Genomic DNA, 101,823 nt, shown 5'->3' on the forward strand with positions numbered 1-101,823 from the left:
GCGCCGGCGGCAGCGCCCGCGGCGGCCGCCGCCGCGCCCGACGCCAGCGCCGATGTCAACGCGCGCGGCGTGTCCGGCCTGAAATAACCCGCAGTTCCCTGCTTACGCTGTACTTCTCGATAGGATTAAGTAAATCATGAAACGATACGCACACTGGGTGGCCGCGGCGCTGCTGATGTTGTCGATGGGCGCCGCCAGCGCCGCCGAACTGCTGCTGGGCGCCGGCGACGTGCTGCGCCTGTCCGTCTACGGCAATCCCGACCTGTCGCTGGAAACCCGCGTCAATGAAGCGGGCGCGATCACCTTTCCGCTGATCGGCCAGGTCGCCGTGGCCGGCCTGTCGCCGGCGCTGGCGGAAAAGAAAATCGCCGGACTGCTCGAGAGCGGCGGTTTTGTGCGCAAGCCGCAGGTCAACCTGCTGGTCACCACCTTGCAAAGCCAGCAGGTGTCGGTGCTGGGCCAGGTCAACCGTCCGGGCCGCTATCCGCTGGAAGGCCGGCGCGGCGTGGTCGACCTGCTGGCGATGGCCGGCGGCATCGCCGCCGACGGCGGCGATACCTTGAGCCTGATCCGCAAGCGCAACGGCAAGGTCAGCAAGGACGTCATCGACGTCATCATGATGGTCCGCGGCGGCGAACTGAGCCAGGATTACGAGCTGGCCGGCGGCGACGTGGTCTACGTCGAGCGGGCCCCGCACTTCTACATCTACGGCGAAGTGCAACGCTCCGGCAGCTTCCGTCTGGAGCGCGCGATGACGGTGGTGCAGGCCTTGTCGGTCGGCGGCGGCCTGACCCCGCGCGGCACCGAGCGCGGCCTGACGATCAAGCGCCGCGACGCCAGCGGCAAGCTGGTGTCGATCGACGCCAAGCACGACGACCAGCTGCAGCCGGACGACGTCGTGTACGTGAAGGAGAGCTTCTTCTAAGCGGGCCGGAACACTGCTCCGGCATGTCGTCACCCTCACGGATGGAAAGTAGCCTATGAATTTTTCCCAGTTTTTACTTATTTTGCGCGCGCGCAAAGTCATCGCCCTGGTCACCCTGCTGGTCACGGTGTTCAGCACGGTCGTGGTCAGCCTGTTGCTGCCCAAGACCTACCGCGCCACCAGCTCGCTGGTGCTCAACTACAAGGGCGTCGATCCGGTCACCGGCATGACGCTGCCCGGCTCGCTGTTGCCCGGCTATATGGCGACCCAGGTCGACATCATTAGCAGCAAGAACGTGGCGGTGCACGTGGTCGAGCGCCTCGGCCTCGACAAGAACGCCGCCGTCATCGAGCAGTTCCGCGCCGCCACCGACGGCCGCGGCACGGTGCGCGACTGGCTGGCCGACCTGCTGCTCAAGAAGCTCGAAGTCGAGCCGGCGCGCGAAAGCAGCGTGGTGTCGATCAGCTTCAAGGGCAACGACCCGCAGTTCGTCGCCGCCGTGGCCAACGCCTTCACCGAAGAGTACCAGCGCATCAGCCTGCAGCTGAAGGTCGAGCCGATGAAGAAGGCCTCGGCCTACTTCAACGAGCAGAGCAAGGTGCTGCGCGACAACGTCGAGGTGGCGCAGAGCCGCCTGTCCAAGTACCAGCAGGAGCACGGCATCGTCAGCGTCGACAACCGCCTGGACGTCGAGTCGGCCCGCCTGAACGACCTGTCGGCGCAGCTGGTCGGCGCCCAGACCCAGGTGGCCGAAGCCAACTCGCGCCGCAGCATGGCGCTCGGCGCCGACGGCGCCGAATCGCCCGACGTCAGCGGCAACCCGCTGGTGCAGAACCTGAAGATTTCGCTCAGCAGCGCCGAGGCCAAGTTCGCCGACATCAGCCAGCGGCTGGAAAAAAACCACCCGAACTACCTGAGCGCGAAGGCCGAGGTGGACAAGATCCGCGCCGACCTGCAGGCCCACATGCGGTCGTCGTCGCACAGCATCGGCAACAACGCCGCCATCCTGCAGCAACGCGAGGCCACCATCCGCGGCGCCCTGACGGCGCAAAAAGACAAGGTGCTGGAACTGAACCGCACCCGCGACGAGATGAATGTGCTGGCCAAGGACGTCGAGAACGCCCAGCGCGCGTTCGACGGCGCCATGCTGCGCCTGTCGCAGACCCGCATCGAGGGCCAGTCCGAGCAGTCCGACATCGCGGTGCTCAACACGGCGGTGGCGCCGATCGATCCGGCCGGCCCCAAGGTCATGCTCAACACCTTGCTGGCGCTGTTCGTCGGCACCGTGATGGGCGTGGGCGTGGCGCTGCTGGTGGAAATGCTGCACCGCCGGGTCCGTTCGCCGAGCGATCTGGTCGATGCGATCGGCGTGCCGGTGCTGGGCGCGATCGACTGGTCCGCGGCGCCGCGCAAGCGTGGTTTGATCAACACTCTCACCGGCCGCCGACTGGCGCTTAAATAATGGACGCGACTATGACTCATTCCGTACAACCCGTGGCGCTGCCGACGGGCGACTCCAGCATCGGCGGCATCCTGCTGGCATCGGGCAAGATTACGCCCGAGAACGCCGAGCGCGTGCTGCGCATGCAAAAGGAGTTGGGCATCCGCTTCGGCGAGGCGGCCCAGCGCCTGGGCCTGATCACCGAGGCCGACATCCAGCAAGTGCTGGCGCGCCAGTTCGACTATCCCTACCTGACCACCGACGACAGCAAGTACTCGAAGAAGCTGGTGGCCGCCTACGAACCGTTCTCGGCCCAGGTGGAAACGCTGCGCGCGGTGCGCAGCCAGCTGATGCTGGGCTGGTTCGCGCTGGGCCACAAGGCGCTGGTGGTGGCCAGCGTCGACCCGAGCGACGGCGCCAGCCTGTTCGCGGCCAACCTGGCGGTGGTGTTCTCGCAGCTGGGCGAACGCACGCTGCTGGTCGACGCCAATCTGCGCAGCCCGCAACAGCAGCAGATCTTCAGCCTGACCGAGCGTCAGGGCCTGTCGGACGTGCTGGCCGGGCGCGCCGACCTGGAGGCGGTGGCCAAGGTCGGCGAGTTCGTCGACCTGTCGATCCTGCCGGCCGGCACGCTGCCGCCGAATCCGCAGGAAATGCTCAGCCGCAGCTCGTTCAGCGGCCTCAACAACAAGCTGGAAAGCCACTACGACGTGGTGCTGTACGACGTCCCGGCCTTCAGCATGGCGTCCGACGCGCTGGCCGTGGCCGGCCGCGCCGGCGGCGTGTTGCTGGTGGTGCGCAAGCACCACACCTCGCTCGACGACATCGCCGCGGTGGCCGAGCAGATGCGGCACACCGGCGCCAAGATCATCGGTTCGGTGCTGGTGGAATTTGATGACTGACATGGCCCCTCCCGTTTGGTCGCGCGCCGGCGTGCGCGACGCCCTGCCTGAATGGGGGGCGATCGCCGCCGGCTTCGCCCTGATGTATCTGCCGACCTTCTACGGCCTGATGACCGGCGCCTGGTCGACCGAGGAGCAGGCGCACGGCCCGATCATCCTGGCCTTGTCGCTGTGGTTGCTGTACCGGCGCCGCGAGCTGCTGCTGACCGGCCCCTCCGTGCGCCATGCGCCGGCGGCGCTGCCGCTGCTGGTGGTCGGCCTGCTGCTGTACGTGCTGGGACGCTCCCAGCAGATCCTGAGCATGGAGATCAGCTCCTTCATCGCCGTGCTGGCCGCGCTGATCTGGTACAAGCGCGGCGGCCGCGTGCTGGGCCAGCTGTGGTTCGCCTTCTTCTTCATGCTGTTCATGGTGCCGCTGCCCGGACCGGTGGTCAGCGCGCTGACCATGCCGATGAAGATGGCGGTGTCCTTCGCCACCGAGCAGATCCTGTTCGCGCTCGGCTATCCGATCGCCCGCAGCGGCGTGATCCTGCAGATCGGCCAGTACCAGCTGCTGGTGGCCGACGCCTGCGCCGGGCTGCAGACGCTGCTCACGCTCGAGTCGCTGGGCCTGTTCTACATGAACGTGGTGCGCACCCCGTCGGCGCTGCGCAACGTCGCGCTGGCCGCGCTGATCATCCCGATTTCATTTACCGCCAACGTGATCCGCGTGATCACGCTGACCCTGATCACCTATTACTTCGGCGACGCGGCCGGACAAGGCTTCCTGCACGGCTTCGCCGGCATGGTGCTGTTCATCAGCGCGTTGGTGCTGATCATCGGCATCGATACCCTGTTGATGATGATCGTCCGCTGGCGTGCCGGCGGCGCGCCCGCCGCCTCTGGAGCCCGACCATGAAACGCAGCACCGTAATCGCACTCCTGTTGGGCGGCAGCATGGCGCTGGCCAGCGTCAGCGCCAAGGTCTTGACGCCGACCCATTACCTGTCGGCGCAGCGGCCGCCGCTCGACCTGGCGGCCATGGTGCCGACCAGCTTCGGCGACTGGCGCGAGGAAATCAACCACCAGGCGGTGGTGGTCAATCCGCAGACCGAGGCGACGCTGCAGAAGATCTATTCGCAGACCTTGTCGCGCGTGTACATCAACGGCGGCGGCGAGCGCATCATGCTGTCGATCGCCTACGGCGGCGACCAGAGCGACACCATGCAGGTGCACTATCCGGAGGTCTGCTACCCGGCCCAGGGCTTCCAGCTGACCGGCAACCGCACCGCCGCGCTGAACGGTCCGCTGGGGGCGATCCCGGTGCGCCGGCTTGAAACCAATCTGTCGCAGCAGCGCTACGAACCGGTGACCTACTGGACCACGGTCGGCGACCGCGCCGTGGTTGGCGGCCTGAACAAGAAACTGGCCGAACTCGATTATGGCCTGCGCGGCGAGATCCCGGACGGCCTGCTGTTCCGCGTGTCGTCGATCGACCGCAATACGGCCGGCGCCTACCAGCTGCACGACGGCTTCATCCTGGCGCTGGCGCAACAGCTGACGCCGGCCGCGCGCCAGCGCCTGATGGGTCTGGCGTGATGATCGGCGCCGCCGTTGGCCGCCGGCTGCGGGCGCGGCTGCGGCCGGCCCCGGCCGCGGCGTTGTACGCGCCGGCCGCCGTCGGCCGCCGCCGCGGCGCCCGCCTGGGCACCGCGCTGCTGGTGCTGTTCCTGCTGCTGTTCGCCGCCTTCGGCGGCTTGCTGGTGGCGCTGTTCGGCGTCGGCGCCGCCGCGCTGGTGCTGGCGGCGGTCGGCGGCGTGCTGGCGTTCGCCATTCCGCTGCGCCATGTGGTGCTGCTGATGCTCGCCTGCACCTTCGTCGTGGTCGGACAGCTGGTGTATTTCGCCCGGATTGAAAAAGCCTTCTGGATCCCGTTCCTGTTCGGCTTTCTGTTGTTGCTGCGCCTGCCCGCGGAAATCATGCGGCGCAAGCTGTCCGATCCCGACCAGGCGCCGTTCCGGCCGCGCATGTCGACCCTGGTGGTGGCCGCGCTGACCGTGTATTTCGCCACCCTGGTGGCGTCCACGCTGATCAATCTCAACGGCCCGCTGCAGGTGTTGCTCAGCGTCCGCGAATATTTCTTCATCTGGGGCCTGTATGCGGTGCTGGTGAGCGGGTTGATCCATCCCCGCGTGCTGGAGATCGGCTGGCGCTGGCTGCCGTGGCTGCTGCCGCTGCAGGTGCCCATCCTGCTGTACCAGCGCTTCGTGGTGGCCGCCCGGCGCGCCAATCTGGGCACCGGCTCGCCGTGGGACGCGGTGGTCGGCGCCTTCGGCGGCGACCCCAACGGCGGCGGCGCCAGCGGCGCGATGGGCTTGTTCATCGTGTTCGTGGTGGCGCTGGTGACGGTGCGCTGGCGCAAGGGCGAACTGCGCGCCAGCCACTGGCTGCTGATCGTCGCCAGCGGCCTGGCCGGGCTGTTGCTGGCCGAGGTCAAGTTCGCGGTGCTGATGCTGCCGGTGATCGTCGCCTTCGCCTTCCGGCGCGAGCTGGCGCTGCGGCCGGTGGCCTCGGTGTTCATGCTGGCGCTGGTGTTTTCGCTGACGGCCGGGGTGTTCGGCCTGTACAAACAGCTGTATTCCAGCAATTATGTCGAGCAACGCTACGGCGGCTACGGCAACGAGATCCTGGCCGGCGCGCTCGACACCCGGGCGCTCGGCGGCGCCCACACCGAGATGGGCCGCGCCGCCGCCATCACCTTCTGGTACCGCGAGCAGGGCAGCGTGGTCGACGCGCTGATCGGCCACGGCATGGGCTCGACCCGCAGCGGCGTCACCGCGGTGGGCGAGGTGGCCGCGCGCTATCCCTACACCGTGGCGCGCTCGTCGCTGGCGGTGCTGTTGTGGGAGGCCGGCCTGATCGGCTGTGGCGCGCTGCTGGTGCTGCTGGCCGGCGCCTACTTCAGCGCCTGCCGGCTGGCGGCCGACGCCCGTATCGCGCCGGCCGAGCAGTCGCTGCTGGCGGCGGTCAGCGCCGGCATCGTGCTGACGGTGGTCGAGTTGCCATACAACACAGACTTCGTGTATTCGGCGCAGATGCAGATCCTGCTGATGCTGCTGCTGGCGCAGATCGCCCTGTCGGCCGGCCGGCTGGCGGCGCGCGTTTCCAACGCGCCGGCCTGAGCCGGCGCGTCCCCGTACTTCTCTGATAGCGGCTCTTCCTTTGAATCATTATTCCAGCGCGCGGGCGAAGCAAAGCCTGCTGCACTTCCTGGTTGGAAAATTCCTGTCGGCCCTGTTGGGGGTCGGTTTCCTGGTGCTGATGGTGCGGCACCTGGCCACCAGCCACTACGGCGCCTATGTGGCGCTGATCGCGCTGCTCGACGTGTTCTACCTGACCACCGGGCTGGGGCTGTCGACCATCGCCCAGCGCTATGTGGCCGAGTTCCGCATGCGGGCCAGCCCCGGCCGCCTGCGCGCCTTCCTCGGCGGCCTGTTCGCGCGCCGCGTGCTGCATTCGCTGGTGTTCGCCGGCCTGCTGTACGCGCTGCACGAGCTGCTGCTGCCGGCGCTGGGGCTGCCGATCCAGGCGCGCCTGTTGCCATGGATGTTGCTGTTGCTGGTGGCGGCGGCCAGCCTGTCCTTCCTCGACGAGGTGCTGGCCGCCCTGCTGATGCAGGGGGTGTCGCAATCGATGGCGATGAGCCGCAACACGCTCAAGCTGGGCGCGGTGGCGCTGGTGTTGTGGCAGGGCGGCACGCTCGACATCGACCTGCTGCTGGCGGTGGAGCTGAGCGCGGTGGCGCTGGCGCTGACGCTGGGATCGGCCATGCTGTACCGGCAGCTGCGGCGCAGCCCGGCCGCGGCCGACGCCGACCCGCACTACCAGGTGGCCGGCATGTGGGGCGTGGCGGGGCGGTTCTACCTGATCCAGCTGATCGGCCAGGCCTATGGCCAGAACGTCGCCAAGCTGTTGATCACCCGCATGCTGGGACTGGCGCAGACGGCGGTCTACGGCTTCGCCCAGTCGATCGCCGACATGCTGGCCAACTACCTGCCGGCGCACCTGCTGGCCGGCTGGCTGCGGCCGCTGATGGTGTCGCGCTACCTGGCCAGCCGGCGCCTCGGCGACATGGTCGATGTCGCCAACCTGGTGCTCAAGCTCAACCTGCTGGGCATCGTGCCGGTGGCGGTGTTCTTTTCCCTGCGCGGCGACCTGTTCGGCGCCTGGGTGACGGCCGGAAAATACGCGCACGCCGGCATGCTGCTGACGCTGGTCACCCTGTTCATCGGCCTGCAAACCGTGCACCTGATGGTGGCGATGATCGCCATGACGCTCGAGCAGGCCAGCTCCAACCTGATCGCCACGCTGGTGTCGGCCGCCAGCCTGCCGCTGGCGCTGCTGATGATCAGCTGGTTCGGCCCCGAGGGCGCCTCGCTCGGCCTGCTGGCGGGCGAATTGATCTGGATCGCCACGGCGGTGCGGCTGCTGGCCCGGCGCGGCTATCCGATCGACTGGGACTGGCGCGGCAGCGCGCGCCTGTTCCTGGCCGGCGCCGCGGCCGCCGCGGCCGGCTATGCGTTGCCGGCCGGCCACGGGCCGGTGCTGTGGCAACTGCTGCTGGCGGCGGCCGTGATCGGCGTCGCGTTTGTTTTGTGCGCCGCACTATTGAAGCCGCTGCGCGATGCCGAACGGGCACTGATTCGTGGCATAATTCCGGCGCGCTTTGTTATTTTGTAAATTATTGCCGAGATCTAGCCCTGCCATGAACCCCATTACCCGCCGTATCGCCGCACTCCTGCCTGCTGCATCGCAACAAGCCGCCCGCCAAGCCTGGCGCGGCCTGCGCGGCCGCGTCCGCCTTCTGGCGGCCTACCGCTACGACTGGTCCAGCTACCAGCGCCATGCCGGGATGTTCCGGCCGCACGCCGCGCCGGTGATCGAGGCGCGCCTGCTGAAGGCCTACCACCGCATCGAAAAAGGCCTGGCGCTGCCGGCGCCGCGGCCCGGCTTCGGCCGCGACGCGGTGGCCGAGGTGCTCGACTGCGTCGAGCGCTACACGCGCCGCTTCGGCGCCACCGCGCACACCATGCGCGCCCTCAACACGCTCGACGAGTATGTGCGCTTCAACCGCGCGCTCGGCGTCGACGTCGGCTGGATGGAGCCGCGCCTGCGCGCGCTGGCCAGCGCCCAGGGGCGCGCCGACACCGAGGGCGGCACGCTGGCCACCAGCCGCGCGCAAATCCACGCCGCCGCGCGCATCGACCTGGAGGCCTTCTTCGCCCACCGCTACAGCGTGCGCAAGTTTTCCGGCGAAGCGGTCGCCGACGCCCTGATCGAACGCGCGGTGCTGATGGCCAAGAAGACGCCGTCGGTCTGCAACCGCGAGTCCGGCTGCGTGTTCGTGGCCAGCGACCCGGCGCGCAAGGCGGCGCTGCTGGCCTTGCAAAATGGCAATAGCGGTTTCGGCGACAGCGCCGACCGCATCCTGGTGATCACCTCGCGCATGGACAGCTTCCTCAGCGTGGGCGAGCGCAACCAATGCTGGATCGACGGCGGCCTGTTCGCCATGAGCCTGATCTATGCGCTGCATTCGCTGGGCCTGGGCAGCTGCTGCCTGAACTGGAGCGTCGAGCCGGCGCAGGACCGCGCGCTCAAGCGGGCCGCCGACATCCCCGACGACCACGCGGTGATCATGCTGCTGGCGGTCGGCCACCTGCCGGAACAATTGCTGGTGGCGCAAAGCCCGCGCCGCGACCTGCACGACGTGCTGCACCTTCTCTAACCTTGGAACCATGATGACGACGATTTATTTCACCGGACAGAACAATTTCGGCAACCGCGGCTGCGAGGCGCTGGTGCGCTCGGCGGTGGCGACCCTGCGTGAGCAGTTTGACAACGCCCGTTTCCTGGTCCCTTCCTTCGACAGCGCGCGCGACGCCGCCCAGTGGCCGGAAGCGGCCAGCCTGGGCGTGCAGTTCGTGCCGGCGCCGGTGTCGCCGTCGAGCTACGTGTGGTGGGGCCGCCTGTGCCGCCGCATCCCGGTGCTGCGCTCGCTGCCCTGGCCGTCGCTGGCCGGGCATGCCGACCTGGAGCAGTACCTGCGCCAGGCCGATGTGGTGATCTCCATCGGCGGCGACAATATCTCGCTCGATTACGGCCCCGAATCGCTGTTCTTCTTCATCGGCGTGGCCGAGCGCGCCATGGCGCTGGGCAAGCGGGTGGCGCTGTGGGGCGCCTCGGTCGGCCCGTTCAGCAGCGACCCGCGCATCGAGCGCCAGGCCGCCGCCCACCTGCGCAAGCTCGACATGGTGTCGATCCGCGAAAGCCACTCGGTGGCCTACCTGAAGTCGATCGGGGTCGAGGCCAATGTGGTGGCCGTGGCCGACTCGGCCTTCGTGCTGGAACGCACGGCGGTCGAGGTGGCGCCGTTCTGGCCGGCCACCGTCGGCGCCGGCGTGCTGGGGCTCAACGTCAGCCCGCTGATTGAAAAAGTCTATGCGCGCAGCGGCCGCAGCGGCTCGGTGGCCAGCGAGACCGCGGCCTTCATCCAGTGGGTGCTGGAGCATACCGAGCTGTCGGTGTTGTTGGTGCCGCATGTGGCGCCCTTGGCCGGCGGCGTCACCAACAATGATGAAATTTATCTGGACGCGGTGCTCAAACAGGTGTTGAATAGCAAGGGTCGTGTGCGGATTGTAAGCACCGGCATGAACGCTTGCCAGTTGAAGGACGTCATCGCGCGTTGCAGCTTGTTCATCGGCGCCCGCACCCACGCCACCATCGCGGCGTTGTCCAGTGCGGTGCCCACGGTGTCGATCGCGTACAGCATCAAGGCGCGCGGTCTGAACCGGGACTTGTTCGGCCACGAGAACTACGTGCTGCCGACGCACGAGGTCAGCGCGCTGACGCTGCAACAGCATTTGTCAACCTTGTTGAAAGAGCAGGACGCGATACGCACCACATTGGCGCAGAAATTGCCCGAATGGAAAGCTAAAGCCAAATTAAGCGCAAAAGTGTTGGCTAAAACCATGCAGACCGTCTGAAGTTTTTCTCTACGCCAAGTTAATATGCTACAGTGAAAGAAGCAAATGCCCCATTTGCCCCTAATTTTCCCGGTATCGCCTATTGATTTGTGCGCAACTCAGCGCCGATCCTCGATCGCTCATGAAGGAGTTGAAATGAAAAAACCATCCCGTTACATCGGTCTGCTCGGCGCGACGCTGTGCGCCGCCGCCGGCATCGCCCAGGCCCAAACCCCGGCCCCGGCCCCGGCCACCTACTTCACGGCCAGCGGCTACGTCCGCGTCGGCCCGACCACCACCTATGTCAACACCGGCGCGTTGGCGCGGGTGCACGACTTCGGCCCGACCGGCGCGTTTTCGGTCGGCCCGACCGCGGCGCGCCTGGCCACGATCCTGGCGGCCAACACCAACGGCGTGCAGACCATCTTGAGCGGCAACAACATCAACAACGGCATCCCCGGCCGCGCCGAGTGGACCCCGAGCGCCGTGATCATGCAGAATCTGGCCAATGAAGGCCAGCCGGGCACGCTGTGCCGGGCGCAGGCGTCGTCGTACGCGGTGGCGCCGGACGTGCCGCTGGTGTGGACGCTGCGCTTCCAGCTGGGCGACGTGGTCGATCCGCGCAAATGGCAGTTCCTGCCGGTCGGCAAGGATCCGGTGCTGTTGTGGCAAGTCAAGCCGCCGACCGCCTCGCCGTCGATCGCGTTCTACGCCGATACCGACAACCTGACGCCAGGCAAGCTGCAACTGGTGTTCGGCGTCACCGATGACACGGTCAATCCGAACAGCACCATCCGCGCCGGCGAAGTGCACGGCCTGTCGGCGGCCACGCCGATCGACGTGCGCATCGAGGCCCAGCTGGACGAAAAGAGCACGGCCGCCGGCGGCAAGGGTTACTGGCGCGTGTGGGTCAACGGCACCCAGGTCGTCAACCGCGTCGGCCCGACCCTGCGCAGCGGCGTCAAGGACGCCCACCAGTGGTTCTTCGGCATTTATCGCTACAACACCACCTGCCCGAGCGCGGTCCCACGCTACACCCGTTGGGAGACGCTGAAGCTTGAGGCGGCCAGATAACAGGGTTTGCATGACCGATACAAAAGTTGTACCGCAAGTCACCATCATCATCAAGGCTCTGAACGAAGAGCAGCGCATCGCCGCCTGCCTGCAGGCGGCGGTGCGCGAAGCGGCCAGCGTCGACGGCGAGGTGCTGCTGGTCGATTCGGTCTCGACCGATAAGACCGTCGAGATCGCCAAGAGCTTTCCGATCCGGATAGTCCAGTTCGCCCACGTGGCCGACCGCGGTTGCGGCGCGGCGGTGCAGCTCGGCTACCAGTTTACCCGTGCCCCCTATCTGTATGTGCTGGACGCCGACATGGTGTTGCAGGACGGTTTCCTGCGCCAGGCGCTGGCCTGCCTGCAGGCCGACGCCGGCCTGGCCGGCGTCGCCGGCAAACTGGTCGACACCCGCCTGCTGACCGCGGCCGACCAGCGCCGCGCGCAGCAGGCCAGCGCGCTGACGCAGGCGCAGACGGTGGCCGAACTCGGTGGCGGCGGCCTGTACCGGCGCAGCGCGATCGAGCAAGTCGGCTATCTGTCGAACCGCTGGCTGGCAGCCTATGAGGAGGCGGAGCTGGGCATGCGGCTGCGCGCGGCCGGCTGGCGCCTGCTGCGCCTGCCCACGATAGGGGTCTTGCACGAAGGCCATCTGGAGAGCAGCTGGACCATGTTGCGCCGCCAGTGGCGCAACGGCCGCGCCAAGGCCGGCGGCGCGTTGTTGCGCGGCGCGCTGGGCCAACCCTGGTTCAGCCGCGCGCTGCGGGTCCAGGCGTTCGCGCTGGCGGTGCCGGTGCTGCACGGGTGCTTGCTGGCGGCGGCGGCGCTGGGCGCGGCGCTGGGCGCCGGCTGGCCGGCCTCGTACGGCGCCGCCTGGCTGGCGCTGTTGGCGCTGTTTTCGGCGCGCAAGCGTTCGCTGCGCGGCGGCGCCTGGGCCTTGCTGGCCTGGCACTACAGCTGTGCGGCGGTGCTGGCCGGACTGTGGCGCGCGGTGCGCGATCCGCGCCTGCCGATCGCCGCGCGCGAACTGCAGTAGCTCAGATCACGCGCCGCAGATAGGGCAGGCGGGCGAGGGCCCAGGTCAGCGCGGCGGCGGCGCCGAAGGCAAACAGGCTCAGTAGCGGTATCGCCAGCCAGGCCGGCCCGCTCAGCGCGCTGATCCGGTGGTAGTGCAACACCTCCAGCACCAGCGGATGGATCAGGTAGATGCCGAACGACAGGCCGCCCAGGTGGCGCGCCAGCCCGGCCGGCAGCGCCGCCGCATGGCGGCGCAGCAACAGCATCACGGCCAGCGACAGCGGGATCACGGTGACGCTCAGATAGCTGTAGAAATACAAGCCCTTGGTCATGCCCAGCGCGCTGCCGGCCAGGTAGCAGCCCAGCGCGGTGAGCAGCGCGGCCGCGGCCGCCAGCGGCGCCGGCCAAGCCGCCGCCGTGCCGCCGGTGCTGGTGGCGATCAGGTGGCCGCTGAGGAAGTACGGCAGATACAGCAGAAACCAATTGATCCACAAGGGCTTGGGCAGGTCGAACAGGACGGTGCAGGCGAGATTGGCCGCGCTCAGGGCAAACAGCGCCGCCGTCAGCGCGCGCAGCGCGCCGCGTTCGCAATGCGCCACCAGCAGCCGCAGATAGGGCGTGGCGAGATACAGTCCGACCAGCATGTACAGATACCACAGGTGGAAGTACGGCGCCCCCTGCAGCACGCTGAGCGCCAGTTCCTGCGCGCCCGGCGAGGTCCCCTTGCTGGCGCCCTTGAGCCAGCGCCAGCCGAGGTAGAACAGCGACCAGAACAGCATCGGCACGGCGATCCGGGCGCAGCGCTGCCGGTAGAACGCCGGCGGCGACTGGCGCTGGCCGCCGGGCAGCAGCAGCGCACCGCTCAGCATCACCATCACCGGCACGCACCAGCGCGCGGCGGCGTCGAACAGATTGCCGGTCCACCACTGCATGCTGCCCCAGCTCGGCGCGCCCACCACCACGCTGGCCGACACGTGCAGCACCACCACCGCCAGCACACCCAGATAGCGGGTGTGGTCTAGCCAGCGGGTGTCGGTTGGGGGCATGGTCGGTCTCCTTCGGGTGGGGTCGCAATAGTATACTGTAGGTCCGCACGATAATGTTTGAGGATTTGCAACATATTGCACCGCAACGTACAATCACGCCTACTCGCGCGGCAGGGCCGCGGTCGCACTCCTGAAAGGAACTACCCATGATTTTGTCCAGCCTGTTCAACTACTGGCGCACCCAGCGCCGCACCCTGGGGTTCGTGACCTGGGTGGCCAGTATCTTCCGCTCGTCGCGGGTGTTGCTGGTGCCGGCGCAGACGCGCCGCCTGGTGGCATTGGACAGCTTTCGCCACTACGCGGCGCGTTCGGTCAAGCCGGAAATCTTCCACCATATGTGCCGGCGCGACTACCTGATCGCCGGCCAGAGCATCGCCGAGCGCAGCGCCTGCGTGCTGGCCCACTACGGTTACGAGGACGCCCATTTCAACGCCGACTACAAGCGCGGCGTCTACCTGGCGCCGGAGGGGCTCATCCTGTGGAGCAAGACCGTGGGCGAGACCGTCTTCGCGGTGCGCCTGGCGCTGGAGGTGAACGCGCCGTCCGAGGGCGACCTGCGGCTGACCTTCCTGGTCAATGGCCAGAACCTGCACCGCATCAGCTTCAGCTGGGTCGACGGCGCCATCGCCGGCGCGCAGAATGCCGGGCCGACCCTGTTCATCGGCCGCAACCAGGGGCGCGCGCGCGACGGCAGCAATCTGCACGAACTATTCGAGGCCGCCTTCCCGCAGAATTCGGCCAGCTTCTTCTGCGCCTACGCCTTGCAGGGGGTGGCGCTGGCGGCCGGCCTGTCGAGCGTGCTGGGGGTCAAGTCGACCTCGCACATCGTCTACGACGCCGAAGCCGCCAGCCACTTCGGCAACGCCTATGATGTCTTCTGGACCGGCCTGGGCGGGGTCGAGCAGGCGCGCGGCGCCTACCGCATGGCGGTGCCGTTCTACGCCAAGCCGCTGTCCGAGGTGTCGCCGAAACACCGCAAGCGCTCGGCCAGCCGGCGCGACAACTGGCAGGAAATCTCCGACGCGGTGCAGCAGGGGCTGCGGGCTTACCGCCTGCCGGCGTGATTCGATACTGCGGTGCATCAAAGTTTCTCCTGTGGTAATGCAGTTGTGGTTTACTTAATAAATTTGTGCGACCCGCTTGTTGACAATGGTATATCATATGGCCTGCACCTTGGATGCGGCCGCTGCGTGCCGGCGTCCAGCGCTACTCGTGAATATTGCGATGAATAATATTTTTTGTTGCCTACTACAATGTTGAGGTTATCTGTGAGCGGAAATTCTATTGATATGAGCCGGCCGGTACGTTTCGCCCTGGTGGGTTGTGGACGGATTGCGAAGAACCACTTCGAGGCGATCGCCAAGTTCGGCGAGCAGGCCCGTCTGGTGGCGGTGTGCGACACCAACCCGGAGGCGCTGGCGGCCGCCGTCGCCGGCACCGGCGCGACCGGATTTACCTCGCTGACGGCGCTGCTCGCGGGCAGCGACGCCGACATCGTGGTGCTGGCCACGCCCAGCGGCCTGCATCCGCAGCAGGCGATCGAGGTGGCCCGCGCCGGCCGCCACGTGCTCAGCGAAAAACCGATGGCGACCAAGTTCGACGAGGGCGTCCGCATGGTGCAGGCCTGCCGCGACGCCGGCGTCAAGCTGTTTGTCGTCAAGCAAAACCGCTTGAACGCGACGGTGCAACTGGTCAAGCGCGCGATCGAGCAAGGCCGCTTCGGCCGCATCTACATGAGCACGGTCAACGTGTTCTGGTCGCGCCCGCAGTCCTACTATGACGCGGCGAAGTGGCGCGGCCGTTGGGATCTCGATGGCGGCGCCTTCATGAACCAGGCCAGCCATTATGTCGACTTGCTCGACTGGCTGGTCGGTCCGGTCGACAGCGTGCACGCCTACACCGCCACGCTGGAACGCGACATCGAAGCCGAGGACACCGGCGTGATGAGCCTGCGCCTGCGCCACGGCGGCCTGGCCTCGGTCAACGTCACCATGCTGACCTTCCCGAAAAACCTCGAGGGTTCGATCACCATCCTCGGCGAAAAAGGCACGGTGCGCATCGGCGGCACCGCCGTCAACAAGATCGAGCACTGGGAGTTCGCCGACCAGCAGCCCGAGGACGAGAGCGTCAAGTCCAGCAGCTACGAGACCGGCAGCGTCTACGGCTTCGGCCATGCGCTGTACTACGACAACGTGATCCGTACCCTGCGCGGCGAATGCAACGCCGAGGTCGACGGCTACGTCGGCCTGCGCTCGCTCGAGATCCTGGTGGCGGCCTACCGTTCCGCGCGCGACGGCCAGCGCGTCGGCTTGCCGCTGGTGTTTTAATCATGGCTTACTGGAAGCATGACAGCGCCATCGTCGACGATGGCGCGCAACTGGGCGAGGCCACCCGCGTCTGGCATTTCGCCCACGTGTCGGCCGGCGCCCGCATCGGCTCCGGCTGCGCGCTGGGGCAGGGCGTGTATGTGGGCAACGACGTGCAGATCGGCAATAACGTGCGGATCCAGAACAATGTCTCGGTGTACGACGCCGTGACCCTGGAGGACGACGTGTTCTGCGGTCCCAGCATGGTGTTTACCAACGTCTACAACCCGCGCGCGGCGGTGGCCCGCAAGAACGAATACCGGCCGACCCTGGTGCGCCAGGGCGCGACGCTGGGCGCCAACAGCACCATCGTCTGCGGCAGCACCGTCGGCCGCTACGCCTTCATCGGCGCCGGCGCCGTGGTGCAGCGCGACGTCCCGGACTTCGCGCTGATGGTCGGCGTGCCGGCGCGCCGCATCGGCTGGATGAGCCGGCACGGCGAAAAGCTGGCGCTGCCGGTCAGCGGGCAGGCCGAGGCCGCGTGCCCCGTCACCGGCGACCGCTACCTGCTGGACGGCGACACCTGTCAACTAATCGAAAAAGGAACACCCTCGTGAGCAACGCCATCCCGTTTATCGACCTCAAGGCCCAGTACCAGGCGCTCAAGCCCGCCATCGACGCCGGCATCCAACGCGTGCTCGACCACGGCCAGTACATCATGGGCCCCGAAGTCAAGCAGCTGGAAGAACGGCTGGCCGCGTATTGCGGCGTCAAGCATTGCATCACCGTCGCCAGCGGCACCGAGGCGCTGCTGATCGCGCTGATGACGCTGGGCCTGCGTCCCGGCGACGAAGTCATCACCACGCCGTTCACCTTTGCCGCCACCGCCGAGACCATCGTGCTGCTGGGCGGGGTGCCGGTGTTTGTCGACATCGACCCGGACACCTGCAACATCGACGCCAGCCTGATCGAGGCGGCCATCACGCCGCGCACCCGCGCCATCATGCCGGTCAGCCTGTACGGCCAGGTGGCCGACATGGACCAGATCAACGCCATCGCTGCGCGCCACGGCAACCTGGCGGTGATCGAGGACGCGGCGCAGAGCTTCGGCGCCAGCTACCGCGGCCGCAAGAGCTGCGCGCTCAGCACCTGGGGCGCGACCAGCTTCTTCCCGAGCAAGCCGCTGGGCTGCTACGGCGACGGCGGCGCGCTGTTCACCGACGACGACGCCTTGGCCCTGGCCGCGCGGGAAATCCGCGTGCATGGCCAGAGCCAGCGCTATGTGCACACCCGCGTCGGCGTCGGCGGCCGCATGGACACGCTGCAATGCGCGGTCGTGCTGGCCAAGCTGGACCGGTTCGACTGGGAGGTCGAGCAGCGCCTGCGCATCGGCGCCCGCTACCAGCAGCTGCTGGCCGAGCTGCCGTTGCAGCCGCTCAAGGTGGCCGCCGAGCGCGACTGCGTGTGGGGCCAGTTCACGCTGCAGGTCGACCAGCGCGCCGCCGTGCTGCAGTCGCTGCAGGAGGCCGGCATCCCGACCGCGATCCACTACCCGCGGCCGCTGCACCTGCAGCCGGCCTACGAACAGTACGCGGCCGGCTGCGTGGTGCCGCACGCGGAAGCGGCGGCGCAACGCGTGATGAGCCTGCCGATGAGCCCCGACCTCAGCGAAGCGCAGCAAGACCGCGTGGTGGCGGCGTTGCGCGCCGCGCTGGCGGGCGTGCCTGGTTGATGGTCCAGCCTTTGCGGGTGTTGGTGGTGACCAATATGTATCCGGGGCCGCACAGCGCCACCGACGGCATCTTCATCGAGCGCCAGGTCGAAGGGCTGCGCGCGCGCGGCCTGCAGATCGAGCTCTGCCATGTCGACACGGTGCGCGGCAAGCTGCGCTACCTGGGCGGCTGGTGGCGCGTGCTGCGCGCCTTGCGCGCCGGGCGCTACGACCTGGTGCACGTGCATTACGGGCTGAGCCTGTTGTTCTATCCGCCGCCGCTGGCCTGGCTGTGGCCGACCGTGGTCACGCTGCACGGCTCGGACCTGACCATCGGCTGGCAGCGCCGCATCACGCGCGCGCTGCTGTCGGCGCGCGCCACGGCGGTGACCGTCTCCGAGCGGCTGGCGCAGCTGCTGCGCCGGCCGGCGCGCGTGATCGCCTGCGGCGTCGACGCGCGCCGCTTCGCCCAGGCCGATCCGGCCGCGGCGCGGGCGCTGCTGCGGGTGGCCGACGACGCCACGCTGATCCTGTTCGGCGCCAACCCGAACCGGCCGGTCAAGTGCCATGCCTTGTTCGCGGCGGCGGCGGCGCTGCTGGCGCCGCGCCAGCCGTCCTACCGTTTCGTCACGCTGGCCGATGTGCCGCCGGCCCAGGTGCCGTCGCTGATGGCCGCGGCCGACGTGCTGGTGCTGACCTCGTGGCGCGAGGGCAGCCCGGTGGTGACCAAGGAAGCGCTGTGCGCCGGCACCCGCGTGGTGTCGCTCGACGTCGGCGACGTCCGCGAACAGCTGGCGCCGTTCTCCGGCACGGCGGTGCCGCCGGACCGCGATCCGGCCCGGCTGGCCGCCGCGATCGAAGCGGTGCTGGCGCAGCCGGCGCCGGACCGGGACCAGGCCGCCGCGCGTTTCGACCTGGCGGTCGAAGTGGCGGCGCTGGAACAGCTGTACCGTGAAGTGAGCGGGAGAACCAAGTGAAGATATTGTTTGTGGTGTTGGAAGATTTTCCCGGCGGCGACACGCGCGTGCGGCGCCAGGTGGCGGCGCTGGAGGCGGCCGGCCACCAGGTGCGGGTGCTGTGCGCCAGCGCCTACTCGACCGAGGCGCGCTTCGGCGGCGCGCCCATCGTGCGCACCTGGGTGGCGCGCCGCAAGGCCAGCTCGTTCCGCCGGCGCGCCTTCGAGTACCTCGGCTTCACGCTCGAGGCGTGGCTGCGGGTGGCGCTGATGGCGCTGACGTTCCGCCCCGACGTGGTGCAGGTGGCCAATATGCCGGACATCCTGGTGGCGGCGGCCTGGCCGGCGCGGCTGCTGTGCCGCAGCAAGATTGTGTTCGACCTGCACGACCTGATGCCCGAGCTGTTCAGCGCCAAGGCCAGCGCCGGCAGCCTGACCCACCGCGCCATCGTCTGGCAGGAGCGGGTCGGGGTGCGCCTGGCCGACCGCGTGATGACGGTCAACGGCATGTGCGCGCGCCTGCTGGCCGGGCGCCACGCCGGCGTGACGCCGCTGGTGATCCCGAATGCGCCCGATCCGAAGACCTTCCCGCGGCTGGCGCCGCGGCGCGTGTTCGCCAGCGACGGCGTGCTGCGGGTCGGCTACCATGGCACGGTGGCGGCGCGCTGGGGCCTGGGCACGCTGGTGCGGGCGATCGCGCTGCTGGTGGCCGAGGGCGTGCCGCTGACCCTGGACCTGTGGGGCGGCGGCGAAGGGCTGGAAGACATGAAGGCGCTGGCCGTCCAGCTGGGCGTGCAGCAGCACATCCGTTTCCACGGCCAGGTCAAGATCGACCAGCTGGCGGCGCAGCTGCCGCGGCTCGATGTCTCGGTGGCGCCGTACGATCCCGACCCCTACGTCGAGATCTGCTACGCCACCAAGGCGTTCGAGGCGGCGCTGATGGGCATCCCGGTGGTGGTGTCGGACTTGCCGGGCGTGCGCGAGCAGTTCAGCGCGGCCGCGGTGCGCTATTTCACGCCGGGCGACGCGGCGGCGCTGGCGGCGCAGATCGGCTGGCTGTACCGCCATCCGGCCGCGGCCACGGCCCAGGCCGAGGCGGCGCAGCGGGAAATCGCCGAGCATTTTGACTGGGAAAAGATTGCGCACGACTATGTGGACGCCGTTACGGCATGGCCGGCAACACGCTTGTTGCCGGCGTCCTGAAATTAACTTTGTTTTGGAGTGATGATGAGTACAATCGCAGTGATCGGTCTGGGCTATGTGGGCCTGCCTCTGGTGGTCGAGTTCGGCAAGCTGGGCCCCACCATCGGGTTTGATATTTCGACGGCGAAAGTGGAATCGTGCGCGCGCGGGGTCGACCCGTCGCGCGAACTGAGCGACGCCCAGATGGCCGAGGCGGTGCACGCCAGCTACACGGCCGACCCGTCCCGTCTGGCCGAGGCCGACATCATCATCGTCGCCGTGCCGACCCCGGTCGACCATGCGCACAATCCCGACTTCTCGCCGCTGATCGGCGCCAGCGAAGGCGTGGGCAAGCACATGAAGCGCGGCGCCATCGTCGTCTACGAGTCCACCGTGTATCCGGGCGCGACCGAGGAAGTCTGCATTCCGGTGCTCGAGCGCGCCTCCGGCCTGAAATGGAAGCAAGACTTCTACGTCGGCTACTCGCCCGAGCGCATCAACCCGGGCGACCGCGAACACATGCTGACCAACATCGTCAAGGTGGTCTCGGGCGACACCCCGCAGACGCTGGAACGGGTCGCCAAGATGTACGAGCTGATCGTCCGGCCGGGCGTGCACCGCTGCTCCAGCATCAAGGCGGCCGAGGCTTGCAAGGTGATCGAAAACACCCAGCGCGACCTGAACATCGCGCTGATGAACGAGCTGGCGATCATCTTCGACAAGATCGGCATCGACACCTCCGAGGTGCTCAAGGCGGCCGGCACCAAGTGGAACTTCCTCAAGTTCACCCCCGGCCTGGTCGGCGGCCACTGCATCGGCGTCGATCCGTACTACCTGACCCACAAGGCGGAAATGCTGGGCTACCACCCGCAGGTGATCCTGGCCGGGCGCCGCATCAACGACGGCATGGGCAAGTTCATCGCCGAGCAGACCATCAAGAACATGATCGCCGCCGGCAGCTACATCAAGGGCGCGCGCGTCAACGTGCTGGGCCTGACGTTCAAGGAAGACTGCGCCGACCTGCGCAACTCCAAGGTGGGCGACGTCATCAACGAACTGAAGACCTACGGCGTCGAAGTGTTCGTGCACGACCCGTACGCCGACGCCGACGAGGCCATGCATGAATACGGCGTGCGCCTGTTCGGCTGGGACGAGCTGCCGCGCGCCGACGCCATCGTGGCGGCGGTGTCGCACCGCGAGCTGCTGGCGCTGCCGCCGGAAGACTTCCAGAAAAAGCTGATCAAGGGCGGCGTGTTCATCGACGTCAAGGCCAGCTTCGACGCCGCCGCGCTGGCCGACGTCGGCCTGCGCGTGTGGCGCCTGTAAGGACGGCGATGGCGACGTCCCTGAAGATACTGGTCACCGGCGGTCTCGGTTATATCGGCTCGCACACCTGCGTCGAGCTGTTGGCGGCCGGCCACCAGGTGGTCGCGCTCGACAACCTGGCCAACACCCGCGCCGAGGTGCGGCAGCGGATCGAGCGCATCGCCGGCCAGCCGCTGGTGTTTGTCGAGGCGGACGTGCGCGACCGCGCCGCCCTGGCGGCGCTGTTCGCCGAGCACGCGTTCGACGCGGTGATCCATTTCGCCGGCCTGAAGGCGGTCGGCGAGTCGGTCGAGCAGCCGCTGCGCTACTACGACAACAACGTCAGCGGCAGCCTGGTGCTGTTCGAGACCATGGCGCGCGCCGGCGTCAAGACGCTGGTGTTCAGTTCCTCGGCGACGGTGTACGGCGACCCGGCGTCGCTGCCGATCCAGGAACATTTCCCGCTGTCGGCCACCAATCCCTACGGCCGCAGCAAGCTGATGGTCGAAGAGCTGCTGCGCGACCTGTACCGCGCCGACCCGAGCTGGCGCATCGCGCTGCTGCGCTACTTCAATCCGGTGGGCGCCCACAGCAGCGCGCTGATCGGCGAACAGCCGAACGGCGTACCCAACAACCTGGTGCCGTACATCGCCCAGGTGGCGGCCGGCCAGCGGCCGTCGCTGTCGGTGTACGGCGGCGACTATCCGACCCCGGACGGCAGCGGCCTGCGCGATTACATCCATGTGGTCGACCTGGCGCTCGGGCATGTCAAGACCTTGCCCAAGCTGGCGACAGGCCCGGGCGTCTACACCTACAATCTGGGCACGGGTCGCGGCAACAGTGTGCTGGAAATGGTGCGCGCCTTTGAAGCGGCGAGTGGCCGCGCCGTGCCCTACCAGATAGTGGCGCGGCGCGCCGGCGACATCGCCGCATGTTATGCCGACGCCAGTCTGGCCGAACGCGAACTGGGCTGGAAAGCCGAGCGCGATATCGCCCAGATGTGTGCCGATTCCTGGCGCTGGCAGTCGGCCTCCTCTTGATGACTGAAGGCGGCTAAGCGTGAAAGCAATGATATTGGCAGCAGGAAAAGGGACGCGCGTGCGCCCCTTGACGTACGATTTGCCGAAACCGATGATCCCCATCCTCGGCAAGCCGGTGATGGCCTACCTGATCGAGCATTTGCACAAGTACGGCGTGACCGAGATCATGGTCAACGTCAGCTACCTGCATGAAAAGATCGAAGAATATTTCGGCGAGGGCCACCAGTACGACGTCCAGATCGGCTATTCGTTCGAGGGCTACACCACCGACGACGGCGAGGTCGTGCCGCAGCCGCTGGGCTCGGCCGGCGGCATGAAGAAGATCCAGGAGTTCGGCGGCTTCTTCGACGACACCACCATCGTGCTGTGCGGCGACGCGCTGATCGACCTCGACATCAAGTCGGCCTTGTTCGAGCACCGCCGCAAGGGCGCGCTGGCCTCGGTCATCACCAAGGAAGTGCCGTGGGACAAGGTGTCGAGCTACGGCGTGGTGGTCGCCGACGCCAACGGCCGCATCACCGAGTTCCAGGAAAAGCCCAGCCAGCAGGAAGCCAAGTCCAACTTCGTCAGCACCGGCATCTACATCTTCGAGCCGGAGGTGATCGACCTGATCCCGTCCGGCCAGACCTTCGACATCGGCTCCCAGCTGTTCCCGCTGCTGGCCGAGAAGGGCATGCCGTTCTACGCCCAGACCCGCAACTACAACTGGATCGACATCGGCAGCGTCACCGACTACTGGGAAACCTGCCAGAGCGTGCTGATGGGCGAAGTGGCCCACCTGCACATGCCCGGCATCCAGATCAACGACGGCCTGTGGGTCGGCCTGAACACCAGCATCGACTGGGACGGCACCACCATCGAGGGGCCGGTCTACATCGGCTCCGGCACCCGCATCGAGGCCGGCGTGCACATCGTCGGCCCGACCTGGATCGGCCATGGCAGCCACATCTGCGCCGGCGCCAGGGTGGTGCGCAGCGTGCTGTTCGAATATACCCGGGTGTTAGCAAATGTTTCTCTAGATGAAATGATTGTGTTTAAGGACTATAGTGTCGACCGCGCCGGCGAAATGAAGCACGTGTCCGAGACCGATCCCGACTCGTGGGCGAATGCCCGCGACCGCCGCAGCAAGCGCCGGACGGAACACAGCAATGAACTAACAGATAAGAGAATCAGAGCATGAAAATTTACCCAGTGATCCTGTCGGGCGGTTCCGGCACCCGTTTGTGGCCGTTGTCGCGCGCCGTGCTGCCCAAGCAGCTGCTGCCGCTGGTCTCGGAGCGCACCATGTTGCAGGACACTGCGCTGCGCCTGCACGGCCGGGCGCAGATGATGGCGCCGCTGGTGGTGTGCGGCAACGAGCACCGCTTCCTGGTCGCCGAGCAGATGCGCGAAATCGGCATCGCCCCGCTGGCCATCCTGCTGGAGCCGGTCGGCCGCAACACCGCGCCGGCGGTGGCCGCCGCCGCCCACTACCTGCGCGCGATCGACGCCGACGCCGTCATGCTGGTGCTGCCGGCCGACCACGTGATCGAGAATGTCGACGCCTTCGCGGCCGCCATCGAGCACGCCGCCGCCATGGTGGACGGCGGCGCGCTGGCCACCTTCGGCATCGTGCCGACCGCGCCGGAAACCGGCTACGGCTACATCCGGAGCGGCCAGCCGGCCGCCGCCGCGCACTGCTACAGTGTCGACCGCTTCGTCGAGAAGCCGGACCGCGCCAGCGCCGAAGGCTTCGTCGCCGCCGGCAACTACTACTGGAACAGCGGCATGTTCCTGTTCCGCGCCGACAGCTACCTGAAGGAATTGCAGGAATATGCGCCGGCCATCGCCGGCGCCACCGAGGCGGCGGTCGGCAAGGATTACCGCGACCTCGATTTCTGCCGCCTGGACGAAGCCTCGTTCACCGCCTGTCCGTCCGATTCGATCGACTATGCGGTGATGGAACACACCCGCCACGCCATCGTGGTGCCGGCCGACATCGGCTGGAGCGACGTCGGCTCGTGGTCGGCGCTGTGGGAAGTGCAGCAGCGCGACGCCAACGGCAACGCCACCCGCGGCGACGTCTACCTGGACGACGTTAGCGGTTCGCTGGTGCGCGCCGAGAGCCGCATCGTCGCCGTGGTCGGCGTCAAGGACTTGGTCGTGGTGGAAACCAACGACGCCGTGCTGGTCTGCCACAAGGACCAGGTGCAGCGCGTCAAGAACATCGTCGAACACCTGAAGATCAAGCAGCGCACCGAGCACCTGCACCACACCAAGGTCTACCGTCCGTGGGGGTGCTACGAAGGCATCGACATCGGCGAGCGCTTCCAGGTCAAGCGCATCACCGTCAATCCGGGCGGCAAGCTGTCGCTGCAGATGCACCACCACCGCGCCGAACACTGGATCGTGGTCAGCGGCACCGCGCGGGTGACCTGCGGCGAGCAGGTGACCTTGCTCACTGAAAACGAGTCGACCTATATTCCGATCGGCACCACGCACCGCCTGGAAAACCCGGGCAAGCTGCCGCTGCACCTGATCGAAGTCCAGTCCGGCAGCTACCTGGGCGAGGATGACATCGTCCGTCTGGAAGACGTCTACCAGCGCGCCTGAGTCCGTTCTATTCACGGCGGCCCCGGCCGATGCCGCGCGGCCGCCGTTTTCCCGTCTTGATGTAGGTCGCTTCCTACATCGTCCGCAACATCCTTCCCGCTGCGATTTTCCCTCTGAGCCGCTGCCGGCGGCCGCCGGCTACAGGCGGGCCCAGGCACGCGCGCTTGCCGCGCCGACGCTGCGCCGCGCGAGCGCCATGCTAGGATCATTTGGCAGTTACGAGCAACCGGCGGCAGGCCGGGTCGCCGCCGCCGTCTTTTTTGAGGGAGGTGATCCATGAAGCGACTACCAACAACCTTTGCGGCGCTGCTGCTGGCGGCCGCCGCCGGCATGCCGCTGGCGCACGCGGCCGACATCAGCCAGGGCGTGCAAACCCTGGACTTGGGCAACGGTGACGCCGTGTTCAAGCATGAATATGGCGCCGGCAATGCCGGCAACACGTTCAGCGACCGCTACAACTTCGTCGCCAGCGCCGGCCAGGCGCTGGGCGCGTTCGTGAGCAGCCTGAACCTGGCAGAGCTGGGCCTGGGCGGCGCCAGCTTCGACAGTTTCAAGGTGTATAACTCGGCCGGTTTTTCGCTGGACGGCCTGCAGCAGTCGGCGCCGGACGCCACCGCCGAAGTATGGACGCTGAGCGCCTTCCATCTGGCGGCGGACAACTACTACCTGCTGATCAACGGCACCGTGCGCAACGACGCCGCAGGCAACTACGTCGGCGCGCTGGCGGTCAACGCGGTGCCGGAGCCGACCGGCTACGCCATGCTGCTCGCCGGCGTCGGCCTGCTGGGGTGGCTGGCGCGCCGGCGCGGCGCCTGACAATGGCGCTATAATTCAAAACGGAAGCCGACGCTTCCGTTTTTTCCACCCTTAACGATAGCCCCCGTTGCGACTTTCTTTCTTTTTGTTTGCCGCCGCGCTCATGCTGGCCGGCGCTTCCCATGCCCAGAACGTGCCTTTGCGCGGACTGAGCGCCGCCCAACTGGCCGTGGTGGTCAATGACGACGAGCCCAACAGCGTGGAGATCGCCGAGTATTACCGCAAGGCGCGCGCCATTCCGGCGCCCAATATGGTCCATGTGCGCATACCGCAGCGGCCGCACAAGCTCGATGCCGACCAGTTCGCCGAGCTCAAGGCGCAGATCGACGCCCGTCTCGGTCCCGAGATCCAGGCCGTGCTGATGGTGTGGACCGCGCCGTACGCGGTCGAATGCAATGGGCTGACGGCGGCCTACACGCTGGGCCTCGATGCCGGCCTGTGCAGCAAGCCCTGCGGTCCGAGCAAGCCCAGTGGCTACTACAATTCGCCGTCGGCCAGGCCGTTCAGCGATCACCAGATGCGGCTGTCGATGCTGCTGCCGACCGAATCGGTGGAGGCGGCCAAGGCGCTGATCGATCGCGGCGTGCTGACCGGCTTCGCGACGCCCACGGCCACCGCCTATTTCCTCACCACCAGCGACGCCGCGCGCAGCAGCCGGGCGCGCTTCTTCCCCCGTTCGATGAGCGTGCGGCAGAAAAAGCTGACCATCAAATCGCTGCAGGCCGACAGCATCGAGTCCGTCAACGACATCATGGTCTACCAGACCGGACTGGCGCATGTGCCCAAGCTCAATACCCTGAAATTCGCGCCGGGCGCGCTGGCCGACCACCTGACGTCGGTCGGCGGCGACTTGCTGTCGGACCGGCAGATGAGCAGCCTGCGCTGGCTGGAGGCGGGCGCCACGGCCAGCTATGGCAGCGTGTCCGAGCCCTGCAACTACTGGCAGAAGTTTCCCAACTCCGCCGTGATGCTGGGGCATTACCTGCGCGGCGCCAGCGCCATCGAAGCCTACTGGAAAAGCGTGGCCTGGCCGGCGCAGGGGGTGTTCATCGGCGAACCGCTAGCGGCGCCGTATCGTCACTAGCGCGCGGCGCGACCAGGCGCCCAGCAGCGCCAGGCCGCCCAGCCACATCGCCAGCGCCTGAGGTTCAGGCACGGCGGGCGTTGCGGCCAGTTGTGGGGGCGTGTATTGTTGCGCGAGCGTCAAGGCGCGCTCGCCGCCGTTCAGCGCCGCCTGGCGCCACTGGCCGAGGGCGGCGGCGTCATGCCCGGCGCGCCGTGGGCGCGCCAGCGGCGGCGCCAACCATGTCAGGGCGTGCTCGCCATCGCCGAGCCGTTGACGGTTCCACTCCAGCGATTGATCGATTTTTTGCAGCTTTTCCTCGGGCGACAGCCCCTCGTTGTTGGCGATATCGGCTTCCACTTCGGCGTCCGCCATGTGACAACCGTCATACAGGAAATCGAGATTGATCCGCGTGCTGGGCGGCGGCGGCGGCGGGCTGGCGTCCTGCCGGTCGGGATCTGGGTTTGGCAGCGACAGCGCGCAGGCGCCGGCCGGCGGCGGCGGCGGGGCTGGCTCGGCGGCCAGCGCCAGCGAGGTGTTCAGCAGCGCGCAGGCGAGGATCGATCTACTGAAGGTTTTCATGATGCCCACTCCATCGATGGCGGCGGTCCGGGCGACGCAGGCCAGAAAGTTGACGCATTAAATATTTACTATTTGCAATTAAAATTCCTTGAAGTTAATTTTAGCGCGAGTCAGCCTGAATAGCGAGAGAAAACCGCAAGCGCCGCTACGGTCCGCCTTAGTCCGAACGGACTAAGGCCATGTCATCAAGGCGTCAATCCGGCGGCTTAATATGCAAAATGCAAGATTCAAAAACATTTTGTTAAGTTTTCCGCGCCGACCTTCTCTACACCAGGACTCCACTCATGAAAAAAACTTCCCACACGCCTAACGCCCAGGCTGCCTCCTCGCCGGGCCGGCGCACCATCATCGCCGCCGCCCTGATGGCGGGCTTGTCGGCATCGGCCCACGCCGATTCGCCGGTGGTGATCAGCCAGGTGTACGGCGGCGGCGGCAACTCCGGCGCCACCATCAAGAACGATTTCATCGAACTGTTCAACCGCGGCACGCAACCGGTCAGCCTGGCCGGCTGGAGCGTGCAATACGCCAGCGCCGCCGGCTCCTCGTGGCAGGTGACCAGGATCAGCGGCACGCCGGTGCTGCAACCGGGCCAGTACTACCTGGTGCAGGAAGCGGCCGGCACCGGCTCCGGCTCGCTGCTGACTCCGGACACCACCGGCACCATCCCGATGAGCGGCACCACCGGCAAGGTCGCGCTGGTGAACGACGGCAACGCCTTGTCGGGCGCCGCGCCGTCCAGCGCCACGCTGGTGGACCTGCTGGGCTACAACGCCGGCTACTTCGAAGGCACGAACGGTCCCGGTCTGAGCAACACCACCGCCGCGCTGCGCGCCAACGGCGGCTGCACCGACACCGACAACAACGGCAGCGACTTCGCCACCGGCGCGCCGACCCCGCGCAACACCGCCAGCGCGCTGCATCAGTGCGGCGTGCCGCCGGCGCCGCCTGTCGTCGCCAGCTGCCCGGCCAGCTTGTCGATGGCGGTCGGCTACGCCGGCGCGGCCGACCTGAGCGCGACCGATGCCGACGGCGTCGTCAATCATGCCGTCATCACCTCGACCGGCGTGCCGGGCATCAGCCTGGTGAACTTCCTGGCCGCCTCGGCCGCCGGCGCCAACGCCACCGTCAGCCTGAACGTGGCCGCCGGCGTGGCATCGGGCAACTACCCGGTGGTGGTGCGCTTCGATAACGACCAGGCGCAGCAGGCCAGCTGCACCGTCAACGTCAACGTCGCCTTGCCGACCGCCGTCACCCACAGCATTCCGCAAATCCAGGGCCCGGGCGAGACCAGCCCTTACGCCGGCACCGTGCAGACCACCGAAGGCGTGGTCACTGCCAAGGTCGGCTCCGGCTTCTTCATCCAGGACGCGGCCGGCGACGGCGATCCGCAGACGTCGGACGGCATCTTCGTCTACACCACCGCCGCCAACACCGGCACCGTGCAGGTCGGCGACCAGGTGCGCATCACCGGCACCGTCACCGACTACGCGCCGGTGGCCGGCGGCCACGCCTACACCGAGCTGCAGACCATCACCGCCATCGTCAAGACCGGCAGCGGCGTCGCCGTCACCCCGACCAATATCGTGCTGCCATACGCCAACCTGGGTCAGGTCGAAGGCATGCTGGTGCGCTTCAGCAACGCGCTGACCGTGTCGCAGCTGGAGTTCCTGGGCGCCCGCGGCGAAGTGACGCTGTCCGCCGGCCGGCTGGAAGTGCCAACCAACCACTACCGCGCCGGCTCGAACGAAGCCAGGGCGCTGGCGCTGGCCAACGCCGGCAACCAGATCGTGCTGGACGACGGCGTCTTCGTCACCCCGGCCACCATCCCTTACCTGGGCGCGGACGGCTCGCTGCGCGCCGGCGACACCGTCTCCGGCCTGACCGGCGTGGTCGACTTCGGCGCCAAGGGCGGTGGCGGCGCCAGCTTCAAGCTGCAGCCGACCGTGGCCCCGGTGTTCTCGCAGGACAACCCGCGCACTGCGCCGCCAGCCCTGGTGGCCGGCAACATCAAAGTCGCCAGCGCCAATGTGCTGAACTACTTCACCACCTTCACCAACGGCCAGGACGTCGAAGGCCGCAGCGGCCAGGGTTGCTCGCTGGGTTCCAGCGTCAGCAAGTCCAACTGCCGCGGCGCCGATAACCTGAACGAGTTCAACCGCCAGTCCGCCAAGATCGTCGGCGAACTGAAGGCCATCGACGCCGACGTCTTCGGCCTGATGGAAATCCAGAACAGCGGCGAATATACGGTCGGCTACCTGGTCAAGGCGCTCAACGAAGCGATCTCGCCGGGCACCGGCTTCCAGACCTACGCGGTCGTGCCCAAGCCGGCCGCCACCGGCACCGACGCCATCCGCGTCGCCATGATCTACAAGCCGGCCACGCTGGCGATGGTGGGCGGCGCGCTGTCCGACGCCGACAGCGTCAACAACCGTCCGCCGATGGCGCAGACCTTCGTCGCCGCCAACGGCGCCAAGTTCTCGCTGATCGTCAACCACTTGAAATCGAAGGGCAGCTGCCCGACCGGTTCCGGCGCCGACGCCGACAACGGCGACGGCCAGAGCTGCTGGAACGCCGCCCGCGTCAACCAGGCCAACCGCCTGGTCAATGTGTTCGCGCCGCAAGTGGCGGCCGCCGCCGGCGACGCCAAGGTGCTGATGATCGGCGACTTCAATGCCTACGGCATGGAAGATCCGATCAAGGCCATCACCGACAAGGGCTACGTCAACCAGCTGGAGCGCTTCGTGCGCGCCGGCGGCGGCATGCCTTACTCCTTCGTCTTCAACGGCGAAGCGGGCTACCTGGACCACGCGCTGGCCAACGCCGCGATGAGCGCCTCGGTGGTGGACGCCGCCGAATGGCATAACAACGCCGACGAGCCGACCGTGGTCGACTACAACACCGACGGCAAGCCGGAAGACAAGTACAGCGCCGCACCGTACCGCGCTTCCGACCACGACCCGGTCGTCATCAGCCTGAACCTGGCCGCGCCGTACAGCGACGTCAGCGCCAGCGTCAAGGCGGTCGGCAGCGGCCTGGTGTTCAACCGCGCCACCGGCAAGTACAGCTCGACGTTCTCGGTCACCAACACCGGCGCCGCCGCGCTGACCGGCCCGTTCCAGGTCGAGTTCAACGGCCTGCCAACCGGCATCACGCTGAGCAACGCCAGCGGCAGCCACGCCGGCGCGCCTTACATCACGGTCAACGCCGCCACGCTGGCGCCGGGCGCCACCGTCTCGTTCGCGCTGAGCTTCAGCAAGACCGGCACGGCCAATATCAGCTACACCACCAAAGTTTACAGCGGCACTTTCTAAGGATATGACCATGTTCAAACCAAACTTCTCCCTGACCCTGCGCCATGCCGCGCTGGCGCTCGCGCTGAGCGGCATCGCCGGCCTGGCCTCGGCCCAGACCATGCACGTGGAACTGAACACGGCGTCGCTGGGCAGCAGCGGCTTCCTGGACTTGCAGTTCGCTCCGTCGAGCGTCCCGGCAACCTTCGCCAGCGCCACCATCAGCCATCTGGTCGGCTTTGGCGACCTGTCCGGCGTCGCCGTGACGGGCGACGTGCAGCAGAACGCCGGCGGTTTCACGTTCGGCAACACCACCGACTACAACGACCTGTTCCAGGCGATGTCCTTCGGCGGCAAGGTCAGCTTCGACGTCACCTTCGGCGGCCTGTCCGATCCGTCGCCGGCAGCGATCCCGAGCAAGTTCGCCGTCTCCTTCTACGGTGCCGACGGCATGACGGTGCTGGGCAACGCTGATCCGCTCGACGGCAGCCTGATGTCGATCAGCTGGCAGCCGACCGCCGGCGCCGGCGCAGTATCGCTGGCCATCACCGACCAGACCATCGCCAACGTCAGCGCGGTGCCGGAACCGTCGACCTGGGCCATGCTGGGCGCCGGCCTGGCGCTGGTCGGTTTCGCCCGCCGCCGCAAGCTGGCCGTCTAAGCTTCAGGCTTGCAAAAAAACAACATGTGCGCTTGCGACGCTCAAGATCGTCGCAATGCCACATGTTGTTTTTTTCGTTTAGACGGCGACTTCTAAATGGCAAGCCATGCAGGCAGGCATTGGATATATATCGCGAAACTCTAAATCCCGCTTGGAAATCATATTAGTAATGCCAGATTGCTTGTTGCATAGTTCCTCCTTTACACGGATTTGCCATGCGACCAGCCCATATCCTTGTCATTGAAAACGAGCCTGCGATCCAGGAACTCATCGCCCTCAACCTGAGCATGGCCGGCCACGCCGTCCAGCGCGCGCGCGACGCCGAAAGCGCGCTGCTGATGCTGGAAGACAGCCTGCCGGCGATGGTCATGCTGGACTGGAACCTGCCCGGCCAGTCCGGCCTGTCGCTGATACGCCGGCTGCGCGCGCAGCCGCGCACGCGCGACCTGCCGATCATCATGGTGACCGCCCGCTGCGGCGAGCCGGACAAGATCATGGCGCTGGAAAGCGGCGCCGACGACTACATGACCAAACCCTTCAGCCCGCGCGAGATGGTGGCCCGGGTGCACGCGCTGCTGCGCCGCCTGCAGCCGCCGGCCCAGCCGCAACCGGCGGAGGCGGTGCAGATGGCCGGCCTGCGGCTCGATCCGCACACGCTGCGCGTGACGGCCGGCGCTCGCGAGCTGGCCATGGGCCGGGTCGAATTCAAGCTGCTGAACTTCCTGATGAACCACCCTGAGCGGGTCCACACCCGCGCCCAGCTGCTCGACCAGGTGTGGGGCAACGCCGTCTACCTCGACGAGCGCACCGTCGACGCCCACGTCGGCCGCCTGCGCAGCGCGCTCCAGCCCAGCGGCCACCAGGAACACATCGAAACCGTGCGCGGCAGCGGCTACCGCTTCGTCGCCTGGGAGCAGGGCGCGCGGGCGGTGCGCGAGCCGGCCAGGGTCTGAGCATGGAACAACTAGTCATCTTGAGCAAGCTGGAGCAGGAATACCTGCTGCACGCGATCGAAGCGGTGCTGCCGGTGCGGCAGGCGCGCCAGCTGTGCCTGTGGACCCAGGGCCAGTTCCAGGCGCTGCTGCCGCACCGCATCATGGTCTGCCTGCAATTTGGCGCCCAGGACGAGCTGCAGCACGTCGAATGCATGCACAGCACGGTGCTGGACGCCGGCCTGCTGGCCCGCCTGGCCGACAAGGCCGACGGCCTGGCGCTGCGGCTGGCGCGCCACTGCCGCGACGGCGTGCGGCTGCCGGCCCTGCTGGACGCCGGCGCCACCGCCACTGGGCCGGCCGACGCGCCGCGCCAGCCGCTGGCGCCGTTCCTGGACGAGCTGCGCGCGCTGGGCCTGGACAACCTGCTGCTGCACGGCACCGAGCCCCTGCCGGGCGGTTCGACCTTCTTCGTGCTGTTCGGCCTGCCGCACCGGCCGCGCCCGCGCCATGCCTATTTCTTCGAACTGTTGCTGCCGCATCTGCACCTGGCGCTGCAACGGGTCGGCCAGCAGCAGCGCCAGGCCCGCGCCGGCGCGCTGGCGCGCCCGGTCAGCGCGCGCGAGATGGAAATCCTGCACTGGGTGCGCGAGGGCAAAAGCAACGAGGAAATCGGCCTGATCCTCGGCATCAGCGGCCTGACGGTGAAGAACCATCTGCAACGGACGTACCGCCTGCTGGGCGTTTCCAACCGGGCCCATGCGATCGCGCGCGGCATGGCGCTGCACCTGTTCGAGCAGCCGCCGCTGCCACTGGCCAGGGCCGCCTGAAGGCGCGTTGCGCACACAAGCAATAAAAGATTGTCTACTATGCAAACCGCATGGTAGCCTCTGACTTCTTGCCGGTAGGCGTGGCGAATTAAGGAGTCGTTCGGATGGAAGTTGCAAAGAATCACCGTCAGTCCGCAGCTCACAAGGCTGGCGGCTTTACCCTGCTGGAATTGCTGGTCGTCATCGTGATCATCGGTTTGCTGGCGGCCTACGTCGGTCCCAAGTATTTCGCCCAGCTGGGCAAGTCGGAAGTGACCATCGCCAAGGCGCAGATCGAGGCGTTTGAAAAATCGCTCGACACCTACCGCCTGGACGTCGGCCGCTACCCGACCACCGACGAGGGCCTGGGCGCATTGCTGGTCGCGCCGGCCACGGCGGGCGCCAAGTGGAACGGCCCCTACCTGAAGAAGGGCGTGCCGCCGGATCCGTGGGGCCGTCCGTACCAGTACAAGGCGCCGGGCAGCAAGTCCGAATTCGACATCACTTCGCTCGGCCGCGACGGTCAGCCCGGCGGTACCGGCGAAGACGCCGACATCAGTTCACAATAAGCCTCGCCGTCACGGAAAGTAGTTTTCGCCATGCAGTTCGATGTCCGCACCTTGTCGGCCGATATGGCCATCTCCCATCTGGTGATCGATGGCCGCGATGAGGCCGACGCGCGCCGTCAGGTGGAGGCGCGCGGCCTGTACGTCAGCGCCATCGCGCCGGTACGGGGAGGGCTCGGCCTGCGGGGCGGCAAGGCGCGCGGCAAGGGCCTCTCGCTGGTGCTGTTCAGCCAGGAGCTGCTGGCGCTGCTGACCGCCGGCCTCGGCATCGTCGAAGGCCTGGAGGCGCTGCTGGAAAAGGAAACCAGCCCCGTCACGCGCAGCGTGCTCGAGCGCCTGCTGGCCGGCCTGCGCGAAGGCCAGCGCTTTTCCGCCGTGCTGGCCGAGCAACCCGAACTGTTCCCGCCGCTGTACATCGGCATCGTCAAGGCCGCCGAGGGCACCTCGGACCTGCCGCGCTCCCTGTCCCGTTTCATCGACTACCAGCAGCGCATCGACCTGGTGCGCGGCAAGCTGGTGTCGGCCGCGATCTATCCGTGCATCCTGCTGCTGGTCGGCGGCGGCGTCAGCCTGTTCCTGATTGGCTACGTGGTGCCACGCTTCGCCGAGGTCTACCAGGGCGCCGGCCGCAACCTGCCGTGGCTGTCGCAGCAGATGCTGAACTGGGGCCAGTTCGCCGGCGCGCACACCACGCTGCTGCTGGGCGGCATCGCCGCCGTGCTGGGCGCGCTGGTGCTGGGCGCGCGCCAGCTGATGGGCAACGGCGGCTTCGCCCGCCTGATGGGGCGCCTGCCCGGCATCGGCGAGCGGGTGCGCATCTACGAATTGTCGCGGCTGTACCTGACCCTGGGCATGCTCAGCGAAGGCGGCATCACCATCGTCCATGCGATCGAGACCGTGCAGGGCATGGTCTCGGCCGGCATCCGCCAGAACCTGCAAACGGCGCGCGCCGACATCGAGTCCGGCCTGCCGCTGTCGACCGCCTTCGAGGCCAGCCACCTGACCACGCCGATCTCGCTGCGCATGCTGCGCGTGGGCGAGCGCACCGGCGACATGGGCCCGATGCTGACCCAGTCCGCGGCCTTCTACGACGGCGAAATCAGCCGCTGGATAGAACGCTTTACCCGAACCTTTGAGCCGCTGCTGATGGCCGCGATCGGCCTGGTGGTCGGCGCCATCGTGGTGCTGCTGTATATGCCGATTTTCGATCTGGCCGGAGACATGTCATGACGCCGCACCTTGCCGCCGCAACGCCGGCGCTGGACATGGCCCTGGTCGCGCGCGCGCGCCACCTGCGCCAGCAATCGAAGCGCACGCTGGTCGAGGAACTGGTCGCGCTGACCGGCATGGAGCCGCGCCTGATGGTGCAGGCGCTGGCGCAGCCGTTCGGCATGGCCGTGCTGGAGACCATCGACATGCTGGGCTACACGCCGGCCTTCGAGCTGCTGCCGTTGTCGCAGGCCTTGGCGCGCCATTGCGTGCTGCTGCGCGGGCACGACGGCATGGTGGTCGGCGTGATCGCCGATCCCTTCGACCTCGACCTGCAAACCTGGCTGGGCACGCAGGCGCGCGCCACGCCGCACGCGCCGCTGCAAACCCGGCTGGCGCTGCAAGCCGACATCCAGGCCTATCTGTCGAAGCAGGAAGAATCGGCGCGCGCCACCGACACGCTGCTGCCCGGCGCCAGCGAGGGCCGGCGCGACGGCAAGACCGCCGCCGTGCTGTCGTTCGCCTCGGTGTCGGAAGCGGCCAGTCCCGCCGTCCGCCTGGTCAACTCGACCCTGTACGACGCCTTGAAAGCGGGCGCCTCCGACATCCACCTGGAAAGCACCGCCGGCGGCCTGGCCGTCAAATACCGCGTCGACGGCGTGCTCGATCACGCCACCTCGGTCAACGGCATCGACGTCGCCGAGCAGATCATCTCGCGCCTGAAGGTGCTGGCGGAGCTGGACATCGCCGAACGCCGCGTGCCGCAGGACGGCAGCTTCCGCGTCGAGGCCAACTCGCGCGAGATCGACCTGCGCGTCTCCATCATGCCGAGCATCCACGGCGAGGACGCGGTGATCCGTATTCTCGACAAGCGCGCCATGATCGAGGCCTACGGCTCGCTGACCTTGGAAGCGCTGGGCTTCGACGCGCCGTCGCTGGCCACCTTGCGCGTGCTGGCGCAGGAAGCCTACGGCATGCTGCTGGTGACCGGGCCCACCGGCTCCGGCAAGACCACCACGCTGTACGCCGCGCTGACCGAAATCCACAACGGCCGCGAGAAAATCATCACCATCGAGGACCCGGTCGAGTACCAGCTGCCGGGCATCCTGCAAATCCCGGTCAACGAGAAGAAGGGCCTGACCTTCGCCAAGGGCCTGCGCTCCATCCTGCGGCACGACCCGGACAAGATCATGGTCGGCGAGATCCGCGACCGCGAGACGGCGGAAATCGCCGTGCAGTCTGCGTTGACGGGCCACCTGGTGCTGACCACCGTCCACGCCAACAACGTGTTCGACGTGTTCGGCCGCTTCACCCACATGGGCATCGATCCGTACGCGTTTGTGTCGGCCCTGAACGGCATCTGGGCGCAGCGCCTGGTGCGCATCAACTGCCCGCACTGCGCGGCGCAGTACACGCCGGACGATCACGAACTGGCCAGCGTGGGCCTGGCCCGCGCCGACGTCTACGACTACCGCTTCATGCAGGGCAAGGGCTGCGGCGATTGCCGCGGCACCGGCTACAAGGGGCGCCGTTCGATCGCCGAGATCCTGACGCTGAACGACGAGATCCGCGAGCTGATCGTCGACAAGCGGCCGATCCGCCAGATCAAGCAGGCGGCCTACGAGAACGGCACGCGCAGCCTGCGCCTGGCGGCCCTGGAGCTGGTCAAACGGGGCGGCACCACGCTGTCCGAAATCAAACGAGTAACCTTGCATGCGTAGAGCAATTGGACAATCACTGCGCATCGGCGTCTCCGGCCTTGCCGTCAGCCTGCTGCGCACCAGCCGCTGGCGCGGCGAGCCGGTGACGGTGTTGGCCGAACATGCGTTCGCGCCTTCGGGCGAACATCCGTTCGACGCCATCGCCAACGCCTTGCGCGCGCTGCTGGGCGAACAGCTCGGCGATAAAAGCGTGGCCGGCTGGCCGGTCAGCATCGTGCTGGCCGACGAGCTGACGCGCTTGTGGCGCGTGACGCCACCACCGGAAGCGGCGCGCCTGGCCGACATTGAAGCGGCGGCCGGCTTCCGCTTCCAGGCGCTGTACGGCGAAGCGCCGGCCGCCTGGCAGATCTCGGGCGACTGGAGCGCCACGCAGCCGTTCTTCGCCGCCGCCGTGCCGCGCGCCTTGCTGGCCGTGCTGCGGCTGGTGGCGCAGGAATTCAAGCTGCACGTGGTCGGCATCGAACCCCATTTCATCAGCGCCTACAACCGCTGGCGGCGGGGCGTGAAGCCGGGCGCGTGGTTCGGCCTGGTGCACGACCACCTGCTGACGCTGGCCGCGGTTGAAGCCGACGACAAAAGCATACGCGCGATCCGCGTCTTGCCGATGCCGGCCGGGCAGGGCGCAGACCAATACTGGCTGGGCCAGACGCTGAAGCGCGAAGCGCTGCTGCTGGACATGCCCGAGCCCGAGCTGCTGCAAGTGTGCGGCGCCGCGCCGGCCGTGTGGAGCAAGCCGGTGAGCAATCCCGCGCACATCGCCTGCGCCGCGTTGGACCAGGAGCGGCAGGCGTCCAGCGGCGGCCTGTCGACGATGGCGCTGTTGGCGCGCGGCGGGAGCGTGGCATGAAGAATATGCATATCGATTTCGCGCCGCGCAGCCTGCGCCGCGCCTTGTTCCACACGCATCCGGCGCTGCTTGCGCTGGGCGGCGCCGGTCTGCTGTTGTGCGCGGCCGCGGCGTTCGGCGGCTGGAAGCTGGTGGAGCAGAAGCGCTTGCGCGAGCATGAACTGCGCCACCTGCAGGAACGCGCAGCGGCCATTTCGGCGCGGCCGGTGGAGGTGGCGCAGGTGGCGATACCGGAAGGGCAGGCCGCCTTCGTCAACGGCGCCATCCTGCAACTGAACCTGCCATGGCGCGAGCTGCAAGACGCGGTGGCCGCGGCCACGCCGCGCAACGTCGCGCTGGTGGCGATGGAGCCGGATCCGCGCAAGCAGGTGCTGAAGATCACCGCCGAAACCAAGAACAGCGACGACATGGTGGCCTACGTGGCGGAGCTGAAGCAGCAGGAGCTGTTCAGCGGTGTGATGCTGACCCGTCATGAAATCAATGAGCAGGATCCCAACCGGCCCTTGCGCTTCCAGCTGGAGGCGACATGGATAGCCCGATGACGGATGTGAAAAATAAGGTGAACGTGGCCGCCATCGTGCTGCGCGCGCGGCTGGCGCTGGTGCGTCTGGGGGCGCCGGCCTGCGTCGCCATTGCGCTGTGCGTGGCCGGCGCCGCGGCGTGGGCGTGGCTGCTGCCGCAGCGCGCGACGCAGGCGCAGCTGATGGCGCGGCCCCTGCCGACGCCGGCATCGCTGGTGACCGCTCCGCCGCCGCCATCGGCCAACCAGAACCTGGCCGGCTTCTACGAAGTGCTGGGCGAGAAGCGCTACGCCGAGCAGCAGGTCAAGGTGCTGTTCGACCTGGCGGCCAAAAACAACCTGTCGCTGAGCCAGGGCGAGTACAAGGCCGCCTACGACAAGGCCAGCCGCGTCAGCACCTACCAGATCCTGCTGCCGGTGAAGGGGCCGTATCAATCGATCTGGCAGTTCGCCATGCAGGGCTTGCGCGACATGCCGTTCGCATCGCTCGACGAAGTCGGCTTCCGGCGCGAAGCCATCGCCGAACCCACGGTGGAAGCGCGCTTGCGCTTCACCTTGTATTTGAAGGACGGCGAGCCATGAAGCCTTATCAAATCGCGATGGGCATCGCGCTGGCCGTCGCCGGCGGCCTGGTGCTGTTCGGCGATAACTCGCCGGCGGGCGACATCGCCGAGCCGGTGGCGCGCAGCCGCGCCGCGCCAGCCGCCGGTGCGGCTGCGCCCGCGCCGCGTGCCGGCAGGGAAGCCAAGCCGCAGGCCGAGGTGGCGATCCTGCGCCTGACGCCGCGCGCCATGCTGGTCGGCGAATCCGGCGAGGCCACCTTCGCATCGGGCGAGGGCGTGTTCCAGGGACAGAACTGGAATCCGCCGCCACCACCGCCGCCGCCCGCATCGAAAGGGCCACCACCGGCGCCGGTGGCGCCGCCGATGCCGTTCACGGTGATCGGCAAGGCCGTCGCCGACGGCGCCTGGGAGGTCTACCTGGCGCGCGGCGACAAGACTTACGTCGTCAAAAATCAAACCGTCATCGACGGCACCTACCGCATCGACCGGATCGCGCCGCCGCTGATGTCCGTGACCTATCTGCCTTTGAATCAGGTACAACAGATCAATATTGGAGTCCTCGACTGATGGCTAGTCATCTGAAGAATTTGGGCCGCCGCGCCGCGCTGCCTGCCATGCTGGCGATCGCCCTGGGCGGTTGCGCCGGACAAATGGCCTATCGCGATGGCCGCGACCTGATCGCCAAGGACCAGCTGGAGGCGGGCCTGCTCAAGTACCAGGAGGCCGTCAAGGCCGAACCGGGCAATCCCGAATACCGCTCGGCCTATCTGGTGGCGCGCGACCGTGCCGCGCTGCGCTTCCTCGACCAGGCCGAGCGCCAGCAGTCGGAAGGGCAGTTGGCGCTGGCGGAGCAGGGCTTCCGTCGGGTGCAGGCGCTCGATCCGTTCAACGAACGCGCCCGCGCCGGCTTGCGCGCGCTGGAGCGCGACGACCGCCAGACCAGGCTGATGGCCACCGCCGCCCAACATGTGAACAAGGGCGAGTACGAGCTGGCCAAGCAAAAGCTCAACGCCATGCTGACCGAGAATCCGGCCAACGAAAAAGCGCGCCTGATGCTGCGCGAGGTCATCGACAAGATCGCGCCGCCGGTGGCGGAAGCCGGCCTGGCGAAAGCCTACAAGCAGCCGATCTCGATCGAGTTCCGCGACGCGCCGCTGAAGCAGGTGTTCGAGGTGATCTCGCGCCGCGCCGGCCTGAACTTCGTGTTCGACAAGGATGTCAAGACCGACCAGCGCACCACCGTGCTGCTGAAGAACAGCACCGTCGAATCGGCGATCTACTTCCTGCTGCTGACCAACCAGCTGGAGCAGCAGGTGATGGACGCCAACACCATCCTGATCTACCCGAACGTGGCGGCCAAGCTGAAGGAATACCAGGAGATGACGGTCAAGACCTTCTTCCTGGCCAATGCCGAGGCCAAGCTGGTGGCCAACACCCTCAAGACCATCCTCAAATCGCGCGACGTGGTGGTCGATGAAAAACTCAACCTGCTGATCGTGCGCGACAGCCCGGAAGCGATCCGCCTGGCCGAGAAGCTGGTGGCCTTGCAGGACGCGCCGGAAGCGGAAGTGATGCTGGAAGTGGAGGTGCTGGAAGTGAAGCGGGGCAGCGTGATGGACCTGGGCGTGGTGTGGCCGACCGGTGTCGGCTTGACGCCGTTGTCGACCTCGGGCGGCACCGGCATCACCATCCGCGACTTGAATAACCTGAACCAGCGTACCATCGGCGTGACCGGCGTTGCGCTCGGCATCAACGCCAACAAGAACGATACGGATTCCAACCTGCTGGCCAATCCGCGCATCCGCGTGCGCAACAAGGAAAAAGCCAAGATCGTCATCGGCGACAAACTGCCGGTGATTACCACCACCGTGTCGTCCGGCGTGGGCGGCTTCGCCAGCGACAACGTGACCTACGTCGATGTCGGCCTGACGCTCAACGTCGAGCCGACGGTCTACCTGAACAACGAGGTGGCGATCCGCGTGCAGCTGGAGGTGAGCAACCTGACCGGCACCATCACCACCAAGAGCGGCGGCACCGCCTACCAGATCGGCACGCGCCAGGCCACCACCATGCTGCAGTTGAAGGATGGCGAGAACCAGGTGCTGGCGGGACTGATCAACAACGAAGAACGCGGCACCGCCAACCACGTGCCGGGCGCGGGCGACCTGCCCATCATCGGCCGCCTGTTCGGCAGCAAGCGTGACGACAGCCAGAAGACCGAGATCGTGCTGTCGATCACGCCGCACCTGATCCGCAACGTGCAGCGGCCGGAAGCCTCTGCGTCGGAATTCTCGGCCGGCACGGAGGCCAGCTTCCGCCGCCGCCCCGACCTGAGCGCGCGTCCCAACGTGGCGATGCCGCCGTCGCCGGGCGCCTTGCCGCCGCCAGTGGGCGCCTTGCCTCCGCCGGCTGGCGCCATGCCGCCTCCGGCGCCGTTGCGTCCGCCGCTGCCGGTCCATTCCATGCCGATCTCGCAGGGCCAGCCGGCGCCGCTGCCGCCTAGCCAGGGGCAGCAACCGCAGCCGGTGCTGCCGCCGCCGGAGCCGGAACCGGCGCAGCCGCTGCCGTTGCCGCAGCAACAGCCGCTGCAACAACCGGTGCAGTAAGCCCATGATGCAACGCGGCCGCGGGTTCACGCTGATCGAGCTGCTGGTGACGCTGGCCATCCTCGGCCTGCTCAGCGCGCTGGTGGTGCCGACCGCGCAAGTGGTGGTGCAGCGTCGCCAGGAGCAGGAGCTGCGCGAGGGGCTGCACCAGATCCGCGCCGCGCTGGACGCCTACAAGCTGGCCTACGACCAGGGCCGGGTCGCCAAGACGCTGGCTTCGACCGGCTATCCGAAGACGCTGGATTTGCTGGTGGAGGGCGTGCCGGATTTGCAGAACCCCAAGCACATCAAGATGTATTTCCTGCGCCGGGTGCCGCGCGATCCGTTCAATCCGGACGCCACGCTGAGCGAGTCGCAGACCTGGGGCAAGCGCAGCTACGCCAGCGATGCCGACCAGCCTAAGGAGGGCGAGGATGTCTACGACGTCTACAGCTTGAGCGACAAGACTGGCCTGAACGGCGTACCCTATAAAAAATGGTGAATATGAAGACCAAAGGATTCACGCTGATCGAGTTGCTGGTGGTGCTGGGCATCGTCGCGCTGATGCTGACGCTGGCCGTACCGCGCTACTTCCCCAGCATCGACAAGTCGAAGGAGGTCGTGCTGGCCGATAACCTGCGCAACGTGCGGCAGGTGCTGGACCAGTACTACGGCGACACCGGCCGCTATCCCGATTCGCTGGAACAGCTGGTGGACAAGAAGTACCTGCGCGCGATGCCGGTCGATCCGATCACCGACAGCGATACCACGTGGATCGTGGTGGCGCCGGAAGACACCGGCAAGGGCGGCGTCTACAACATCAAGAGCGGCGCCCCTGGAAACGACCGCAGCGGCAAACCCTACTCCGACTGGTGATGAGTGCGCGACGCCGGAGCCGCAGCGGCGGCTTTACCTATCTGAGCCTGATCATCCTGGTGGCGATCATCGGGCTGGTGACGGCGTCGGCGCTGAAGTTGGGCTCGGTGATACAACGGAGCCGGGCGGAGCAGGAATTGCTCGACATCGGCGCCGCCTTCAGCGACGCCCTGAAAAGCTACGCCGACGCAACGCCAGCCGGGCAACCGCCGCAGCCGCCGTCGCTGAAGGAATTGTTGAAGGATCCGCGCTTTCCCGGCACCCGCCGGCATCTGCGTAAATTGTTCGTCGACCCCATGACCGGCAAAGCGGAGTGGGGCATCGTCTACCTCGGCGACAAGGTTGGCGTGTTGGCGGTGTACAGCCTGTCCTCGGCCAAGCCTGTGAAGATAGGGAACTTTCCCGCGCGCTATTCTGGATTTGAAAGTAAGAACTATATCTCCGACTGGAAATTTGCGATGGCCTTGTCGGGGCCGGAGCCGACCTTGATGACCGGGCCGCCGCCGCAAATCTCGTCGAAGGTGGTAGAACCACGGCAAACCGCCAAGCCGCCGGCGCCGGTAGTACCTAATCCTCCTGCGCCGCCCGTGCCGCCCGCTGAAATGCCGCCCCCGGCGGAAGAGCCGCCGCTTCCCAAGGAGCTGGAAACGCCCGAACCGCCTCCGGTGCCGCAGGAATAGTGGTTCGACTCGGACGGTCGGCGGAGCAACTGTGTCAAGCGGACAACAGAATATTATTGCACCTGCACCGGAAGAATGATGATCTGTGCTGTGGAGGCAATAGAGGTGGTAAAAAGTTGCGTCGCTTGCATAAAGCAAGCACAAAATCTGTTGCGCCACAGCATAATTTTTACACTATGAAATAAGTTGCACAGAAGGAAATAAAAATAGAATATTTACAATGACAAACGGTGCTGTTATGCTATTATTTGTCCCGTAGCACTTCTACACTCCCATTAACACTAAAGTGGTTGGCGAAAGCGCAGCCACAATTCGTTTGATTAAGGAAAATCACATGAAATTGAAATCTTTCGTTGCTGGCGCGCTGCTGGCCGCCGCTTCGGTTAGCGCATTTGCTGGCGATCAAGGCATCGTTGTTATCGCTGACGGCAATTCGCACAACTTCGACGCAGTCGTAGGCGATGGCGTCCTGTCCGGCGGTCACGACCTGATCTCCCTGCTGGGCCTGGGCGCTGGCAAATACAACATCGGCCTGACCGTTTCCGGTCAGAAACTGAGCTTCGACGCTGTTACGTCTAACCTGAACGGCACCACCGGTTCGGCATTCGCTGCCGGCGGCCTGAAGTTCTTCGGCGTTGAAACCACCGGCTTTGGTCCATTCGTTCTGGATCTGGCTGGCACCGCTCAAGTTGGCGCAAGCTACACCGGCACCTACACCGTGACCGCCGTACCAGAACCAGAAACCTACGGCATGCTGCTGGGTGGCCTGGCTCTGATGGGTGTTGTTGCTCGTCGCAAAGCAAAAAAAGCAGCTTAAGTTTTAGCCGCTATTAAAAAACCCGCCTAGGCGGGTTTTTTTTGCTTTAGCGTGTCGTTCGCTTCACGTCGCGCAGGCGGAAGCCCATCGCAAACAGTGCGGCGAAGTACACCGCGCCGCACACGCCGATCAACAGCAGCAGCGCGCCGATCCGCAGCAGCGTCTGGTGTTGCATGCCCAGCCAGTCCACCTGCTGCCCGCCGAACCACGCGGCCGCTCCCATCAGCACGCACGCCACAGCCAGCTTGGCGCAAAACAGCGGCCAGCCCGGCTTGGGCGTGTAGATGCCGCGCTTGCGCAGCCCTGCATACAGGAAGCCGGCGTTGATGCAGGCGCCCAGGCCGATCGACAGCGCCAGGCCGGACACCTTCAGATACGGCACGAATATCCAGTTCATCAACTGCGTCGCGATCAGCACGCCGATGGCGATCCTGACCGGGGTGCGGATGTCCTGGCGCGCGTAGAACGCCGGCGCCAGCGTCTTGACCAGGATGATGCCCAGCAAGCCCGCGCTATAGGCGATCAGCGGGTAGGACGACTGCGTGGCCGCCTCGTCGGTGAATTTACCGTAGTGGAAGAGGGTGGCGATCAGCGGCTTGGCCAGCGCCGCCATGCCCACCGCCGCCGGCAGAGCCAGCAGGAAGGTCAGGCGCAGGCCCCAGTCCAGCAGATCGGAATATTCCTGGCTATCGTCGTCGGCCTTGGCCTTCGACAGGCTGGGCAGCAAAATCGTGCCCAGCGCCACGCCCAGCAGCGCCGTCGGGAACTCCATCAGGCGGTCGGCATAGGATAGCCAGGAAATGCTGCCCTCGGCCAGGCGCGAGGCGATGCTGGTGTTGATCATCAGGCTAATCTGCGCGGCCGAGACGGCGAACACGGCCGGTCCCATCTTCTTCAGCACGCGCCGCACGCCCGGATCGCCGAGGCCGGCGGCCGGATTCCACGACAGGCGCGGCAGCATGCCAATCTTGATCAGCGCCGGGATCTGTATCGCCACCTGCAGGATGCCGCCGACGAACACGGCGATCGCCATCGCATAGATCGGCTGCTCCAGGTGCGACTGCAGGAACAGCGAGGCGGCGATGAAGGACACATTCAGCAGCACCGGCGTGAAAGCCGGGATCTTGAACTCGCGCCAGGTGTTGAGCACGCCCCCGGCCATCGCCACGAAGGCCATGAAACTAATATAAGGGAACATCAGCCGCGTCATCCAGACGGCGGCGTCGAAGGCGCCCGGCTGCTTGTCCAGGCCGGTGGCGATGAGGTAAACAAACAACGGCGCGCCTATAATGCCGAGCGCGCTGACGAACAAGGTGGCCCACACCAGCGTGTTGGCCACATGGTCGGCCAGCGTCTTGCTGGCTTCCTGGCCGTGCTGGTTCTTGTACTCCGATAGTATCGGCACGAACGCTTGCGAGAAGGCGCCCTCGGCAAACAGGCGGCGCAGCAGGTTGGGAATGCGGAACGCGACGATGAAAGCGTCCGTGTAGGCGCCGGCGCCGAAGGCCCGGGCAAACAAGGTTTCACGCAATAATCCGGTTACGCGGGACAGCATGGTCATGCTGGAGATGGCGGCTAGAGTTTTAAGCAAGTTCATGGGCAGTGATTATAGTTGCTCCTGACAGAAAACATCGCTATAATCGCAGGCTGTACAGAATTCTGTTACGCAGACACTAATGTTTGGCAGGCAGTAGTTTGACTCACATGGTTCGGCAGACGCACTGAACGCACCTGTTTGGCAAACAATAATGTTTGCAAACGCACCTTTACCCTGTTTTAGGAAATTCCATGGCAAATACCGCACAAGCGCGCAAGCGCGCTCGTCAAGCAGTTAAGCAAAACGCACACAACTCGTCCCAGCGTTCGACCTTGCGCACCGCTATCAAAGCAGTTCGCAAAGCGATTCAAGGCGGCGACAAAGCTGCTGCGACGGCAATCTTCCAATCGTCCGTGTCGACCATCGACAGCATTGCGGACAAGAAGATCATCCACAAAAACAAGGCAGCTCGCCATAAGAGCCGTCTGGCAGCTGCCCTGAAGGCACTGTCCGCTTAATTCCCCTCGTGGGATTTAAAGCAAGAACCCGCCTGGCCGCTGGCCAGCGCGGGTTTTTTCGCGTGCGTGGACGTAAAAAAGCCGGCCCGAGGCCGGCTTGCTGGCGCTGCAGCGCTTACTTGGCTGGCATCGAAGCCGAGGCCGAGGCCGAAGCTTCTGCCGATGCTTTCTTGCCTTTGGATTTCTTGGCTTTTGGTGTGGATGCCGAGGCGGAGGCCGATGCCGATGCGGCAGGGGCCGATGCCATCGGGGCCGAAGCCGCGGCCGAAGCGGATGCCGAAGCCGATGGGGCGGCGGCAAACGCGGAGGCGGCAAACAGGGAGGCAACCAGGGCAGCGATGATCTTGGACATGATGAGTTCCTTTGGCAGTTGATAGAACTGGCTAAAAAAAACGAAGATTCGTATGAATCTATCTCATTAACGCCGCCCGAAAATTTCCAGTTGACACAAAAAAGCGTGAAAAGCGGAATTTTATTTGCTGCGACGCATCAATCTAACCGGCCAGGTCCTTGGCCGTCACCGCCATCCATTCGCCCGGCATCAGCGGGTGGGTCGCCAGCGAAATGGCGCCGATGGCGCTGCGCACCAGCCGCAAGGTCGGCAGGCCGACCGCCGCCGTCATGCGCCGCACTTGCCGGTTCTTGCCTTCCTGTAGCGTGATCGCCAGCCAGCTGGTTGGCTGCCCGGCCCGGCTGCGGATGGGCGGATTGCGCGGCCACAGCCACGCGGGCTCGGCGATTTGCACCGCCTTGCACGGCTTGGTGACGAAGTCGCCCAGGTCAAGCGGCGCTTGCAGCCTGGCCAGGCTGTCCGCGTCCGGCACGCCGTCGACCTGCACCAGGTAGATCTTCGCCTCCTTGTGGTCGGGATGGGCGATGGTGTGTTGCAGCTTGCCGTCGTCGGTCAGCAGCATCAAGCCTTCGCTGTCGGCGTCGAGGCGGCCGGCGGGGTAGATGTTGGGGATCTTCAGGTGGTCGGCCAGGGTGGCGCGGCCGTCCTGCGGCGAGAACTGGCACAGCACCTGGAAAGGTTTGTTAAATAGAATGAGGGACATACTTCTCTAAAGTTGATTTTGGTGTAGGCTTGACGGCCGGTGAAGGAAAACCGTGGCGCCCACTAAAATACTGGTGCATAATGTGAAACAGAGTCTTATGTCTTATAGAAGACCTAGGATAAATGTACTAAACCGGCAACGCCCATTTCGGAGATCACGATGTATCAGCATATCAAAGTACCTGCCGACGGCCAAAAAATCACCGTCAACGCCGATTTTTCCCTGAATGTACCAGATAACCCGATCATTCCCTACATCGAGGGCGACGGCACCGGCGTCGATATCAGCCCGGTCATGATCAAGGTGATCGACGCTGCGGTGGCCAAGTCCTACGGCGGCAAGCGCAAAATCAGCTGGATGGAAATTTTCGCCGGCGAAAAATCGACCACCGTGTACGGCCCCGACGTGTGGCTGCCGGAAGAAACCCTGACCGTGCTGAAGGACTACGTGGTCTCGATCAAGGGCCCGTTGACCACCCCGGTCGGCGGCGGCATCCGTTCGTTGAACGTGGCCCTGCGCCAGCAGCTGGACCTGTACGTCTGCCTGCGTCCGGTGCGCTACTTCACCGGCGTGCCCTCGCCGGTCAAAGAGCCGGAGAAGACCGACATGGTGATCTTCCGCGAGAACTCGGAAGACATCTACGCCGGTATCGAATACCAGCAGGGTTCGGAAGGCGCCAAGAAACTGATGGACTTCCTGATCAAGGAAATGGGCGTCACCAAGATCCGCTTCCCGGAAACCTCGGGCCTGGGCATCAAGCCGGTGTCGATCGAAGGCACGCAGCGCCTGGTGCGCAAGGCGATCCAGTACGCCATCGACAACGACAAGCCATCGGTGACCATCGTCCACAAGGGCAACATCATGAAGTACACCGAAGGTGGCTTCCGCGACTGGGCCTACGAACTGGCGCAAAAGGAATTCGGCGCCGAGCTGATCGACGGCGGCCCATGGTGCAAGTTCAAGAATCCAAGGACCGGCCGCGACATCGTCATCAAGGATTCGATCGCCGACGCCTTCCTGCAACAGATCCTGCTGCGTCCTATCGAGTACAGCGTGATCGCCACGCTGAACCTGAACGGCGACTACATTTCCGACGCGCTGGCGGCGCAAGTGGGCGGCATCGGCATCGCGCCGGGCGCCAACCTGTCGGACTCGGTGGCGATGTTCGAAGCCACCCACGGTACCGCGCCGAAGTACGCCGGCAAGGATTATGTGAACCCGGGTTCGCTGATCCTGTCCGCCGAAATGATGCTGCGCCACATGGGCTGGATCGAAGCGGCCGACCTGATCATCAAATCGATGGAGAAAGCTATCGATTCGAAGAAGGTCACCTACGACTTCGCCCGCCTGATGGAAGGCGCGACCCAGGTGTCGTGCTCCGGCTTCGGCGACGTGATGATCGACCAGATGTAAGCTGGCCACCGCACACATCGGCCCCGCTTCTGGAATGGAGCGGGGCTTTTTTTTGACAGGAATCCCACGATGACGCCGTCCGACGCGCCGCCGGCGCCCACCCTCTGGCAAGCCTTCCGCTTCTGGCTCAAGCTGGGCTGCATCAGCTTTGGCGGACCGGCGGGCCAGATCGCCATCATGCACCAGGAGCTGGTCGAGCGCCGGCGCTGGATTTCCGAGCGCCGCTTCCTGCACGCGCTGAACTACTGCATGCTGCTGCCCGGTCCCGAGGCGCAACAACTGGCCACCTACATCGGCTGGCTGCTGCATCGCACGCGTGGCGGCATCATCGCCGGCGCCTTGTTCGTGCTGCCGTCGCTGCTGTTGCTGGTGCTGTTGTCGTGGGTCTACATGGCGTTCGGCCAGCAGCCGCTGGTGGCCGGCCTGTTCTACGGCATCAAGCCGGCGGTGACGGCGATCGTGTTGCAGGCCGCGCACCGGATCGGCACGCGCGCCTTGCGCAACGGCTGGCTGTGGGGCATCGCCGGCGCCGCCTTCGTGGCGATCTTCGCCGTGCAGCTGCCGTTCCCGCTGATCGTCGCCGGCGCCGCGCTGGCCGGTTATGCCGGCGGCCGCTTTTTGCCGCAGGCGTTCAGGACCGGCGGCGGACATGGCGCCGCCAAGGCGTCGTATGGCCCCGCCGTGATCGATGACGCAACGCCGCCACCGCCGCACGCCCGGTTCCGCTGGAGTCGCCTGACGCTGGTGTGCGGCTGCGGCGCGCTGCTGTGGCTGGCGCCGATAACGTTGCTGGTGCTGACCGCCGGCTGGCAGCACAGCTACACCCAGATGGCCTGGTTCTTCACCAAGGCCGCCTTGCTGACCTTCGGCGGCGCCTACGCGGTGCTGCCGTATGTGTACCAGGGGGCGGTGGTCAACTTCGGTTGGCTGACGCCGCCGCAGATGATGGACGGCCTGGCGCTGGGCGAGACCACGCCGGGCCCGTTGATCATGGTGGTGGCGTTTGTCGGCTTTGTCGGCGGCTGGGGGCAGGCGCCGTTCGGCGCGGAACATGTCGCGCTGGCCGGCGCCATGGCGGCGGTGCTGGTGACGTGGTTCACCTTCCTGCCGTCGTTCGTGTTCATCCTGGCCGGCGGTCCGCTGGTCGAGGCCACGCGCGACGATATCAGCTTCACCGCGCCGCTGACCGGCATCACGGCGGCCGTGGTCGGCGTCATCCTCAACCTGGCGCTGTTCTTCGCATGGCACGTCATCTGGCCGGCCGGGTTCGACGCTTCGCCGGACTGGGCGGCGGCGTTGATCGCGCTGGGGGCGGCGCTGGCGCTGCTGCGCTACGGGCAAAAGGTGCCGCGTGTGATTGCTGTCTGCGCCGGGATAGGGTTGCTGCTCAAGCTGCTGGCGCCGGCACTCTGATTGACGGGCAACAGCTGCCCGTCAATACAGGCCAGGCTTAGCCGCCGCAGGCTTCTTCGCAGGCGTCGCGCTCGGCGTCGCATTCGGCGGCCGGCTGGTATTTCATGCAAGCCCGATATTCAACGACGCAGTAGTAGTTGCAGCTGGCCAGTACCGGTGCCGATGCGGCGCCGATGCCGATTGCGAACAAAAACAGTTTCAGTTTCTTATTCATATTGTGCTCCTCCAAGTGGCTGGACGTAGACAAGGCCTGCAACCGTGCCGTCCATATACACGGCCCCCAAAAACGGGTGGGGTCAGCGGTTGGCGGCCGGCTTCAACTGTGCGAGCGCGGCTTCGATGACGGGTAGTTTGTAGCCGGTGATGCGGCGGTTGCCGATCAGGATCACCGGCACGGCGGTTTCGCCGAAGCTGCGATAGTCCTGCTGGCCTTTGCCGGCCTCGTTGACGTCGATATCGGCGTAGGGGATGTGATGCTCGCCCAGGTAGGCGCGCACCTGCTGGCAGAAGGGGCAGCTCTTGGTGCCGTATAGCACCACCTTGGTGGCGGCGTCGGGATAGTAGGCCTTGAAGTCGCCTTCGACATAGGCCGGCGCCAGCCATTGCGGCACCTTGGAGGCCACCCGGCCCACACCCAGGCCCAGCGCGAGGATGGCGGCGTAGACCAGGACGGTTTTGATTTTCTTGACGTGCATGCTATTCATAGGACCCTTGGTAAGAGACGAACGGCGGCGGCACATGCCTGATAGGCATTATTACCTTAACGCATAAGATTATGCATTTTTCAATTTTGGCGATTCTATTGAATTGTCACAAGGGGAGGCGGGAGGCGCGGGTTGTCGGAGTTCTGCAACAGGCGCGCTGGGGTCGGGACGAAAAAAAACCCCGCGTCGCGAGGTTTTTCACATCTGTTGCTTAAAAAATTAAGCGGACTGGATGTTGGAAGCTTGCTTGCCTTTAGGGCCTTGCGTGACTTCGAATTGAACTTTTTGACCTTCTTTGAGGGTCTTGAAACCGTTCATGTTGATTGCGGAGAAGTGAGCGAACAAATCCTCGCCGCCGTCATCTGGAGTGATGAAGCCAAAACCTTTGGAATCATTGAACCACTTAACTGTACCTGTTGCCATAAAAAGAACTTTCAAAATTAAAACGGATCACACGAGCCATAAAAGCAAGAAGCTTCTTGCCCCCTCCTCACGCCTCACTTCTTATCACCTTGTACATTTCTGCACGCAGTCGATAACGCATTGTTAGCGGACCAAATTCTAAAGTCAAGCAGATTTGTATGCATTTTGCTACTTTTAAGCCAATTGGCGGAAAAGCAACTCTTGATTTTAGCGAATGGGGCGCCATCTGCGTCAAGTTCAGAAAACGCGTAAGATGGAAAACAATTGAATGTGTATAGTGAAATGCACATTGCATCAACCCCGAAAGCATTAGAATATAAGCGTATGGCAACCAAGCATGACACCGAAACCCTCTTGGAGCGGCAAACGCTGAAGCCGCCACCCCTGTACCAGGTGGCGCTGCTCAATGATGACTACACACCGATGGAGTTTGTGGTCGCCATCATCCAGGAGTATTTCAACAAAGACCGTGAAACGGCCACGCAGATAATGCTCAGTGTTCATCGCTACGGCAAAGGAGTGTGCGGCGTGTTCTCAAAAGATATAGCCTGTACCAAAGTGGAGTTCGTTTTAACGCATGCGCGCAAGGCGGGGCACCCCCTGCAATGCGTGATGGAGGAAGTATGATTGCGCAGGAATTAGAAGTAAGTTTGCACATGGCGTTTGTCGAAGCTCGGCAGGCACGGCACGAATTCATCACGGTGGAGCACTTGCTGCTGGCCTTGCTTGACAATCCTTCGGCTGCCGAAGTGTTGCGTGCTTGCGCCGTCAACATCGAAGACCTGCGTAAAACGCTGACCAACTTCATCGGCGACAACACGCCGACCGTGCCCGGCACGGGCGAAGTCGACACCCAGCCTACGCTCGGTTTCCAGCGGGTGATCCAGCGCGCCATCATGCACGTGCAGTCCGCCTCCAACGGCAAGAAGGAAGTCACCGGCGCCAACGTGCTGGTGGCCATCTTCGGCGAGAAGGACTCGCACGCGGTCTACTACCTGCATCAGCAGGGCGTGACCCGCCTGGACGTGGTCAACTTCATTTCGCACGGCGTGCGCAAGGACCAGCAGACCGATGCCGCCAAGGCCTCGGAAGGCGTGGAAGAGGGCGCACCGGGCGGCGAAGGCCAGACCAAGGAAAGCCCGCTCGACCAGTTCACGCAAAACCTGAACAAGGCCGCCGCCGAAGGCAAGATCGATCCGCTGATCGGCCGCGAGGACGAAGTGGATCGCGTGATCCAGATCCTGTGCCGCCGCCGCAAGAACAATCCGCTGCTGGTGGGCGAAGCCGGCGTCGGCAAGACCGCCATCGCCGAAGGCCTGGCCTACCGCATCACCCAGAACGACGTGCCGGAAATCCTGTCGAGTGCCGTCGTGTATTCGCTGGACATGGGCGCGCTGCTGGCCGGCACCAAGTACCGCGGCGATTTCGAGCAGCGCCTGAAGGCCGTCCTCAAGCAGTTGAAGGACAATCCGAACGGCATCCTGTTCATCGACGAGATCCATACCATCATCGGCGCCGGTTCGGCCTCGGGCGGCACCCTGGACGCGTCCAACCTGCTCAAGCCGGCCCTGGCCAACGGCCAGCTGAAGTGCATCGGTGCGACCACCTACACCGAGTTCCGCGGCGTGTTTGAAAAAGACCACGCGCTGAGCCGCCGCTTCCAGAAAGTGGACGTCAACGAGCCTACCGTCGAACAGACCGTGCAGATCCTGCGCGGCCTGAAGTCGCGCTTCGAGGAACACCACGGCGTCAAGTACTCGTCGTCGGCGCTGTCGACCGCGGCGGAACTGGCGGCCCGCTTCATCAACGACCGCCACCTGCCGGACAAGGCCATCGACGTCATCGACGAAGCCGGTGCGGCCCAGCGCATCCTGCCGAAATCGAAGCAGAAGAAAACCATCGGCAAGACCGAGATCGAGGACATCATCGCCAAGATCGCGCGCATCCCGCCGCAGACCGTCAACCAGGACGACCGCAGCAAGCTGCAGACCATCGACCGCGACCTGCGCAACGTGGTGTTCGGCCAGGACCCGGCGATCGAAGCGCTGGCATCGGCGATCAAGATGGCGCGCGCCGGCCTGGGCAAGACCGACAAGCCGATCGGCTCCTTCCTGTTCTCCGGTCCTACCGGCGTCGGCAAGACCGAGGTGGCGAAGCAGCTGGCCTTCATCCTGGGCATCGAGCTGATTCGTTTCGACATGTCCGAGTATATGGAGCGTCACGCCGTGTCGCGCCTGATCGGCGCGCCGCCGGGCTACGTTGGTTTCGACCAGGGCGGCCTGCTGACCGAGGCCATCACCAAGAAACCGCACGCGGTGCTGCTGCTGGACGAGATTGAAAAAGCCCATCCGGACATTTTCAACATCCTGCTGCAGGTGATGGACCACGGCACGCTGACCGACAACAACGGACGCAAGGCCGACTTCCGCAACGTGATCATCATCATGACCACCAACGCGGGCGCCGAGAGCTTGCAGAAAACTTCGATCGGCTTCACCAATTCCAAGCAGGCAGGCGACGAGATGGCCGACATCAAGCGCATGTTCACGCCGGAGTTCCGCAACCGTATCGACGCCACCATCAGCTTCCGCGCGCTGGACGAGGACATCATTCTGCGCGTGGTCGACAAGTTCCTGATGCAACTGGAAGAGCAGCTGCACGAGAAGAAAGTCGAATCTATCTTCAGCGAGAAACTGCGCAAGTTCCTGGCGAAGAAAGGTTTCGATCCGCTGATGGGCGCACGTCCGATGGCGCGCTTGATCCAGGACATGATCCGCAAGGCGCTGGCCGACGAGCTGCTGTTCGGCCGCCTGGTCACCGGTGGCCGCGTGACGGTCGACCTGGACGAGAAAGACCAGGTCAAGCTGGAGTTCCCGGAACCGCCGGACGCCGCACCGACGACACCACCGGAAACCGTCGAAGTCGAATAAGCCTTTCAGGCCTCATAAAGGACCCGCCCACGCAAGTGGAGCGGGTTTTTTTCTTTTAGACCTAAAGCTGTGCCAGAATTGTCGTTCCATTTGACAAACATTGAAACTGTCCCATGATCCTGCCACGTCCTCTCGCCCTGATGTTCCTGTCCGCCGGCCTGCTGTCCGGCACCGCCTCCGCCGCCGACGCCTACTACCGATACCCCGCCATCCGTGGCGACGTCGTGGTCTTCACCGCCGAGGGCGACCTGTGGAAGACCGGTGTCCACGGCGGCGCCGCACAGCGCCTGACCACCCACCCGGGCGCCGAAACCAACGCCGCCATCTCGCACGACGGCAAATGGATCGCCTTCTCGGCCTCCTACGAAGGCGGGCAGGAAGCCTACGTGATGCCGGTGACGGGCGGCCTGCCCAAGCGCATCACCTTTGAAAACAGCGCGGTGAATGTGCTGGGCTGGAGCGCGCAGGGCGAGGTGCTGGTCACCACGCTCGATAGCAAAGGCCCGTCGCGCAACAACGTCATCGCCGCCGTCAAGCCGGGCGACCTGCAACGCCGCGTGTTCGCCGTGGCCGACGCCAACGACGCCGTGCTCGACGACGCCGGCAAGACGCTGTACTTCACCCGCAACGGTCTGGCGCTGACCAACGACAACGTCAAGCGCTATCGCGGCGGCGCGCACGCCCAGCTGTGGCGCTACGACTTGAGTGGCGCCTCGGAAGCCGCGCCGTTGCTGGCCACCGACGCCGGCAACAACAAGCGCCCCATGTGGTGGCAGGGCCGCGTCTACTTCATCAGCGACCGTGGCGGCTCCGACAACCTGTGGTCGATGGCGGCCGACGGCGGCGATCCGCGCCAGCTGACCAGGCACACCGACTGGGACGTGCGCAACGCCGCGCTGGGCGACGGCCGCATCGTCTACCAACTGGGCGCCGACCTGCACGTGCTGGACCTGGCCGCGGCCAGGGATGAACAGTTGGCGATCGGCCTGGTCTCCGACTTCGACCAGCAGCGCGCGCGCCAGATCCGCTCGCCGCTGGAGAACCTGACCAACGTGCAAATCTCCGGCAAGGACGAACGCCTGGTGCTGACCGCGCGCGGCCGCGTCAGCGTGGCCGGCACCGGTTCGCAGCGGCGCGTCGAGATCGCGGTGCCGGAAGGTGCGCGCGCCCGCGAGGCGGTGTTCAGCCACGACGACAAATGGGTCTACGCCATCGTCGACAGCACCGGCGAAAACGAAATCTGGAAATTCGCCGCCGACGGTTCCGGCAAGGGCGAGCAGCTGACCAAGGATGGCAACAACCACCGCTGGCAGCTGTACCCGTCGCCGGACGGCCGCTGGCTGGCCCACACCGACAAGAAGGGCCGCCTGTGGATGCTGGACCTGGCCAGCAAAACCAACACCGTCATCGACGACGGCAGCAAGGTCGGCTCGGACCGGCATGACGAAATCCTGTGGTCCGGCGACAGCAAGAACCTGGTGCTGGTGCGCGCCGCCAGCACCGAGCAGCGCAACCAGATCGGCCTGTACAACCTCGAGTCGAAGCAGCTGGCCTTCGTCACCGGCGACCGCTACAACTCGCGCTCGCCGGTGTTTTCGCCGGACGGCAAATGGCTGTACTTCCTCTCGGCCCGCAACTTCCAGCTGGCGAATGGCTCGCCTTGGGGCGACCGCAATATGGGACCGGTGTTCGACAAGCGCACCGGCGTGTACGCGCTGGCGCTCCAGCCGGGCAACCGCTTCCCCTTCAAGCCGGACGATGAGCTGAACAAGCCGGCCGACAAGCCGGCCGAAGGCGCGGCCGAGAAGGCCGTCGAGCAGGCCGCCGAGAAGGCGGTGGAAAAAGCCGTGGCCAAGGCCGTGCCGGAGAAAAAATCCGGCAAGGCGTTGCCGGCCATCGTCTACGCCGGCCTGGCGGACCGCCTGTTCGAAGTGCCGCTGGCGGCCGGTAACTACCGCAACCTGCAAATCGACGACAAGCGCCTGTACTTCCTCGACGCCGACGGCAGCGACGGCAAGGCCAACCTGAAAACGCTGGCGATCGCCGCCAACGGCCCGCAGCCGGAAGTCTTCGCCAGCGGCGTGCGCGAATACGACCTGGCCTTCGACAAGAAGCACCTGTACTACCGCGGCTTCGTCGCCAGCGGTCCGGGCGACATGCTGGTGGTGGAGGCGGGCGCCAAGGCGCCGACGGACGTCTCCAAGGCCAAGGTCAAGGTGGACGACTGGACCTTCACCTCCAATCCGCGCCTTGAGTGGACGCAGATGTTCAACGACGCCTGGCGCATGCACCGCGACTTCCTGTACGACGCCAAGATGCGCGGCGTGAACTGGACCGGCGTGCGCGCCAAGTACGCGCCGCTGGTCGAGCGCGTGACCGACCGCGCGGAGCTGAACGACGTGCTGGCCATGATGGTCAGCGAGGTCGGCGCGCTGCACTCGCAGATCGCGCCGGGCGAGTTGCGCCGTCCAGCGCCGGAGGGTTCGCCGGCCGGCCTGGGCGCGCTGCTCACGCGCGCCGCCGACGGCTACCGCGTCGACCACATCTACCGCAGCGAACCGGAGCTGCCGTCCGAACGCGGCCCGCTGCTGCAACCGGACGTGGACGTGAAGGAGGGCGACGTCATCACCGCCGTCAACGGCAAGCCGGTGCTGGAGGCGCGCGACATCGCCGACCTGCTGCTGAACCAGGCGGACAAGCAGATGCTGCTGCAAGTGAAGCGCAAGGAGGGGGGCATGCGTTCGGTGATCGTCACGCCGGTCAACATGATGAAGCAGGCAGGTCTGCGCTACGGCGACTGGGAACAGAGCCGCGCGCGCCAGGTGGAGGCCGCATCCAAGGGCCGCATCGGCTACCTGCACCTGCGCGCCATGGGCCCGCGCGACATCGCCTCGTTCGCGCGCGATTTCTACGCCAACGTCAACCGCGAAGGATTGATCATCGACGTGCGCCGCAACAACGGCGGCAACATCGACAGCTGGGTGATCGAGAAGCTGCTGCGCAAGGCCTGGGCCTTCTGGTCGTCGCCGGGCGCGCTGCCCGCGCCGAATATGCAGAACACCTTCCGCGGCCACCTGGTGGTGCTGGTGGACGAATACACCTACTCGGACGGCGAGACCTTCGCGGCCGGCGTCAAGGCGCTGGGACTGGCGCCGCTGGTCGGCAAGCGCACGGCGGGCGCCGGCGTCTGGCTCAGCGATAACAACCGCCTGAGCGACAACGGCATGGCGCGCGTGGCCGAAAACGGCCAGTTCAACACGGCCGACGGCCAGTGGCTGATCGAAGGCGTGGGCGTGTCGCCGGATGTGGAAGTGGACAACCCGCCGCACGCCACGTATCAAGGCCAGGACCGCCAGCTGGAAGTGGCGCTGGACCTGCTGGACAAGAAGCTGAAGGCGCAGCCGATCAAGGCCTATCAGCCGCAAGCCATCCCCGCGCTTAAATAAGGAGAGACAATGAAGCAGAAGTTATCCGCAGCGTTATCCGCAGCCGTTGCCGCAGCCTTGCTGACGATGAGCCACGGCGCGCTGGCGCTGCCCAGCACCAGCGACACCCGCATGCTGACCGAGCCGGCATTGTCGGCGCAGCACCTGGCCTTCATCTACGCGGGCGACGTCTGGCTTGCGAACCGCGACGGCTCGTCGCCGCGCCGCCTGACGTCCGATCCGGGCGAGAAATCGAACCCGGTGTTTTCGCCGGACGGCAAATCGATCGCCTACAGCGCCCAGGTCGACGGCAATACCGATGTCTACCTGCTGCCGGTTGAAGGCGGCGTGCCGAAGCGACTGACCTACCATCCCGGCGCGGACGTGGCGCAAGGCTTCACGCCGGACGGCAAGGCGGTGATGTTCACGTCGCCGCGCGCGGCGTTCAACAACCGCTATCGCAAGCTGTTCACGGTGCCGGTTGCCGGCGGCGTGGAGACCGAGTTGGAAGTGCCGAACGCCGCGCGCGCGGGCTGGTCGCCGGACGGCAAGCAGATCGCCTACAACCCGTTCTCGCCGGCCTTCATGCAGTGGAAGCACTATCGCGGCGGCACCAACTCCATCCTGTGGCTGTTCAACCGCGCCGATAAATCGGTGCAGCGGATCCCGCAGCCGGCCACGCACTCGAACGATGTCGATCCGGTGTGGATAGGCGACACCGTCTACTTCCGCTCCGACCGCGACGGCGAATTCAATCTGTACGCCTACGACGTCAAGACCAAGGCGGTGCGCGCATTGACCCGGCATACCGACTTCCCGGTGCTGAACATCGCGGCCAACGGCGGCGGTATCGTCTACGAACAGGCCGGCTATCTGCATGCGCTGGACCTGGCCAGCGGACAGTCGCGCAAGCTGACCATCGGCGTCAACAGCGACCTGGGCGCGTCGCGCCCGCGCTGGGTCAGCGGCGCCAAGTACATCCGCAATGCGTCGATCTCGCCGTCCGGCGCGCGCGTGGCGTATGAGTTCCGCGGCGAGATCGTCACCATCCCGGCCGACAAGGGCGATGTGCGCAACCTGACGCAAACGCCTGCCGCGCATGAACGTTCGCCGGCGTGGTCGCCTGACGGCCGCTCCGTCGCCTACTTCTCCGACGAATCGGGCGAATACGCGCTGCACATCCGCGCGCAGGACGGCAAGGGCGAAGCGCGCAAATTCAAGCTCACCGGCGCCGGCTTCTACGACAACCCGGTCTGGTCGCCCGACAGCAAAAAGATCGCCTACACCGACAACGCGTGGACGCTGTATGTGCTGGACATCGCCTCGGGTACGACCAGGAAGATCGCCAGCGAACCGCTGTATGGCGTGAACAAGACGCTGCGCGCCGCGTGGGCGCCGGATTCGCGCTGGATCGCCTACGCGCTCAATTCGATGACCTACACCCGCAGCGCCTACATCTATTCGCTGGAGCAGAACAAATCATGGCCGGTGACGGATGGCTTGTCCGACGTCGTCGATCCGGTATTCGACAAGAGCGGCAAGTATCTGTACTCCTTCGCCTCGACCAACGCCGGGCCTAGCAACAACTGGTTCTCGCAGCAGAACGAAGACAACCGCGTGACCCGCACCGTCTGGATGGCGGTGCTGCGGCGCGACCTGCCGTCGCCGCTGATCAAGGAGAGCGACGAGGAGAAGAGCGCGGCGGCCTCCGCACCGGCCACCGCCAAGGACACGGCCAAGCCGGAGCCGGCCAAGGTCGACCCGAAAACCGGCCGCGACGATCCGAAAGTGACGGTCGCACCGGTGGCGCCGATCTCGATCGACTTCGACGGCATCGAAACCCGCATCGTCGACCTGCCCATCCCTGCCGCCGCGCTGTCCGAACTGGGAACCGGCGAAGCAGGGCAGATCTTCTTCCTGCGCGAGAACGACGGCAAGAAAGCCATCCAGCGCTTCGACCTGAAAGACCGCAAGGCCGAAACCCTGCTGGCCGAAGCCGACGAATTTGAGGTTTCTGCCGACGGCAAGAAGATCCTGTACCGTGCCAAGGAAGCCTGGGCCATGGGCAGCGCCACCGCCAAGACGCTGACGCCGGGCGAGGGCAAGGTCAAGGTCGAAGCGATCGAGGTGCACGCCGAACCGCGCGCGGAGTGGACGCAGATCTTCAACGAAGCCTGGCGCATCAACCGCGACTTCTTCTACGACCCCGGCATGCACGGCGCCGACTGGAACAAGATGCGCGCCAAGTACGCGCAGTTCCTGCCCGAGCTGTCCAGCCGAGGCGACCTGAATCGCCTGATCCAGTGGCTGTGCAGCGAGATCGGCGTAGGGCACCATCGCGGTGGCGGAGGCGACTTCTTCACCGACGCCAAGGCGGTGCCGGGCGGCCTGCTGGGCGCGGACTACGAGGTCAGCGACGGCCACTATCGCTTCAGGAAAGTCTACGGCGGCTTGAACTGGAACCCGGCGTTGCGCGCGCCGCTCACCGAGCCTGGCCTGAACGTCAAGGCCGGCGAATACCTGCTGGCGGTGGAGGGCCGTCCGCTGCTGGCGCCGACGAACCTGTACAGCGCCTTCGAGAACACCGCCAACAAGGCCATCGACATCACCGTCGGCCCGAACGCGGACGGCAGCAAATCGCGCACCATCACCGTGGTGCCGGTAGCGACCGAGGACGCCTTGCGCAACCGCGACTGGATCGAAGGGAATATCCGCAAGGTGAACGCGGCCACCGGCGGCAAGGTCGCGTATGTGTACGTGCCGAACACCGCGACCCTGGGCCACACCTACTTCAAGCGCTACTTCTTCCCGCAGGCCGACAAGGACGCCGTCATCATCGACGAACGCTTCAACGGCGGCGGCAGCGTGGCCGACTACTACCTGGAGATTTTGCAGAAGAAGGAAATCGCCTGGTGGACCATGCGCTACGGCGCCGACATGAAAACCCCGTCGGCCTCGATCCAGGGGCCGCGCGCGATGCTGATCGACGAAACGGCCGGCTCGGGCGGCGACCTGCTGCCGTGGATGTTCCGCAAAAACCAAATGGGACCGTTGATCGGCAAGCGGACCTGGGGCGGCCTGGTGGGCGTGCTCGGTTTCCCGACGTTGATGGACGGCGGCGGCATCACCGCGCCCAACCTGGCCTTCTGGACCCGCGATGGCGGCTGGAGCGTGGAAAACGAAGGCGTCGCGCCGGATATCGAAATCGACCAGAATCCGGCCGACGTCATCGCCGGCCGCGACCCTCAGCTGGAAAAGGCGATTGAGGTCATCAAGGCCGAACTGGCGAAGAATCCGCCGGCGCGGCCGCTGCGCCCGGCCTTCCCGATCAAGGCCAAGTAAGGCGAAGTGTTCGGAAGTGAACAGCGATAACGTTCACTTCCGAACATCGGCCGCCCGAAGGCGGCCGCAGAAGCGCCTGAACCACCGTGGCATGGATGTTGCAAACGCTATGGGTTTTCCAACCACGGATTTTCAATCACATGAAGCTAAGAGATTTTCGCATCGGCTGGCGCGCGCTGGTACAGGAGCCGGCCTACACGCTGGCGGTGGTGCTGGGGCTGGGCATCGGCCTGGCCGCGTGCCTGCTGCTGCTTGGCTTTGTGCGCTACTCGATGGAGTACGACGCCCATTTCCCGGATGTGGACAGGGTCTATGTCGTCAAACAGCATTTCAACGTCGACCCGGCTTCGCCCCTGCATGAAGTGGCGCCGATGTTCCTGCTCGAACCCGCGCTGAAGACGCCAGGCGTGGCCGGCGCCGTGCTCTACATCCCGGCACGGCCGGAGATCACGCCGCTGACGGTACGGATCAATCGCAACATCTTTGCGGTGCGCGGCTTGACCGTCATGCCAGGTTTTACCGAGATGCTTGGACTGCGCGCGGTGCAGGGCAACCTGGCCGATGCGCTGGATAAACCTGATCGCTTTGTCGTCACCGAGGCCGGCGCGCTGCGGCTGTTCGGTACCACCAACGCGGTGGGCCGCACGATGCTGGCGGAAGGGAACACGGTGCAGGTAGGCGCCGTGGTGCCGACACCGCCGGCCAATACGACGATACCGTTCGAACTGCTTTTCGGCGTCAACTCGCTGGTGGCGGGACCGGATATCCGGCATGAGATGATGACCGGCGAGCATGGCTGGATGGGCAAGATGCTGATACGCGTGCAGCCCGGCGCCTCGCCGCCGGCCATCATCGACAGCCTGCAGAAGGTGGTGGACACCGCGCCGAGCATGCAGAACTTCCCGCCGGAGACGCGCGCCCGCCTTGGCAAACGCAAGGCGATCGAGCTCACCATGTCGCCGCTGCGCGATGCCTACTTCGACTACAAGATGCAGAACAGTTTCGTGTCGGCTCCCGGCGACCGCGCCAACCCTGTGCTGGTCGCCGGCCTGGCGGGGCTTGCGCTGCTGATCCTGGTCATGGCCGCGATCAACTACGTCAACCTGAGCATGGTGCGCGTGCTGCGCCGCCAGCGCGAAGTAGCGATGCGCAAAGTGCTGGGCGCGGGCGTGGGGCAGCTGATGCTGTTGTTCCTGCTCGAATCGCTGCTGGTGGCGATCACCGCCACCGCGCTTGGCCTGATGCTGGCGTGGCTGGCGCTGCCGGTCTTCTCGCAGCTGGTCAATCGCCAGCTGGAAGGCTTGTTCTCATTGCAGAATATCGTCGCCGCGTTTGGCCTGGGCGGCGTGCTGGGCGTGCTGACGGCGATCTACCCGGCCTGGGTCGCGCTGCGCGTGCATCCGACGCAGGTGCTGGCCGGCCGGCCCGACACGGAGTCCCGCGCCAGCATGCAATGGCGGCGCGCGCTGACGGTGCTGCAGGTGTCGGTCGCGATGGGTTTTGCCAGCGTGACGATCGCGGTGGTGTGGCAAACCTACTATGCGATACACGCCTCGCCGGGCTTCGACCCGACGCCGCTCGTCATCGTCGATATGCCTGAGCGGGTCAAGGACAGCGAGAAGGCGCGGCGCTTCTATTCGACCCTGGCGGCGCAGCCGGGCGTGGCCGGCGTGGCGATATCGGAAGATCCGGTGGGCCGGCTCGACTGGTTATGGACCCGTGAGCTGAAGCGTCCCGGCGGCCAGGGGGCGACCATGGAGATGAAATCGGTCAGCGCGAATTTCTTCGAGCTTTACGGCATAGCGCCGCTTGCCGGCCGGCTGTTCCAGGCTGCGGTGGACAAGGAGGACGACCGGGTGCCGGTGGTGCTGAATGCGGTAGCAGTGCGCGAGCTGGGATTCGCCAATGTCGAAGCGGCGATAGGCGAGACCGTGTTGTTCACTGGTTTCGACAACAAGGTGATCTCCAAGCGCATCGTCGGCATCGCTCCTGATTTGCGGTTCCATTCGCTGCGCGACAAACCGATCGCGACCGCCTACGAGCTGTGGACGGCGGGGACGGTGTTGAGCGTGCGCGCGTCGAGCGATCCGGCGGCCGTCGAGCGCAGCGTGCAGGCGTTGTGGCCCAGCTTCTTCCCGGATGCGATCCCCAAGATCGTCCGCGCCAGCGATGTACTGGCTGCCAATTACGCCGACGATGAACGCCTGGCCAAGTTGATGTCGGTCGCCACCGGCATCGCGTTGGCGATCGCCGCCTTCGGCACCTATGTGCTGTCGGCGAACACGGTGCAGCGGCGGGCCAGGGAGATCGTCATGCGCAAGCTGCACGGCGCGCGCGGCGCCGACATCGGCCTGCTGGTGGTGCGGGAGATCGGCGTGCTGGTGCTGGCGGCGGCGGTGATCGCCTTGCCGGTGGCGGTGATCGCGATCCGCCGCTACCTGTCGGGCTATGTCGAACACGCGCCGATCGGCTATTGGACCTTGCTGTTCGCGCTGTCGCTAACGCTGGTCATCGCCCTCATCGCCATCGCCCGCCACACCTGGATCGCCATGCGCATGGTGCCGGCCGAGGCGTTGCGAACGTAATCACAACGGGGTCAAGTCTGACATTCGGACACGAACTCAACCGTAGCGGTCGCAAGGGCTGAGCTCGTGTCCGAATGTCAGACTTGACCCCGTTTTTGAATGTCAGACTTGACCCCGTTTTTAGGGTTGAGCTCGTGTCCGAATGTCAGACTTGACCCCGTTTTTTGACCCCGTTTTTAGAGGCTGGTCAGGCTTTTGAATTGGGCGGCACGGCGGCGGGAGACTTCTACTTCGAGGTCGTCGCGCAGCAGCAGATCGAGGCCGCCGGCGTCGTTGGGCGTGACCTGGTCGACGTAGTCCAGGTTGACGATGTGGCGGCGGCTGGCGCGGAAAAAGCGTTGTGGGTCCAGCCGCTCTTCCAGCTGGTTCAGGGAACGCAGCATCAGCGGCTTGTGGTCGTCGAAATAGACGCGGGTGTAATTGCCGTCCGATTCGAATAGCCGCACATCCTGCAAGCCGACAAACCAGCAACGCTCGCCGTCCTTGATGAACAGTTTTTTGGCTGCCGTCGGCGCCACGGCCGGTACACCCGCCGCGGCATACGCCAGCGCGCGGCTGTGGCGCAATGAACAGCGCTGCAGGGCCGCCGCCATGCGCGCCGCCTGGATCGGCTTTTGCAGATAGTCCAGCGCGTTGACTTCGAACGCCTGCAACGCGTATTGGTCGAACGCCGTGGTGAAGATCACCTCCGGCGCTTCCTCCAGCGCGGCCAGCATATCGAAGCCGCTGCCGCCGGGCATCTGCACGTCGAGGAACACCAGATCCGGCTTGAGCGCGGTGATCTGCTGGATGCCGTCGGCCGCGTTGACGGCCTCGCCGACGATCTCCACTTCGGGGTGCGCCGCCAGCAGACGGCGCAGCTCTGCGCGCGCCAGGCGTTCGTCGTCGATCAGCAATGCGCGCATCAGGCGGCCTCCGGTAAAGTCATCGTGGCGCGTACCCAGCCGCTGTTTTCAGTCAGGTCCAGGCTGGCGTTGGCGCCCAGCGCCAGCGCCAAACGCTTGCGGGTGTTGACCAGGCCAACCTTGGTGGAATTTGCGAACGGCAGAATCGCGCCCAGGTTGGCGATCTCGATATGGATCTTGCCGTCGTCCAGGCGCCGCGCCTGGATGCGGATCTCGCTGCCGGTGGGGCTGGTCTCGACGCCGTACTTGACGGCGTTTTCCACCAGCGTCTGCAAGGCCATCGGCGGTATGCGAACCTGCTCCAGCCCCAGTCCGATTTCCACGCTGACCAGCATGCGTTCTTCGAAGCGGATTTTTTCAATCGCCAGGTAGGCTTGCACGGCTTCGATTTCCGCCGCCAGCGGCACCGTGTCGTGCTGGCCCGATTGCAGCGCGTAGCGCATCACGCTGGCCAACTGGTCGATCATCTGCGCGGCGGAGTCCGGGTCTTCGTAAATCAGGGCGCGTACGCTGTTCATGCTGTTGAAGAAAAAATGCGGATTGACTTGCGCCTGCAAGGCGCGCAGCTCGGCGTCCTTGGCGCTGATCTCCAGCCGCAGCGCCTCCTGCTCGAAGCGGTTGGCGCGGCGCAGCGACAGCACCGCCATGTAGAAGATGTTCCACACCAGATAAACGCCCCACCAGAACATCAGCGCGCCAGGCACCCAGTACGCGTTGCGCACTTCGCCGAACGGTTTGATGACCAGGTAGCCGACCGTCTGCACGCCGGTATGGATGACGCCCAGCACCAGGATGGCGACCATCATGATCTTCCAGCTGACCCGCACGCCGTTGCGGATCTGGCGCTTGAGCAGCCGGTGCCAGGTGTCCGAAATGACCAGCCCGGCCGCCACGCCCCAGAACGAGATGGCCAGCATGCGCGCAGTGTGGCGGTCGCCCGGGGTCATGGCGATCAGCAGCAGCGGCAGGAACAGCCAGCCCGCCAGCTGGAACAGCCAGTACCAGTTCAGGCGCGCGAGCAGTGGACGGTCGTTGGTCATGATGGGTTTACTTCAAAAAGTTATCGATGCGATCATACATCCAAGCCGGATCGTCGTACATGATGAAGTGGCGGGCGTTGTCGGCCAGCTCCACTTTGACGTTGGGCAGCAGCTGGTATTGGGTCTTGTACAACTGCTCGAACATCGGCTTGGTGCCGTAGTCCTTGTAGGCGATCCATGCGCCCAGCACCAGCGTCGGCGCCTTGATGCGGCTCACTTCAGGACGCAGATCCTCGCTCATCATCTCGGTCATGGCATTGACGACCGTGGCGTGGTCGGACAGCTTGCCCCAACCAGTGGCGCGGTCGATGTCTTCCTGTTTGGTGATCATGCTGCGCAGTGTTCTCAGCTGGTTGGCGCGGTAGGATTCGGCATCCATGGACTCCATGCGGGCGCGCATGCCGGCGGCCATCTCCCTCATCTGGGCGCTGGTAATGCTGGGCATCTGGATGGCTGCCAGCGCCGGCAGCGTGTCGACGATTACCAGGCGGCCCACCTGGTCGGGATGGTCCGCGGCCAGCTTCAGACCGAGGAAGCCGCCCAGGCTATGGCCGATGACGATGGGGTGGTCGAATTTGTTGGCGGCGATGTAGTCGCTCAGTTGCTGCTCCACGGCCGGCAGCAGTGGGCCTTCGATGGCGGGCACGCCGGCGAATCCGGCCAGCGTGACGACGTGGCACTGGCGGCTGCCGCAGTAGTGGGCGACGGTGCCGTTCCATACCTCGCCGGACGAGGCCAGGCCCGGTATCAGGATCACGGGCTCGCCCTTGCCGGTCACTTCGACCTTGAAGGCTGGATGTGCGGCGGCCGCGGTGGCGCCGGCGGCGCCGGCCGGTGCGGCGGCGTAAGCCAGCGCCAGGCCGGCGACAATGGTGGCGATGCGTTGGATGAGCGAGCGTGGCATGGTGACCTCCTTGGTTGTGACGTGTGTCGAATCAGTGAGGCCATGCTATCGAACCGGCATCGCGCCGGCGACGGCTACTGGATGAACGGTTTTTTCAAGGGATGAGCGGTAGTCAGGCGGTACCGCTTGCCTGGCCGGCTTCGGCGCGCAGCTTGCGCCACAGTGTGGTGCGGCTGATGCCGAGGTACTCGGCGGCGGCGTCGCGACGGCCGCCGAAGCGGGCCAGCACGGCGGTGACGCTTTCGCCGGCGAGACGGGAGGCCGGCGAAGCCAGCGCCGGGGCGCCGATGGCCGGGCTGGCGCTGGAGGAGTACGCGACCGCAAGCGTAGCCAGTTCCGGCGCCACGCTGATCACGAAGGCCGGCGTCAATGCCTGCAACGGCTCGGCGGCCAGGAACAGCGCCAGGCGCTCGGTCAGGTTGCGCAGCTCGCGCACGTTGCCGGGCCAGTCGTAGCGTTGCAGCAGCGGCGCGCAGGTCGCCATCTCGGCGTGCAGGTTGGGATGTGGACGCGCGCCCAGCGAGGCCAGCGCGTTCTTCAGCGACCATTCGGCCAGCGTCATGACGTCATCCTGCCGCGAGCGCAATGGCGGCAGCGACAGGCGCAGCACCGCCAGCCGGTAGAACAGGTCGGCGCGGAAGCGGCCTTCGCGCACGCGCTGCTCAAGATCGCAGTGGGTGGCGCTGATGATGCGCACGTTGACGGCGATCGGCCGCGTGCCGCCCACCCGCACCACCTCGCGTTCCTCCAGCACGCGCAGCAGGCGGGTTTGCAGCGTCAGCGGCATTTCACCTATCTCGTCGAGGAACAGCGTGCCGCGGTTGGCCGCTTCGAACAGGCCCGCATGTCCGCCGCGCCGGGCGCCGGTGAAGGCGCCTTCTTCGTGGCCGAACAGTTCGGATTCCAGCAGCGATTCCGCGATCGCGCCGCAATTGACGGCGACGAAAGGCCGGTTCTGGCCCAGCGTGCGCGGGCTCTCGCGGTGGATGGCCTGCGCCACCAGCTCCTTGCCGCAGCCGGTTTCGCCTTGTATCAGCACGGTCGCCGGGGATTTTGCATACAGCACCACCGTCTGGCGCAGCGCCTCCATCGCGTCGGAGTCGCCGCGCAGGTCGTTGATGCCATGCTTGGCGCGCAGCGTGTCCGCCACCACGGCGCCACGCGCGCGGCTGCGGTTCGATTCGAGCTGCGTCAACCGCGCCATCTCCAGCGCGTCGTCGAAGGCCTGGCGGATCGAGGCGGCGGAGTAGACGAATACACCGGTCAGTCCCGCTTCCTCGGCCAGGTCGGTAATCAGGCCGGCGCCGACAATGGCCTTGATGCCGGCCGCTTTCAGGTCGTTGATCTGGGCGCGCGCGTCTTCCTCCGTCGCGTAGGTGCGCTGCTCGACGTCGAAGCCGAAGGTGCCGGCGAATTCGGCCAGCTCCGGCAGCCGCTCCTGGTAGGTGACGATGCCGATGCGGTCCGATATGCGGCGCGCCCGCGCCAGCGCCTGCATCACGTCGAAGCCGCTGAACTTGGCGATCACCACCGGCACCGACAACCGGCCTTTCAGGTAGGCCGCGTTGGAACCGGCGGCGATGACGGCGTCGCAACGCTCGGTGGCCATGCGTTCGCGGATGTGGCGCGCCGCTTCGTCGAAGCCGAGGTTGATCGGTTCGATGGTGGCCAGGTCGTCGTATTCCAGCGTGATGTCGCGGAACAGGTCGTACAAACGCGAGACGGAGACCGTCCAGATCACCGGTTTGTCGTTGGCATCGAAGGGCAGGGGAGTGGAGTGGCGCATGTTTCAATTGTAGTTCATATGTTTCGTTGTTTCAAATTGAAACAACAGTGAAACGTCAAAAATGCGTAAGTGTTTGATTTATATAGGGTGGTTGTCTGGCACGCCCCTTGCACTAGATACCCCAACTTCACTGCAACATTGAAAGGTCATAATATGAGTCAATACTCCGCAGGCGCCGCGTTCCGCAAAGCCGTACAAGAAGAGTCCCCATTGCAGGTGGTGGGCGCGATCAACGCCAATCACGCCCTGCTGGCCAAGCGCGCCGGCTTCAAGGCGATCTACCTGTCGGGTGGCGGCGTGGCGGCGGGTTCGCTCGGCCTGCCGGACCTGGGCATCTCCAGCCTGGACGACGTGCTGACCGACGTGCGCCGCATCACCGACGTGTGCGACCTGCCGCTGCTGGTCGACGTCGATACCGGCTTCGGCGCCTCCGCCTTCAACGTGGCGCGCACCGTCAAGTCGATGATCAAGTTCGGCGCCGCCGCGATGCACATCGAAGACCAGGTCGGCGCCAAGCGCTGCGGCCATCGCCCGGGCAAGGAGATCGTCACCAAGCAGGAGATGGTCGACCGCATCGCCGCCGCCGTCGATGCGCGCACCGACGAGAACTTCGTCATCATGGCCCGCACCGATGCGCTGGCCGTCGAAGGCCTGGACGCCGCGATCGAACGCGCCGTGGCCTGCGTGGAAGCCGGCGCCGACATGATCTTCCCGGAAGCGATGATCAGCCTTGAGATGTACAAAAAATTCGCCGCCGCCGTCAAGGTGCCGGTGCTGGCCAACATCACCGAATTCGGCGCGACGCCGCTGTTCACCGTGGACGAACTGCGCAGCGCCGATGTGGGCCTGGTGCTGTACCCGCTGTCCGCCTTCCGCGCCATGAACAAGGCCGCGGAAAACGTCTACGGCGCGATCCGCCGCGACGGCACCCAACAGAACGTGGTCGACACCATGCAAACCCGCGCCGAACTGTATGAGCGTATCAATTACCACAGCTTCGAGCAGAAGCTCGACGCACTGTTTGCCGCACAGAAGAAATAATCAGGAGACCTATAAAATGACCGAAGCTACTTTCAAACCAAAAAAATCCGTCGCCCTGTCCGGCGTCACCGCTGGTAATACCGCACTGTGCTCCGTCGGCAAAACCGGCAACGACCTGCACTATCGCGGCTACGACATCCTGGACGTCGCCAGCACCTGCGAGTTCGAGGAAATCGCCTACCTGCTGGTGCACGGCAAACTGCCGACCGCCGCCGAGCTGAAAGGCTACAAAACCAGACTGCGCTCGCTGCGCGGCCTGCCGCAAGCGCTGAAGTCCGCGCTGGAAGCATTGCCTGCATCGGCGCACCCGATGGACGTGATGCGCACCGGCGTCTCGGTACTGGGCTGCACGCTGCCGGAAAAGGACGACCACAACGTACCGGGCGCGCGCGACATCGCCGACCGCCTGATGGCTTCCTTCGGCTCGATGCTGCTGTACTGGTACCACTTCAGCCACAACGGCAAGCGCATCGACGTGGAAACCGACGACGACTCCATCGGCGGCCACTTCCTGCACCTGCTGCACGGCGAGAAGCCGTCCGAGAGCTGGGTCCAGGCGATGCACACCTCGCTGATCCTGTACGCGGAACACGAGTTCAACGCCTCCACCTTCACCAGCCGCGTCATCGCCGGCACGGGTTCGGACATGCACTCCGCCATCACCGGCGCGATCGGCGCGCTGCGCGGCCCCAAGCACGGCGGCGCCAACGAATTCGCCTTCGAGATCCAGAAGCGCTACGAGAACGCCGACGAAGCCGAAGCGGACATCCGCAACCGCGTCGCCAACAAGGAAGTGGTGATCGGCTTCGGCCATCCGGTGTACACCATCTCCGACCCGCGCAACGTCGTCATCAAGGAAGTGGCGCGCAAGCTGTCGCAGGAAGCCGGCTCGATGAAGATGTTCGACATCGCCGAACGCCTGGAAACCGTCATGTGGGACATCAAGAAGATGTTCCCGAACCTGGACTGGTTCTCGGCCGTGTCGTACCACATGATGGGCGTGCCGACCGCGATGTTCACGCCGCTGTTCGTCATCTCGCGCACCTCCGGCTGGGCCGCGCACATCATCGAACAGCGCATCGACAACAAGATCATTCGTCCAAGCGCGAACTACGTCGGTCCTGAAGACCTGAAGTTCGTTCCAATCAAGGACCGCAAATAATGAACACCCAATTCCGCAAACCCCTGCCGGGCACCAAGCTCGATTACTTCGACGCGCGCGCCGCTGTCGACGCAATCCAGGCTGGCGCCTGGGCCAAGCTGCCGTACACCTCGCGCGTACTGGCCGAAAACCTGGTGCGCCGCTGCGATCCGGCGACGCTCAACGCCTCGCTGTCGCAGCTGATCGAGCGCAAGCGCGACCTGGACTTCCCATGGTTCCCTGCGCGCGTGGTGTGCCACGACATTCTCGGCCAGACCGCGCTGGTCGACCTGGCCGGCCTGCGCGACGCCATCGCGCTGCAAGGCGGCGACCCTGCGCTGGTCAATCCGGTGGTGCCGACCCAACTGGTGGTCGACCACTCGCTGGCGGTCGAATGCGGCGGCTTCGATCCCGACGCCTTCGACAAGAACCGCGCCATCGAAGACCGCCGCAACGAAGACCGCTTCGACTTCATCAACTGGACCAAGAAGGCGTTCAAGAACGTCGATGTGATCCCGCCGGGTAACGGCATCCTGCACCAGATCAATCTGGAGCGCATGTCGCCGGTGATTCAGACGGTGGACGGCGTGGCCTTCCCGGATACGCTGGTCGGCACCGACTCGCACACTCCGATGGTCGATGCGCTGGGCGTGATCGCCATCGGCGTCGGCGGCCTGGAAGCGGAGAGCGTGATGCTGGGCCGCGCATCGTGGATGCGCCTGCCGGACATCATCGGCGTCGAGCTGACCGGCAAGCCGCAAGCCGGCATCACCGCCACCGACACCGTGCTGGCGTTGACCGAATTCCTGCGCAAGCAGAAGGTCGTATCGTCCTACCTGGAGTTCTTCGGCGAAGGCGCTTCGCACCTGACCCTGGGCGACCGCGCGACCATCTCCAACATGGCGCCGGAATACGGCTCCACCGCCGCGATGTTCTACATCGACGAGCAAACCATCAAGTACCTCAAGCTGACCGGCCGCGATGATGAACTGGTCAAACTGGTCGAGACCTACGCCAGGCAAACCGGCCTGTGGGGCGAAGCCCTGAAGACCGCCGAGTACGAGCGCGTGCTGAAGTTCGACCTGTCTTCGGTGGTGCGCACCATCGCCGGACCGTCGAATCCGCACAACCGGGTGCCGACCTCCGAGCTGGCCGCGCGCGGCATCAGCGGCGTGGTGGAGAACGAGCCTGGACTGATGCCCGACGGCGCCGTCATCATCGCCGCCATCACCAGCTGCACCAACACCAACAACCCGCGCAACATGATCGCCGCCGGTCTGCTGGCCCGCAACGCCAACGCGCGCGGCCTGACCCGCAAGCCGTGGGTGAAAAGCTCGCTGGCGCCCGGCTCCAAGACCGTGACGCTGTACCTGGAAGAAGCGGGCCTGATGCCCGAGCTGGAGCAGCTGGGCTTTGGCGTGGTCGCCTATGCCTGCACCACCTGCAACGGCATGTCCGGCGCGCTCGATCCGGTGATCCAGAAGGAAGTGATCGACCGCGACCTGTACGCCACCGCCGTGTTGTCGGGTAACCGCAACTTCGACGGCCGCATCCACCCGTACGCCAAGCAGGCCTTCCTGGCCTCGCCGCCGTTGGTGGTGGCCTACGCCATCGCCGGCACGATCCGCTTCGATATCGAGAAGGATGTACTGGGCATCGACAGCAACGGCCAGCCGGTCACGCTGAAGGATATCTGGCCGACCGACGAAGAGATCGACGCGCTGGTCGCGTCCAGCGTCAAGCCGGCGCAGTTCAACAAGGTCTACATCCCGATGTTCGCCAAGCAGGAAGACGACGGCATCAAAGTGAAGCCGCTGTACGACTGGCGTCCGCAGACCACCTACATCCGCCGTCCGCCGTACTGGGAAGGCGCGCTGGCCGGCGCTCGTCCGCTGAAGGGCATGCTGCCGCTGGCGGTCCTGGGCGATAACATCACCACCGACCACCTGTCGCCGTCGAACGCGATCATGTTGAACAGCGCCGCCGGCGAGTACCTGGCGAAAATGGGCCTGCCGGAAGAGGACTTCAATTCCTACGCCACCCATCGCGGCGACCACCTGACCGCGCAACGCGCCACCTTCGCCAATCCGACGTTGAAGAACGAGATGGTGCGCGACGCCGACGGCAAGGTCAAAGCCGGTTCGCTGGCGCGAGTGGAGCCGGAAGGCAAAGTCACCCGCATGTGGGAAGCCATCGAGACCTACATGGAGCGCAAGCAGTCGCTGATCGTGATCGCCGGCGCCGACTACGGCCAGGGCTCGTCGCGTGACTGGGCGGCCAAGGGCGTGCGTCTGGCGGGCGTGGAGGCGATCGTGGCCGAAGGCTTCGAGCGTATCCACCGCACCAACCTGGTCGGCATGGGCGTGTTGCCGCTGGAATTCCAGCCTGGCGTGAACCGCCTGACGCTGGCGCTGGACGGCACCGAAAGCTACGACGTGATCGGCGAGCGCACCCCGCGTTCGACACTGACGTTGGTGGTCAACCGCCGCAACGGCGAGCGCGTCGAAGTGCCGGTGATCTGCCGCCTGGATACGGCGGAAGAAGTGTCGATCTACGAAGCGGGCGGCGTGCTGCAGCGCTTCGCCCAGGATTTCCTTGAATCCGTGAAGGCTGCCTGATCATGGCTCATACTCCGCAAATCAAGATTGCCGCCACGTATATGCGTGGCGGCACCAGCAAGGGCGTGTTCTTCCGCTTGCAGGATCTGCCGGCAGCGGCGCAGCAACCGGGCGCCGCGCGCGACGCCATGCTGCTGCGCGTGATCGGCAGCCCGGACCCCTACGGCAAGCAGATCGACGGCATGGGCGGCGCCACCTCCAGCACCAGCAAGTCGGTGATCCTGTCCAAGAGCAGCAAGCCGGATCACGATGTCGACTACCTGTTCGGCCAGGTCTCGATCGACAAGGCCTTCGTCGACTGGAGCGGCAACTGCGGCAACCTGTCCGCCGCGGTTGGCGCCTTCGCCATCAGCGGCGGCCTGGTGGACGCCGACCGCGTTCCGCGCGACGGCATGGCCGTGGTGCGCGTATGGCAGGCCAATATCGGCAAGACCATCATCGCCCACGTGCCGATCACCAACGGCGAAGTGCAGGAGACCGGCGACTTTGAACTCGACGGCGTCACCTTCCCCGCAGCCGAGGTCCAGCTGGAGTTCATGGACCCGGCGGCGGAAGTAGAGGGCGCCGGAGGCTCGATGTTCCCGACCGGGCAACTGGTCGACGAGCTGGAAGTGCCCGGCGTCGGCACCATGAAGGCGACCATGATCAACGCCGGCATCCCGACCATCTTCGTCAACGCGGAAGATATCGGCTACCTCGGCACCGAGCTGCAGGACGCGATCAACAGCGATCCGAAAGCGCTGGCGCGCTTCGAACTGATACGCGCCCACGGTGCGCTGCGCATGGGTCTCATCAAGCATATCGATGATGCGGCCACGCGCCAACACACGCCCAAGGTGGCCTTCGTCGCCAAGCCGGCGCCGTACACCTCGTCCAGCGGCAAGCAGATCGCCGCCACCGACGTCGACCTGCTGGTGCGGGCCATGTCGATGGGGAAGCTGCATCACGCGATGATGGGGACGGCGGCCGTGGCCATCGGCACCGCTGCGGCGATACCGGGCACGCTGGTGAGTCTCGCGGCGGGCGGCGGCGCGCGCGATGCGGTGCGCTTCGGCCACCCGTCCGGCACCTTGCGGGTCGGCGCGGAAGCGACGCAGCAGAACGGCGAGTGGAGCGTGACCAAGGCGGTCATGAGTCGCAGCGCCCGCGTGTTGATGGAAGGTTGGGTACGCATCCCCGGCGACACGTTCTAAGCTGAACACACCATAACGGAGGAGACATGAATTACGCTGAATTTTATCAGCGCTCTATCGTCACGCCTGAACAATTCTGGCAGGACGAATCAGCGCTCATCGACTGGAACGCCCCATGCACGCAGGTGCTGGATTATTCCCAACCTCCGTTCGCCAAGTGGTTCGTCGGCGGACAGACCAACCTGTGCCACAACGCCGTGGACCGCTGGTGTGCCAGCCAGGGCGACCAGCCCGCGCTGATCGCCATCTCCACCGAAACCAATACCGAGCGCAGCTACTCGTTCAACGAACTGCGCACCGAGGTCGAACGCTGCGCCGCCATGATGCAGGCGCTGGGCGTCGGCCGCGGCGACCGCGTGTTGATCTACATGCCGATGATCGCCGAAGCGGCGTTTGCGATGCTGGCCTGCGCTCGCATCGGCGCGATTCACTCGGTGGTGTTCGGCGGCTTCGCCGCCAACAGCCTGGCCAGCCGCATCGACGATGCCCAGCCGGTGCTGATCATCTCCGCCGATGCCGGTTCGCGCAACGGCAAGGCCATCCCCTACAAGCATCTGCTGGACGAGGCGATCGAACTGTCGTCCGCCAAGCCGGCCAAGGTGCTGCTGGTGGACCGCAAGCTGGCGCCGATGGACTTGGTGCCTGGCCGCGACGAGGACTGGGCCACTCTGCGCGCCGCACACATGGATGCGCGCGTGCCCGTGACCTGGCTGGAATCGAACGAGCCGTCCTACATCCTCTACACCTCGGGCACCACCGGCAAGCCGAAAGGCGTGCAGCGCGACGTCGGCGGCTATGCGGTGGCGTTGGCGTCGTCGATGAAGTACAACTTCTGCGGCAACGCCGGCGAGACCTTCTTCGCCACCTCCGACATCGGCTGGGTGGTGGGCCACTCCTACATCGTATACGGCCCGCTGATCGCCGGCATGGCGACCATCATGTACGAAGGCTTGCCGGTCTGTCCGGACGCCGGCATCTGGTGGAGCATCGTCGAGAAGTACAAGGTCACGCGCATGTTCTCGGCGCCGACGGCGATCCGCGTTCTGCGCAAGCAGCCGCCGGAGTTCATGCGCAAGTACGACCTGTCGTCGCTGCGCGCGCTGTACCTGGCCGGCGAACCGCTGGACGAGACCACGTCCCAATGGATACACGATGAACTGGGCGTGCCCATCATCGACAACTACTGGCAGACCGAAACCGGCTGGCCCATCCTGTCGATCGCCAAGGGCGTCGAGGACAATCCAACGCGTCTGGGCAGCCCCGGCGTGGCGATGTACGGCTACAAGGTCAAGCTGCTCAACGAATCGACCGGCGAGGAATGCGCCGCCAACGAGAAGGGCGTGGTGGTGATCGACGGCCCGCTGCCGCCGGGTTGCATGCAGACCGTGTACGGCGACGACCAGCGATTTGTCGATACCTACTGGTCTACCTTCGATGGCCAACAGGTGTATTCGACCTTCGACTGGGGCGTGCGCGACGCCGATGGCTACTACTTCATCCTCGGTCGCACCGACGACGTGATCAACGTCGCCGGCCATCGCCTCGGCACGCGCGAGATCGAGGAATCCATCTCCAGCCATGCCAACGTTTCCGAGGTGGCGGTGGTGGGCGTGGAGGACAAGCTCAAAGGCCAGGTGGCGGTTGCCTTCGTCATCGTCAAGGATGCAACGCGTGTCGCCAGCGAAGAAGGCCGCGCGGCGCAGGAGCGCGAGATCCTCGGCGTGGTCGATCATCAACTGGGCGCGGTGGCGCGGCCGTCGCGCGTGTACTTCGTGCCGCAGTTGCCGAAGACTCGTTCGGGAAAATTGTTGCGTCGTTCGATCCAGGCCATCTGCGAAGGCCGCAATCCCGGCGACCTGACGGCAATCGAGGATCCTGCTTCGCTCCAGCAGATACAACGTGTTCTTCAAGCCGGTGTGGTGAAATAGTCGGCGCGTAAGGGGGCGGTAAGTCTCGCGGTTTATTGTGGTCACAAGCTCGAAAAGAAAAGAGTACTGGCCACATATAAATCACAGGAGACACGCGATGCATGACGATCTGGTTCAAAAAATAAAGCGGGACCCCAACTACCATCAACTGGTGAGGGCCCGCTCCCGTTTCGGTTGGGCGCTGACGGCGGCAATGATGTTGGTTTATTACGGCTACATCCTGCTGATCGCCTTCGACAAGGAGCTGCTGGCGGCGAAAACCGGCGCCGGCGTGATGACCTGGGGGATGCCGCTCGGCCTGTTCGTCATCGTGTTCACGGTGCTGGTCACCGGCGTGTATGTGCGCCGCGCCAACAAGCAGTTCGATGACCTGACCCACGCTATCCAAGTACGGGTGCGGGCATGAACGCCGCCAAACGCATGCTGTGCGGGCTCGCCGCATTGGCGCTGCTGGGCGCCACCGGCGCGGCGCTCGCGGCCGGAGCCGATCTGGGTCAGGCGGTCAAGCAGCCGACCAACTGGACCGCGATCGCCATGTTCGGCGCGTTCGTCATCTTCACGCTGTTCGTCACCAAGTGGGCGGCCGCCAAGACCAAATCGGCATCCGACTTCTACACCGCCGGCGGCGGCATCACCGGTTTCCAGAACGGCCTGGCCATCGCCGGCGACTACATGTCGGCGGCGTCCTTCCTCGGCATCTCGGCAGCGGTCTTCCTCAACGGTTACGATGGCCTGATCTACGCCATCGGCTTCCTGGTCGGCTGGCCGGTGATCACCTTCCTGATGGCGGAGCGCCTGCGCAACCTGGGCCGCTTTACCTTTGCCGACGTCGCCGCCTACCGCTTCAAGCAGGCGCCGATCCGCATCTTCTCCGCCTCCGGCACGCTGGTGGTGGTGGCCTTCTACCTGATCGCGCAGATGGTCGGCGCCGGGCAGCTGATCAAACTGCTGTTCGGTCTCGAATACTGGATCGCGGTGGTGCTGGTCGGTTCGCTGATGATGATCTACGTGCTGTTCGGCGGCATGACCGCCACCACCTGGGTGCAGATCATCAAGGCGGTGATGCTGCTGGGCGGCGCCACCTTCATGGCCTTCGTGGTGATGGCGCAGTTTAACTTCAGCCCCGAGGCGCTGTTCGCCAAGTCGGTCGAGATCCACGCCAAGAAGGACGCCATCATGGGTCCCGGCACCTTCATCAAGGACCCGGTGTCGGCGATCTCGTTCGGCATGGCGCTGATGTTCGGCACCGCCGGCCTGCCGCACATCCTGATGCGCTTCTTCACCGTGCCTAGCGCCAAGGAAGCCCGCAAGTCGGTGTTCTGGGCCACCAGCTGGATCGCCTACTTCTACGTACTGACCTTCATCATCGGTTTCGGCGCCATCGTTTTGGTGAGCACCAATCCCGAATTCAAGGACGCCGCCGGCAAACTGCTGGGCGGGAACAACATGGCCGCGATCCACCTGGCCAAGGCAGTGGGCGGCAATGTCTTCCTCGGCTTTATCTCGGCCGTGGCTTTCGCCACCATCCTGGCGGTGGTGGCCGGCCTGACGCTGTCCGGCGCCTCGGCGGTATCGCACGATCTGTACGCCACCGTGATCATGAAGGGCAAGGCCAGCAGCGCCAAGGAACTGCACATGTCGCGCCTGACCACCGTTGCGCTGGGCGTGGTCGCCGTCGTGCTGGGCATCGTGTTCGAGAAGCAGAACATCGCGTTCATGGTGTCGCTGGCGTTCGCCATCGCCGCTTCGGCCAACTTCCCGGTGCTGTTCATGTCGGTGTTGTGGAAGAACTGCACCACCCGCGGCGCCACCGTGGGCGGCTTCATCGGCCTGACCACCGCCGTGGTGCTGACCGTGGTGTCGAAATCGGTGTGGGTCGATGTGCTGGGCCATGCCGACGCGCTGTTCCCTTACGCGTCGCCGGCCATCTTCTCGATACCGGCGGCCTTCGCCAGCATCTGGCTGTTCTCGGTGCTCGACAAGAGCCCGCGTGCGCGCATCGACCGCGCCGGCTACGAGGCGCAGGAGATGCGCTCCGAGACCGGTATCGGCGCCGCCGGAGCCGCCGCCCACTGATGTAATTGACAAGTGTTCGGATGACGACAATGCCCGGCTCGCCGGGCATTGTCGTTTTTAGGGGCGCCGCTCGGTACGCGCGATGGCTAATGCGCCCAATGTGGTTTATGATCTGCCAACTATGCTGCCGGAAAGTAACGGGCAAGGTGGCATTTTTTTTGGGTGCCATTGGTGTACATGAATCGAGTTTCGACCAATCCTGATTTCGTAGCAGATGCGCTGGCGCTGATCGGCGTTCCCGCGTGCGCCTATGGCACCGACGGCGTGGTGCTGGCCGCCAATCCGGAGCTGGTGGACTTGCTGGGTTTGGACCCCGCCGGGCGGCCGCTGGCCGACCTGTTCGCGCGCCACGTGCGCGGCGCCGGCGTCAAGGCGCTCGCCGCGGCGCTGGAGGCCTCCGATGCGGGCCAGCGCTGGGATAGCTGCCTGACCTGCGCCAACGGCCAATACCTGTCGGTGCAAGCCTGGAGCAAGCCGCTGCCGGCCAGTTCGGCGGTGCGGGGCGCCACCATCGTCTTCCACGACATCAGCGCGGCGGAGCGCGACCAGCGCTCCCTGCGCAAGACGCTGCTGGAGCAGCAGGCCATCCTGGAGAACGCCGCCGTCGGCATCCTGTTCACCAGGGACGGGGTGATCCAGGAGTGCAATATCCGCTGCGCCGAAATGCTGGGCTACAGCCGCCAGGAGCTGGAGGGCCTGGCCAGCGTGACCGTGTATCCGAGCGAAGCGGACTTCATCGACCTGGGCCGCAAGGCCAGCCCGCCGCTGTCGCAGGGCTTGTCCTTCATGCAGGAGGCGCAGCTGCGCCGCAAGGACGGCTCGCTGTTCTGGGCGCGCCTGTTCGGCCGCGCCATCGATCCTATCCACACCGCCGACGGCACGGTGTGGATCATGGAAGACATCAACGAGCACCGCATCGACGAAGAGAAGCTGCGCCGCGCGCTGCTGGAGATGCAGGCCATCATGGACAGCGCGCCGCTGGCGATCGGCTTCCAGCGCGACAACCGCATCCTGCGCTACAACCACCGCTTCGCCGAATTCTTCGGCTTCAACGACGACGGCGGCGTCGGCCAGCTGACGTCGACCTTGTATCCATCGCAGGAAGCGTTCGACGCGGTGGTGCGCAAGGCGCGGCCGCTGCTGGCGCGCGGCAAGCCGTACCAGGCCGAGATGGAGATGCGCCGCCAGGACGGCTCGACCTTCTGGGCGCACGCCTTCGGCTACGTGATCAATCCGGGCCGCACGCAGCAGGACACCATCTGGATCTTCGACGACCGCAGCGCGCAGAAGCGGCATGAAGAGGCGACCCGGCAGCTGCTGCTGGAGCAGAAGGCGATCCTGGACAACGCCTCGGTCGGCATCCTGTTCAGCAAGGCGCAGGTCATGTTGAGCTGTAATCCGCGCATGGCGGAGATGTTCGGCTACGACATCGACGAGATGGTGGGGCAGCCGTCGGCGATGGTGTTCCCGTCGCAGCAACGCTACGAGGAATTCGGCCGCGAGGCCGCGCCCCTGCTGGGCACCGGCAAGCCGTTCGAGAAAAAGGAATACGAGTTCAAACGCAAGGACGGCAGCGTGTTCTGGTGCCGCGTGCGCGCCAAGGCGGTGGACGACGCGCATAGCGAGGGCGGCACCATCTGGATCCTGGAGGACGTGACCAGCACGCGCCAGACGCAGATGGAGGTCGAGGCCATCATGACCAATGCCTCGATGAGCATCCTGTTCACCAAGAACCGCGTCATCACGCGTTACAACCGCGGCTTCGCCGAGATGTTCCGCTACGAGGGCGACGCCGGCCTGGGCCTGCCCGGCCGCGCGCTGTATCCGTCGCAGGAGTCCTACGACAAGCTGGGCGCGCAAGCCTATCCCTTCCTGTCGATCGGCAAGCCGTTCCAGATCGAGATGGAAATGCGCCGCTCCGACGATACCTTGATGTGGGCGCAGCTGATCGGCTACGTGGTCAATCCCGACGACCCGACCCAGGGCACGATCTGGGTGATCGAGGACCGCACCGAGCAGAAAAGCGCCGAGGAATCGCTGCGCAACGCGCTGCTGGAAAACCAGGCCATCCTGGACAGCGCGGTGCTGGGCATCTCGGTGGTGGAGCAGGGCCGCAACCTGCGCTGCAACACCAAGATGGAGGAGCTGTTCGGCTATGCGCCCGGCGAGATGAACCAGTTGAGCGTGCAGGCCTTCTACGCCGACAAGGACGCGTGGGAAGCGGCGCGCGCCGCCACCGCCGACGACTTCCACGCCGGCCGCGTGCACGCCTCCGAATACCAGCTGGTGCGCAAGGACGGCAGCACCTTCTGGGGCCGGCTGTCCGGCCGTCCGTTCGACCTGGCGCAGGCCACCGGGCGTTCGGTGTGGCTGGTGGACGACATCACCGAGCGGCGCGAGGCGGCCGAAGCGGTCAGCCGCGCGCGCGACGATCTGGAGGTGCGGGTGCTGGAGCGCACCGCCGAACTGGCCGGCGCCAACGCGCTGCTGCAGGGCGAGATCGTCGAGCGCCGCCAGGCCGAGGCGCGCGTGCACCACATGGCCTACCACGACAGCCTGACCGGCCTGCCGAACCGCGCGCTGCTGTCGGACCGGCTGGACCGCGCGATGCTGGCGGCGCAGCGTTCCGAGCGCCGGCTGGCGGTGATGTTCATCGACCTGGACCGCTTCAAGACCATCAACGATTCGCTGGGCCACATGACCGGCGACCAGCTGCTGAAGGAAGTGGCGAGCCGGCTGTGCCGCGCGGTGCGCGCCAGCGACACCGTGGCCCGCCTGGGCGGCGACGAATTCGTGGTGCTGGTGCCGGGCATCCGCTCGTCCGAAGAGGCCAGCCACGTGGCGGAAAAGATCATCGAGGCCTTGTCGGACAGCTTCCCGCTCGAAGGCCGCAACCTGCACATCACGCCGTCGATCGGCATCTGCGTGTATCCGGACGACGGCGGCGACGTCGAGACCCTGATGCGCCACGCCGACGCCGCCATGTACCACGCCAAGGCCAGCGGCAGGAACAATTACCAGTACTTCAAAGAGGCGATGAACCAGACGGCGGCGGCGCACTTCGAGCTGGAGTCCAGCCTGCGCGGCGCGCTGGCGCAGGACGAGTTCGAGCTGCACTTCCAGCCCATCATGGACATCGGCACGCGCCGCCTGCACACGATGGAGGTGCTGCTGCGCTGGCGTCGCGGGGACGGCGAGCTGGTGCTGCCGGACCACTTCATCCCCATCATCGAGGAGAACGGCCTGATCGTGCCGATCGGCGAGTGGGTGATACGCCAGGCCTGCAAGCAAAGCATGGCGTGGCAGCGCGCCGGCCTGGCGCCGGTGCCGCTGGCGGTCAACCTGTCGCCGCGCCAGTTCATGCATCGCGGGCTGATCGAGTCGATCCGCGCCATCCTCGACGAAACCGGCATCGATCCTTCGCTGATCGAGTTCGAGATCACCGAGACGGCGCTGATGCAGCACGGCGAGCAGACGCTCGACATCCTGGGGCAGATCAACGCCATGGGCATCCGCTTGTCGATCGACGATTTCGGCACCGGCTATTCCAGCCTGGCCTACCTGAAGCGCTTCCCGGTCAAGAAGATCAAGATCGACCGCGCCTTCATCAAGGAGTTGGAGGAGAGCGCGGAAGACCGCGCGATTGTGGCGGCGATCATCGCGCTGTCGGACAGCCTGCAGCTGTCGGTGGTGGCGGAGGGCGTGGAGACCGAAGGGCAGTACGCGCTATTGCAGCGCAACGGCTGCCAGTATGCGCAGGGCTATCTGTTCTCGCAGCCGGTGCCGCACGCGACCGCCCAGCTGCTGCTGCCCAGGCTCTAGTTAATCCAGCGTGGCGATCACCGGAGCGTGGTCGGACGGCTGTTCCCATTTGCGCGGCGCGCGGTCGATCACGCAGGCGCTGCAACGGGCCACCAGCGCCGGCGACAGCAGGATGTGGTCGATGCGCAGGCCTTTGTTGAGGCGGAAGCCCAGCGCCCGGTAGTCCCACCAGCTGAACGATTTTTCCGGCTGCTCGAACAGGCGGTAGGAATCGGTCAGGCCGATGTCGAGCAAGCGGGTGAGGGCGGCGCGCTCCTTGTCCGACACCAGCACCTGGCCGGCCCACGCGGCCGGATCGTGGACGTCGCGGTCTTCCGGCGCGATGTTGTAGTCGCCCAGCACCGCCAGTTGCGGATGCAGCGCGGCTTCTTCCTTGATCCAGTCGTGGAAGGACGACAGCCAGCCCAGCTTGTATTCGTATTTGTCGGAGTCGACGCTTTGGCCGTTGGGCACGTAGGCGCACACCACCCGCACGCCGGCTATGGTGGCGGCCAGGATGCGCTGCTGCGGGTCTTCGTAGCGCGGATTGTTCTTGATCACGTCGGCGATCGGCAGCTTGGACAGGATGGCGACACCGTTGTAGGTCTTCTGGCCGCTGTAGGCGACGTGGTAGCCGGCGGCCTCGATGGCGGCCACCGGAAACTTGTCATCTGTTAATTTTGTTTCTTGAATGCAGAGGACATCGATGGGGTTCTCCTCCAGCCATTTCAAGACGTGCGTCAGGCGAACGTTGAGTGAGTTAACATTCCATGTGGCTATTTTCATCTGAGTCAGTGTCCTTGCGGGTTTTCGGGGAGGCGTTAGCCTATATCACCGAATCTTACAGCATCTTGATTTAACACATAGGATTGTTAATTTGACGATTTTTATAAAAAAACATGAAAAAGTCTTTCGTGCGGGCACTGTCAGAGCCTAAAATGTTGCAAAATGTGTGAAATTAAAAAAAAATTGCTAGGAATGTCTCCTTGTTGTCAAAATAGAACGGTAAATAAAGACAAAATAAGCAAAAGAGAAATATACTGATACAAATTGGGTGGAAAACTTGTATTTCCGTCGAGCAATCAAAAATAGTAGTGTCCGGGGTTCATTTTTGTGTTGTAACTTAACAAGAAATGGTACTATAGGGAAATTACTTGTGGTTTTAACAGTGAATTGCGCGTAGCGCATTTACAAAGGAATTAAAATGCGAGCTGCATTCGAGACGTGGGCGCAGAAAGACGGTCACATCGTCCGACGCCGGGAAGACAAACCAGAAGAGTATCTGGTTTTTGAAACGCAACGCCGCTGGGTCATCTGGCAGGCAGCGCTGGAGCACGGCAAAACGCCGGGCGGCCGCAAGACGGCCGCACAAAAGGAAGCCGCCGCGCTGGAGAAGGCCAAGGCCGCCGTTCAACGTCCGCCGGCCATCAATTCCGACGAGGCCGCGGTGCGCAACCAGGTGCTGAACGAAGTGCTGGATGCGTTCTCCTCCCTGGGCGGCGAAGGCGGCATGGACGATATCCTGAAAGTGGTGCAGGGGCTGAAGAAGAAGCAGCTGGAGCAGGCGGAAGAGCGCATCGCGGCGGCTGAGCCGGTACGGCATAACGCCTGACCCGGATGCGCTTCAGGCACTACAAAGGGGGGCTCTACGAGCTGGTATGCGAGGCCACCCTGGAATCCGATCTGAGCACCATGATCGTTTATCGCGCCGCGAACGGATCCATCTGGGCCCGGCCGAAACACGTGTTTTTTGAAATCATCGAAGTCGATGGCGTAAAAGTGCAACGCTTTACGCCTCTTGATTGAGCATATAGAACCGCTCGCGGGCTGCTACACTGGTCTGACCCACTAACCCTGAGGCAGACCATGTATTTCCGCCCCGTTGCAGCGGCATTTGTACTGCCGGCCCTGATGGCCGGCTGTGCTTCCCTGACCGAATCCACCCAACAAAACGTGCTGGTGCAAACCGTGCTCGATCATCGCGAGATCGCCGGCGTCGGCTGCGTGCTGTACAACGATGTCGGCAAATGGTTCGTGACCACGCCGGCGCGCGTTACGCTGCGCAAGAGCGCCGGTGCGCTGCGCATCGATTGCCAGAAAGAGGGCACGGGCTGGGCCTACGAAAAGGTCGATTCCAAGGTGGACGGGAATCTGTGGGGGAATCTGGCGCTGACGGCGGGTGTCGGCTACTTCATCGACAAGAATACCGGCGCGGCCTATGACTATCCAGCCACGCTGACGGTGGTGATGCGGCCGGCGGCGGAGCGCGATGCGCTGCCGCCGCCGGCTGCGGGTGTTACCTTGTACTGATTACGCGCGGCCGATCAGGAAGTTCGACAGCAGCGGTACCGGACGGCCGGTCGCGCCTTTTGCGCCGCCCGATTTCCATGCGGTGCCGGCGATGTCCAGGTGGGCCCAGGTGTACTTGCGGGTGAAGTTCTCCAGGAAGGCCGCGGCGGTGCACGAGGCGCCGCCCGGCGTGCCGATGTTGGCCAGGTCGGCGAAGTTGGACTTGAGCTGTTCGTTGTACTCTTCGCCGATCGGCAGGCGCCACGCGGTGTCGCCGGCGGCTTTGCCGGCGGCCATGATCTCGTCGGCCAGCTTGTTGTGGGCGTCGTCGTCGCGCGTGAACAGGCCGCTCTTGTGGTGGCCCAGGGCGACGATGCAGGCGCCGGTCAGCGTGGCGATGTCGATCACGGCGGCCGGGTTGAAGCGCTCGGCGTAGGCCAGCGCATCGCACAGCACCAGGCGGCCTTCGGCGTCGGTGTTCAGGATCTCGATGGTCAGGCCGTTCATCGAGGTGACGATGTCGCCCGGCTTGGTGGCGCGGCCGGAAGGCATGTTCTCGCAGGCGGCGATCACGCCGATCACGTTCAGCTTCAGGTTCATCTCGCCGATGGCGCGGAAGGTACCGAGGACAGACGCCGCCCCACCCATATCGTACTTCATCTCGTCCATGCCAGGACCGGCCTTCAGCGAAATGCCGCCGGTGTCGAAGGTGATGCCTTTACCGACCAGCACCACCGGCGCATCCTTGGGCTTGCCGCCCATGTGCTTGAGGATGATGAACTTCGGCGGCTGTTCGCTGCCGTTGGTCACCGACAGGAAGCTGTTCATCTTCAGCGCTTCCAGCTGTTTGCGGTCCAGCACTTCAACCTCGAACTTGTAGTCCTTGCCCAGCTTTTTGGCGGTGTTGGCCAGGTAGGTCGGGGTGCAGATGTTGGCCGACAGGTTGCCCAGTTCCTTGGTCAGGTCCATGCCGTTGGCGATCGCCTCGGCCTGGGCCAGCGCCAGCTTGGTGGCGGCGGTGTTCGGCACGGCCAGCGCGACTTTCTTCACGCCGCTCGGCGCCGGATCCTTCTTGCTCTTCTGGCCGTCGGTGCGGAACACGCTTTCGTGCGCGCTTTGCACCACGCAGCGGATCGCCCAATTGACGTCGCGCTCTTTCACTTCGGTCATCGGCAGTGCGATAATAGCGTCGCTCGCGCCCAGGGCGGAGAAAGCCTTCAGCACCGCGGACACGCCGCTGGCGAAATTCTTCTCGCTGACGCCATCGTCGCTGCCCAGGCCGACCAGCAGCACGCGTTCGGCGCTCGCGCCTTTCACGCCGCGCAGCAGCAGGGTGGTGCCGGCTTTGCCGGAGATGTCGCCGGACTTCAGCGCAGCCGTGATTTCACCGGAACCGTCCAGCGCCTTGGCGGCCTGCGACAGCTTCTTGTTCTCAAAGACCGCGACGGCGACAACGCCGGCTTTGGCCGAAGCGATGGTGTTTTTTGTGTCGAATGCTTTTATGCTAAAGTCCATTTGATTCTCCGTGTCGTGTACGAATTGCCAGCCTGTTTGACGGGCTGTTATTTAACTTGTGGCCCTGTGAGGCCCTTAACTACCGAATTATAACTTTCGAATGATCTTTCAACGCGCCCTACGACGTGAAATGGCAAGTGCCGCCGGCGCCACCTTCACTGTGCTGTTCAGCATATGCGTTACCTGGACCCTGATCGCCGTGTTGGGCCGGGCCGCAGGCGGCAAGGTCGCCTCCAGTGACGTCATCGCGCTGATCGCATTCGCAACGCTGAATTATCTGCCAACTATCCTCATCCTCACCAGCTTTATTTCAGTGCTGATGGTGGTCACGCGCAGCTACCGCGATTCCGAGATGGTGGTGTGGTTCGCTTCGGGCCTGAGCCTGACCAAATGGATCGTGCCGGTACTGAGCTTCGGCCTGCCGATGGTGCTGCTGACGGGCGCCCTGAGTTTCGTCGCCACGCCGTGGGCCAAGCAGAAAAGCACGGAGTATGTGGATCGCTTTGAAAAACGCGAAGACCTGCAGAAGGTCTCGCCGGGCCAGTTCAAGGAATCGGCGTCGGCCAACCGCATCTTCTTCGTCGAAGGCGTGGCCGGCAAGACGGCCGTGGTGCAGAACGTGTTCGTCAACACGGTCGACGAACATGGCACCGCCGTCATCGTCGCGCGCGAGGGCGTGATCAACACCGGCGCCAAGGGCGAGCGCTATCTGGTGCTGAAGAACGGCCGCCGCTACCAGGGCACGCCGGGCCAGTCGGACTTCCAGACCATGGAATTCGAAAGCTACAGCATGCGCGTGACCAGCCAGGCCCAGGACATGGAGTCCGAACGCAACACCGACGCCGAGCCTATCATGGCGCTGCTGTCCGACACCACGGCCTTCGGCCGCGCCGAGCTGTTGTGGCGCATCTCGTCGCCGGCCACCTGTTTGATCCTGATCCTGCTGGCGGTGCCGCTGGGCTTTGTCAATCCGCGCGCCGGCAGTTCGGCCAACCTGATCATCGCGGTGCTGATCTTCTTCAGCTACAGCAACGTGGTCAAGCTGGTCGAGGCCAGCGTCAAGCAGGGCAAATCGTCGTTCGCGCTGTCCTGGTGGCCGCTGCACGTGGTCGCGATGCTGCTGGTGTTCGCGCTGTTTGCCTGGCGCCTGAACCTCAACCATCGCTACCATCCGCTGGCATTGCTGGCGGCGCTGAAGCGCTCGCGCGCAGCCGGCAAGAAAGCTGTCACGCCATGAAAATCCTGCAACGCTATTTCGCCGTCTCGATCCTGCAGGCGGTGGCCTTCGTGCTGGTCGCCTTCCTTGGGCTGCAAGCCTTCATGGACCTGACGGGCGAGCTGCCGTCGGTCGGCAAGAACGGCTACGCCATCCAGTACGCCTTCCTGTATGTGCTGGTGCAGCTGCCGGCCCACGTGTACGAGGTGATGCCGCTGGCGGCGCTGATCGGCACCATCTACACGATGGCGCAGTTCGCGGCGACGTCCGAGTTCACCATCATGCGCGCGTCCAGCATGTCGACCGCGATGGTGGCGGGGATGCTGGCCAAAGTCGGCTTGGTGCTGGTGATCGTCACCTTCATCTTCGGCGAGCTGATTGCGCCGCGCACCGCGCCGCTGGCCGCGAAGATCAAGCTGAGCGCGCGTGGCGCCGCGATCTCGTCGGAGTTCCGCTCCGGCCTGTGGACCAAGGACATCGTCAAGTCGGACGGCATGAGCGGCACCGTGACCGGCTCGCGCTTCTTCAACGTGCGCCAGGTGAAGCCGGACGGCACGCTGGTCGACGTCAAGCTGTACGAGTTCGACACCAGCTTCCGCCTGCGCTCGATCACCCTGGCCAAGATCGGCACCTTCAAGGGCAACAACAACTGGCAGCTGTCGGATGTGACGGAGAATATCTTCACCAATCCGGCGCTGCTCAAGCCGGGCAGCGAGGCCAACCTGGCCAACAACTTCGCCCAGGACACCAGCCTGATCGAAACCCGCCACAGCGCCACCAAGGACCTGCTGTCCGAAGTGACGCCGAAGATCCTGTCGGTGGCCGGCTCCGATCCGGATCGCATGTCGGCCAACGAACTGGCGGTCTACACCCGCCACCTGCAGGAGAACAAGCAGGAGACCGAACGCTTCAAGATCGCCTTCTGGAAGAAGCTGTTCGACCCGTTGGCGATCTTCGTGCTGATGGCGCTGGCGCTGCCGTTCGGCTACCTGCACACCCGTAGCGGCGGCGTGAGTCTGAAGATTTTTGTCGGTATCATGATCGGTGTCAGCTTCCAGTTGGTGAACACGCTGTTCTCGCATCTGGGCCTGCTGAGCACCTGGCCGGCGGTGGTCACGGCGATCGCCCCGAGCCTGTTATTCCTGCTGCTGGCGCTGGGCGCCTTGTGGTGGGTGGAGCGACATTAGATGAGCAAGCAAGCACTGGTTCTCTTTGCGCACGGCGCCCGAGCCGCCTCGTGGGCGGCGCCGTTCGAGCGGCTGCGCGACCTGACGCAGGCGCGCATGCCGGAAGTGCGCGTGTCGCTGGCCTTCCTGGAGCTGATGACGCCGCGCCTGCCGGAGCTGGTGGCCGAGCTGAGCGCCGACGGCGTCACGCGGATCACCGTGGTGCCGGTATTCCTCGGGCAGGGCGGCCATGTGCTGCGCGACCTGCCGCTGATGGTCGAGCAGTTGCGCATCGATCATCCGCAGGCGACCATCAACGTGGTCGAAGCGGCCGGCGAGAACGCGGCCGTGCTGAACGCCCTGACCGACTACTGCGTCGCCTCGCTGCCGGCGTAAGCGGCGGCAGCGCCATTTACTTCCTCGGTACGATCTTGATCTCGTACAGCTTGGGCCACAGCTTGCCGGTGACGAACAGGCGCTTTTTCTCGGCGTCCCAGGCGATGCCATTCATGACGTTCTCGCCGTTGAGGCCTTTGCCGGCGCCGGGATACAGCTTGCCCAGGTCGATCCAGCCGGTGATCTTGCCGTTGGCCGGGTCGATGCGGGCGATGGTGTTGGTGTGCCACAGGTTGGCGAAGATCTCGTCGCCCACCACTTCCAGCTCGTTGACCTGGTCGACCGGGATGCCGTCCGCCGTCACCTTCACGCGGCGCACTTCGAGGAAGGTCTTGGGATCGAGGAAGCGCAGCGTGGCGGTGCCGTCGCTCATGATCAGTTCCTTGCCGTTCTGCGCCAGTCCCCAGCCTTCGCCTGGGTAGGCGAACTGGCCGCGCATCTCGAAGGTGGCGAGGTCGAACACGAAGCCGGTCTGCGTCTGCCAGGTCAGGCCGACCAGCGTGTCCTTCCATACCGTCAGGCCTTCGCCGAAGTACTGCGGCGGGATGTCCTTGCTCTTCAAGACCTTGCCGGTCTCCAGCTCCACCTTGCGGATCGACGATTTGCCATTCAGGCCGGTGCTCTCGTACAGGAAGCCATCGCGGTACAGCAGGCCTTCGGTGAAGGCTTGCGGGTCGTGCGGGTAGGCGTGGACGACCTTGAAATCGTAGGTCGGGATGGCGGCGGCAGCGTTGGCGGCGGCCGACAGCAGCAGTATTGCGGGAAGCAGCAGGGTCTTGGCGTAGTTTGTTTTCACTATTCGGTCGCTGATGAGTTTTCGAGTTCGATCATGGCGTCGAGCGTCGTGCCGGGGGCGTCGAGTTCGGCCTGGACGCAGGCGCGCGCTTCCGGCGACTGCACCAGCGTCACCGCCTGGTCGCGCGCCGCATCCGCCGCCGCAGTATCGCCGCAGCCGTTCAGCAAGTCCAGCACCAGCGCCAGTTCGTTGACGTAGTTGTACACCTCGGCCAGCAGGGCGGACATGCCGGCGGTGGTCAGCACGTTGAAGTCGGCGCGCCGGTCGTTGAGCAGGGCCGCCGCCTGCGCCAGATGCTGCATCGGCTGCGGCAGGTGGCGGCTGGCCAGCGCGTAGTCGCCGCAGGCCATGATCGACGGCAGAGCCGAGCGGGCGCATTGCCGCGCCAGCGCTGCCGGCAGCTGCTGGAACAGATGGTAGGTGTTTTGCAGGTCGCCCAGCTTGTCGTTGATGGCGCGGATGTCGTTGAACAGGGCCTCGGCGGCGTCGCCGTCGGCCTGGGCCAGCAGGCGCTGGCTGTCGCGGTCGCGCAGCTCGACCAGCGCGCGGCGCGCCGGCAGGTGTTCTTCGGCCAGCTTGGCCCAGGCGCTCAGCACATAGGACAGGCGCAGCGGCGCGGTTTCCGCGTCGGCGGCGCTGGCGTCGAACAGCCAGATGTAGTCATTGAGCGCGCTGTCGAAGGCGCCCTCGGAGTGGGCCTTCCATGCGCGTTCCAGCACTTCGTGAACAGTGTCCATTGCTACCTCGTTTGGTATGAATGGACATTCTATTACGGATCAGGCGCTCAGTTGCTGTACTGCTGAAGGGAGTTGTGCATCATCGCTGTGCTGGTGGGCGCGGGTTTTCATCGCGTCGCCCAGCATCACCAGCACCGGGCCGTGGGCGGCGCCCAAGCCTTGCGCCAGCGAGGCGATGGTCAGGCGGCGGATACGCTGGTCCGGGCGGCTGCAATTTTCGATCACGACCACCGGCGTGTCCGGACGGCGGCCCTGCGCCAGCAGGCGTTCCGCCGTGGCGATGGCCTCGCGGCCGCCCATGTACTGCACCAGGGTGTCGGTGTCGGGGATGGCGTCGTGCCCGGTGTGTTCCGGCGCGGTGGAGGAGGTGAAGAAGGCGACGCTGCGCGCCACGCCGCGCTTGGTCAGCGGCTGCTTGCTGGCGGCCGCCGCGGCCAGCGCGGTGGTGATGCCGGGCACGACTTCCACCTCGATGCCAACTTCTTCCAGCGCGCGCAGTTCCTCGTCGGCGCGGCCGAACAGCATCGGGTCGCCGCCCTTGAGACGCACCACCAGCGGGAACTTGTGGGCGTTGTCTATCATCTGCTTGTTGATGAACTGCTGCGCCGTCGACAGCTGGCCGCAGCGCTTGCCGACCAGGATTTTCTCGGCCTGAGGGCACAGCTCCAGCATCTCGTCGGTCACCAGGGCGTCGTGCAGCACCACGTCGGCTTGCGCTAGCAGGCGCGCGCCGCGCAGGGTGATCAGGTCCTGGGCGCCGGGGCCGGCGCCGATCAGATAGACTTTTCCGCGAGTCGCCATGGCCGTTTCCCCTTATTCGCCGAGGCGGATCATGCCCGCTGCGACGGTCTGGTGCGTGACTTCGTCGATCAGGATGAAGGCGCCGGTGGCGCGGATGTCGCCGTAGGCGTCGGCCGCCAGCGGCTGCTGCACGGTCAGGCCGATACGGGCGATATCGTTCAGCTTCAAGCCTTCGGCGCTGTGGCGCTGCTGGGTGTTGATGTCCAACAGCGATTCAATGCCGGTGATCTTGGCCGAGGTCTGCTTGGTGCCGTGCTTGATCCAGTACTTGCGGCGCTGGTCCAGCGGCTCGTCGGACATCCAGCAGACGTCCGCCTTCAATTGCTTGAGCAGGGTCGCCGGCTGGCTGGCGCCGGCCAGCAGGTCGCCGCGCGAGATGTCCAGGTATTCGTTCAGCAGCAGCGTGATCGATTGACCGACCACCGCCGATTGATGCGAACCTTCCAGCGTGACGATGTCCTTGACGGTCGCGCTCTGGCCGGATGGCTGCACCACCAGCTTGTCGCCGACCGAGACCTTGCCGGCTTCGATGCGGCCCATGTAGCCGCGGAAGTCGTTGGCTTCGTGGCCGTTGTGGCGCGCCACCAGCTGCACCGGAAAGCGGAACGGCGCGTTGTGCGATTCGTCGTACACCGACAGCGATTCCAGCAGCTCGATCAGCGTCGGGCCCTGGTACCAGCTCAGTTTTTCGCTGGCGCCGACGACGTTGTCGCCGGTCAGGGCGGACAGCGGGATCGGCGTGATGTCCTTCAGGCCCAGCGTCTCGGCGAACTCGCGGTAGGCCTTGACGATGCGGTCGTAGATCGCCTGGTCGTAGTTCACCAGGTCCATCTTGTTGACGGCGACCACCACGTGCTCGATCTGCAGCAGGTGGGCGATGGTCGAGTGGCGCTTGGTCTGGATCAGCAGGTCCACGCCGCCGTCGTCATGCAGCTTCACTTTCGAGACGTCGATCAGGATGATGACGGCATCGGCGGTCGAAGCACCGGTCACCATGTTGCGGGTGTACTGCTCGTGGCCCGGGGTGTCGGCGATGATGAACTTGCGCTTGGGCGTGGCGAAGTAGCGGTAGGCGACGTCGATGGTGATGCCTTGTTCGCGTTCGGCTTCCAGGCCGTCGGTCAGCAGCGACAGGTCGACGGCGTCGCCGACGGTGCGCTTGTGCTTGGAGCGCGACATGGCGTCCAGCTGGTCGGCGAAGATGCCTTTGCTGTCGAACAGCAGGCGGCCGATCAGGGTGGACTTGCCGTCGTCGACGGAGCCGGCGGTGATGAAGCGCAGCAGGCCGCGCTCGGTTTTTTGTTCGTGGTTGTCGGTGCGTGCGTTCATCAGAAGTATCCTGCTTTTTTACGTTTTTCCATCGAAGCCTCGGAGGTCTGGTCGTCCATCCGGGTGGCGCCGCGTTCGGTGATTTGCGTGACTGCGGTTTCGGCGATGATCTGGTCCACCGTGGCCGCATCCGACGACACCGGGCAGGTGCAGGAGATGTCGCCGACGGTGCGGAAGCGCACCACCTGGGTTTCGACGGTCTCGCCTTCGCGCGCCGGGGTCAGGTCGGTCAGCGGCACCAGCAGGCCGTTGCGCGGAATGACCTGGCGTTCGTGGGCGAAGTAGATCGGCGGCAGTTCCAGTTTTTCGCGGGCGATGTACATCCACACATCGAGCTCGGTCCAGTTCGAGATCGGGAACACGCGCATGTTCTCGCCCGGGTGGACGCGGGTGTTATACAGGTCCCACAGTTCCGGGCGCTGCGATTTCGGATCCCATTGGCCGAATTCGTCGCGGAAGGAGAAGATGCGCTCCTTGGCGCGGGCCTTCTCTTCGTCGCGGCGGGCGCCGCCGATGCAGGCGTCGAAGCCGTGTGCGGCGATGGTTTCCAGCAGCGTGACCGCCTGCGCGGCGTTGCGCGAATCGGTCAGCGGATTGCGCAGGCGCACCGTGCCTTTTTTGATCGACTCCTCGACCGAGCCGACGATCAGGCGTTCGCCCAGTTCGGCCACGCGCTTGTCGCGGAAGGTGATCACTTCGGCGAAGTTGTGGCCGGTGTCGACGTGCACCAGCGGGAACGGGAATTTGCCGGGACGGAAAGCCTTCTCCGCGATGCGCAGCAAGACCACCGAGTCTTTACCGCCCGAGAACAGCAGCGCGGGATTGCTGCATTCGGCCGCGACTTCGCGCATGATGTGGATCGCTTCCGATTCCAAAGCGTCGAGGTGGCGCGAATTCACGTGCGCGGCGTGGTTTTCAACTAAAGCGTTCATGGACTATGCCTATTCTTTTGTGTGGGGCGCTTACGCCGCCACGGATTTAATGCGTATCAGTTTGCCGTCGACCATGTGCAGGCCGCACTCTTTTGAATCGGGATTCTCCCACCACCAGCGGCCGGCGCGGACGTCTTCACCCGGTTCGATGGCGCGCGTGCAGGGTGCGCAGCCGATCGATGGATAGCCCTGGTCGTGCAGCGCGTTGTAGGGCACGCCGTGGTCGCGGATGTAGTTCCAGATGTCGGCCTCCGACCAGTCGGCCAGTGGATTGAACTTGGTCATGAGGTGGGCCGGATCGTCTTCTTCCACCATCAGCGAGGTGCGGGTGGCCGACTGTGCGCGGCGCTGGCCGGTGACCCAGGCCTTGTTGCCGGACAGGGCGCGGCCCAGCGGCTCGACCTTGCGGATGCGGCAGCACTCGCGGCGCATCTCGACGCTGTCGTAGAACGCGTTCAGGCCGTTCTGCGCGACGTAGGCGTCGACCGCTTCGGTCTGCGGCTTGTACAGCGCGATCTGGTAACCGTCGTAGTGCTCCTTGACGCGCTCCAGCATGGCCAGCGTTTCAGGATGCAGGCGCCCGGTTTCGAGCGAGAAGATGCCGATATCCAGTTTGCTCTTCAGGATCAAGTCGGTCAGCACCATGTCTTCGGCCGCCAGGCTGGAGGCGAACACCGCCGGGCTGTGGTCTTTGACGATGCGGGCCAGCGTGGCGTTGGTGTCGGCAATCAGCTTATTGAGGTCACTCATGGCTGCTCCGATCAGATGCCGTAGCCGGCGTCGCCGGGGTTGACGCCGACATTGCGGGCGTGGCGACGGAACAGCGGCGCCTTCTGGTCCACCGATGCCTGGTAGGTCTCCGAGAAATCGGACAGGCCTTTCAGCGCATCGTGGATGTTGCGGTCCGGGCGCGTAGCGTAGGCGTCGAAGCCGACGCGCTGCATCGAGAACAACTGGTCGCGCAGCACGTCGCCGATGGCGCGCAGTTCACCGGTCCAGCCCAGGCGGGTGCGCAGGTTGTAGGCGATCGAGTAGCCGCGGCCATCGGTGAACTTAGGGAAGTCGACGGCGACCAGGGCGAACCTGGACAGGTCGTCCTTCAGCGTTTCCGGGCGTTCGTCGCTGGCGATCCAGACGCCGATCTCGCCGGCGGCGGCGCGTGCCGACAGCAGCTCGCGCTGCACCAGCCAGAGGCTCAGCGGCACGATGAATTTTCCCGCCGGGACGGCGACGGTGGCCGGGTCGTGCTTGGGCGCGCCGTCGACCGGCTCGGCCAGGCGCAACACCTGCCAGTCGTCCTCGACGACTTCACGGCCCTTGATGATCAGGTTTTTCACGGCTTCAGACATATTCATCCTCTCCAACCAGGCGACCGGCTTCGACGATCGGCGTGGCGTACACAAATTCCTTGAACGGCGCGACACCCAGGCGCTGCGCGCAGTCGGCGAATGATTCGTCTTCGTAGCGGTCGCGCACATACACTTGCAGCAGGCGGCCTATCACTTCCGGCATTTGCAGCGCGGAGAACGATGGTCCGATGATCTTGCCGATGGCGGCGTTGTTGCCCTGCGAGCCGCCGATCGACACCTGGTACCATTCGCTGCCGTCCTTGTCGACGCCGAGCACGCCGATGCTGCCGACGTGGTGGTGGCCGCAGGCGTTGATGCAGCCGGAGATATTCAGTTCGATCTCGCCGATGTCGTGCTGGAAGTCGATATTGTCGAAGCGCTCCGCGATGGCGGCGGCGATCGGCAGCGACTTGGCGTTGGCCAGCGAGCAGAAGTCGCCGCCCGGGCAGCAGATCATGTCGGTCAGCAGGCCGATGTTGGGCGTCGCCAGGCCCTTGGCCTTGACTTGTTCCCACAGCGTGAACAACTGCGATTGCTCGACGTCGGCCAGCACGATGTTCTGCTCGTGCGTGACGCGCAGTTCGCCGAAGCTGTAGCGGTCCGACAGGTCGGCCATGAAGTCGATCTGCTCGGCGGTGGCGTCGCCCGGCGGCACGCCGGTCTTCTTCAGCGACAGCACCACGGCGGCGTAGCCAGGCTGCTTGTGCGGCTTGACGTTGCGGTTGACCCAGTTGGCGAAGGCCTTGTTGCCGGCATGGGCGGCGACCACGTCGCTGTCGTCGAGCTGCTTGTAGGCCGGCGGCTGGAAGTAGTCGATCACGCGCTGCATCTCTTCGACGGTCAGCGTTTCCGGGCCGTCTTTCAGGTCCACCCATTCGGCTTCGACCTGGCGGGTGAATTCTTCGACGCCGATGGCCTTCAGCAGGATCTTGATGCGGGCCTTGTACTTGTTGTCGCGGCGGCCGTACTGGTTATACACGCGCATCACGGCTTCGGTGTAGGTCAGCAGGTGCTGCCACGGCAGGAAGTCGCGGATCACGCTGCCCAGGATCGGGGTGCGGCCCATGCCGCCGCCGGCCATGAACTTGAAGCCGATCTCGCCGGCGTCGTTGCGCACCACGGTCAGGCCGATGTCATGCACGGCGATGGCGGCGCGGTCTTCGACGGCGCCGTTGATGGCGACCTTGAACTTGCGCGGCAGGGCGATGAATTCAGGGTGGAAGGTGGACCACTGGCGCAGCACCTCGGCGTACGGACGCGGATCGATGATCTCGTCGGCGGCGACGCCGGCATACGGATCGGAGGTGGTGTTGCGGATGCAGTTGCCCGAGGTCTGGATGGCGTGCATCTCCACCGAGGCCAGGTCGGCCAGGATGTCCGGGGTCTGCTCCAGCTCGATCCAGTTGAACTGGATGTTCTGGCGGGTGGTGAAGTGGCCATAGCCGCGGTCGTACTTGCGGGCGATGTGCGCGAACATGCGCATTTGCTTCGATGCCAGCAAGCCGTACGGGACGGCGATGCGCAGCATGTAGGCGTGACGCTGCATATACAGGCCATTTTGCAGGCGCAGCGGCAGGAATTCGGCTTCGGTCAGCTCATCGGACAGGCGACGGCGCACTTGATCCCGGTATTGGGCGATGCGTTCGCGGACGATGAGATGGTCATATTGGTCGTATTGATACATATTCTTCCTAGATAGTCGCTTGCTAGAACCCCCAAACTAGCGCTAATAGTAATAAACTTCGTCTTTATTCCATACGACTTAGTCTTTATTTGCTTATATACGTATCGGGTATAAGCAAGCTTAATAATTTTTGATGGGCCTGGATCTGCAATGAACCTTCACCAACTGCGCTTCGTGCGCGAAGCTGTACGCCAGAACTACAACCTGACCGATGCCGCCAAGGCATTGTTTACGTCGCAGCCGGGCGTGTCCAAGGCGATCATCGAGCTGGAGGAGGAGCTGGGCGTCGATATCTTCACCCGGCACGGCAAGCGTATCCGTGGCCTGACCGAGCCCGGGCGGCTGGTGCTGGAATCGGTGGAGTTAATTATGCAGGAAATTGACAGCCTCAAGCGCATCGGCAAGGAATATGCGGCCCAGGACAGCGGCAGTTTTACCATCGCCACCACACACACGCAGGCCCGCTACACGCTGCCGAAGGTGGTGCAGGCCTTCATGCTGAAGTTCCCCAAGGTGCGCTTGTCTTTATTGCAAGGCAATCCGCAGCAGATCGCCGAAATGGTCCAGCGCGACCAGGCCGACCTGGCCATCGCCACCGAATCCATCGCCGGCGTGACCGGTTTGATAACTTTGCCATGTTATCAATGGGAACACGTGGTGGTGGTGGCGCCGGACCATCCATTGCTGAAATCTAAGCAGATTACGCTGGAAGAAATTGCCGCTTTCCCGATTATCACTTACGATGCTGCCTTTGCCGGCCGCAGCAAGATCGACCATGCCTTCTCCCTGCGCGGGCTGAAGCTGGACGTGTTGCTGGAAGCCATAGACGCCGACGTGATCAAGACTTATGTGGAGTTGGGCATGGGGATTGGTATCATAGCGGGCATGGCCTTCGACGCCGAGCGCGACAAATCGCTGCGCGCCATTCCTGCGGGCCACCTGTTCGGCATGAATGTGTCGCGGGTGGCGGTCAAGCAGGGGGCCTATCTGCGCAGCTATATCTACACCTTTATCGAACTGCTGGCGCCTACGCTCAACCGTAAATTGATCGAGCAGGCCATGAGCGGTGCAAAAGAACACTACGAACTGTAAATTAGAAAGTAAGACATGATTACCAACCAGTTGGCACAATTTTATGCCGTCAACGCCGATAACTATGACCAGGTCTACGCGCGGGAAGAGCGCTTCGACGATCTGGACGACTTGCAGGAAATGGTCGCCGAACTGTTCCAGGGCCACAAGGTGCTGGAACTGGCCTGCGGCACCGCGTACTGGACCGACCTGATCGCCGAAGTGGCGGAATCGGTGCACGCCACCGACCTGGTGCCGGAAATGATCGCGCTGGCCGAAACCCGCGGCCTGGACGAGGATGTCGTGAGCTTCGGCGTGATGGATGCCTTCAACCTGCCGGACGACCTGGAAGGCAAGTACACGGCGGTGTTCGCTGCCGGCCTGTGGACCCACGTCAAGCGCGAAGACCAGGAAAAATACCTGAAGACCCTGCGCGCCAAGCTGGGCAAGGACGTGCTGCTGGTGCTGCTGGACGAGACGTATGTCGATGGCGACAGCATGGTGTTCGCCCGCACCGATTTGGAAGGCAATACTTTCCAGATCCTGACCGCCGACGACGACCAGCGCTACGAAGTGATGAGGAACTACCTGACCGACAGCACGCTGCGCAAGCGTTTCGCGACGTCCGCGCGGCAGATCCGCATCGAGCGGCTGGAGTACTACTACCTGCTCAACTGCCGTTTAAAGTAAATAAATTCACTCAAAGCCCCATTGGCCTGAACGCGCTCAAGATCGCGCCCAGTGCGATGGGGTTTTTTCATTCTGATGCCGATTTACAACAAATGGTTGATGTCACATTGTTGAAGTAATTGATAGGCATGATACGCCCCGTAGATTGATTACATGCAGTTACTTCTTCCAACCTTAAGTAGAGAACATCAAGTGAAAAAACTTACTCTGGTAGCAATGATCATCGGCGGTTTCGCAGCTCAAGCTCAAGCTCAATCGAATGTCACGATCTATGGCCTGGTCGACGCAGGTCTGGTCGGCGAGCGCGGCGGCGCTGCGGGCAGCGTGACCAAAGTCACCAGCGGTATCGGCGGCCAGTCGCGTCTGGGCTTCCGCGGCACCGAAGACCTGGGCAACGGCCTGTCGGCCATCTTCACCCTGGAAACCGGCGTGAAAGTGGACGATGGCGCGCTGGATAATTCCAGCGGCGCCCTGTTCAACCGCCAGTCGTTCGTCGGCCTGAAAAGCAAGGAAGCCGGCACCCTGACCATCGGTCGCCAATACACCATGCTGTACAACGCCATGAGCCAGGTCGCCGACCCGTTCGGCGCCGGTTACGCAGGCAGCATCAAGAATTTGTTCCCGACCGCCGGCGCCAACACCCGCGCCAGCAACGCGCTGGTCTACTCGACGCCCGTGATGGAAGGCTTCAGCGCCGACGGCCTGTACTCGCTGGGCGAGCAGGCTGGCAGCTCGACCGCCGGCCGCCAGTTCGGCTTCGGCCTGAACTTCACCAACGGCCCGCTGAACGCGCGCCTGGTGTACAACAACCGCAACAACGACACCGTTGCGGTTGGCGCCACCCCGGCCAAGCTGCAGGACAGCGGCCGCAACACCCTGTTCGCGATCAACTACGATTTCAAGGTTGTCAAAGCCTACTTCGCCTATGGCGCGGACAAGGGCGTGAACAGCGCGGCCCTGCCGGTGGCGAATGCTTACGGCTACGCCGTGGCGCCTAAGGCCAGCCTGAACAGCAACGACCTGTTGATCGGCGTGCAAGTGCCAGTCGCTCCTAGCGGCACCATCATGGCTTCGTACGTCCGCAAGAACGACAAGACCGTCAACAACCAGGACGCCGACCAGTGGGCGCTGGGTTACCTGTACTCGGTGTCGAAGCGTACCGGCATGTATGTCGCCTACGCCAAGATCAAGAACAAGAACGGTGCCGGCTACACCGTTGGTAACAACAACGAAGCTGGTAGCGGCGACAAAGCCTTCAACGTCGGCATCCGCCACGCGTTCTAAGCAGCATCAGGCGACGTTTTCCTGAGGCCGCAGCGGCAGCCGGATCATGATCCGGGTGCCGCCGTCGCTGACGATGGCGATGTCGCCATGCAGCGCCCAGACGCGTTCGCGCATCCCGATCAGGCCGAAGGACGACGCTTTGTCCATGTCTTTTTCGGCGATGCCGCGACCGTCGTCATGGATGGTGATTTGCAGCAGACCATCGGTGCGGTACAGCGACAGCAAGACCTTGCGCGCTTCGGCGTGGCGGGTGATGTTGGTCAGCGCTTCCTGCGCAATGCGGAAGATGGCGGTGCTGTAGGCGTCGTCCAGTATCAAATCCTCTTCATTCGCGTCCAGCGTGCAGGCGATGCCGTAGCGCGAGACGAATTCCTGGCGCAAGCTCTCCAGCGCAAAATACAAACCTCCCTCATCGAGCGCGCGCGGCCGCAGGTTGCTGGCGATGCGCCGCAAGGAAGTGATCGCCGACATCAGCAGTTCATCCATGCCGGCCTGTAGCTTGCGGGCGGCCACGTCGTTGCTGTGCTGTTGTTGCAGCAGCGCCAGGTCCACGCGCAACGTCGCCAGCAACTGGCCGAGGTCGTCGTGCAGCTCGCGGGCGATGTGCTTGCGTTCCTCTTCCCGTATCGTTTGCAGCGCGGCCGACAGTTCTCGCAGCTGGGAGTAAGACTGTTCCAGCTGTTCCTGCACCTGCTTGCGTTCGGTAATGTCGCGCAGGATGATGGTGTAGATGCGGTGGCCGTTTTCCGCCAGCGACGAGATCGATCCTTCCAGTGGAAAGTGCTGGCCGTTGGCCTTCAGGCCGGTCACGGCATAGTCGCTGGCGCGCCGGCCTTTCATGCGCAGGCGGATGCCGGTGTTGCCGAAGTAGCGGGTGCTGGCCGGTTCGTTGCTCAGGCGCTGGTCGCGCGGGATGAATTGCTGCAAGGGAGAGCCTTCCATGGCCTGCACCGTGGTGCCGAACATGGTGGCGGCCGAGGGATTGGCTTGCAGGATGATCTGGCGTTCGTCGGTGGAGATGATGGCGTCGCTGGCATGCTGGATGATGCCGCGGCTGCGCTTGTGCGCGGTGGCGGTGCGCGCGCATTGCCAGCCCATGCGCCAGGACAGGCGAGCGGCCAGCGCGACGGCGCCGCTGAGCAACAATAGTGATCGGATACGGCTCATGCGCTTCCCCATGCGGCAGGGGCCGCGTGGGTACACACTAAAGTATGCGCAGGGCAGGGGTTTGATTTGCCTCAGACGCGCTCGGCGTCTGTGGCGGAATTACATCTGTTTGAACAGGTGCAGGAAGCTGCGGCTTACTTCGAGCTTGTCCGGCTTGCCCTTGATCATGACCAGGTGGCGGCCGCGGATGTCACGCGTCACGCCTTCGATGGCGTTGACGTTGACCAGCGTGGCGCGGTGGATCTGCCAGAACAGCGCCGGATCGAGCTCCTCGGCCAGGTCGCGCACCGGCTTGCGGATCAGCGCTTCGTAGCGTTCGGTCTGCACGCAGGTGTATTTTTCGTCCGAGCGGAAGAACAGGATTTCCTCGACCGGGATCATGCGCAGGTCCTGGCCGATGCTGGCCTGTATCCATTGCAGGTAGGCGGGTTTCGGCGTCGCGATCTTTTCCGCCAGTTGCGACAGCATCGCCGTCACGCTGGCGTTGACGTCGGCCGCCGCGGCCGGTTTGCTCATGCGGGTCTTGAGGCGATCGACCGTGATTTGCAGGCGTTCCTGCTCGGGCGGTTTGAGCACGTAGTCGACCGCGCCGCGCTCGAAGGCTTCCACCGCGTAGGCGTCGTAGGCGGTCACGAACACGATGTGGCTCTTGTTGCCGATCACTGAAGCGGCTTCCATGCCGGTTTTGCCGGGCATGCGGATATCGAGGAAGGTGAAGTCCGGCTTGAGCTGGTCGACCAGTTCGATCGCTTCGTCGCCGTTCTTGGCTTCGCCAATAATTTCCAGCTCGGGCCAGACCTGGCCCAGGCGCATGCGCAGTTGGTCGCGCATCAGTCTTTCGTCGTCGGCAATAATCGCAGTAGGCATCGTGGTAGGGGGTGTAGTGTTAATTATTTAGTTAGTTATTCAAGGGATTATTCAACGAATCGCCGTAATAATCAATCGTTCTTATTTGGACAGCTGGTATGGAACTTCGATCGTGGCGATCACGCCGCTCGGACTGTTGGCGGCGATCAGCAACTGGCCTTGCTCGCCATGCAGCAGTTTCAGGCGTTCGCGGATGGTCATCAGGCCCAGTCCGGTGCCATCGCTGGGGACGGCGCCGAAGCCGAGGCCGTCGTCGGTGACGATCACGCGCAGCTTGTTGTGGGCCACATCGGCGCGCACTTTCAGCGTGCCGCCTTCGGGTTTTGCTTCCAGGCCGTGCTTGATGGCGTTCTCCACCATCGATTGCAGCATCATCGGCGGGAAGGCGGCGGTGCGCAGCCCGTCGGGGATGTCGAAGTCCACGATCAGGCGTTCTTCCATGCGCATTTTCAGCAGGTTCAGGTAGGCCACCACCATGTCGGCCTCGCGGCCCAGGTTGGTGATCAGGGCGTTGTCGCGCATTTGCGGCAGTACCGCACGCAGGTATTTGATCAGGCTGCGCTGCATGGCGGAAGCGCGCGGCGGGTCGGTCTCGATCAGGTGCTCGACCGAGGCCAGGGTGTTGAACAGGAAGTGCGGCTCGACCTGGGCCTGCATCATCTGCATCTTCGCTTCGCTGAGCTGGCGCTGCATGGATTCGCGTTCGACGGCGGCGTTGGCGGTCAGGGTTTCGGCTTCGGCGCGCTTTTTGCCGCCCATCAGGGCCTTGGTGCCGAACAGCGCGAGCACCAGCAGCGAGACGAAGCTCTTGAACCAGGTCGACGCCTGGCGGTGGTAACGGGTGACCTTTTGCTCGGCGGCGTCGTCGACGGCTTCTTCAATCGCGTTCGACAGTTCTTCGCCGATTTGCGGTGGCAGGTCGATATGGACTTCTTCGCCCGGCAGGGTGGGGAGGGCGGGAATGGATGCGGCCGACGGTTTGGCGGGTTTGCCGGTTTTGCCTACCGGCTCTTCCGGTTCGGCGGGCTGCGCAGGCTCGGCGGGTTGCGCCGGTTCTGCTGGCTGGGCCGGCGGCGCGACGGGAACGCCCTTGTTGTCATCGCTGCTGGAATCGGACGAGTCGCTTTTATCTGTTTTGTCGGCATCCTTGTTGCGGATCTTGCCGCGCGGGTTGAAATGGATGCCGCTGTCGTCGATCAGGATATTGGTGTCGCCGTTTTTGCGCTTGGAGTGTTTGTCGTTCTTGATCACCACTTCTTCGTCCGGGCTGGATGAAAACAGCTCGTCCTGCAAGATGGAGCCGGCGATCAGTGTCAACACCGCGAAGACCAGGAACTTCCACCACGACAGTTGAGTGACCCAGGTGGCGGTCGCGTCGAAGCCCCGGTGCAACCAGGCGCCGGCGGTTTTCAGGGTGTCTTGCGTTTTAGGCATAGGAAACATGTAAGACTTTCACTCTTGTGTACGAAGCAAGTGTAACTAATTTTTTGATGGTGCAACTGTACCTATTGGTGCGGCCAAGCGCCAAGCTATTGCGACAGTCTGCAAGAAACGGGGATTGGACGGTGCGAGACAGGGAACGGAAAATAGGCCTTGCCAATGCCGCTGGCGCTTTGCTATAGTTCGCCCCCTCGCAGAACGACACACGCAAATGTGAAGTGAGCGAGAAAAAGTAGGGGTTGACGAAACGATCTAAACGCTTCATACTCTTTCTTCTTCGCTGACGGACACAACGCTCCGCAG

Annotated in this window: 89 protein-coding genes; 65 read left to right on the forward strand and 24 right to left on the reverse strand. The window is 65.0% G+C overall.

All coding sequences use genetic code 11. The annotated features are described in order from the left end of the window. Positions 1-136 precede the first annotated feature (136 nt). From epsE to AC1RMD_RS28215, 11 genes are all read left to right on the forward strand, one after another. Complete coding sequence (gene epsE, locus AC1RMD_RS28165; RefSeq protein ID WP_492931632.1) at positions 137-925, forward strand: polysaccharide export protein EpsE; 789 nt, start codon at positions 137-139, stop codon at positions 923-925. Between the two features lie 55 nt (positions 926-980). Then, positions 981-2,387: a chain length determinant protein EpsF gene (gene epsF / locus AC1RMD_RS28170; RefSeq protein ID WP_492931634.1), complete on the forward strand. Its 1,407-nt coding sequence runs from the start codon at positions 981-983 to the stop codon at positions 2,385-2,387. 11 nt (positions 2,388-2,398) lie between these two features. Next, entirely contained in the window at positions 2,399-3,268 is an 870-nt protein-coding gene (gene epsG, locus AC1RMD_RS28175; protein ID WP_492931636.1) for a chain length determinant protein tyrosine kinase EpsG, read from the forward strand. 1 nt (position 3,269) lies between these two features. After that, positions 3,270-4,166 carry an exosortase B gene (gene xrtB, locus AC1RMD_RS28180; RefSeq protein ID WP_492931638.1) on the forward strand — a complete coding sequence of 299 codons (897 nt, stop codon included), beginning with the start codon at positions 3,270-3,272 and terminating at the stop codon, positions 4,164-4,166. After that, positions 4,163-4,846 (forward strand): exosortase-associated protein EpsI, B-type, encoded by a 684-nt coding sequence (epsI, locus tag AC1RMD_RS28185; RefSeq protein ID WP_492931640.1) that lies wholly within the window; start codon positions 4,163-4,165, stop codon positions 4,844-4,846. The genes xrtB and epsI overlap by 4 nt, the downstream gene beginning before the upstream one ends. Next, a complete protein-coding gene (locus AC1RMD_RS28190) occupies positions 4,843-6,429 on the forward strand; it encodes a hypothetical protein (protein WP_492931642.1) in 1,587 nt (528 codons plus the stop codon). Before epsI ends, AC1RMD_RS28190 begins: the two co-directional genes overlap by 4 nt. 40 nt (positions 6,430-6,469) lie before the next feature. Further along, the gene (locus AC1RMD_RS28195) at positions 6,470-7,987 is read left to right on the forward strand and encodes a lipopolysaccharide biosynthesis protein (protein WP_492931644.1); all 1,518 of its coding nucleotides are present in this window, start codon (positions 6,470-6,472) and stop codon (positions 7,985-7,987) included. Between the two features lie 25 nt (positions 7,988-8,012). Then, entirely contained in the window at positions 8,013-9,032 is a 1,020-nt protein-coding gene (locus tag AC1RMD_RS28200) for a nitroreductase family protein (protein WP_492931646.1), read from the forward strand. Between the two features lie 13 nt (positions 9,033-9,045). Further along, positions 9,046-10,290 carry a polysaccharide pyruvyl transferase family protein gene (locus AC1RMD_RS28205; protein ID WP_492931648.1) on the forward strand — a complete coding sequence of 415 codons (1,245 nt, stop codon included), beginning with the start codon at positions 9,046-9,048 and terminating at the stop codon, positions 10,288-10,290. Positions 10,291-10,425: 135 nt separating this feature from the next. After that, a complete protein-coding gene (locus tag AC1RMD_RS28210; RefSeq protein ID WP_492931650.1) occupies positions 10,426-11,343 on the forward strand; it encodes a polysaccharide lyase family protein in 918 nt (305 codons plus the stop codon). 10 nt (positions 11,344-11,353) lie between these two features. Continuing rightward, complete coding sequence (locus AC1RMD_RS28215) at positions 11,354-12,358, forward strand: glycosyltransferase family 2 protein (RefSeq protein WP_492931652.1); 1,005 nt, start codon at positions 11,354-11,356, stop codon at positions 12,356-12,358. 1 nt (position 12,359) lies between these two features. Here AC1RMD_RS28215 and AC1RMD_RS28220 read toward each other — a convergent pair whose 3' ends face one another. Beyond that, on the reverse strand, positions 12,360-13,385 hold the full coding sequence (locus tag AC1RMD_RS28220) for an acyltransferase (protein ID WP_492931654.1): 1,026 nt from the start codon (positions 13,383-13,385) through the stop codon (positions 12,360-12,362). Between the two features lie 146 nt (positions 13,386-13,531). Here AC1RMD_RS28220 and AC1RMD_RS28225 point away from each other — a divergent pair, with 146 nt between their 5' ends. The 12 genes from AC1RMD_RS28225 (at position 13,532) to AC1RMD_RS28280 (ending at position 26,376) form a co-directional block, all read left to right on the forward strand. Beyond that, positions 13,532-14,449 carry a DUF535 family protein gene (locus tag AC1RMD_RS28225; RefSeq protein ID WP_492931656.1) on the forward strand — a complete coding sequence of 306 codons (918 nt, stop codon included), beginning with the start codon at positions 13,532-13,534 and terminating at the stop codon, positions 14,447-14,449. A gap of 225 nt (positions 14,450-14,674) precedes the next feature. Next, positions 14,675-15,712: a Gfo/Idh/MocA family protein gene (locus AC1RMD_RS28230; RefSeq protein ID WP_492931658.1), complete on the forward strand. Its 1,038-nt coding sequence runs from the start codon at positions 14,675-14,677 to the stop codon at positions 15,710-15,712. Between the two features lie 2 nt (positions 15,713-15,714). After that, a complete protein-coding gene (locus AC1RMD_RS28235; RefSeq protein ID WP_492931660.1) occupies positions 15,715-16,308 on the forward strand; it encodes an acyltransferase in 594 nt (197 codons plus the stop codon). Positions 16,309-16,316: 8 nt separating this feature from the next. Beyond that, on the forward strand, positions 16,317-17,423 hold the full coding sequence (locus AC1RMD_RS28240) for a DegT/DnrJ/EryC1/StrS family aminotransferase (protein WP_492931798.1): 1,107 nt from the start codon (positions 16,317-16,319) through the stop codon (positions 17,421-17,423). Next, on the forward strand, positions 17,423-18,379 hold the full coding sequence (locus tag AC1RMD_RS28245) for a glycosyltransferase (RefSeq protein ID WP_492931662.1): 957 nt from the start codon (positions 17,423-17,425) through the stop codon (positions 18,377-18,379). The genes AC1RMD_RS28240 and AC1RMD_RS28245 overlap by 1 nt, the downstream gene beginning before the upstream one ends. After that, positions 18,376-19,560, forward strand: a complete 1,185-nt coding sequence (locus AC1RMD_RS28250) for a glycosyltransferase family 4 protein (protein ID WP_492931664.1) — start codon at positions 18,376-18,378, stop codon at positions 19,558-19,560. The genes AC1RMD_RS28245 and AC1RMD_RS28250 overlap by 4 nt, the downstream gene beginning before the upstream one ends. Positions 19,561-19,584: 24 nt before the next feature. Then, entirely contained in the window at positions 19,585-20,865 is a 1,281-nt protein-coding gene (locus tag AC1RMD_RS28255; protein ID WP_492931666.1) for a nucleotide sugar dehydrogenase, read from the forward strand. A gap of 8 nt (positions 20,866-20,873) precedes the next feature. Continuing rightward, complete coding sequence (gene galE / locus AC1RMD_RS28260) at positions 20,874-21,884, forward strand: UDP-glucose 4-epimerase GalE (RefSeq protein WP_492931668.1); 1,011 nt, start codon at positions 20,874-20,876, stop codon at positions 21,882-21,884. Between the two features lie 28 nt (positions 21,885-21,912). After that, positions 21,913-23,064, forward strand: coding sequence for a nucleotidyltransferase family protein (locus AC1RMD_RS28265; protein ID WP_492931800.1), 1,152 nt, complete (start codon positions 21,913-21,915; stop codon positions 23,062-23,064). Continuing rightward, the gene (locus AC1RMD_RS28270) at positions 23,061-24,476 is read left to right on the forward strand and encodes a mannose-1-phosphate guanylyltransferase/mannose-6-phosphate isomerase (protein ID WP_492931670.1); all 1,416 of its coding nucleotides are present in this window, start codon (positions 23,061-23,063) and stop codon (positions 24,474-24,476) included. The genes AC1RMD_RS28265 and AC1RMD_RS28270 overlap by 4 nt, the downstream gene beginning before the upstream one ends. Before the next feature lie 276 nt (positions 24,477-24,752). Then, on the forward strand, positions 24,753-25,292 hold the full coding sequence (locus AC1RMD_RS28275) for an FxDxF family PEP-CTERM protein (RefSeq protein WP_492931672.1): 540 nt from the start codon (positions 24,753-24,755) through the stop codon (positions 25,290-25,292). Between the two features lie 67 nt (positions 25,293-25,359). Continuing rightward, a complete protein-coding gene (locus AC1RMD_RS28280) occupies positions 25,360-26,376 on the forward strand; it encodes a TIGR03790 family protein (RefSeq protein ID WP_492931674.1) in 1,017 nt (338 codons plus the stop codon). Here the strand turns inward: AC1RMD_RS28280 and AC1RMD_RS28285 are convergent. Then, positions 26,353-26,937: a PEP-CTERM sorting domain-containing protein gene (locus tag AC1RMD_RS28285; RefSeq protein WP_492931676.1), complete on the reverse strand. Its 585-nt coding sequence runs from the start codon at positions 26,935-26,937 to the stop codon at positions 26,353-26,355. The genes AC1RMD_RS28280 and AC1RMD_RS28285 overlap by 24 nt on opposite strands. A 284-nt stretch (positions 26,938-27,221) precedes the next feature. On the opposite strand from AC1RMD_RS28285, the gene AC1RMD_RS28290 reads away from it, so the two are divergent. The 16 genes from AC1RMD_RS28290 to AC1RMD_RS28365 all read left to right on the forward strand — a co-directional run bounded on the left by AC1RMD_RS28290 (position 27,222) and on the right by AC1RMD_RS28365 (position 43,013). Next, positions 27,222-30,248 (forward strand): ExeM/NucH family extracellular endonuclease, encoded by a 3,027-nt coding sequence (locus tag AC1RMD_RS28290; protein WP_492931678.1) that lies wholly within the window; start codon positions 27,222-27,224, stop codon positions 30,246-30,248. Between the two features lie 10 nt (positions 30,249-30,258). Next, positions 30,259-30,888 carry an NF038129 family PEP-CTERM protein gene (locus AC1RMD_RS28295; protein ID WP_492931680.1) on the forward strand — a complete coding sequence of 210 codons (630 nt, stop codon included), beginning with the start codon at positions 30,259-30,261 and terminating at the stop codon, positions 30,886-30,888. A 215-nt stretch (positions 30,889-31,103) separates the two neighbouring features. After that, positions 31,104-31,841, forward strand: a complete 738-nt coding sequence (phoB, locus tag AC1RMD_RS28300) for a phosphate regulon transcriptional regulator PhoB (RefSeq protein WP_492931682.1) — start codon at positions 31,104-31,106, stop codon at positions 31,839-31,841. 2 nt (positions 31,842-31,843) lie between these two features. Beyond that, positions 31,844-32,650: a LuxR C-terminal-related transcriptional regulator gene (locus tag AC1RMD_RS28305; RefSeq protein WP_492931684.1), complete on the forward strand. Its 807-nt coding sequence runs from the start codon at positions 31,844-31,846 to the stop codon at positions 32,648-32,650. Positions 32,651-32,754: 104 nt separating this feature from the next. Further along, positions 32,755-33,198, forward strand: a complete 444-nt coding sequence (gene gspG / locus AC1RMD_RS28310; RefSeq protein WP_492931686.1) for a type II secretion system major pseudopilin GspG — start codon at positions 32,755-32,757, stop codon at positions 33,196-33,198. A 30-nt stretch (positions 33,199-33,228) separates the two neighbouring features. Then, a complete protein-coding gene (locus AC1RMD_RS28315) occupies positions 33,229-34,425 on the forward strand; it encodes a type II secretion system F family protein (RefSeq protein WP_492931688.1) in 1,197 nt (398 codons plus the stop codon). Next, on the forward strand, positions 34,422-36,125 hold the full coding sequence (locus AC1RMD_RS28320; RefSeq protein ID WP_492931690.1) for a GspE/PulE family protein: 1,704 nt from the start codon (positions 34,422-34,424) through the stop codon (positions 36,123-36,125). Before AC1RMD_RS28315 ends, AC1RMD_RS28320 begins: the two co-directional genes overlap by 4 nt. After that, entirely contained in the window at positions 36,118-36,972 is an 855-nt protein-coding gene (locus AC1RMD_RS28325) for a hypothetical protein (RefSeq protein ID WP_492931692.1), read from the forward strand. The genes AC1RMD_RS28320 and AC1RMD_RS28325 overlap by 8 nt, the downstream gene beginning before the upstream one ends. Then, the gene (locus AC1RMD_RS28330) at positions 36,969-37,514 is read left to right on the forward strand and encodes a PilN domain-containing protein (protein ID WP_492931694.1); all 546 of its coding nucleotides are present in this window, start codon (positions 36,969-36,971) and stop codon (positions 37,512-37,514) included. The genes AC1RMD_RS28325 and AC1RMD_RS28330 overlap by 4 nt, the downstream gene beginning before the upstream one ends. After that, entirely contained in the window at positions 37,511-38,074 is a 564-nt protein-coding gene (locus tag AC1RMD_RS28335; RefSeq protein WP_492931696.1) for a hypothetical protein, read from the forward strand. The genes AC1RMD_RS28330 and AC1RMD_RS28335 overlap by 4 nt, the downstream gene beginning before the upstream one ends. Beyond that, positions 38,071-38,622, forward strand: coding sequence for a hypothetical protein (locus tag AC1RMD_RS28340; protein WP_492931698.1), 552 nt, complete (start codon positions 38,071-38,073; stop codon positions 38,620-38,622). Before AC1RMD_RS28335 ends, AC1RMD_RS28340 begins: the two co-directional genes overlap by 4 nt. Further along, positions 38,622-40,661, forward strand: a complete 2,040-nt coding sequence (locus AC1RMD_RS28345; RefSeq protein WP_492931700.1) for a secretin GspD/PilQ domain-containing protein — start codon at positions 38,622-38,624, stop codon at positions 40,659-40,661. Before AC1RMD_RS28340 ends, AC1RMD_RS28345 begins: the two co-directional genes overlap by 1 nt. A 4-nt stretch (positions 40,662-40,665) precedes the next feature. Next, positions 40,666-41,142 (forward strand): type II secretion system protein, encoded by a 477-nt coding sequence (locus AC1RMD_RS28350; protein WP_492931702.1) that lies wholly within the window; start codon positions 40,666-40,668, stop codon positions 41,140-41,142. Next, entirely contained in the window at positions 41,136-41,516 is a 381-nt protein-coding gene (locus AC1RMD_RS28355) for a type II secretion system protein (RefSeq protein WP_492931704.1), read from the forward strand. The genes AC1RMD_RS28350 and AC1RMD_RS28355 overlap by 7 nt, the downstream gene beginning before the upstream one ends. Beyond that, complete coding sequence (locus AC1RMD_RS28360; protein ID WP_492931706.1) at positions 41,516-42,196, forward strand: type II secretion system protein; 681 nt, start codon at positions 41,516-41,518, stop codon at positions 42,194-42,196. The genes AC1RMD_RS28355 and AC1RMD_RS28360 overlap by 1 nt, the downstream gene beginning before the upstream one ends. A gap of 334 nt (positions 42,197-42,530) precedes the next feature. Next, complete coding sequence (locus AC1RMD_RS28365; protein ID WP_492931708.1) at positions 42,531-43,013, forward strand: FxDxF family PEP-CTERM protein; 483 nt, start codon at positions 42,531-42,533, stop codon at positions 43,011-43,013. Between the two features lie 46 nt (positions 43,014-43,059). Here AC1RMD_RS28365 and murJ read toward each other — a convergent pair whose 3' ends face one another. Further along, on the reverse strand, positions 43,060-44,610 hold the full coding sequence (gene murJ, locus AC1RMD_RS28370) for a murein biosynthesis integral membrane protein MurJ (protein WP_492931710.1): 1,551 nt from the start codon (positions 44,608-44,610) through the stop codon (positions 43,060-43,062). A 191-nt stretch (positions 44,611-44,801) separates the two neighbouring features. Here murJ and rpsT point away from each other — a divergent pair, with 191 nt between their 5' ends. Continuing rightward, the gene (gene rpsT, locus AC1RMD_RS28375; protein WP_008446456.1) at positions 44,802-45,068 is read left to right on the forward strand and encodes a 30S ribosomal protein S20; all 267 of its coding nucleotides are present in this window, start codon (positions 44,802-44,804) and stop codon (positions 45,066-45,068) included. A gap of 119 nt (positions 45,069-45,187) precedes the next feature. Continuing rightward, positions 45,188-45,442 (forward strand): hypothetical protein, encoded by a 255-nt coding sequence (locus tag AC1RMD_RS28380; RefSeq protein ID WP_492931712.1) that lies wholly within the window; start codon positions 45,188-45,190, stop codon positions 45,440-45,442. A gap of 120 nt (positions 45,443-45,562) precedes the next feature. Here AC1RMD_RS28380 and AC1RMD_RS28385 read toward each other — a convergent pair whose 3' ends face one another. Further along, on the reverse strand, positions 45,563-46,123 hold the full coding sequence (locus AC1RMD_RS28385) for a pseudouridine synthase (RefSeq protein WP_492931714.1): 561 nt from the start codon (positions 46,121-46,123) through the stop codon (positions 45,563-45,565). 159 nt (positions 46,124-46,282) lie between these two features. Here AC1RMD_RS28385 and icd point away from each other — a divergent pair, with 159 nt between their 5' ends. Both icd and chrA read left to right on the forward strand, forming a co-directional pair. Further along, positions 46,283-47,536, forward strand: a complete 1,254-nt coding sequence (gene icd / locus AC1RMD_RS28390; RefSeq protein ID WP_492931716.1) for an NADP-dependent isocitrate dehydrogenase — start codon at positions 46,283-46,285, stop codon at positions 47,534-47,536. 69 nt (positions 47,537-47,605) lie between these two features. Beyond that, the gene (chrA, locus tag AC1RMD_RS28395; protein ID WP_492931718.1) at positions 47,606-48,949 is read left to right on the forward strand and encodes a chromate efflux transporter; all 1,344 of its coding nucleotides are present in this window, start codon (positions 47,606-47,608) and stop codon (positions 48,947-48,949) included. Positions 48,950-48,986: 37 nt separating this feature from the next. Here the strand turns inward: chrA and AC1RMD_RS28400 are convergent, their stop codons facing one another. The 3 genes from AC1RMD_RS28400 to cspE all read right to left on the reverse strand — a co-directional run bounded on the left by AC1RMD_RS28400 (position 48,987) and on the right by cspE (position 50,076). After that, positions 48,987-49,163, reverse strand: coding sequence for a hypothetical protein (locus tag AC1RMD_RS28400; protein ID WP_492931720.1), 177 nt, complete (start codon positions 49,161-49,163; stop codon positions 48,987-48,989). 82 nt (positions 49,164-49,245) lie between these two features. Further along, positions 49,246-49,653: a glutaredoxin family protein gene (locus tag AC1RMD_RS28405; RefSeq protein ID WP_492931722.1), complete on the reverse strand. Its 408-nt coding sequence runs from the start codon at positions 49,651-49,653 to the stop codon at positions 49,246-49,248. Positions 49,654-49,872: 219 nt separating this feature from the next. After that, positions 49,873-50,076 (reverse strand): transcription antiterminator/RNA stability regulator CspE, encoded by a 204-nt coding sequence (cspE, locus tag AC1RMD_RS28410; protein ID WP_008446468.1) that lies wholly within the window; start codon positions 50,074-50,076, stop codon positions 49,873-49,875. Between the two features lie 324 nt (positions 50,077-50,400). On the opposite strand from cspE, the gene clpS reads away from it, so the two are divergent. The 5 genes from clpS (at position 50,401) to AC1RMD_RS28435 (ending at position 62,358) form a co-directional block, all read left to right on the forward strand. Continuing rightward, positions 50,401-50,703, forward strand: coding sequence for an ATP-dependent Clp protease adapter ClpS (gene clpS / locus AC1RMD_RS28415; RefSeq protein ID WP_008446470.1), 303 nt, complete (start codon positions 50,401-50,403; stop codon positions 50,701-50,703). Next, positions 50,700-53,006, forward strand: coding sequence for an ATP-dependent Clp protease ATP-binding subunit ClpA (clpA, locus tag AC1RMD_RS28420; RefSeq protein ID WP_492931724.1), 2,307 nt, complete (start codon positions 50,700-50,702; stop codon positions 53,004-53,006). The genes clpS and clpA overlap by 4 nt, the downstream gene beginning before the upstream one ends. 113 nt (positions 53,007-53,119) lie before the next feature. Beyond that, the gene (locus tag AC1RMD_RS28425) at positions 53,120-56,452 is read left to right on the forward strand and encodes a S41 family peptidase (protein WP_492931726.1); all 3,333 of its coding nucleotides are present in this window, start codon (positions 53,120-53,122) and stop codon (positions 56,450-56,452) included. Between the two features lie 9 nt (positions 56,453-56,461). Continuing rightward, positions 56,462-59,773: a S41 family peptidase gene (locus AC1RMD_RS28430; protein WP_492931728.1), complete on the forward strand. Its 3,312-nt coding sequence runs from the start codon at positions 56,462-56,464 to the stop codon at positions 59,771-59,773. A gap of 140 nt (positions 59,774-59,913) precedes the next feature. Next, positions 59,914-62,358, forward strand: a complete 2,445-nt coding sequence (locus tag AC1RMD_RS28435; protein ID WP_492931730.1) for an ABC transporter permease — start codon at positions 59,914-59,916, stop codon at positions 62,356-62,358. Between the two features lie 176 nt (positions 62,359-62,534). Here AC1RMD_RS28435 and AC1RMD_RS28440 read toward each other — a convergent pair whose 3' ends face one another. The 4 genes from AC1RMD_RS28440 to prpR form a co-directional block, all read right to left on the reverse strand. After that, positions 62,535-63,263, reverse strand: a complete 729-nt coding sequence (locus AC1RMD_RS28440) for a LytR/AlgR family response regulator transcription factor (protein ID WP_492931732.1) — start codon at positions 63,261-63,263, stop codon at positions 62,535-62,537. After that, a complete protein-coding gene (locus AC1RMD_RS28445) occupies positions 63,263-64,303 on the reverse strand; it encodes a sensor histidine kinase (RefSeq protein ID WP_492931734.1) in 1,041 nt (346 codons plus the stop codon). Before AC1RMD_RS28445 ends, AC1RMD_RS28440 begins: the two co-directional genes overlap by 1 nt. A gap of 7 nt (positions 64,304-64,310) precedes the next feature. Continuing rightward, positions 64,311-65,207: an alpha/beta fold hydrolase gene (locus tag AC1RMD_RS28450; protein WP_492931736.1), complete on the reverse strand. Its 897-nt coding sequence runs from the start codon at positions 65,205-65,207 to the stop codon at positions 64,311-64,313. Positions 65,208-65,319: 112 nt separating this feature from the next. Next, positions 65,320-66,993: a propionate catabolism operon regulatory protein PrpR gene (gene prpR / locus AC1RMD_RS28455; protein WP_492931738.1), complete on the reverse strand. Its 1,674-nt coding sequence runs from the start codon at positions 66,991-66,993 to the stop codon at positions 65,320-65,322. Between the two features lie 153 nt (positions 66,994-67,146). On the opposite strand from prpR, the gene prpB reads away from it, so the two are divergent. The 8 genes from prpB (at position 67,147) to AC1RMD_RS28495 (ending at position 80,812) form a co-directional block, all read left to right on the forward strand. Continuing rightward, complete coding sequence (gene prpB, locus AC1RMD_RS28460) at positions 67,147-68,034, forward strand: methylisocitrate lyase (RefSeq protein ID WP_492931740.1); 888 nt, start codon at positions 67,147-67,149, stop codon at positions 68,032-68,034. 16 nt (positions 68,035-68,050) lie between these two features. Next, positions 68,051-69,196 (forward strand): bifunctional 2-methylcitrate synthase/citrate synthase, encoded by a 1,146-nt coding sequence (prpC, locus tag AC1RMD_RS28465; protein ID WP_492931742.1) that lies wholly within the window; start codon positions 68,051-68,053, stop codon positions 69,194-69,196. Next, positions 69,196-71,793, forward strand: coding sequence for a Fe/S-dependent 2-methylisocitrate dehydratase AcnD (gene acnD, locus AC1RMD_RS28470; protein WP_492931744.1), 2,598 nt, complete (start codon positions 69,196-69,198; stop codon positions 71,791-71,793). Before prpC ends, acnD begins: the two co-directional genes overlap by 1 nt. A 2-nt stretch (positions 71,794-71,795) precedes the next feature. Next, complete coding sequence (gene prpF / locus AC1RMD_RS28475; protein ID WP_492931746.1) at positions 71,796-72,986, forward strand: 2-methylaconitate cis-trans isomerase PrpF; 1,191 nt, start codon at positions 71,796-71,798, stop codon at positions 72,984-72,986. 26 nt (positions 72,987-73,012) lie between these two features. Then, the gene (locus AC1RMD_RS28480; RefSeq protein WP_492931748.1) at positions 73,013-74,914 is read left to right on the forward strand and encodes a propionate--CoA ligase; all 1,902 of its coding nucleotides are present in this window, start codon (positions 73,013-73,015) and stop codon (positions 74,912-74,914) included. A gap of 97 nt (positions 74,915-75,011) precedes the next feature. Then, a complete protein-coding gene (locus AC1RMD_RS28485) occupies positions 75,012-75,320 on the forward strand; it encodes a DUF485 domain-containing protein (protein WP_492931750.1) in 309 nt (102 codons plus the stop codon). Then, entirely contained in the window at positions 75,317-76,990 is a 1,674-nt protein-coding gene (locus AC1RMD_RS28490) for a cation acetate symporter (protein WP_492931752.1), read from the forward strand. The genes AC1RMD_RS28485 and AC1RMD_RS28490 overlap by 4 nt, the downstream gene beginning before the upstream one ends. A gap of 177 nt (positions 76,991-77,167) precedes the next feature. Further along, entirely contained in the window at positions 77,168-80,812 is a 3,645-nt protein-coding gene (locus tag AC1RMD_RS28495; RefSeq protein ID WP_492931754.1) for a sensor domain-containing protein, read from the forward strand. Here AC1RMD_RS28495 and xth read toward each other — a convergent pair whose 3' ends face one another. After that, positions 80,813-81,577: an exodeoxyribonuclease III gene (gene xth / locus AC1RMD_RS28500; RefSeq protein ID WP_492931756.1), complete on the reverse strand. Its 765-nt coding sequence runs from the start codon at positions 81,575-81,577 to the stop codon at positions 80,813-80,815. A gap of 418 nt (positions 81,578-81,995) precedes the next feature. Between xth and AC1RMD_RS28505 the strand changes: the two genes are divergently transcribed. Genes AC1RMD_RS28505 through AC1RMD_RS28515 form a run of 3 tightly spaced genes read left to right on the forward strand, consistent with a single transcriptional unit; the run spans position 81,996 to position 83,101 of the window. After that, the gene (locus AC1RMD_RS28505) at positions 81,996-82,403 is read left to right on the forward strand and encodes a phiTE_015 family protein (protein WP_492931758.1); all 408 of its coding nucleotides are present in this window, start codon (positions 81,996-81,998) and stop codon (positions 82,401-82,403) included. Positions 82,404-82,408: 5 nt separating this feature from the next. Next, positions 82,409-82,597, forward strand: coding sequence for a DUF1653 domain-containing protein (locus tag AC1RMD_RS28510; RefSeq protein ID WP_492931760.1), 189 nt, complete (start codon positions 82,409-82,411; stop codon positions 82,595-82,597). 60 nt (positions 82,598-82,657) lie between these two features. Then, a complete protein-coding gene (locus AC1RMD_RS28515; RefSeq protein WP_492931762.1) occupies positions 82,658-83,101 on the forward strand; it encodes a hypothetical protein in 444 nt (147 codons plus the stop codon). Here AC1RMD_RS28515 and AC1RMD_RS28520 read toward each other — a convergent pair whose 3' ends face one another. Then, the gene (locus tag AC1RMD_RS28520) at positions 83,102-84,595 is read right to left on the reverse strand and encodes a leucyl aminopeptidase (RefSeq protein WP_492931764.1); all 1,494 of its coding nucleotides are present in this window, start codon (positions 84,593-84,595) and stop codon (positions 83,102-83,104) included. Positions 84,596-84,695: 100 nt separating this feature from the next. Between AC1RMD_RS28520 and lptF the strand changes: the two genes are divergently transcribed. From lptF to AC1RMD_RS28535, 3 genes are read left to right on the forward strand one after another with little or no spacing between them, the layout of a single operon-like run. Further along, positions 84,696-85,832, forward strand: a complete 1,137-nt coding sequence (gene lptF / locus AC1RMD_RS28525) for an LPS export ABC transporter permease LptF (protein ID WP_492931766.1) — start codon at positions 84,696-84,698, stop codon at positions 85,830-85,832. Beyond that, positions 85,829-86,998 carry an LPS export ABC transporter permease LptG gene (lptG, locus tag AC1RMD_RS28530; protein WP_492931768.1) on the forward strand — a complete coding sequence of 390 codons (1,170 nt, stop codon included), beginning with the start codon at positions 85,829-85,831 and terminating at the stop codon, positions 86,996-86,998. Before lptF ends, lptG begins: the two co-directional genes overlap by 4 nt. Beyond that, positions 86,999-87,373: a sirohydrochlorin chelatase gene (locus AC1RMD_RS28535; protein ID WP_492931770.1), complete on the forward strand. Its 375-nt coding sequence runs from the start codon at positions 86,999-87,001 to the stop codon at positions 87,371-87,373. It begins immediately after the preceding gene. Positions 87,374-87,389: 16 nt separating this feature from the next. Here AC1RMD_RS28535 and AC1RMD_RS28540 read toward each other — a convergent pair whose 3' ends face one another. From AC1RMD_RS28540 to AC1RMD_RS28575, 8 genes are read right to left on the reverse strand one after another with little or no spacing between them, the layout of a single operon-like run. Further along, positions 87,390-88,169 carry a glutaminyl-peptide cyclotransferase gene (locus AC1RMD_RS28540; protein ID WP_492931772.1) on the reverse strand — a complete coding sequence of 260 codons (780 nt, stop codon included), beginning with the start codon at positions 88,167-88,169 and terminating at the stop codon, positions 87,390-87,392. Further along, a complete protein-coding gene (locus tag AC1RMD_RS28545) occupies positions 88,169-88,906 on the reverse strand; it encodes a hypothetical protein (RefSeq protein ID WP_492931774.1) in 738 nt (245 codons plus the stop codon). Before AC1RMD_RS28545 ends, AC1RMD_RS28540 begins: the two co-directional genes overlap by 1 nt. A 39-nt stretch (positions 88,907-88,945) precedes the next feature. Beyond that, positions 88,946-89,707, reverse strand: a complete 762-nt coding sequence (gene cobA / locus AC1RMD_RS28550; protein ID WP_492931776.1) for a uroporphyrinogen-III C-methyltransferase — start codon at positions 89,705-89,707, stop codon at positions 88,946-88,948. A 12-nt stretch (positions 89,708-89,719) separates the two neighbouring features. Beyond that, a complete protein-coding gene (locus AC1RMD_RS28555; RefSeq protein WP_492931778.1) occupies positions 89,720-91,036 on the reverse strand; it encodes a sulfate adenylyltransferase subunit 1 in 1,317 nt (438 codons plus the stop codon). After that, positions 91,036-91,968: a sulfate adenylyltransferase subunit CysD gene (gene cysD, locus AC1RMD_RS28560; RefSeq protein WP_492931780.1), complete on the reverse strand. Its 933-nt coding sequence runs from the start codon at positions 91,966-91,968 to the stop codon at positions 91,036-91,038. The genes AC1RMD_RS28555 and cysD overlap by 1 nt, the downstream gene beginning before the upstream one ends. A gap of 30 nt (positions 91,969-91,998) precedes the next feature. Next, entirely contained in the window at positions 91,999-92,718 is a 720-nt protein-coding gene (locus tag AC1RMD_RS28565) for a phosphoadenylyl-sulfate reductase (RefSeq protein WP_492931782.1), read from the reverse strand. Between the two features lie 11 nt (positions 92,719-92,729). Continuing rightward, positions 92,730-93,317: a DUF934 domain-containing protein gene (locus AC1RMD_RS28570; RefSeq protein ID WP_492931784.1), complete on the reverse strand. Its 588-nt coding sequence runs from the start codon at positions 93,315-93,317 to the stop codon at positions 92,730-92,732. Next, on the reverse strand, positions 93,310-95,001 hold the full coding sequence (locus AC1RMD_RS28575) for a nitrite/sulfite reductase (RefSeq protein WP_492931786.1): 1,692 nt from the start codon (positions 94,999-95,001) through the stop codon (positions 93,310-93,312). The genes AC1RMD_RS28570 and AC1RMD_RS28575 overlap by 8 nt, the downstream gene beginning before the upstream one ends. Positions 95,002-95,151: 150 nt before the next feature. Here AC1RMD_RS28575 and AC1RMD_RS28580 point away from each other — a divergent pair, with 150 nt between their 5' ends. The 3 genes from AC1RMD_RS28580 to AC1RMD_RS28590 all read left to right on the forward strand — a co-directional run bounded on the left by AC1RMD_RS28580 (position 95,152) and on the right by AC1RMD_RS28590 (position 98,046). Further along, positions 95,152-96,093 (forward strand): CysB family HTH-type transcriptional regulator, encoded by a 942-nt coding sequence (locus AC1RMD_RS28580; protein WP_492931788.1) that lies wholly within the window; start codon positions 95,152-95,154, stop codon positions 96,091-96,093. 15 nt (positions 96,094-96,108) lie between these two features. Further along, positions 96,109-96,762 (forward strand): class I SAM-dependent methyltransferase, encoded by a 654-nt coding sequence (locus AC1RMD_RS28585; RefSeq protein WP_492931790.1) that lies wholly within the window; start codon positions 96,109-96,111, stop codon positions 96,760-96,762. A 192-nt stretch (positions 96,763-96,954) separates the two neighbouring features. Continuing rightward, entirely contained in the window at positions 96,955-98,046 is a 1,092-nt protein-coding gene (locus AC1RMD_RS28590) for a porin (RefSeq protein WP_492931792.1), read from the forward strand. A gap of 6 nt (positions 98,047-98,052) precedes the next feature. Here AC1RMD_RS28590 and AC1RMD_RS28595 read toward each other — a convergent pair whose 3' ends face one another. From AC1RMD_RS28595 to AC1RMD_RS28605, 3 genes are all read right to left on the reverse strand, one after another. Then, complete coding sequence (locus AC1RMD_RS28595) at positions 98,053-99,213, reverse strand: sensor histidine kinase (protein WP_492931794.1); 1,161 nt, start codon at positions 99,211-99,213, stop codon at positions 98,053-98,055. A gap of 99 nt (positions 99,214-99,312) precedes the next feature. Beyond that, positions 99,313-100,080, reverse strand: a complete 768-nt coding sequence (locus AC1RMD_RS28600) for a LytR/AlgR family response regulator transcription factor (protein WP_026335193.1) — start codon at positions 100,078-100,080, stop codon at positions 99,313-99,315. 81 nt (positions 100,081-100,161) lie between these two features. Continuing rightward, positions 100,162-101,523, reverse strand: a complete 1,362-nt coding sequence (locus tag AC1RMD_RS28605) for a sensor histidine kinase (RefSeq protein ID WP_492931796.1) — start codon at positions 101,521-101,523, stop codon at positions 100,162-100,164. Positions 101,524-101,823: the final 300 nt, after the last annotated feature.

This window comes from Duganella sp. GW822-FHT06D06 (genome assembly GCF_058799615.1).

Coding starts and splice junctions, on each gene's coding strand:
- AC1RMD_RS28350 (WP_492931702.1), top strand. CDS start 40,666: ATGATGCAACGCGGCCGCGGGTTCACGCTGATCGAGCTGCTGGTGACG.
- AC1RMD_RS28205 (WP_492931648.1), top strand. CDS start 9,046: ATGACGACGATTTATTTCACCGGACAGAACAATTTCGGCAACCGCGGC.
- AC1RMD_RS28335 (WP_492931696.1), top strand. CDS start 37,511: ATGACGGATGTGAAAAATAAGGTGAACGTGGCCGCCATCGTGCTGCGC.
- AC1RMD_RS28290 (WP_492931678.1), top strand. CDS start 27,222: ATGAAAAAAACTTCCCACACGCCTAACGCCCAGGCTGCCTCCTCGCCG.
- AC1RMD_RS28510 (WP_492931760.1), top strand. CDS start 82,409: ATGCGCTTCAGGCACTACAAAGGGGGGCTCTACGAGCTGGTATGCGAG.
- epsG (WP_492931636.1), top strand. CDS start 2,399: ATGACTCATTCCGTACAACCCGTGGCGCTGCCGACGGGCGACTCCAGC.
- chrA (WP_492931718.1), top strand. CDS start 47,606: ATGACGCCGTCCGACGCGCCGCCGGCGCCCACCCTCTGGCAAGCCTTC.
- AC1RMD_RS28385 (WP_492931714.1), bottom strand. CDS start 46,123: ATGTCCCTCATTCTATTTAACAAACCTTTCCAGGTGCTGTGCCAGTTC.
- cspE (WP_008446468.1), bottom strand. CDS start 50,076: ATGGCAACAGGTACAGTTAAGTGGTTCAATGATTCCAAAGGTTTTGGC.
- clpS (WP_008446470.1), top strand. CDS start 50,401: ATGGCAACCAAGCATGACACCGAAACCCTCTTGGAGCGGCAAACGCTG.
- AC1RMD_RS28265 (WP_492931800.1), top strand. CDS start 21,913: ATGATATTGGCAGCAGGAAAAGGGACGCGCGTGCGCCCCTTGACGTAC.
- AC1RMD_RS28320 (WP_492931690.1), top strand. CDS start 34,422: ATGACGCCGCACCTTGCCGCCGCAACGCCGGCGCTGGACATGGCCCTG.
- AC1RMD_RS28435 (WP_492931730.1), top strand. CDS start 59,914: ATGAAGCTAAGAGATTTTCGCATCGGCTGGCGCGCGCTGGTACAGGAG.
- AC1RMD_RS28545 (WP_492931774.1), bottom strand. CDS start 88,906: ATGGACACTGTTCACGAAGTGCTGGAACGCGCATGGAAGGCCCACTCC.
- AC1RMD_RS28330 (WP_492931694.1), top strand. CDS start 36,969: ATGAAGAATATGCATATCGATTTCGCGCCGCGCAGCCTGCGCCGCGCC.
- AC1RMD_RS28235 (WP_492931660.1), top strand. CDS start 15,715: ATGGCTTACTGGAAGCATGACAGCGCCATCGTCGACGATGGCGCGCAA.
- AC1RMD_RS28305 (WP_492931684.1), top strand. CDS start 31,844: ATGGAACAACTAGTCATCTTGAGCAAGCTGGAGCAGGAATACCTGCTG.
- AC1RMD_RS28480 (WP_492931748.1), top strand. CDS start 73,013: ATGAATTACGCTGAATTTTATCAGCGCTCTATCGTCACGCCTGAACAA.
- murJ (WP_492931710.1), bottom strand. CDS start 44,610: ATGAACTTGCTTAAAACTCTAGCCGCCATCTCCAGCATGACCATGCTG.
- prpC (WP_492931742.1), top strand. CDS start 68,051: ATGACCGAAGCTACTTTCAAACCAAAAAAATCCGTCGCCCTGTCCGGC.
- cysD (WP_492931780.1), bottom strand. CDS start 91,968: ATGAACGCTTTAGTTGAAAACCACGCCGCGCACGTGAATTCGCGCCAC.
- AC1RMD_RS28405 (WP_492931722.1), bottom strand. CDS start 49,653: ATGAATAGCATGCACGTCAAGAAAATCAAAACCGTCCTGGTCTACGCC.
- AC1RMD_RS28295 (WP_492931680.1), top strand. CDS start 30,259: ATGTTCAAACCAAACTTCTCCCTGACCCTGCGCCATGCCGCGCTGGCG.
- lptF (WP_492931766.1), top strand. CDS start 84,696: ATGATCTTTCAACGCGCCCTACGACGTGAAATGGCAAGTGCCGCCGGC.
- AC1RMD_RS28225 (WP_492931656.1), top strand. CDS start 13,532: ATGATTTTGTCCAGCCTGTTCAACTACTGGCGCACCCAGCGCCGCACC.
- AC1RMD_RS28555 (WP_492931778.1), bottom strand. CDS start 91,036: ATGAACGCACGCACCGACAACCACGAACAAAAAACCGAGCGCGGCCTG.
- AC1RMD_RS28360 (WP_492931706.1), top strand. CDS start 41,516: ATGAGTGCGCGACGCCGGAGCCGCAGCGGCGGCTTTACCTATCTGAGC.
- AC1RMD_RS28340 (WP_492931698.1), top strand. CDS start 38,071: ATGAAGCCTTATCAAATCGCGATGGGCATCGCGCTGGCCGTCGCCGGC.
- AC1RMD_RS28445 (WP_492931734.1), bottom strand. CDS start 64,303: ATGACCAACGACCGTCCACTGCTCGCGCGCCTGAACTGGTACTGGCTG.
- AC1RMD_RS28355 (WP_492931704.1), top strand. CDS start 41,136: ATGGTGAATATGAAGACCAAAGGATTCACGCTGATCGAGTTGCTGGTG.
- galE (WP_492931668.1), top strand. CDS start 20,874: ATGGCGACGTCCCTGAAGATACTGGTCACCGGCGGTCTCGGTTATATC.
- epsF (WP_492931634.1), top strand. CDS start 981: ATGAATTTTTCCCAGTTTTTACTTATTTTGCGCGCGCGCAAAGTCATC.
- AC1RMD_RS28600 (WP_026335193.1), bottom strand. CDS start 100,080: ATGCCTACTGCGATTATTGCCGACGACGAAAGACTGATGCGCGACCAA.
- xrtB (WP_492931638.1), top strand. CDS start 3,270: ATGGCCCCTCCCGTTTGGTCGCGCGCCGGCGTGCGCGACGCCCTGCCT.
- prpB (WP_492931740.1), top strand. CDS start 67,147: ATGAGTCAATACTCCGCAGGCGCCGCGTTCCGCAAAGCCGTACAAGAA.
- AC1RMD_RS28210 (WP_492931650.1), top strand. CDS start 10,426: ATGAAAAAACCATCCCGTTACATCGGTCTGCTCGGCGCGACGCTGTGC.
- AC1RMD_RS28605 (WP_492931796.1), bottom strand. CDS start 101,523: ATGTTTCCTATGCCTAAAACGCAAGACACCCTGAAAACCGCCGGCGCC.
- clpA (WP_492931724.1), top strand. CDS start 50,700: ATGATTGCGCAGGAATTAGAAGTAAGTTTGCACATGGCGTTTGTCGAA.
- AC1RMD_RS28495 (WP_492931754.1), top strand. CDS start 77,168: ATGAATCGAGTTTCGACCAATCCTGATTTCGTAGCAGATGCGCTGGCG.
- AC1RMD_RS28365 (WP_492931708.1), top strand. CDS start 42,531: ATGAAATTGAAATCTTTCGTTGCTGGCGCGCTGCTGGCCGCCGCTTCG.
- AC1RMD_RS28520 (WP_492931764.1), bottom strand. CDS start 84,595: ATGGACTTTAGCATAAAAGCATTCGACACAAAAAACACCATCGCTTCG.
- AC1RMD_RS28535 (WP_492931770.1), top strand. CDS start 86,999: ATGAGCAAGCAAGCACTGGTTCTCTTTGCGCACGGCGCCCGAGCCGCC.
- xth (WP_492931756.1), bottom strand. CDS start 81,577: ATGAAAATAGCCACATGGAATGTTAACTCACTCAACGTTCGCCTGACG.
- AC1RMD_RS28220 (WP_492931654.1), bottom strand. CDS start 13,385: ATGCCCCCAACCGACACCCGCTGGCTAGACCACACCCGCTATCTGGGT.
- AC1RMD_RS28315 (WP_492931688.1), top strand. CDS start 33,229: ATGCAGTTCGATGTCCGCACCTTGTCGGCCGATATGGCCATCTCCCAT.
- lptG (WP_492931768.1), top strand. CDS start 85,829: ATGAAAATCCTGCAACGCTATTTCGCCGTCTCGATCCTGCAGGCGGTG.
- acnD (WP_492931744.1), top strand. CDS start 69,196: ATGAACACCCAATTCCGCAAACCCCTGCCGGGCACCAAGCTCGATTAC.
- icd (WP_492931716.1), top strand. CDS start 46,283: ATGTATCAGCATATCAAAGTACCTGCCGACGGCCAAAAAATCACCGTC.
- AC1RMD_RS28425 (WP_492931726.1), top strand. CDS start 53,120: ATGATCCTGCCACGTCCTCTCGCCCTGATGTTCCTGTCCGCCGGCCTG.
- cobA (WP_492931776.1), bottom strand. CDS start 89,707: ATGGCGACTCGCGGAAAAGTCTATCTGATCGGCGCCGGCCCCGGCGCC.
- AC1RMD_RS28580 (WP_492931788.1), top strand. CDS start 95,152: ATGAACCTTCACCAACTGCGCTTCGTGCGCGAAGCTGTACGCCAGAAC.
- prpF (WP_492931746.1), top strand. CDS start 71,796: ATGGCTCATACTCCGCAAATCAAGATTGCCGCCACGTATATGCGTGGC.
- AC1RMD_RS28215 (WP_492931652.1), top strand. CDS start 11,354: ATGACCGATACAAAAGTTGTACCGCAAGTCACCATCATCATCAAGGCT.
- AC1RMD_RS28515 (WP_492931762.1), top strand. CDS start 82,658: ATGTATTTCCGCCCCGTTGCAGCGGCATTTGTACTGCCGGCCCTGATG.
- AC1RMD_RS28575 (WP_492931786.1), bottom strand. CDS start 95,001: ATGTATCAATACGACCAATATGACCATCTCATCGTCCGCGAACGCATC.
- AC1RMD_RS28345 (WP_492931700.1), top strand. CDS start 38,622: ATGGCTAGTCATCTGAAGAATTTGGGCCGCCGCGCCGCGCTGCCTGCC.
- AC1RMD_RS28450 (WP_492931736.1), bottom strand. CDS start 65,207: ATGCCACGCTCGCTCATCCAACGCATCGCCACCATTGTCGCCGGCCTG.
- AC1RMD_RS28485 (WP_492931750.1), top strand. CDS start 75,012: ATGCATGACGATCTGGTTCAAAAAATAAAGCGGGACCCCAACTACCAT.
- AC1RMD_RS28285 (WP_492931676.1), bottom strand. CDS start 26,937: ATGAAAACCTTCAGTAGATCGATCCTCGCCTGCGCGCTGCTGAACACC.
- gspG (WP_492931686.1), top strand. CDS start 32,755: ATGGAAGTTGCAAAGAATCACCGTCAGTCCGCAGCTCACAAGGCTGGC.
- AC1RMD_RS28200 (WP_492931646.1), top strand. CDS start 8,013: ATGAACCCCATTACCCGCCGTATCGCCGCACTCCTGCCTGCTGCATCG.
- AC1RMD_RS28505 (WP_492931758.1), top strand. CDS start 81,996: ATGCGAGCTGCATTCGAGACGTGGGCGCAGAAAGACGGTCACATCGTC.
- AC1RMD_RS28430 (WP_492931728.1), top strand. CDS start 56,462: ATGAAGCAGAAGTTATCCGCAGCGTTATCCGCAGCCGTTGCCGCAGCC.
- AC1RMD_RS28400 (WP_492931720.1), bottom strand. CDS start 49,163: ATGAATAAGAAACTGAAACTGTTTTTGTTCGCAATCGGCATCGGCGCC.
- AC1RMD_RS28570 (WP_492931784.1), bottom strand. CDS start 93,317: ATGTCTGAAGCCGTGAAAAACCTGATCATCAAGGGCCGTGAAGTCGTC.
- AC1RMD_RS28565 (WP_492931782.1), bottom strand. CDS start 92,718: ATGAGTGACCTCAATAAGCTGATTGCCGACACCAACGCCACGCTGGCC.
- epsE (WP_492931632.1), top strand. CDS start 137: ATGAAACGATACGCACACTGGGTGGCCGCGGCGCTGCTGATGTTGTCG.
- AC1RMD_RS28440 (WP_492931732.1), bottom strand. CDS start 63,263: ATGCGCGCATTGCTGATCGACGACGAACGCCTGGCGCGCGCAGAGCTG.
- AC1RMD_RS28275 (WP_492931672.1), top strand. CDS start 24,753: ATGAAGCGACTACCAACAACCTTTGCGGCGCTGCTGCTGGCGGCCGCC.
- AC1RMD_RS28230 (WP_492931658.1), top strand. CDS start 14,675: ATGAGCCGGCCGGTACGTTTCGCCCTGGTGGGTTGTGGACGGATTGCG.
- prpR (WP_492931738.1), bottom strand. CDS start 66,993: ATGCGCCACTCCACTCCCCTGCCCTTCGATGCCAACGACAAACCGGTG.
- AC1RMD_RS28595 (WP_492931794.1), bottom strand. CDS start 99,213: ATGAGCCGTATCCGATCACTATTGTTGCTCAGCGGCGCCGTCGCGCTG.
- AC1RMD_RS28585 (WP_492931790.1), top strand. CDS start 96,109: ATGATTACCAACCAGTTGGCACAATTTTATGCCGTCAACGCCGATAAC.
- AC1RMD_RS28255 (WP_492931666.1), top strand. CDS start 19,585: ATGAGTACAATCGCAGTGATCGGTCTGGGCTATGTGGGCCTGCCTCTG.
- rpsT (WP_008446456.1), top strand. CDS start 44,802: ATGGCAAATACCGCACAAGCGCGCAAGCGCGCTCGTCAAGCAGTTAAG.
- AC1RMD_RS28490 (WP_492931752.1), top strand. CDS start 75,317: ATGAACGCCGCCAAACGCATGCTGTGCGGGCTCGCCGCATTGGCGCTG.
- AC1RMD_RS28325 (WP_492931692.1), top strand. CDS start 36,118: ATGCGTAGAGCAATTGGACAATCACTGCGCATCGGCGTCTCCGGCCTT.
- AC1RMD_RS28245 (WP_492931662.1), top strand. CDS start 17,423: ATGGTCCAGCCTTTGCGGGTGTTGGTGGTGACCAATATGTATCCGGGG.
- phoB (WP_492931682.1), top strand. CDS start 31,104: ATGCGACCAGCCCATATCCTTGTCATTGAAAACGAGCCTGCGATCCAG.
- AC1RMD_RS28270 (WP_492931670.1), top strand. CDS start 23,061: ATGAAAATTTACCCAGTGATCCTGTCGGGCGGTTCCGGCACCCGTTTG.
- epsI (WP_492931640.1), top strand. CDS start 4,163: ATGAAACGCAGCACCGTAATCGCACTCCTGTTGGGCGGCAGCATGGCG.